At 72.6% G+C, this 108273-nt stretch carries 86 protein-coding genes, 1 pseudogene and 1 riboswitch (1 of these 88 running past the window's edge); of the genes and pseudogenes, 44 read left to right on the top strand and 43 right to left on the bottom strand.

Annotated features, from left to right (window positions below; all coding sequences use genetic code 11):
• Positions 1-281: 281 nt before the first annotated feature.
• The 3 genes from LN042_RS14860 (at position 282) to LN042_RS14850 (ending at position 3037) form a co-directional block, all read left to right on the top strand.
• Complete coding sequence (locus LN042_RS14860; protein WP_230051669.1) at positions 282-794, top strand: pyridoxamine 5'-phosphate oxidase family protein; 513 nt, start codon at positions 282-284, stop codon at positions 792-794.
• Between the two features lie 172 nt (positions 795-966).
• A complete protein-coding gene (locus LN042_RS14855; RefSeq protein ID WP_230051668.1) occupies positions 967-1650 on the top strand; it encodes a phosphonatase-like hydrolase in 684 nt (227 codons plus the stop codon).
• Between the two features lie 472 nt (positions 1651-2122).
• Positions 2123-3037, top strand: coding sequence for a YhjD/YihY/BrkB family envelope integrity protein (locus tag LN042_RS14850; RefSeq protein ID WP_230051667.1), 915 nt, complete (start codon positions 2123-2125; stop codon positions 3035-3037).
• A gap of 204 nt (positions 3038-3241) precedes the next feature.
• Here LN042_RS14850 and LN042_RS14845 read toward each other — a convergent pair whose 3' ends face one another.
• Positions 3242-4822, bottom strand: a complete 1581-nt coding sequence (locus tag LN042_RS14845; protein ID WP_230051666.1) for an MFS transporter — start codon at positions 4820-4822, stop codon at positions 3242-3244.
• A 133-nt stretch (positions 4823-4955) separates the two neighbouring features.
• Between LN042_RS14845 and LN042_RS14840 the strand changes: the two genes are divergently transcribed.
• Complete coding sequence (locus LN042_RS14840; protein ID WP_230051665.1) at positions 4956-5507, top strand: P-loop nucleotide/nucleoside kinase family protein; 552 nt, start codon at positions 4956-4958, stop codon at positions 5505-5507.
• A gap of 291 nt (positions 5508-5798) precedes the next feature.
• Here the strand turns inward: LN042_RS14840 and LN042_RS14835 are convergent, their stop codons facing one another.
• The 11 genes from LN042_RS14835 to LN042_RS14785 all read right to left on the bottom strand — a co-directional run bounded on the left by LN042_RS14835 (position 5799) and on the right by LN042_RS14785 (position 18234).
• Positions 5799-6737 (bottom strand): helix-turn-helix transcriptional regulator, encoded by a 939-nt coding sequence (locus tag LN042_RS14835; protein WP_230051664.1) that lies wholly within the window; start codon positions 6735-6737, stop codon positions 5799-5801.
• Positions 6738-7025: 288 nt separating this feature from the next.
• Complete coding sequence (locus tag LN042_RS14830) at positions 7026-7502, bottom strand: YcxB family protein (protein WP_230051663.1); 477 nt, start codon at positions 7500-7502, stop codon at positions 7026-7028.
• A gap of 97 nt (positions 7503-7599) precedes the next feature.
• Positions 7600-8742, bottom strand: a complete 1143-nt coding sequence (locus LN042_RS37730; RefSeq protein WP_230051662.1) for a glycosyltransferase — start codon at positions 8740-8742, stop codon at positions 7600-7602.
• Between the two features lie 423 nt (positions 8743-9165).
• Positions 9166-11385, bottom strand: coding sequence for an NADP-dependent isocitrate dehydrogenase (locus tag LN042_RS14820; protein ID WP_230051661.1), 2220 nt, complete (start codon positions 11383-11385; stop codon positions 9166-9168).
• Positions 11386-11532: 147 nt separating this feature from the next.
• Positions 11533-12918, bottom strand: coding sequence for a S53 family peptidase (locus tag LN042_RS14815; RefSeq protein ID WP_230051660.1), 1386 nt, complete (start codon positions 12916-12918; stop codon positions 11533-11535).
• Between the two features lie 148 nt (positions 12919-13066).
• The gene (locus tag LN042_RS14810; protein ID WP_230051659.1) at positions 13067-13387 is read right to left on the bottom strand and encodes a DMT family transporter; all 321 of its coding nucleotides are present in this window, start codon (positions 13385-13387) and stop codon (positions 13067-13069) included.
• Positions 13388-13391: 4 nt separating this feature from the next.
• Positions 13392-14084, bottom strand: coding sequence for an HAD family hydrolase (locus LN042_RS14805; RefSeq protein WP_230051658.1), 693 nt, complete (start codon positions 14082-14084; stop codon positions 13392-13394).
• Positions 14081-15175: an ABC transporter ATP-binding protein gene (locus LN042_RS14800; RefSeq protein ID WP_230051657.1), complete on the bottom strand. Its 1095-nt coding sequence runs from the start codon at positions 15173-15175 to the stop codon at positions 14081-14083. The genes LN042_RS14805 and LN042_RS14800 overlap by 4 nt, the downstream gene beginning before the upstream one ends.
• Before the next feature lie 118 nt (positions 15176-15293).
• Positions 15294-16106, bottom strand: a complete 813-nt coding sequence (locus LN042_RS14795; protein ID WP_230051678.1) for an ABC transporter permease — start codon at positions 16104-16106, stop codon at positions 15294-15296.
• Positions 16103-17068, bottom strand: a complete 966-nt coding sequence (locus LN042_RS14790; protein WP_230051656.1) for an ABC transporter permease — start codon at positions 17066-17068, stop codon at positions 16103-16105. The genes LN042_RS14795 and LN042_RS14790 overlap by 4 nt, the downstream gene beginning before the upstream one ends.
• Positions 17069-17076: 8 nt before the next feature.
• Complete coding sequence (locus tag LN042_RS14785; RefSeq protein ID WP_230051655.1) at positions 17077-18234, bottom strand: ABC transporter substrate-binding protein; 1158 nt, start codon at positions 18232-18234, stop codon at positions 17077-17079.
• Between the two features lie 328 nt (positions 18235-18562).
• Here LN042_RS14785 and LN042_RS14780 point away from each other — a divergent pair, with 328 nt between their 5' ends.
• Positions 18563-19360 carry a GntR family transcriptional regulator gene (locus LN042_RS14780; protein WP_230051654.1) on the top strand — a complete coding sequence of 266 codons (798 nt, stop codon included), beginning with the start codon at positions 18563-18565 and terminating at the stop codon, positions 19358-19360.
• Between the two features lie 301 nt (positions 19361-19661).
• On the opposite strand, the gene tmpA is transcribed toward LN042_RS14780, so the two are convergent.
• Complete coding sequence (gene tmpA / locus LN042_RS14775) at positions 19662-21311, bottom strand: 2-trimethylaminoethylphosphonate dioxygenase (protein ID WP_230051653.1); 1650 nt, start codon at positions 21309-21311, stop codon at positions 19662-19664.
• A 403-nt stretch (positions 21312-21714) separates the two neighbouring features.
• On the opposite strand from tmpA, the gene LN042_RS14770 reads away from it, so the two are divergent.
• Both LN042_RS14770 and LN042_RS14765 read left to right on the top strand, forming a co-directional pair.
• A complete protein-coding gene (locus tag LN042_RS14770; protein WP_230051652.1) occupies positions 21715-22806 on the top strand; it encodes an amidohydrolase family protein in 1092 nt (363 codons plus the stop codon).
• A gap of 32 nt (positions 22807-22838) precedes the next feature.
• Positions 22839-23516, top strand: a complete 678-nt coding sequence (locus LN042_RS14765; RefSeq protein WP_230051651.1) for a uracil-DNA glycosylase — start codon at positions 22839-22841, stop codon at positions 23514-23516.
• Positions 23517-23651: 135 nt separating this feature from the next.
• On the opposite strand, the gene LN042_RS14760 is transcribed toward LN042_RS14765, so the two are convergent.
• Positions 23652-24575 (bottom strand): LysR family transcriptional regulator, encoded by a 924-nt coding sequence (locus tag LN042_RS14760; RefSeq protein ID WP_230051650.1) that lies wholly within the window; start codon positions 24573-24575, stop codon positions 23652-23654.
• A gap of 127 nt (positions 24576-24702) precedes the next feature.
• Between LN042_RS14760 and LN042_RS14755 the strand changes: the two genes are divergently transcribed.
• Positions 24703-25749 (top strand): YncE family protein, encoded by a 1047-nt coding sequence (locus LN042_RS14755; RefSeq protein ID WP_230051649.1) that lies wholly within the window; start codon positions 24703-24705, stop codon positions 25747-25749.
• A gap of 499 nt (positions 25750-26248) precedes the next feature.
• Here the strand turns inward: LN042_RS14755 and LN042_RS14750 are convergent, their stop codons facing one another.
• On the bottom strand, positions 26249-27055 hold the full coding sequence (locus tag LN042_RS14750) for a hypothetical protein (RefSeq protein WP_230051648.1): 807 nt from the start codon (positions 27053-27055) through the stop codon (positions 26249-26251).
• Between the two features lie 638 nt (positions 27056-27693).
• Here LN042_RS14750 and LN042_RS14745 point away from each other — a divergent pair.
• Complete coding sequence (locus LN042_RS14745) at positions 27694-28380, top strand: hypothetical protein (RefSeq protein ID WP_230051647.1); 687 nt, start codon at positions 27694-27696, stop codon at positions 28378-28380.
• A 42-nt stretch (positions 28381-28422) separates the two neighbouring features.
• On the opposite strand, the gene LN042_RS14740 is transcribed toward LN042_RS14745, so the two are convergent.
• Positions 28423-29388 carry an Lrp/AsnC family transcriptional regulator gene (locus LN042_RS14740; protein ID WP_230051646.1) on the bottom strand — a complete coding sequence of 322 codons (966 nt, stop codon included), beginning with the start codon at positions 29386-29388 and terminating at the stop codon, positions 28423-28425.
• 139 nt (positions 29389-29527) lie between these two features.
• Between LN042_RS14740 and LN042_RS14735 the strand changes: the two genes are divergently transcribed.
• A complete protein-coding gene (locus tag LN042_RS14735) occupies positions 29528-31009 on the top strand; it encodes an FAD-dependent monooxygenase (protein WP_230051645.1) in 1482 nt (493 codons plus the stop codon).
• Positions 31010-31292: 283 nt separating this feature from the next.
• Here LN042_RS14735 and LN042_RS14730 read toward each other — a convergent pair whose 3' ends face one another.
• A complete protein-coding gene (locus LN042_RS14730; RefSeq protein WP_230051644.1) occupies positions 31293-32003 on the bottom strand; it encodes a class I SAM-dependent methyltransferase in 711 nt (236 codons plus the stop codon).
• A gap of 831 nt (positions 32004-32834) precedes the next feature.
• Here LN042_RS14730 and LN042_RS14725 point away from each other — a divergent pair.
• Complete coding sequence (locus tag LN042_RS14725; RefSeq protein ID WP_230051643.1) at positions 32835-34448, top strand: XRE family transcriptional regulator; 1614 nt, start codon at positions 32835-32837, stop codon at positions 34446-34448.
• Between the two features lie 65 nt (positions 34449-34513).
• Here the strand turns inward: LN042_RS14725 and LN042_RS14720 are convergent, their stop codons facing one another.
• Positions 34514-35137, bottom strand: coding sequence for an RICIN domain-containing protein (locus LN042_RS14720; protein WP_230051642.1), 624 nt, complete (start codon positions 35135-35137; stop codon positions 34514-34516).
• A 758-nt stretch (positions 35138-35895) separates the two neighbouring features.
• Between LN042_RS14720 and LN042_RS14715 the strand changes: the two genes are divergently transcribed.
• The 6 genes from LN042_RS14715 to LN042_RS14690 all read left to right on the top strand — a co-directional run bounded on the left by LN042_RS14715 (position 35896) and on the right by LN042_RS14690 (position 42837).
• Entirely contained in the window at positions 35896-37206 is a 1311-nt protein-coding gene (locus LN042_RS14715; RefSeq protein WP_230051641.1) for a hydroxyacid-oxoacid transhydrogenase, read from the top strand.
• A 124-nt stretch (positions 37207-37330) separates the two neighbouring features.
• Positions 37331-38797, top strand: a complete 1467-nt coding sequence (locus tag LN042_RS14710) for an aldehyde dehydrogenase family protein (protein ID WP_230051640.1) — start codon at positions 37331-37333, stop codon at positions 38795-38797.
• Positions 38798-38975: 178 nt separating this feature from the next.
• The gene (locus LN042_RS14705) at positions 38976-39521 is read left to right on the top strand and encodes a response regulator transcription factor (RefSeq protein WP_230051639.1); all 546 of its coding nucleotides are present in this window, start codon (positions 38976-38978) and stop codon (positions 39519-39521) included.
• Positions 39522-39571: 50 nt separating this feature from the next.
• The gene (locus LN042_RS14700) at positions 39572-40531 is read left to right on the top strand and encodes a GlxA family transcriptional regulator (RefSeq protein WP_230051638.1); all 960 of its coding nucleotides are present in this window, start codon (positions 39572-39574) and stop codon (positions 40529-40531) included.
• Positions 40532-40576: 45 nt separating this feature from the next.
• Positions 40577-41629: an aspartate-semialdehyde dehydrogenase gene (locus LN042_RS14695; RefSeq protein WP_230051637.1), complete on the top strand. Its 1053-nt coding sequence runs from the start codon at positions 40577-40579 to the stop codon at positions 41627-41629.
• On the top strand, positions 41626-42837 hold the full coding sequence (locus tag LN042_RS14690; RefSeq protein WP_230051636.1) for an amino acid kinase family protein: 1212 nt from the start codon (positions 41626-41628) through the stop codon (positions 42835-42837). The genes LN042_RS14695 and LN042_RS14690 overlap by 4 nt, the downstream gene beginning before the upstream one ends.
• A 69-nt stretch (positions 42838-42906) precedes the next feature.
• Here the strand turns inward: LN042_RS14690 and LN042_RS14685 are convergent, their stop codons facing one another.
• The 5 genes from LN042_RS14685 to LN042_RS14665 all read right to left on the bottom strand — a co-directional run bounded on the left by LN042_RS14685 (position 42907) and on the right by LN042_RS14665 (position 48022).
• A complete protein-coding gene (locus LN042_RS14685; protein ID WP_230051635.1) occupies positions 42907-44013 on the bottom strand; it encodes a M14 family metallopeptidase in 1107 nt (368 codons plus the stop codon).
• Between the two features lie 80 nt (positions 44014-44093).
• A complete protein-coding gene (locus LN042_RS14680; RefSeq protein WP_230051634.1) occupies positions 44094-44882 on the bottom strand; it encodes a hypothetical protein in 789 nt (262 codons plus the stop codon).
• A gap of 11 nt (positions 44883-44893) precedes the next feature.
• Positions 44894-45622, bottom strand: a complete 729-nt coding sequence (locus tag LN042_RS14675) for a hypothetical protein (protein WP_230051633.1) — start codon at positions 45620-45622, stop codon at positions 44894-44896.
• 45 nt (positions 45623-45667) lie between these two features.
• A complete protein-coding gene (locus LN042_RS14670) occupies positions 45668-46756 on the bottom strand; it encodes a hypothetical protein (protein WP_230051632.1) in 1089 nt (362 codons plus the stop codon).
• A 195-nt stretch (positions 46757-46951) separates the two neighbouring features.
• Entirely contained in the window at positions 46952-48022 is a 1071-nt protein-coding gene (locus LN042_RS14665; RefSeq protein ID WP_230051631.1) for a hypothetical protein, read from the bottom strand.
• Between the two features lie 480 nt (positions 48023-48502).
• Here LN042_RS14665 and LN042_RS14660 point away from each other — a divergent pair, with 480 nt between their 5' ends.
• The 7 genes from LN042_RS14660 (at position 48503) to LN042_RS14630 (ending at position 56862) form a co-directional block, all read left to right on the top strand.
• Positions 48503-49777: an ATP-grasp domain-containing protein gene (locus LN042_RS14660; RefSeq protein WP_230051630.1), complete on the top strand. Its 1275-nt coding sequence runs from the start codon at positions 48503-48505 to the stop codon at positions 49775-49777.
• The gene (locus tag LN042_RS14655) at positions 49740-51041 is read left to right on the top strand and encodes an ATP-grasp domain-containing protein (RefSeq protein ID WP_230051629.1); all 1302 of its coding nucleotides are present in this window, start codon (positions 49740-49742) and stop codon (positions 51039-51041) included. Before LN042_RS14660 ends, LN042_RS14655 begins: the two co-directional genes overlap by 38 nt.
• Complete coding sequence (locus LN042_RS14650; RefSeq protein ID WP_230051628.1) at positions 51028-52311, top strand: MFS transporter; 1284 nt, start codon at positions 51028-51030, stop codon at positions 52309-52311. The genes LN042_RS14655 and LN042_RS14650 overlap by 14 nt, the downstream gene beginning before the upstream one ends.
• A gap of 70 nt (positions 52312-52381) precedes the next feature.
• Complete coding sequence (locus LN042_RS14645; RefSeq protein ID WP_230051627.1) at positions 52382-53752, top strand: dipeptidase; 1371 nt, start codon at positions 52382-52384, stop codon at positions 53750-53752.
• A 7-nt stretch (positions 53753-53759) separates the two neighbouring features.
• Positions 53760-54749: a class I SAM-dependent methyltransferase gene (locus tag LN042_RS14640; protein WP_230051626.1), complete on the top strand. Its 990-nt coding sequence runs from the start codon at positions 53760-53762 to the stop codon at positions 54747-54749.
• Positions 54750-54945: 196 nt separating this feature from the next.
• Positions 54946-55968, top strand: a complete 1023-nt coding sequence (gene glnII / locus LN042_RS14635) for a glutamine synthetase (protein ID WP_230051625.1) — start codon at positions 54946-54948, stop codon at positions 55966-55968.
• Between the two features lie 129 nt (positions 55969-56097).
• The gene (locus tag LN042_RS14630; protein WP_230051624.1) at positions 56098-56862 is read left to right on the top strand and encodes an MOSC domain-containing protein; all 765 of its coding nucleotides are present in this window, start codon (positions 56098-56100) and stop codon (positions 56860-56862) included.
• Here the strand turns inward: LN042_RS14630 and cobC are convergent.
• The gene (gene cobC, locus LN042_RS14625; RefSeq protein WP_372495738.1) at positions 56855-58306 is read right to left on the bottom strand and encodes an Rv2231c family histidinol phosphate aminotransferase CobC; all 1452 of its coding nucleotides are present in this window, start codon (positions 58304-58306) and stop codon (positions 56855-56857) included. The genes LN042_RS14630 and cobC overlap by 8 nt on opposite strands.
• 227 nt (positions 58307-58533) lie before the next feature.
• Positions 58534-59037 (bottom strand): MarR family winged helix-turn-helix transcriptional regulator, encoded by a 504-nt coding sequence (locus LN042_RS14620; protein ID WP_230051622.1) that lies wholly within the window; start codon positions 59035-59037, stop codon positions 58534-58536.
• 51 nt (positions 59038-59088) lie between these two features.
• On the opposite strand from LN042_RS14620, the gene LN042_RS14615 reads away from it, so the two are divergent.
• Positions 59089-59823 carry an SDR family NAD(P)-dependent oxidoreductase gene (locus tag LN042_RS14615; protein WP_249801040.1) on the top strand — a complete coding sequence of 245 codons (735 nt, stop codon included), beginning with the start codon at positions 59089-59091 and terminating at the stop codon, positions 59821-59823.
• A 112-nt stretch (positions 59824-59935) separates the two neighbouring features.
• On the opposite strand, the gene LN042_RS14610 is transcribed toward LN042_RS14615, so the two are convergent.
• From LN042_RS14610 to LN042_RS14590, 5 genes are all read right to left on the bottom strand, one after another.
• Positions 59936-61321 carry a cobyrinic acid a,c-diamide synthase CobB gene (locus LN042_RS14610; RefSeq protein WP_230051676.1) on the bottom strand — a complete coding sequence of 462 codons (1386 nt, stop codon included), beginning with the start codon at positions 61319-61321 and terminating at the stop codon, positions 59936-59938.
• 65 nt (positions 61322-61386) lie between these two features.
• Positions 61387-61983, bottom strand: coding sequence for a cob(I)yrinic acid a,c-diamide adenosyltransferase (gene cobO, locus LN042_RS14605; protein WP_230051675.1), 597 nt, complete (start codon positions 61981-61983; stop codon positions 61387-61389).
• A gap of 5 nt (positions 61984-61988) precedes the next feature.
• Positions 61989-64058: a putative cobaltochelatase gene (locus LN042_RS14600; protein WP_230051674.1), complete on the bottom strand. Its 2070-nt coding sequence runs from the start codon at positions 64056-64058 to the stop codon at positions 61989-61991.
• Positions 64059-64093: 35 nt separating this feature from the next.
• Positions 64094-65620: a cobyric acid synthase gene (locus tag LN042_RS14595; RefSeq protein ID WP_230051621.1), complete on the bottom strand. Its 1527-nt coding sequence runs from the start codon at positions 65618-65620 to the stop codon at positions 64094-64096.
• Positions 65617-66552 (bottom strand): cobalamin biosynthesis protein, encoded by a 936-nt coding sequence (locus LN042_RS14590; protein ID WP_230051620.1) that lies wholly within the window; start codon positions 66550-66552, stop codon positions 65617-65619. The genes LN042_RS14595 and LN042_RS14590 overlap by 4 nt, the downstream gene beginning before the upstream one ends.
• Positions 66553-66583: 31 nt before the next feature.
• Positions 66584-66714: riboswitch (cobalamin riboswitch) on the bottom strand.
• Positions 66715-66894: 180 nt separating this feature from the next.
• Between LN042_RS14590 and LN042_RS14585 the strand changes: the two genes are divergently transcribed.
• Together LN042_RS14585 and LN042_RS14580 are read left to right on the top strand one after the other, a co-directional pair.
• Positions 66895-68019: an alpha/beta hydrolase gene (locus LN042_RS14585; protein WP_230051619.1), complete on the top strand. Its 1125-nt coding sequence runs from the start codon at positions 66895-66897 to the stop codon at positions 68017-68019.
• A gap of 233 nt (positions 68020-68252) precedes the next feature.
• Positions 68253-69752 (top strand): hypothetical protein, encoded by a 1500-nt coding sequence (locus LN042_RS14580; RefSeq protein WP_230051618.1) that lies wholly within the window; start codon positions 68253-68255, stop codon positions 69750-69752.
• Between the two features lie 173 nt (positions 69753-69925).
• On the opposite strand, the gene LN042_RS14575 is transcribed toward LN042_RS14580, so the two are convergent.
• From LN042_RS14575 to LN042_RS14535, 9 genes are all read right to left on the bottom strand, one after another.
• The gene (locus tag LN042_RS14575) at positions 69926-70813 is read right to left on the bottom strand and encodes a CDP-alcohol phosphatidyltransferase family protein (protein ID WP_372495737.1); all 888 of its coding nucleotides are present in this window, start codon (positions 70811-70813) and stop codon (positions 69926-69928) included.
• Positions 70800-71492: a phosphatidylserine decarboxylase gene (locus LN042_RS14570; RefSeq protein WP_230051617.1), complete on the bottom strand. Its 693-nt coding sequence runs from the start codon at positions 71490-71492 to the stop codon at positions 70800-70802. Before LN042_RS14570 ends, LN042_RS14575 begins: the two co-directional genes overlap by 14 nt.
• Positions 71493-71801: 309 nt before the next feature.
• Positions 71802-73004: an acyl-CoA dehydrogenase family protein gene (locus LN042_RS14565; protein WP_230051616.1), complete on the bottom strand. Its 1203-nt coding sequence runs from the start codon at positions 73002-73004 to the stop codon at positions 71802-71804.
• 170 nt (positions 73005-73174) lie between these two features.
• On the bottom strand, positions 73175-73678 hold the full coding sequence (locus tag LN042_RS14560; protein WP_230051615.1) for a MaoC family dehydratase: 504 nt from the start codon (positions 73676-73678) through the stop codon (positions 73175-73177).
• Positions 73679-73680: 2 nt separating this feature from the next.
• Positions 73681-74643, bottom strand: a complete 963-nt coding sequence (locus tag LN042_RS14555) for an HpcH/HpaI aldolase/citrate lyase family protein (protein ID WP_230051614.1) — start codon at positions 74641-74643, stop codon at positions 73681-73683.
• Positions 74640-76664 carry an ethylmalonyl-CoA mutase gene (locus LN042_RS14550; protein WP_230051613.1) on the bottom strand — a complete coding sequence of 675 codons (2025 nt, stop codon included), beginning with the start codon at positions 76662-76664 and terminating at the stop codon, positions 74640-74642. The genes LN042_RS14555 and LN042_RS14550 overlap by 4 nt, the downstream gene beginning before the upstream one ends.
• A complete protein-coding gene (gene ccrA, locus LN042_RS14545; RefSeq protein ID WP_230051612.1) occupies positions 76664-78001 on the bottom strand; it encodes a crotonyl-CoA carboxylase/reductase in 1338 nt (445 codons plus the stop codon). The genes LN042_RS14550 and ccrA overlap by 1 nt, the downstream gene beginning before the upstream one ends.
• A 340-nt stretch (positions 78002-78341) precedes the next feature.
• Entirely contained in the window at positions 78342-79214 is an 873-nt protein-coding gene (locus LN042_RS14540) for a TetR family transcriptional regulator (protein WP_230051611.1), read from the bottom strand.
• A gap of 134 nt (positions 79215-79348) precedes the next feature.
• The gene (locus LN042_RS14535; protein ID WP_230051610.1) at positions 79349-81157 is read right to left on the bottom strand and encodes a 3-hydroxyacyl-CoA dehydrogenase family protein; all 1809 of its coding nucleotides are present in this window, start codon (positions 81155-81157) and stop codon (positions 79349-79351) included.
• Positions 81158-81840: 683 nt separating this feature from the next.
• On the opposite strand from LN042_RS14535, the gene LN042_RS14530 reads away from it, so the two are divergent.
• The 7 genes from LN042_RS14530 (at position 81841) to LN042_RS14500 (ending at position 89490) form a co-directional block, all read left to right on the top strand.
• Complete coding sequence (locus tag LN042_RS14530; RefSeq protein ID WP_230051609.1) at positions 81841-83319, top strand: type I glutamate--ammonia ligase; 1479 nt, start codon at positions 81841-81843, stop codon at positions 83317-83319.
• Positions 83320-83344: 25 nt separating this feature from the next.
• Positions 83345-84463 (top strand): amidohydrolase family protein, encoded by a 1119-nt coding sequence (locus tag LN042_RS14525; RefSeq protein WP_230051608.1) that lies wholly within the window; start codon positions 83345-83347, stop codon positions 84461-84463.
• Between the two features lie 79 nt (positions 84464-84542).
• Positions 84543-85202: an amidase domain-containing protein gene (locus LN042_RS14520; protein WP_230051607.1), complete on the top strand. Its 660-nt coding sequence runs from the start codon at positions 84543-84545 to the stop codon at positions 85200-85202.
• Between the two features lie 163 nt (positions 85203-85365).
• Positions 85366-86850 carry a S8 family peptidase gene (locus LN042_RS14515; protein ID WP_230051606.1) on the top strand — a complete coding sequence of 495 codons (1485 nt, stop codon included), beginning with the start codon at positions 85366-85368 and terminating at the stop codon, positions 86848-86850.
• Positions 86851-87072: 222 nt separating this feature from the next.
• Entirely contained in the window at positions 87073-87570 is a 498-nt protein-coding gene (locus LN042_RS14510; protein WP_308191810.1) for a DUF6624 domain-containing protein, read from the top strand.
• Positions 87571-87703: 133 nt separating this feature from the next.
• Positions 87704-88468, top strand: a complete 765-nt coding sequence (locus tag LN042_RS14505; RefSeq protein ID WP_230051605.1) for an HAD family hydrolase — start codon at positions 87704-87706, stop codon at positions 88466-88468.
• Positions 88469-88719: 251 nt separating this feature from the next.
• A complete protein-coding gene (locus tag LN042_RS14500; protein WP_230051604.1) occupies positions 88720-89490 on the top strand; it encodes a class I SAM-dependent methyltransferase in 771 nt (256 codons plus the stop codon).
• Positions 89491-89645: 155 nt separating this feature from the next.
• On the opposite strand, the gene lanL is transcribed toward LN042_RS14500, so the two are convergent.
• Together lanL and LN042_RS14490 are read right to left on the bottom strand one after the other, a co-directional pair.
• Positions 89646-92276: a class IV lanthionine synthetase LanL gene (gene lanL, locus LN042_RS14495; protein ID WP_230051603.1), complete on the bottom strand. Its 2631-nt coding sequence runs from the start codon at positions 92274-92276 to the stop codon at positions 89646-89648.
• An 88-nt stretch (positions 92277-92364) separates the two neighbouring features.
• Positions 92365-92532: an SflA family class IV lanthipeptide gene (locus LN042_RS14490; RefSeq protein WP_230051602.1), complete on the bottom strand. Its 168-nt coding sequence runs from the start codon at positions 92530-92532 to the stop codon at positions 92365-92367.
• A 241-nt stretch (positions 92533-92773) separates the two neighbouring features.
• Between LN042_RS14490 and LN042_RS14485 the strand changes: the two genes are divergently transcribed.
• A complete protein-coding gene (locus LN042_RS14485; RefSeq protein ID WP_230051601.1) occupies positions 92774-93280 on the top strand; it encodes an SRPBCC family protein in 507 nt (168 codons plus the stop codon).
• A 370-nt stretch (positions 93281-93650) separates the two neighbouring features.
• Here LN042_RS14485 and LN042_RS14480 read toward each other — a convergent pair whose 3' ends face one another.
• Positions 93651-94508, bottom strand: a complete 858-nt coding sequence (locus tag LN042_RS14480; protein ID WP_230051600.1) for a HipA family kinase — start codon at positions 94506-94508, stop codon at positions 93651-93653.
• An 84-nt stretch (positions 94509-94592) separates the two neighbouring features.
• Between LN042_RS14480 and LN042_RS14475 the strand changes: the two genes are divergently transcribed.
• The 8 genes and pseudogenes from LN042_RS14475 (at position 94593) to LN042_RS14440 (ending at position 105645) form a co-directional block, all read left to right on the top strand.
• The gene (locus LN042_RS14475) at positions 94593-95033 is read left to right on the top strand and encodes an SRPBCC family protein (RefSeq protein ID WP_230051599.1); all 441 of its coding nucleotides are present in this window, start codon (positions 94593-94595) and stop codon (positions 95031-95033) included.
• Positions 95034-95153: 120 nt separating this feature from the next.
• Positions 95154-96311 (top strand): glycosyltransferase, encoded by a 1158-nt coding sequence (locus tag LN042_RS14470; protein WP_230051598.1) that lies wholly within the window; start codon positions 95154-95156, stop codon positions 96309-96311.
• Positions 96312-96735: 424 nt separating this feature from the next.
• Positions 96736-98283, top strand: a complete 1548-nt coding sequence (locus LN042_RS14465) for a sugar transferase (protein WP_230051597.1) — start codon at positions 96736-96738, stop codon at positions 98281-98283.
• A gap of 5 nt (positions 98284-98288) precedes the next feature.
• Positions 98289-99686 carry an O-antigen ligase family protein gene (locus tag LN042_RS14460; protein WP_230051596.1) on the top strand — a complete coding sequence of 466 codons (1398 nt, stop codon included), beginning with the start codon at positions 98289-98291 and terminating at the stop codon, positions 99684-99686.
• Positions 99683-101389 carry a murein biosynthesis integral membrane protein MurJ gene (gene murJ / locus LN042_RS14455; protein ID WP_230051595.1) on the top strand — a complete coding sequence of 569 codons (1707 nt, stop codon included), beginning with the start codon at positions 99683-99685 and terminating at the stop codon, positions 101387-101389. The genes LN042_RS14460 and murJ overlap by 4 nt, the downstream gene beginning before the upstream one ends.
• Positions 101390-101459: 70 nt before the next feature.
• Entirely contained in the window at positions 101460-102182 is a 723-nt protein-coding gene (locus LN042_RS14450; protein WP_230051594.1) for a polysaccharide deacetylase family protein, read from the top strand.
• A pseudogene (locus tag LN042_RS14445) lies at positions 102179-103294 on the top strand (glycosyltransferase); the annotation flags it as partial. The gene LN042_RS14450 and the pseudogene LN042_RS14445, both read left to right, overlap by 4 nt.
• Before the next feature lie 1193 nt (positions 103295-104487).
• Positions 104488-105645, top strand: a complete 1158-nt coding sequence (locus LN042_RS14440; RefSeq protein WP_230051593.1) for a GNAT family N-acetyltransferase — start codon at positions 104488-104490, stop codon at positions 105643-105645.
• Between the two features lie 215 nt (positions 105646-105860).
• Here LN042_RS14440 and LN042_RS14435 read toward each other — a convergent pair whose 3' ends face one another.
• A complete protein-coding gene (locus LN042_RS14435) occupies positions 105861-107276 on the bottom strand; it encodes a glycoside hydrolase family 26 protein (protein ID WP_230051592.1) in 1416 nt (471 codons plus the stop codon).
• A gap of 316 nt (positions 107277-107592) precedes the next feature.
• Between LN042_RS14435 and LN042_RS14430 the strand changes: the two genes are divergently transcribed.
• Positions 107593-108273 carry the 5' portion of a hypothetical protein gene (locus tag LN042_RS14430; RefSeq protein WP_230051591.1) on the top strand. It continues 279 nt past the right edge of the window, so only the first 681 of its 960 coding nucleotides appear in the window; its start codon is at positions 107593-107595; the stop codon falls past the right edge of the window.

The raw sequence follows: 108273 nt of genomic DNA, 5'->3' as shown, positions 1-108273 counted from the left end.
TCGCGGTGTTCTCGGCGCTCCTCGGCGTTCCTCGGCGTTCCTCGGCGTCTTCTTCGTTCCTCGGCGTTCCGCGGACTTCGTGGTGCTCGGTGGCGGGTGGCGCGCGGGCTCGCTGCGGTCTCGAACTGTGCTCGGCGGTTGCGGATTCATCCACAACCGATGGGTTGTCCACAGGTGCCGAAGTCCCCTTGTGCGGCTATGGCGGCAGGAGCAGCATGAGACCGCCTCCAGCGGTTGCGCATCGTCTCGGGTGCGCGTCGCGTGTCGAAGGGACCAACGCCATGCCGTACCGTCTCGATGTCCTCCAGGGAGACTGGCCCGCCGAGGAGCTGCGTCAGGGAGTGGAGGGCCTGTTGGCCGAGTCCATGGTGCTCACCCTGGCCACCGCCGGGCCCGAGCACGGGCCGCACGCCAATCTCGCCTTCTACGCGTACGACGACGACCTGGTGCTCTATTTCGTCAGCGAGCGCTCCACCAGGCACAGCATCCACCTGTCCGAGCAGGCCAGGGCCGCCGCGACGGTCTTCCTCCCGCCGCCGGCCTTCGGGGAGCAGCTGCGCGGGTTGCAGCTGGCCGGACGGGCCGGCGAGGCCTTGGGGCACCATGCGGAGGAGGCGTTGACGGCTTATCAGAAGCGATATCCCAGCTTCGCGCAGACGCCCGACATACGCGAGCAGTTCCTGGCGGGCGGCGGAGCGGCGGCGCTCTACCGCTTCGAGGTGTCGGAGCTCACCGCGGTGGACGAGCCGCACTTCGGCCGCCGCAACTACCTGCGAGCCGAGGTGGTCAGGTAGTCCAGTTGTCCATGGGTGTTGATGGTGTTGTCTGTACAACTTGGTGATTGTTACTGTGCTGGTCGCCGTCCGGCAACCCAGCCGTCACCTGGGCCGCGCAGCGTTGTCGCCGTGCGGGTGGGTGTCAGCCGACCCGCGCTCCGGCATCACCAACCCGCAAAGGCACCCACAGATGAGCACTTCCGACATCCGCCTGGTCGTTCTGGACATGGCCGGGACCACCGTGGCCGACGAGGGCCTGGTCGAGCAGGCCTTCAGCGCGGCCGCGCTGGCTCTCGGCGTCAAGCCCGGCACCCCTGAGTACGAGCCGATGCTCGCCCACGTCCGGGCCACCATGGGGGAGTCCAAGATCTCCGTCTTCCGGCACCTCTTCGGCGACGAGGAGCGGGCCCAGCGTGCCAACCAGGCGTTCGAGAAGGCCTACCACGACCTGGTCGACGCCGGGCACTGCGCAGCGATCCCCGGCGCCGCCGAGGCCATCGCCGAGCTGCGCGCCCAGGGTCGCAAGGTGGTCCTGACCACCGGCTTCTCACGGGCCACCCAGGACCGCATCCTGGCAGCGCTCGGCTGGCAGCAGATCGCCGACCTGACCCTCTGCCCCGCCGACGCCGGCCGCGGCCGCCCCTACCCCGACCTCGCCCTCACCGCGCTGCTGCGCACCGAGACCGACTCGGTGCGCCAGGTCGCGGTCGTCGGCGACACCGGTTACGACATGCTCACCGGCGCCCGGGCCGGCGCCTCCGTGGTCGCCGGGGTGCTCACCGGTGCGCACGACGCCGAGCGGCTGCGGGCCGACGGCGCCACCCACGTGCTCGCCTCGATCGCCGAGCTGCCCGGGCTGCTGGCCGCGCGCTGAGCCTGCGCACCGGGTGGTGGCAGGAGTCCGAGCTGCCTGGGCTGCTGGCCGCGCGCTGAGCCTGCGCACCGGGTGGTGGCAGGAGCCCGAGCTGCCCGGGGCCGCAGGGCGCGCGCTGAGCCGTCCCACCGGGTGGTGGCAGGAGCCCGAGCTGCCCGGGCTGCAGGGCGCGCGCTGAGCCGTCCCACCGGGTGGTGGCGTAGCCCAGGGCCACCGCCCGGTACGAGGCCGCGTTCCGTTGCCGGCGTCGGAGACGGACGCGCACCCGGTGCCGTGCCTCGATGAGCGGTGGTCAGCGCGCTCGGGCTGCGGGCTGCCGTGAGCAGGCACGCAGCGCGGTGCGGCTGACTGAACTCCCGTCAGGCGCGCCGTCTCGGCCCCACTGGTCCGGCCGGGCTACGTTCGGCCGGTGGTGAGGAAACGGGCCGGCGGGACGGCGGCGCGCAGGCGCCTGTTCAGTCGTGAGCGTCTGGTGCGGACGCTGACCTTCTGGCTGCGTCCCGCCTTCGCCCTGCGCGTGGTGAACCGGTTCCAGCGGATCGTCGGCTTCGACCGCTCGATGGCCCTGGCGTCCAGCGCACTCACGGCGCTGATTCCGTTGGCGGTGCTGCTGGCGTCGCTCCTGCGGCACGTCGGCGGGGCGGACGTGGCGCAGCGCCTCATCGACCGCTACGGCCTGACCGGCGGCGGGGCCGAAGCCGTGCGCAACCTCTTCGTCGGCGGCGGCGCGGAAACGGGCATCAACCTCCTCGGCATCTTCTTCCTGGTGCTCTCGACGCTGAGCTTCGAACGGGCGACCCAGCGCCTGATCGAACAGAGCTGGGAGCTGGCGCCGCTCGGTGTGCGCAACACCAGGAACGGTCTGCGGTGGATCCTGGTGCTCACGGTCTACCTCGCGGTTGCGGGCTGGGTGCACGCGGCCCTCGGCGGCCGGCCCCTCGAACTGCTGGCGAACATCTGTCAGGCTCCGCTCACGGCGGTCTTCCTGGTCTGGAGCGGGACCGTCCTGTCGGCCCGGCGGGTCGGCTGGTGGGACCTGGTGCCGTTCGGCCTGGTCGCGGCGGCACTGGCGGCGGTCTACTCGGTGGGTGCGGGCGTCTACATGCCCCACCTGTTCAACTCCTACGCCACTCGCTACGGGCCGGTCGGTGCGGTCTTCGCGATGATCACCTTCCTGTTCGGCGGCATGCTGCTGCTGGTCGGCTCGTCCGCGCTCGGCCGGGAGATGCGGGACGAGCTGGACCGCATCCGCCAGGGCCAGCGCCCGCCGGACGACGAGGTCCGACGCCAGTGGGCCGCGGTGCGCAGCCAGATGGAGGAGCGATGGCGGGCGGTGCGGCAGGAGATCACCCGTCGGCGCCCGCCCAAGGACCCGCCTGCTGGCTGAGCACTCGCACGGCTGGGGCTGCCTGCCGCCCGGTAGTTGCTCAGCCCGGTAGCCCGGTAGCCCGGTAGCCCGCTCGGCCCGGTAGCCCGGTAGCCCGGTAGCCCGGTAGCCCGCTCGGCCCGGCAGACCGCTCCGTCCCGGCCGGCTGCCGGGTCGCTCCGTGACGGTGCCCCAAGCCGGGCTCCGGTCCGGCCGGGGCGTGCCTCAGTCGGTCCGGAGGCGTTCCGCGGGCAGCCGCCGGGTGAAGGCCAGGCCGCCCAGGGTGATCCCGCCCGCAGTGAGGATGGCGACCTTCAGGCCGTCGAGTTGCGCCGCCGCATAGGCGTTCACCACGTGCTGGGCCTGGTCGGCCGGGACACCCGCCGCGGCCAGCCCGGCACTGACCTGGTCGGTGGGGACGAACTTCACCCCGGACTCCACCGCCACCCCGGTCTGCTGGCGCACCGCGTCGGAGATCTGCGGGTTGTCGGCGATCTGCCGGTTGAAGGCGCCGGCGAGGGCCCCGATCAGGATCGCCCCGATGAGGGCGGTGCCCAGCGAGGAGCCGAACTGCTGCGCCGTGTTCTGCAGCCCGCCGGCCTCGCTGCGGGCCTCCTCGTCGACACTGGACTGCACCACATTGCCCAGTTGCGAGGCCAGCAGCCCCATTCCCAGGCCGAGCAGCGCCATCGCCAGCGCGAACGGGAGGTCGTCGATCTGCGGCCGGATCGTCGCCAGCAGCCAGCAGATCGCGGCCAGCATGACCACCAGCCCGCAGCGCACCAGCAGCCGCGGCGAGGCGATCCGGGCCAGCGAGGAGCCGCCCAGCGCGGCGACCAGCATGGTGACCGAGACGGGCAGCAGCCGCAGCCCGGTCTGGAACGCGTTGAAGCCCTGCACCACCTGCAGGTAGAGCGGGATCACGAAGAACAGCCCGAGCAGGATCACGCTCTGCGTCAGCAGCATGATCAGTCCGGCGCGCAGCGGGGCGATGCGCAGCAGTGCGAGCCGGACCAGCGGCATCAGCCCGTGCGCCTCCCGGCGCCGTTCCCAACTGACGAACAGGGTGAGCAGCACCACTCCGGCCGTGATGACGAACAGGGTCGCCGAGAACCCGAAGACGGTGAACGGAGAATTGCGCGGACGCAGCACCCCCCAGGTGCTGCTCTGCAGCACGCCCAGCACCACCAGGGCGAGGCCGAGCGCGGACAGGCCGGCGCCGATGCCGTCCAGCCGGATCCGCCGTCCGGCCTCGGCCGGCGCGGTGATCCAGCGCAGCAGCGACAGCAGGACCACGACCACCACCACCTCGCCGGCGAACACCAGGCGCCAGGTGAGGTAGGTGGTCACCCAGCCGCCGAGCAGCGGGCCGACCGCGATGCCCACCCCGGACATCCCGCCGATGATCCCGTAGGCCACGGCCCGTTCCCGCCCCTGGTAGCAGCCGGCCACCAGGGCGGCCAGCGCCGGTAGCACGATTGCGGCGCCCAGCCCCTCGATCACGGACCAGCCGAGCGCGAGCACCCAGAGGACCGGTGCGACGGCCGTCAGCAGGGAGCCGATCCCATAGACCGTCAGGCCGATGCCGAAGGCCCGACGGCGGCCGAGCACATCGCCGAGCTTGCCTCCAGTGATCATGAAGGCGGCCATCACCAGGGCGTAGAGCGTGATGACGGCCTGGATCGCGGTGACGTCGGTGTGGAAGTCGTGCACCAATTGGCTGATTGACACGTTCATCACCGCCGTGTCGAGCACCATCAGGAACTGAGCGGTGCCCAGCACGGCCAACGCCTTCCAACGTCCCATCACCTGATCTCCGCTCGGCTCCCGGGGTCGGTGGCGAGTGCCTCGTGATTCACTTCCACGGTATGTCCGCGCGCAGGACCCCGCAGGGTGGTCGGCGTTCGGGGCCGTCCGTACCGCCATTTGGAGTGACCGCGTGCCCACCGTCCTGGTCAACGGCCTGCCGGCCGCCGGAAAGACCACACTGGCACGCCGGTTGGCGGCAGAACTGGGTCTGCCGCTGTTCAGCAAGGACGCCGTCAAGGAGACCCTGGCCGACATCCTCGCCCCCACCCGGCCGCCGGGCGTCACCGACCACCAGTGGAGTCACTCACTCGGCGCGGCGGCCGGCGAGACCCTCTGGACGCTGCTCGCCGACGCCCCCGCCGGTGCCGTGCTGGAGGCCCCGTTCCTCGCCCACCTGCGCCCGATCGTCGCGGCCGGCCTGCGTCGCGCCAACGTCCGTGCGGTGCAGGAGGTCTGGTGCGACGTGCCGACAACGCTGGCCCGCCGCAGGTTCGTCGACCGGATGGCCGAGCGGCACCCGATCCACCCCGAGCGTGGGGACGGCCACCCCGGCGACTGGGAGCTCTGGGAGAGAGGCGCCCGGCCGCTCGCCCTGGGAGCGGTCCACCGGGTGGACACCAGCGGCCCGGTGGACGTCAAGGCCCTGGCGGCGGTGCTGCGCCGGAGTGGGCCGAACCACTGAGCACCGGCCACGGTTCCTGAGGGTGCTCGGGCCACCAGGCTGGTGCTTCGACGCGCCGGGGCCGCCGTCCCGGTACGGGCTCGGGGACGCGGTGGGGTGGGGCCCGTCGGCCATGGGGGTGCCGACGGGTCCCGCGCACCCTACAGGCGCTGCCGGAGGGCCGGGGCCGCGGGGTTCCCGGGCCGTCCGCGGGTCGCTGCCCGACTATGCCGTGACAAGCAACGTATGCGGAGTGCGCGTTCGCGACGATGGACCGGACTCGGGGAACGTGGTGATTCCCTCGCCCTGCGGTCATCCTTTCCTGGTGCAGGGCGGGTTCGTGGCGATGGGCTGCTGGTCGCGGATCTCGCGCATGGTCCGACGGAACGCACCCGGGCTCACCCCGCTCTCCCGGCGGAAGAACCGGCAGAAGTACGACGGATCGCCGAAACCGAGCCGTTCGGCTATCTGGGCTACAGTCAAGTCACTTGCCAGGAGCAGTCGTTTGGCCTCCAGCGTCTGTCTCTCGCGAACCAGACGGCCGGGCGTGCGGCCGGTGGCCTGCTTCACCGCCTCGTGCAGGTGCCCGGCCGAGACGCCCAACTCCCGTGCCAGTGCGCCGATCGACCGGTCCCGGGCTCCGGGTGAGGCGATCAGCCGGGCGAACCGGTCCGCCAACTCCCTGGCCCGGTCCGCGTTTCCGGTGGATACCTGGCCCGACTCGGCCCCATGCAGTCGCAGCGCCCGGAGCACCAGGATGTGCAGGTAGGAGGCCAGGATGCCAGCGAAACCGGGCTCGGCTTTGCGGTACTCGTCGAACATCGCGGTCAGCAGCGCCTCCAGCCACTCGTGGTGCTCCGGGTGCAGCTGCGGTCGGCCCCGGCCGGCCAAGGTGCGCAGCGCCTCGGCGTCCTCGGGATGGGGAAGCAGGAACTCCTCGTTGAAGATGACTACCCAGCCCGCGAGTTCGACCGCATCCCAACGGTGCACCTGCCCGGGGGCGACCACATGGAGCTGCGGTGGTGCCAGCGGAAGCCGCTCCAGGTCCACGACGTGCGCACCGCTGCCGCCGGTGACCAGGACGATCTCGTAGAAGCCGTGCCGGTGCGGGAACGACGCCCGGGACAGCGGCCCGAGGGTGTCGAACGACCCGATGGCGAACGGCAGCACCCCGGGGTGGGGCACGTGCAGCTCGTGCAGCTCCAAGGGGTGTTCGGGTGAGTGGGGGTGGCGTGGGGGGCGCTTGGTCATGGCTCACTGCTGCCCAGCCGGCGGGCCGGTCACCCCATGGGAGGCCGCCCGTCCCCCGGCGCCCCGCCAGGGCGTGCCCGACGGGACCAGCCTCGGGCGATCCTCACCGGTCCCCGGCCGGGGACCCACCAGCTGGAGGCGGCCGCACGCCAGGGCAGGTCCAGGGACCGGAGTCGGATGGGGGCGACTGGGGGCGACCGGGGGCGCCGCTCGGGGAATCGGGTGGGGCGGCGACCTCGGGGAGGCGGCCGAGCGGCCCCCGGGCCCGCCGCCGCGCGGGCGGCTCGTTCAGGCGGCGCTGTAGCTGGGCAGCCGCTGCAGGAACGCCGTGAGTTCGGCGTTCTGCTCCGGAGTGAAGGCCGCCTTCGGGACCGGTATCACCACCACCTTGCTGGGCTGGAACAGCAGGAACTCCGGGTTCTGGGTGATCTTCTGGAAGCGTTCCCAGGCGAACTCCGAGCGGCTCTGGGCCTTGGTGAAGGAGCAGCCCTGCTCGGTGAAGGCGGCGACCACCGGGCTCGGGTCGCGTTCCAGGCTGCGGGCCAGGCTGCGCTTGGTGGCGATGGGCTGCCAGATCCCCAGGAAGGCGACACCGATCAGCAGGCCCACTCCGATCGGCGTTCCGCCCACGACGATGGACAGCAACCCGCAGAGGGCAAGCAGCGCCAGGGTGATCCGCACCCTGAGGAAGCGCCCCCGCAGTCCGGCCCGCAGGCCCCGGTACATCTGCTCGGCGGTCAACTGGTAGGTCCCGGTGATGTCCACGTGTCGTGCCTCGTTGTGGTCGGCGATGTGTCAGGGGCCGCATCCTAGGCCCCGCCGGCCAATTCCGACCCGCCCCGGGGATCAAGCGCGCGGTGAGTCAGCGGGAGCCGCCCGGCTGGGCCAGCTTCTCCAGCAGCCCGACCACGGCCTCCACCGGGGGCAGTGCGAGCATCCGGCGCTGGGCCTGCCTGACTCGGGCGGTCACCGCCAGATCGGCGAGCAACTCGGTGATGGCGGCGGCTAGTTCGGCGGATGTCACGGGCTCGGGCAGGTGTCGACCCAGGCCGTGGGCCTGGACGCGTGCGGCGTTGCCGTGCTGGTCGCCGATGAAGGGCAGCACGGCCATCGGCACGCCGGCGCCGACGGCCTCCCGGATGCTGTTGTACCCGCCGTGGGTGATCAGGAGTTGGGCGCAGCGCAGCAGCAGCGGCTGGTCGATGCGGTCCACCAGGTGCACCCGCGGCGGGGTCTCCGTGGCACCCGGGTGGTGTCCGCCGGTGGCCACCACGGCCTGGCAGTCCGTCTCCGCGACGGCGGCCACCACGGTGCGCAGCACGGCGGACGTGTCGAAGGCGCTGCCGGGCAGCACCGTGCCCAGGGTGGCGAGCACCAGCGGCTGCTCGCCGGGGAGTTCGGCCAGCCAGTCGGGGAGCGCGCCGCCGGGGCGCAGGGCGACGGGCTGCTGGTAGCGGTGCACGCTCTCGCTCCCGGCCCAGGTGGTGAACGGGTACTGCGCCGGCATGCCCTCCAGTCGGCCGTACCGGTGGACCGCCGCGGGATCGGCGACGGGGGGCAGGTCGACCTCGGCCCGCCGCTGGTCGAGCACCGGCTGCAGTTCGGCCGGGTCCAACACGTTGGTGCTGCCGGACGGCGCGCCCAGGCACGGCACGCCGAGCGCTTCGGCAACCAGCAGCCCGGCGAATTCCGCGCCGTCCCGCAACACCAGGTCGGCTCCGAACTCCCGTGTGACGGGCAGCAGTTGTCGGTAGCCCAGGGACACGTGCGGGGCGGCGAAGATCTGCAGCGCAGGAACGTCGGCCGACCCGGTGAACTCGGGCCGACCGACGAACGGGTCCGGCAGCACCGGCGCCGTCTCCACGGGCAGGTCGTTGACCGCGCCCAGCAACGGCGGCGGCAGCGCCACCAGCACCCGGTGCCGGGCGGCGGTCAGCGCGTTGATCAGCGGCAGCATGGCGTGGACGTGGGACGGCGATCCAGTGGCGGTGACGAGGACGCGCACGGCTGAACCCTCCTGGGGCCGGACGGCTGCGGGGCACGCGGTGCGCTTGCGCCTCGCTGTGCAGTTGAGCCGAGTGTGCGTCAGGCGGCGCCCGACCATGCCCGGGCCGCCCCGGGTTCACCCGCGCGAACGGGCGGCAGCCGCCCCTCGCCCGCCCCGGATCCGGCTCATCCGCCCCCGGGTTCGCGAAGCTCCCGGCCTCTGTGGTTCCGGGTTCGCGTAGCCCCCGGCCTCCGTGGTTCCGGGTTCGCGCAGCCCCCGGCTTCCTCGGACCCGGGTTCGCGAAGCTCCCGGCAGTCCCACCGCTCGGCTCCCGCGCAGTGGACCCGCCGCCACCGCGCACGGCTCCGGATGCGCCGGGGGCCCTGGCCCGCGCACGGGATCACGGTGCGCGGGCCAGGGCCCCGACGGTCAGCCGTGGTGTCAGCCCAGCGAAGCCAGCGCCTCGTTGAGGGTCTTCGACGGACGCATCACGGCGGCCGCCTTCTCGGGCACCGGCTGGTAGTAGCCGCCGAGGTCGACCGGGGAGCCCTGGACGGCGATCAGCTCGTCGACGATGGTCTGCTCCTGCTCGGTGAGGGCCTTCGCGAGCGGGCCGAAGGCCTCGGCGAGCTTGGCGTCCTCGGTCTGCTTGGCCAGCTCCTGGGCCCAGTACAGGGCCAGGTAGAAGTGGCTGCCGCGGTTGTCGATCTGGCCGACCCGGCGGGCCGGCGACTTGTCGTTCTCCAGGAAGGTGCCGGTGGCACGGTCCAGGGTGTCGGCGAGGACCTGGGCGCGGGCGTTGCCCGTGGTGGTCGCCAGGTGCTCGAAGCTGGCGGCCAGCGCGAAGAACTCGCCCAGGCTGTCCCAGCGCAGGTAGTTCTCCTTGACCAGCTGCTGGACGTGCTTGGGGGCGGAGCCGCCGGCGCCGGTCTCGAACAGGCCGCCGCCGTTGATCAGCGGGACCACCGAGAGCATCTTGGCGCTGGTGCCCAGCTCCAGGATCGGGAACAGGTCGGTCAGGTAGTCGCGCAGCACGTTGCCGGTGACGGAGATGGTGTTCTCGCCGCGGCGGATCCGCTCCAGGGAGAAGGCGGTGGCCTTCTCCGGAGCCATGATCTCGATCTGCAGGCCCTCGGTGTCGTGCTCGGGCAGGTACTGCTTGACCTTGGCGATCAGGTTGGCGTCGTGCGCGCGGTCCTCGTCCAGCCAGAAGACGGCCGGGTCGCCGGTGGCACGGGCGCGGTTGACGGCCAGCTTGACCCAGTCGCGGATCGGGACGTCCTTGGTCTGGCACATCCGGAAGACGTCACCGGCGGTGACCGGCTGCTCCAGCACCACGGCGCCGGCGGCGTCGACCACGCGGACGGTGCCGTCGGTCGTGATCTCGAAGGTCTTGTCGTGGCTGCCGTACTCCTCGGCGGCCTGGGCCATCAGGCCGACGTTCGGCACCGAGCCCATGGTGGCCGGGTCGAAGGCGCCGTGGGCGCGGCAGTCGTCGATGACGGTCTGGTAGACGCCCGCGTAGCTGCTGTCCGGGATGACGGCGAGGGTGTCGGCCTCCTGGCCGTCCGGGCCCCACATGTGGCCGGAGGTGCGGATCATGGCCGGCATCGAGGCGTCGACGATGACGTCGGACGGCACGTGCAGGTTGGTGATGCCGCGGTCGGAGTCGACCATGGCCAGGGCCGGGCCCTCGGCCAGCTCGGCGTCGAACGAGGCCTTGATCTCCGCACCCTGGGGGAGCGCGTCCAGGCCGGCCAGGATGCCGCCGAGGCCGTTGTTCGGGTTCAGGCCGGCCGCCTCCAGGACCGCGCCGTACTGGGCGAAGGTCTTCGGGAAGAAGGCGCGGACCACGTGGCCGAAGAAGATCGGGTCGGAGACCTTCATCATGGTGGCCTTGAGGTGGACCGAGAACAGCACGCCCTCGGCCTTGGCGCGGGCCACCTGGGCGGCCAGGAAGGTGCGCAGCGCGGCGACCCGCATCACGGCGGCGTCGACGACCTCGCCGGCCAGCACCGGGACCGACTCCCGCAGCACGGTGGTGCTGCCGTCGGCGGCGACCAGCTCGATCTTCAGCGAGCCGTCCTCGGCGATCACCGCGGACTTCTCGGTCGAGCGGTAGTCGTCGGCGCCCATGGTGGCGACATTGGTCTTGGAGTCGGCGGTCCAGGCGCCCATCCGGTGCGGGTGGGTCTGGGCGTACTTCTTGACCGACAGCGGGGCGCGGCGGTCCGAGTTGCCCTCGCGCAGCACCGGGTTGACGGCGCTGCCCTTGACCTTGTCGTAGCGGGCGCGGACGTCGCGCTCCTCGTCGGTCTTCGGGTCGTCCGGGTAGTCCGGCAGCGCGTAGCCCTGCGCCTGCAGCTCGGCGATCGCGGCCTTCAGCTGCGGCACCGAGGCCGAGATGTTCGGCAGCTTGATGATGTTGGCGCCAGGGGTCTTGGCCAGCTCGCCCAGCTCGGCGAGGGCGTCGGAGATCCGCTGGCCCTCCTCCAGACGCTCGGGGAAGTGCGCGATGATGCGCCCCGCCAGCGAGATGTCGCGGGTCTCCACCTTGACGCCCGCCGTCGAGGCGTAGGCCTGGATCACCGGCAGGAACGAGTACGTCGCCAGGGCCGGGGCCTCGTCAGTGTGCGTGTAAATGATGGTCGAGTCAGTCACCGGTACTCCGCCTTCACGTCTACCGTGTCTACAACGTCTTGACATCAAGATATCGCACGGCGAAGGGGCGCCCGTTGTGACGGGCGCCCCTGGGACGCGATGTCGCCGGCCGGGAAGCGGTGCCGCCGGCCGCGGCGAGCGGTGTCGCTAGCCGAGCAGGGCCAGCTTCGGGACGAACTTGGCGACGTCGACCGTGCCCACGCCGGTGGCCAGGTCGTAGCCGGGGGTGACCGGCCAGCCGGTGACGCCGTCGTAGCTGTTGCTGCCGCCGACGACATCGGTCAGACCGGTGTCGGGGGCGCCGGCCTGCTGCAGGGCACTGAGGCCGTACAGCGCGTAGTTGATGTTGCCGAGCCGGTGGCCGGCCGCCTGGTCCGCGAGGGCCACCACGCCGGAGAAGATCGGGGCCGCGACGCTGGTGCCGCCCCACAGCTCCCAGCCGTTGTCCTGCGGGCCGAAGCTGTTGTAGGTCCACACGCCGGTCAGCGGGTCGCCCAGCATGCTGATGTCCGGCACGCCGCGGCTGCTGCCCACGGTGTTCCGCACGCCTAGCTGGAAGAGCGGCCGCGGGAAGACCTTGGACTTGCCGCCGCCGGTGGCGCCGTGGTCGTTGGGCGCCGGGTCGTCCCAGACGGTGTCGGGCGAGAGCCGGTTGCCCTGGGCGTCCAGGTGGACCGAGGTGCCGCCGACGCCGGTGACCAACGGGTCGGAGGGCGGCCAGGACGTCACCGGGTACGGGTAGAGCGTGGAGCCGTCCGGTTCGGCGTCGGTGGCGCCGTTGTCACCGGAGGACGCCAGCACGGTGACGCCGCGCGCCTGGGCGTCCTTGTAGGCGTACCGCAGGTTCAGCAGGCTGGAGTAGTCGCCCTGGTCGAAGCCGGGGAAGGTGTTCTCGGCGGTGCCGAAGCTCTGCGAGATCACGTCGCCGACGCCCTGCTTGATCAGCGAGTCCTCGGCGCCCATCATCTCCGGGAACCCGGTGGTGCCGGTGGTCTCGGAGACGCCGGTCTCCACCAGCACGATCTTGGCGCCCGGGGCCATGGCGTGCGCCATGTCGACGTCGATGGTGGTTTCCTCGGCCCAGCCGGTCATGTCGTCGTCGGTCGGGTCGAAGACGGGCACGTTGCCCCACTTGACGACCTGCACATTGGTGCTGGGAATGCCGTAGTGGGCGCTGTACACGTCCAGGTCGTGCTGGATGGTGGGCGAGCCGAAGGAGTCGACGATCACGATGGTGCGCCCGGCGCCGTTGATGCCGCGGTCGAAGAGCGGCTGCTCGTCGTAGGCCTGCTCCAGCTGGGTGGGGCCGTAGCAGGAGCGCTGGTACTGGGCCTGGCAGTCGGCGACGCTGCTCGGGTTCGGGAACGGTCCGAGCAGCCGGTGGTGCGCGGCGGCCGGCACCGGCGCGGGGAGCCGGTGCGCGGGGGCGGCCAGCGCCCCGGCCGCCGGCGCCGCCCCGGTGAGGGCGGTGCCGGCGACCAGTGCGGCGGCCGCGAGGGTCGACACGGTGAGGTGACGGGTGGAACGTCGCATGGGTGTCCCTGAGGGGTGGTAGGTCCCGTCGACGACGGCTGCCGCCCATGACACCGCGTTAGGTTCCCAGGAATCGCTCATTTGTTGGATTCATGGGGAAACCTTTACCTTCGGCCGCGGCGTCCCGGTGCCCCAGGTGTGACGTGCGTCAGTGACTGGCCCGGAGGTTCAGTAGGACCACACCGGCGATGATCAGCGCGATGCCCGCCAACTGCACCTTGCCCAGCTGCTCACCGAAGGCGGCGACGCCGATGGCGGCCACCGCGGCCGTGCCGGCGCCGGACCAGACGGCGTAGGCCACCGAGACCGGGATCTTCTTGAGGGCCTGGCCGAGCAGCACGAAGGAGAGGACGTAGCCGATGCCCACTCCGACGCTGGGCCACAACTTGCTGAAGCCGTCAGTGAGTTTGAGGCAGCTGGTGGCGCAGACCTCGCTGGCTATGGCGAGTGCGAGAAGGACGTAGGGCATCGGGCTATTCTGCGTTGCCGCTGGTCAGGGCGGCCAGCAGGGGTAGGTCGGCCTCGGTGAGACTGGTGAGCAGGGTGATCCCGGGCGCGCTCGGCATCGCCACGTCCGAGGACGGCACGGCGAGCACCGCGCAGCCGGCCGCGTGCGCGGAGGTGACGCCGGTCGGGGTGTCCTCCACGGCCACGCAGGCGGCCGGATCCAGGCCCAGCCGGGCGGCCGCGGCGAGGTAGGGCGCGGGGTCGGGCTTGGTCAGCTCGGTGTCCTCGGCGGCCAGGGTGACGGCGAACCAGTCCCGGCCCAGATGGGTCAGCACCAGGTCCACCACCTGTCGCGGCGAGGCGGAGACCAGCGCGGTCGGCACCGCGGCGTCCCGCAACTGCTCCAGCAGCGCCAGCGCACCCGGGCGGGGCACCACCCGGGCACCGACCCGGGCGGTGAACGCGGCGTTCAGCCGCTCCCCGATGACCGCGGCCCCCGGCGAGGAGCCGTGGAGCACCGCCGCGAGGTGGGCCGCGGTGTGCTCCACGGCCCGGCCGAGCACCTGCGGCACGTCTGACTCACCCAGCTGGTAGCCGAGTTCGGCGGCGATCTCGCTGGTCGCCTCCCACCACAGGTGCTCGGTGTCGACCAGGGTGCCGTCCATGTCGAAGAGGACGGCGGCGGGCTTCTGCGCAGGTGGGGTCATCGGCGTGTTCACCGTGCGACCGTAGCGCAGCGGTCCACCAGGACCGGACGGTCGGGCAGCGAGACCGTGGCACCGCCGCCGATCGGCAGCTTGGCCGCCTGATCGGTGGGCAGGTCGGCCTTGATGTCGGTGCCGTCGGCCAGCTTGACGGTCAGCCGGGTGACCGCCCCCAGGAAGCTGGCGCCGGTGACCACCGCGTCACCGCCGGCGGCGACCGCCACGTTCTCCGGGCGGACCAGCACCTCCACCTCGCCGTCGGCGGGCACCGTGCCGTCCACCTCGTGCCGGCGGCCGAGCACCTCGACGCCGCCGCCGGAGCGCTGCGCCGGGATCCGGCTCATGGTGCCGACGAACTCCGCGACGAAGGCGGTGGTCGGGCGGGCGTAGAGCTCGTTCGGGGTGGCGCACTGCTCCAGCCGGCCGGCCCGCAGCACCGCGACCCGGTCGGCCATCGACAGCGCCTCCTCCTGGTCGTGGGTGACGAACAGGGTGGTGATGCCCAGCTCCTGCTGGAGGCGACGGATCTCCTCGCGCAGGTTGAGCCGGACCTTGGCGTCCAGCGCGGAGAGCGGCTCGTCGAGCAGCAGCACCCGCGGCTGCAGCGCCAGTGCCCGGGCCAGCGCGATCCGCTGTTGCTGGCCGCCGGACATCTGGTGCGGGTAGTGCCCGGCCCGCTGCGGCAGGCCGACCAGCTCCAGCAGCTCCTGCGCCCTGGTCCGCCGCTCGGCCTTGCCGATGCCGCGCATCTTCAGCCCGAAGGAGACGTTGTCGAGCGCGGTCAGGTGCGGGAAGAGGCTGTACGACTGGAACACCATGCCGGCGTCCCGCTTGTGCGCGGGGATCTTGGTGACGTCCTGGCCGTCGACCAGCACCTCGCCCGAGTCATGGGTCTCGAAGCCGGCCAGGATCCGCAGTGCGGTGGTCTTGCCGCAGCCGGACGGGCCCAGCAGCGCCAGCAGTTCGCCCGGGTGGACCGTCAGGTCGAGCCCGTCGAGCGCCACGGTGGCGCCGAACGCCCGCCGCAGCGAACGGAATTCGACGGTGGCGCTGCCTGGGTGGAGCGGCACGCCGGTGGGCGGTGCGGGGGTGGCGGAGGTGGTCATGGCGGTGAACTCCTGGGAATCACTTGTGGATCGGTGGCGCATGGGGGATCTGATGGATCGTCAGGCAAGTGCGGCCTTGCGGCTGTGCGTCAGGAACGCGCTGCCTTGCGGCTGCGCGTCAGGAACGCGCTGCCTTGCGGCTGCGGCCGCCGAGCACGGAGAGCATCAGCAGCACGACCCAGACGATCAGCAGGCTGAGGATCGAGACCGCGACGGACATCTGCCCGTCCGTCTTGCCGTACGCGTTGATCCACACCGAGAAGGGCTGGAAGCCGAGGATCGAGGCGGTGGTGAACTCGCCGAGCACCAGTGCCACGGTGAGCACCGAGGCGCTGAGCAACGCGCTGCGCAGGTTGGGCAGCACGACCGAGAACACGGCCCGCGGCCAGCTCGCGCCGCAGCTGCGGGCGGCCTCGACCAGCGTGACCACGTCGACGCTGCGCAGCCCGCCGTCCAGCGCGCGGTAGGCGAACGGCAGCGCCATCAGCACGTACGCGATCAGCAGCACCACCGGGAACTGGGGGTTCTGGATCGCCACCAGGGTCTGGAAGATCGGCGTGTCGGCCAGGTATTCGGGGCCCCAGCGCAGCACCCCGACGATGCCGGTGGTGAGCGCGACCACCGGGACCACCAGCGGCATCGAACAGACCACCTCGATCACCGGGCGCAGCTTGGGCGCGCCCAGCCGGGCCGCCAGCAGCGCCGGCACCAGCAGCACCAGCAGCAGCACCACGGTGGCGGCCGCCAGCTCCAGGCTCAGGTAGAGCGCGTCGAGGAACCCGGGCGCCGAGAGCAGGCTGGTGTAGGCGTCGAATGTGACGCTGCCGTGGTGGTCGTCGACGCTGAAGTAGACCGACGCGCCGAGCGGCACGAAGAAGTAGACGCCGCAGAGCAGCAGGACGAGGCCGCGGCCGAGCCGCAGCCGGTTCAGGAACTGAGCCACTTGGCACTCCGGCGCTGGAGGGGCAGGTAGATCGCCATCACCAGGCAGGCGACCACGATCATGTCGAGACCGAGCGCGAGGGCCAGGTTGCCCTGACCGACCAGCACGTTGCCGGAGAGCGCGTCGCCGATCTGCATCGAGATCAGCGGGATCGAACTGCCGACCATGGCCTCGGCGGTGGCGTACGCGGCGAACGAGGCGCCGAACAGCAGCACGTATCCGCCGAGCAGGGAGGGCAGCAGCACCGGCAGCGCGACGTGCCGCCAGTACTGGAAGACCGTCGCCCCGTTGTTGTAGGCGGCCTCGCGCCACTGCACCCGCAGTCCCTCCAGGGCCGGGGTGATGGTCAGGATCATCAGCGGGATGAGGAAGTAGAGGTAGACGATCGCCAGCCCGTTGAAGGTGTACAGGCTCCAGCCGTACTGCTTCAGGCCCAGCGACGTGGTGACCTCGCCGGCGTTGCCGAGGGTGGCGACGAACATGAACGCCAGTGGCACGCCGCCGAAGTTGGCCAGCACACCGGAGCCGGCCAGCACGGTCTCGCGGACGAACTTGAACCGGGAGGTGGCCACCGCCTGCGCCAGCGGCAGACCGATCGCGGTGCCGATCAGCGCGGTCAGCGCGGAGAGCTTCACACTGCCGAGCAGCGCGGTGAGGTAGGCGCCCTGCAGCGAGTCACTGAGGTTGGCCATGGTGAAGTGGCCGCCGCCGTCCGGGGCGTCGGAGGAGGTGGTGAAGGCGCCGATGGCGATCGCGACGGCGGGCAGCCCGAAGCCGATGGCGAAGAACACCAGCAGGGGCAGCGCGCCGAGCCAGGCGCGGCCGCCGCGACGGCGGCGGGTGGCCGTGGGGGCGGCCGGTGTGGCGGGAGTTGCGGTACCGGGGGTACCCCCGCCGCCGTTGGTGCCAACGGCGGCGGGAGTCGGCACCGGGGTGGGAGCCGTAGTCATTGCTTGGTTCAGCCCCCGATGGCCTTGGCCCAGTTGGAGGTCACCGCGGCCTTGGCGGTGTCCTGCTGTGCCTGGGTCGGGAAGGTGGTGAACGGCTTGGCGGGGGCCGGCACCTTGGCGGCCAGGCCGGCGTCCAGCGTGTTGGCGGTCTTCATGGCGTCGAACTCGGCCGGGGTGGCGAAGCCGCCCAGGAAGCCGTTCTGGCCCTCGGCGCTGTAGAGGTACTCCTCCCACAGGCGGGCGGCGGCCGGGTGCGGTGCGTCCTTGTTGATGGCCTGGTTGTAGAAGTTCGCCCAGATGCCGTCCGACGGGATGGCGACCTTCCAGTCGATGCCCTTCGGAGCCAGCTTGTCGGTGTAGCCGGTGTTCAGGTACGACCAGTCGATGGTGATCGGGGTCTCGCCGCTCTCCACGGTGGCGGAGGTGGCCTCGACCGGGTTGAAGTTGCCGGCCGCCTTCAGCTTGCCGAAGAAGTCGATGCCGGGCTGGATGTTGTCCAGCGAACCGCCGTTGGCGATCGAGGCGGCCCAGACGGCGTTGAGCGCGGCGTTGGCCTTGGTCGGGTTGCCGTTCAGCGCGACCATGCCCTTGTAGTCGGGCTTCATCAGGTCGGCGAAGGTCTGCGGGCAGACGGCGACCTTCTTGGCGTTGCAGCCGATCGAGACGTAGCCGCCGTAGTCGTTGTACGAGGTGGCGTCGGCGGCCTTCATGGTGGCCGGGATCTGGTCGTAGGTGGCCACCTTGTACGACGCGAACAGGCCCTGCTTGGCACCGGAGATCGCGAACGCGGTGCCCACGTCGACCACGTCGGGGGCGCGGTCCTGGCCCTTGCGGGAGGTGATCGCGTTGATCTCGTCCTGGCTGGAGCCGTCCGGGTTCTCGTCCTCGATCTTGATGCCGTACTTCTTGGTGAAGCCGTCCATCAGCGTGCCGTAGTTGGCCCAGTCGCGCGGCAGCGTGATCACGTGGAGGTTGCCCTCCTTCTTCGCGGCCGCGACCAGCGCGTCCATCCCGCCGAGGTCGGCGGCCGAGGTGGCGGTCTTGGCGTTCTTGCCGCCGGCCGTGGTGGCCGACGTCGAGCCCGCGGAGCCGCAGGCGGTGAGGGAGAGCGCGGCGGCGGTGAGTACGGCCGCGGCTGCGGCGGCACGGGCGCGGTGCACGGTCACGGGAGGATCTCCTGGATCGAGGTGCGGCAGGGTCGCACGACAGGTGCGCTGGCTGCGTCAGGGGGAGTGCCGGGGGTGGTCAAGTTGGTCAGCCAACTTCGCCCGACGCCGGTAAGTACGCCGGACGCTGGTGACCAAAAGGTGAACGGGTGCCCCAGAACAGGGGTCGGCTGCGGGAACGGTGGGGCCCGGTCGGGCGATAACCGCCCAAGGAGCGCACGGAGCGGCTGCCGGGAGCGGATAGGGTCGGACCGTTCTCGGGCCGCACGCAGCCCGCAGGACAATGAGTCGGGGGGACCAGGTGACAGACAGCTCCACGGAGAACGCGATGCAACAGGACGAGCCCGGCCGGCCGGAGGAGCAGGCCACGGCGACCGAGGCCGGTGGCGCGCTCTACCGGCGGGTCGCCGCCGACCTGCGCGAGGCGATCAGCACCGGCGCGTACGGCGAGGCCGGCCGGCTGCCCGCCGAAGGCGCGCTGGCCGAGCAGTACGGCGTCTCCCGGGGGACGGTGCGTCAGGCGCTCGCGGTGCTGCGGGCCGACGGACTGGTCACCTCGCGGCGCGGCACCCGGCGGGTGGTGCTCGGCAACGCCCGGGTGCAGAGCTTCTCCGAACTGCTCAGCTTCACCCACTGGGCGCGCTCGATGGGCGAGGAACCGGGCGGGCGCCTGGAATCGCTGCTGCGCCGGCCGGCCGACGCCGCCGAGTGCGAGCAACTGCGCCTGGAGCCGGGCGCCGAGGTCTATGTGACGCTGCGGCTGCGCACCCTCTCCGGCGCCCCGGTGATGGTGGAGCGCACCATCTACCCGCCGCATGTCGGCGTGCTGGTGGCCCAGTTGCCGGCCGACGTGGTCTCGCACACCGAACACCTGCGGGAGCACGGCATCCTGTTTACCGACGCGGACCACACCATCGACGTGGTCACCGCCAACGGCGACGACGCCCGGCTGCTGGGCTGCCGGCGCGGTGCCCCGCTGCTGCGCGAGCGCCGCCGCACCACCGACCCGACCGGGCGCCCGGTCGAGTGGTCCCAGGACCGCTACCTGCCCGGCACGGTGGCCTTCAGTGTGCACAACTCCCTTGCCACGTCAGCCCTTTCGCGGCACGCGCGAGCGGACGACTGAGCGGACGGCTGAGCGGACGACTGGGCGGACGACTGACGGGTGCGCGACTGACGGGTGCGCGACTGGTCGATCGGGCGACGATCGAGCGGCCGGGCAGACGACTGAGCGCCAGCCGGGCTGATGGCTGAGCGCCCGGCCGGCGCTCGGCCGAGCCGGCCGTTGAGGGGTCGTTGAGCGGGCCGCCGAGCGGGCCGCCGAGCGCGTGCCCGGGCAGAGGCCCGGGTCGGTGGCCGCCCGGGTCGGTGATCGCCCGGGCCGGTGGCCGCCCGGGTCGGTGGCCGCCCGGGCAGGCCGGCGGCCCTCACCGCTCGGCCATCAGCCTTGCCAGCAGCGGCCGGTAGTCGTCGAAGCGCGGGACGTCGGCGCCCGGGTCCTTGGCCTCGTCGTCCCAGCGGCGCACCGCGACGGCGTCGGCCGCGCCCGGCAACTCGGCGAAGGCGGCCGCCTGCTCCTCGGTCAGCGGACCGCCCTGCACTTGCAGGGTGAACTCCGACGCCTCGGACAGCCGAGCCCGGTAGGCCGGTTCGACGGTGCAGAGGTAGCGCTTGGCCGCCACGTGCAGCCGGACCGGCTCGGTGACGGACGGCGGGAACCACCGTGCCAGCCAGTCGGCGCCGGTCTCGCTGTGGCGGTTGTCCCGGCCCGCCATCAGCTGGTGGCCGGACACCGCGGCGGTGCTGTGCCGGTCGAAGAAGTGCCCGACGTCATGCAGCAGGGCCGCGGCCACCAGGGCGTCCGGCGCGCCGTCCCGCTGCGCCAGCGCGGCGGCCTGCAGCATGTGCTCCGCCTGGGTGACCGCCTCCCCGAGGTACTCCCCGGCGCCCGCGCCCTCGAACAGCGCCGCCAGTTCGTCCAGCGCGGCGGTGCGCCGGTCCAGCACGGCCAGGGTGGAGTTCAGGGCGTCCAAGTCGGCGTAGCAGCCCTGGAGGTGGCGTCGGCCTCCGCCGGCCCCCTCGGGGGAGTGGGAGGTGCCCCCAGACTCGAAGGCGGTGCGGGCGTGCAGCAGCCGGGTGTTGTCGAAGACCAGGCAGTCACCGGGCGCCAGCCGGAAGGCCAGCTGCAGCTCGGGCCGCAGGGTGATTTCGGCGAACCGCCGGTAGGCGGCGTAGAACTGCTCCAACTCCGTGTCAGGCAGGTCGAGTCGGCCGATCGATCGGTTGTTGAGGCGGACCTCGCGGATCCGCCCCAGCGGATCGGTGGTGATCAGCGGCCGCTCCGCCCGCAGTTCGGTGTGCCGGTCGCGGAAGACGAACGGCACCAGGGTGCGGGTGAGCACCGCGAAGTCGTCCGGCGCCTCGGCCCGCAGCAGTGCGGCTGCCTGGAAGCCGTCCACCAGCGCGGAGTCCCCGCCCTCGGCGTCGTTCGCCAGGCAGTGCAGCAGCTGCACGGTGGGCACCGGGTCGCGGTACGGGTTGTCGGTGTGCGGGGCGATCGCGGCGGCGGTGAAGGCCAGGTTGTTGGGGTTCGGCTCGACCCGGACGTCGAACAGCTCGCCGTAGTTGGTGCGGCGCACGTGGCCGAAGCTCTCCGCGACCGCCAGCACCTGCCGCTCCTCGACGGGCACCCCGCGCAGCACCGCGAAACCCAGTCGCTGCACGGCGCGCAGCACGGCTGCCTGCTCGGCGGGGTCGCGGAGGTAGGCCGACCAGTCGGCCTCCGGGCTCCCGGAGGTGAAGTCGGCGGCCCGCCAGAGCCGTTTGCCGGCCTCGGTGCGGCGGTCGCCTCCGTCGTCCGCCACGAGCCGGCCGGGCGGGTAGGTCGAGCGGTGGCCGTCCGACCAGAGCACCTCCAGCCGGCCGTCGTCCGCCTCGGTGGCGGCCGCGATCGCCAGATCGGCGGGCAGGTCGGTGATCTGGAAGAGCTTCTGGCCGCTGCGCGGGTCGCGGCAGCGGGTGCAGGGGCAGTTGTCGCGCAGCCAGGCGGCGGGGCGGGCGGCGGCGGGGACAGCCATGGCGGGCCTTTCGACAAGTGGATCCGGCTGCGCGAAGTTGGCTGGACAACTTTGCGGACGCTCTGGCAGGACCCTGCCGAAGGCGGGTGAGCGAGAACGGGCCGAAAACCGGCCGGGTGGTGAACTCCGCCCCAACGGCATGGGCGCGCCCGGACTCGGCGGGAACGGGGGTACCGCGCCGAGCCCGGGCGCCGGGCTCACCGAGGGCGACGGCAACGGGCTCGTCGGCGGGCGGTGAACCGGGGAGCGGCCAGGCGGCGGACCGGGCGGACGGTCAACCTCGGGCGGCTCCAATGGGGTGGGCCTGGTAAGAGTCAACCAGCCGTGTCACATTGAGTCAATGGTCCAGTCAAGATCGAACCGCAGGACCGCTCAAGGCCGTTCGCGTCGTAGAGTGCCGGACATGACGGAAGGCGCGGTGCTGCACATCAAGGGACGGATCCTGGTCGACCCCAACCAGGTCCGGGACGAACTCTGGGTGCTGGACGGGCGGGTGAGCTTCTCGCCGCCGGTCGGCGCCCGCGATCTGCGCACCGTCACCGGCTGGGTGCTGCCCGGCCTGGTCGACGCCCACTGCCACGTCGGTCTGGACGCGCACGGGGCGGTCGACGAAGCCACCAGCGAGAAACAGGCGCTCACCGACCGGGACGCCGGCACCCTGCTGATCCGCGACGCCGGCTCGGCGGCCGACACCCGCTGGATCGACGACCGGGAGGACCTACCGAAGATCATCCGGGCCGGCCGGCACATCGCCCGGACCAAGCGCTACATCCGCAACTACGCCCACGAGATCGAGCCCGGTGACCTCGCTGCCTACGTCGTGCGGGAGGCCAGGCGCGGTGACGGCTGGGTCAAGCTGGTCGGCGACTGGATCGACCGGGACCGCGGCGACCTGGCCGCCTGCTGGCCGGGCGACGCGCTGCGCGAGGCGATCGCGGCGGCGCACGCCGAGGGCGCGCGGGTCACCGCGCACTGCTTCGCCGCCGAGTCGCTCCCCGATCTGCTGGCCGCCGGGATCGACTGCATCGAGCACGCCACCGGCCTGACCGAGGAGCTGATCCCGGTCTTCGCCGAACGCGGCGTGGCGATCGTGCCGACCCTGGTCAACATCGCCACCTTCCCCAAGCTGGCCGACGGCGGCGAGGCCAAGTTCCCCGCCTGGTCCGCCCACATGCGCCGGCTGCACGAGCGCCGCTACCGGACCGTCGGCGCCGCGCACGACGCCGGCATCCCGATCTACGTCGGCACCGACGCCGGCGGCTCGCTCGCCCACGGCCTGGTCGCGGCCGAGGCCGCCGAGCTGGTCAAGGCCGGCCTCACCGCCACCGAGGCGCTCAGTGCGGCGAGTTGGGGGGCTCGGGCGTGGCTCGGCCGGGACGGGCTGACCGAGGGGGCACCCGCCGACCTGGTGGTGTACGCCGCCGACCCGCGCGCCGACATCCGGGTGCTGGCCGACCCGCGGCTGGTGGTGCTGCGCGGGCGCCCGGTGGGGTGAGGGCTGTCGGTCTGGGCCGATAGGGTGACTTCATGGCACCGCGTCCGTTGCATGAGATCGTCGAACCCGGCTGGGCCGAGGCCCTGGCACCGGTGGCCGGGCGGATCGCCGCCATGGGGGACTTCCTGCGGGCGGAGATCGCCGCAGGGCGCACCTATCTGCCCGCCGGGCCGAACGTGCTGCGGGCGTTCCAGCAGCCGTTCGCCGACGTCCGGGTGCTGATCGTCGGTCAGGACCCGTATCCGACGCCAGGGCACGCCGTGGGCCTGAGCTTCGCGGTGGCGCCCGAGGTGCGGCCGCTGCCCGGCAGTCTGGTCAACATCTACCGGGAGATGGGCCAGGACCTCGGCTGCCCGCCGCCGAGCAACGGTGATCTGACCCCGTGGACCGAGCAGGGCGTGCTGCTGCTCAACCGCTCGTTGACCGTGGCGCCCGGCAAGCCGGCGGCGCACCGGGGCAAGGGCTGGGAGGAGGTCACCGAGCAGGCGATCCGCGCCCTGGTGGCCCGGGGCGGCCCGCTGGTGGCGATCCTGTGGGGCCGCGACGCCCGCAACCTGCGTCCGCTGCTGGGCCAGGTGCCGGCGATCGAGTCGGCGCACCCGAGCCCGATGTCGGCGGACCGCGGGTTCTTCGGGTCGCGGCCGTTCAGCCGCGCGAACGAGCTGCTGGTCAAGCAGGGTGCGCAGCCGGTGGACTGGCGGCTTCCGTAGGCCGGTTGAGTTGGGCGATGAGGACCCGGGTGCGTTGAGCGGTGTGCACCGTGAAGTAGCAGGTCGCGGGCCTCTGTGACGCGTGGACAACCGCGGGTGGCGGCGGGCTCCGCTCGGCAGGTGTGCGCCCGTCGCTCAGGGGGAGTCCGCCCCCTGGGCTCCCTCGCCTCTCCGCGCCCGCCGGACGGCCGCCGCCAGGTGATCGCGGAACCAACGGTTGCCCGGGTCGGCCGAGTTGCGCGGGTGCCAGGCCATCCCTAGTTCCAGTGGGGCGAGTTCGAGCGGGATCGGGAAGGTGCGCAGTCCCAGCGCGGCGACCGTCTCCGGCAGCCAGTCCGCCAGGCCGAGCGCGACCAGGTCGCTGTCCCGGGCCAGCAGCATCGCGCTGGTGTGGCTCGGCACCACCACCGCCACCCTGCGGCGCAGCCCGCGCTCGGCCAGCGCGGCGTCGATCGGGCCGAGTTGCCTACCGCGTCGTGAGACGCCGATGTGGTCGGCTGCGGCGTAGCGCCGGGCGGTGATCCGCCCTTCGAAGAGCGGATGGCCGCTGCGGGCCACGCCCACCAGTGGCGCCCGGACCAGCGGCCGGGTGCGGATCTCCGGATCGAGCTGTCCCAGCACTCCCACCTCGACGTCCACCGGCCCCTGGCGCAGGGCGGGCCCGCCCTCCAGCGTCTCCGACAGGAACACCACGTCGACCTTCGGCGCCTCGGCACGGATCCGCTCGGTCAGCGGGCCGGCGACCCGGACGAGCAGGACGTCGCTGGTCTGCACGGTGAAGGTCCGTTCCAGGTGCGCGGGGGCGAAGCCCGCCCCGGGTCGCAGCACGTTCTCACAGCCACGCAGCAACGCTCTGACCTCCTCCCGGAGTTCGAGCGCCCGCGGGGTCGGCACCATCCCCTGGCCGGCCCGCACCAGCAGCGGATCGCCGACCGCGCGGCGCAGCCGGGACAGCGTCCGGCTCATCGCCGCCGGCGAGGTGCCGAGCCGCTCGGCGGCCCGGGTCACGCTGTGCTCCTGGAGCAGGGCGTCCAGGGCACGGAGCAGGTTGAGGTCCATCCACGGCTCCTGAGCTGCACTTTTGCGTTCGGGGCAACTATTGCGTGCCAATCCTTGCATTGTTGCGCCGCCCCGGGGTGCCCAGAGTGGAAGTCGTCCGCACGGAAGTCCACTTCAGGGAGCCGCTGTGCCCGCCACCCTCCGTACCCACCTCGCCGGTGACGTCCTCGCCGTCGTCAGCCAGAGCGGCCCGACCGTCTCATTCTTCGACGCCGCCACCGACCGACTCGTCGACACCGTCGAAGTCCTGGCCGAGCCGCACGAGTTGTGCTTCGACCCGACCCAGCGCCTGCTCTGGTGCGCTTCCGCGTACCACGGTGGCTACTACCACGCCCACAACGGTCGGCGCACTGAACTGACCGTCATCGACGCCGACACCCGCCGGATCGTCGAGGTGGTCGACCTCGCCCCCGAACACGGCCCGCACGGGCTGGCGTTGGACACCGCCCGCCGCCGCCTGTACGTCAGCGTGGAGGGCGGCCCGGACCGCCCCGGCGGCGTGGTGGTCATTGACACCGAGACCCGCCGCCCGATCGGCCGGATCGACACCGACGCGCCCGGGCCGCACTGGTTCGCCATCTCCCCGGACGGGCACACCGGCTTCGCCACGAACAAGGAGGCCCCGTTCGTCTCGGTCGTGGACCTCGACCGGGGCACCCTGACAGCCAAGGTCGAAGTCCCCGGCAGTGAGGGTCTCGCCGTCTCCCTCGACGGCACCCGCGCGTACGTCGCCGGGCCTTACCTCGGGTTCGCCGCGAAGCCCGGCGCGACCCCGGGAATCCGCGTCGTCGACGCCCGGTCGGCCGCGGTCGTCGCCACCATCCCAACCGACTCCCCCGCCCTCCCGGTCCACCTCACCCCGACCGGCAAGCTGCTGGCCGGCGAGGTCCGCTCGGCCCCCGACCCCGGCTCCGCCCTGGGCCGCCAACTCCCCGGCCGTCTCACCGTGTTCTCCGCCGACGACCACCGCCGACTCGGCAGCGTCGAGGTCGGCCGGTTCCCCCTGACCATCACCTCCTCCCCCGACGGCCGCCTCGCCTACGTGTCCTGTGTAGTCTCCTCCACCGTCGACGTCATCGACCTCGACACCCTCACCCCGGTCTCCCGCCTGACCGTCCCCAAGGCCGCCGAACCCGGCGCCCACGGCCTCGCCTATCTGCCCCGCCCGGCCTGACCCGCGGGCCCCGGTCCCGGGCTGCACGGCGGGGAAGAGCGAAGGGGGGCGAGACCAGTGATCCCTGGCTGCCACGGGGGCGGCGCGCATCCGTGCGCGCCGGCGATCGTGCACGCCCCTGCCGGCGGTCTGGGGGAAGCCGCGGAAGCCGCGGTGTCGGCGGTCTTCCTCGACGTGGCGGTCGACGACATGGCGGTCGACCCGGCGCCGGGCGTCGTACGCGCGGGTCCTCGGGGGTTGTCTCGGGCGTCGGCCAGGCGGTGCCGTCCGGGCCGTCGACGGTCAGCCGATGACGATGACGGGGTGGTCGGCGGGGGTTGATCCAGCCGGCGCCGGCCGCGTGCGTCTGGCGCGGCTGGGATCAGAGGCGCCGACGGGCCAGTGCCGAGACATCCGCCTTTGCCGAGCGGCTCAGGGCGCGCACGCGTGAGCGGAAGCCATGCATTCGTCCAACTGCGCACGCGCCCCGGCGTCACGGGGAGGTCCCGCGTGGGGTCGGTTACCAGTTGCCCCAGGTGCCGGTGCTCCACAGAGGGGTGCCGTTGCCGGCGTAGATCACGAAGTTGCCGTCGTTCTGGAGCTTGGCGGTCGCGCCGGCGTGTCCCGAGACGCCGTTGGACCAGATCCAGCCCCTGCCCCAGTCGTAGACCCCGAGGAAGCCGCTGCCGCCGCTGTCCATCATCGCGGTCGCGCCGGGGTGGTTCCAAGTCCTGGTGGACCACAGGGCGGCGCCGTCCCGCTTGCGGTAGAGCACGAGGTTGCCGTCGGACTGCATCACCAGCCAGACCGAGTTGGACTCGATCACGTCGCCGGATGCCAGGCCGGCCATGGGGGTGATCGCCTGCTGGAACTGGGTGTGGCTCTGCCACCCCGACCCGTCATGTGGGTTGGTCACGAAGAGACTGCCGTCGAGCAACTCGACGAAGCTATCCGGGTGGTTCCACGTCCGGCTGCTCCACAGTGCGCCGCTGGCACTCGGGCCGCCGTGGCGGTACACGACGAAGTTGCCGTCCGACTGCATGTAGGCGTAGGCACCCCAGTTGCCGTAGGTGCCGCTGCTCCACAAGGCCGGGCCGTGGTTACCGTCGGGGCCGAGCAGGTAGAGCACCAGGTTGCCGTCCGCCTGCATCACCAGGCTGGACTCACCGCTGGTCAGGCTCTGCCCCGGCTGCAACTGCTGTCCGCTCTGCAGGTAGGCGGGTGAGCCGGTCGTCGTGGCGGACGCGCCGACGGCCGGCGCCGACACGGCGATGGCGGCAGCGCCGAGCAGGGCCGCAGTGGCACGGCCGAACCGTTTCTTTCGCATGGAACGGGATCCCCCTCCGTTGTGGGAAGCCATTCATATCGTCTGATGGTCGCAGCCGCTACGAAAAATGGGGCCCGAGCTGACTGTGACAAGAGCTGACGCCAAGACAGCTCCGCGCGCTGGTCGTCACGACGCAGTAGGAGCGTGTCCGGTTTCCGCCCACGCGGGAGTTCCGAGATCACTGGTGTCGGAGCGAAGGCCGGGCTTGGATGATGACGGCAGCAGAGTGGGTGGAGCGGTGGGTCGAGAGCCCGCCCGTCGTGCCCACGAATGTACTGCGGGGAGCTCCTCGATCACATCGGCGAGGAGGACAACGAGGAGTAGCAGGGAGCCTCAGTGCGCCCGCATTGGTGAACTCCGCGGCCGGTTCCGAGACTTGCGGGCCGCGTGGTCTGAAGAGGCTGTTCAGCGATCATCACCCAGAACGCCACCCTCGAACAGCGCGTCCGCCAACTCGCCGCCGACAGCCCAACCCTCGACGAGCGGCTCAAGGCCACCCGTTCCCGCGGGCGCGTGCGCTTCCCGGACCGCCGCGTCGTGGGTGTCGCTTGCCGGAGTGATTCTCGGCCCGCCTGGCCGTTCCGGCAGGTGGCGTTCGGATCTTTCGCTGTGACGGCCGTTGAGGGAGAGTGTCGGTCGTGATCATCCTGTTCTTCGGAATCCCTCTTGCGTGCTGGGCGTTGGCGGCCCGGACGTTCAGGGTGGGCTGGATCGTCGGGACCGTGCTCGGGCTCTGCGCGCTGGCCGAGGTCGCGCTGACCGAGGAGTGGATCCTCGCCGGCGCGAAGGTCACGCTGCTGCTGGCGTTCGGGCTGGCGACCGTGGTGGTCCTCGGCACGGGCATCGTTGTCGAGGGGCGTCGCGTCGGGGTGCGCGAGCTGAGGTCGTCCGGGGTTCGGGGTGTCGTCGGCCTGATCCTCTCGGGCCTCTACTGCGTCCTCGGCCTCGGGTACGTCCTGCTGACCGTCCTCTTGTATGTGGTCAACGGGCCGGTCGCCGCCACTCCTTCCAGCGCGGAGGTACTGCCCCTGCCCGCCGGGCTGGCCGTCGCAGAAAACCGCGAGTGGTGCGGATCCGGTTCGCAGACGATCTGCACGCGGGAGATCCAGGTGCGGAGCAAGACGGGACTCCCTGACGACGCGGTGGTCCGACAGCTCCGGGACCACTTGACGCAGACCGGCTGGCAGTTGGCGCCGGATACGACCGGCAGTTGGGGCGGCTGCCGAGACGAAGGCCGACTGCTTGACCGGCAGCAGGTGTGCGTCGACGTCCAGGACGATCAGAACGGGCTGTTCGTGCTCGTGGAGACCGCCGATTCCTGGTAGACGCCGGTCCAGGACGTGGGGGGCGAGGCCCTGAGGAGTTCGCTACGGCCGGTTCGCGGCCTGCTTGACGGTCTTGATGACCGGCGCCGTCTCCAGGTGCGTGACGGCGGGCAGTGCTGCCACTCTGGTGGTCAGGTAGCGGTACAGCGCCCGCTGGTCGGGGCAGATCACGGACGCGTAGATGTTCGTCGGGCCGGTGGTGGCGGCGGCGAACGCGACCTCGGGGTGGGCGGCCAGCGCCTCGCCGACCTCCTCCAGGTGTGCGGGGGCGACCGTGAGCCACAGTTGGGTCCGGGCGCCGAGGCCGAGCAGGCGCCCGTCGCAGTCGATGTCCAGGTAGAGCACGCCGTGTTCGCGCAGCTCCGTCATCCGGCGCCGGACCGTCGTCGGTGACCAGCCGGTCACCGCGGCCAGTTGCTCCAACCCGGTGCGGCCGTCGGTGGCGAGCGCGGCGAGCAGCTTGCGGTCGCCGTCGTCGAGCCGTACCGGGCCTGGCCGGTGCGGGAGTTGGGGCGGGCGCAGGGCTGTGACCGCCTCCGCGTCCAGCGGGCCGAGCTTGGCGATGACGCTGTCCTGGCCGCCGTAGAAGGCGTGCAGCACCGAGTGCGCGCTCACCCCCTCCACGCGCGGGGTGCGGGGGAGGCGGGCCAGCAGCAGCGCTTCGCTGTCGGCCGCGTTCTCGGTGCGCACCGTGCAGGTGATCTCGGTGCCGCCGGAGGTGAGGTTCACCCAGGAGGTGTCGGGGCGTCGGGCCAGTGCCTCGGCGACCGCGACCGCCGCGGAGGGCGCGCAGCGCACCCGCAGCAGCCACAGCACCGCGCCCAGCGCCGTCGGGTCGACCCCGCCGACCACCTGCACCGCGCCGGTCGAGCGCAACCTGGCGTACCGGCGGGCGACGGTGCGATCGGACACCCCGAGGACCCGGGCGATCGTGCTGAAGGGGGCCCTGCCGTCGACCTGTAGGGCGTGGACGAGTTGACGGTCCAACAAGTCGTAGTCGGATTCCATCTCGTCAAGGGTAGTCGGCGTCGGATATCGACACGATCGGGCCGGTTGCTGGTCCGGTGGCTCCCGCCGGACGAGCGTTGTTCCCGTGCCCGGAGCAACTGCCCCGCGGCACGGCTGAATTACCGACCAGGGAGAAACCATGGACACCGACGTACTCGTCGTCGGAGCGGGCCCGACCGGAATGACGGCGGCCAACGAACTGCTGCTGGCCGGGGTGGCGACCGTGCTGGCCGACAAGCTGCCGCAGCGCAGCGCACTGTCCAGGGCGGGCGGCATGCAGTCCCGAACGCTGGAGGTGCTCGACCAACGCGGGCTCCTGGAGCCGCTGCTGGCCGCTGGGGACCATCCGGTCGGGGTCGGCCACTTCGCCGGCATACCGCTGCCCGCCGACTCCGCCCCGCGCCACCGGCTGCCGTGGCGCTCCGTGCCGCAGGTCGCGCTGGAGGGCTTCCTCGAACGGCACCTCGAAGCGCGCGGCCTGCGGGTGCGGCGGGACCACGAACTGGTCGAGCTCGCCCAGGACACGGACGGGGTGACCGCGACCTTCGCCAACGGCTCTGCCGTCCGCGCGCGTTACCTCGTTGCCGCCGACGGCGGCCACAGCACGGTGCGTTCGCTGCTCAAGGCCGACTTCCCCGGCAGGGCGGGCACCGCGACCACGATCGCCGCCGACGTGCGGCTGAGCGGTGCGGACGGTCTGGCGACGCACACCCGCAGCGCGGACGGCCAGTGGGCGGCGGTGTTCCCGCTCGGCACCGACGCCCAGGGCAGGCCGCTGCGCAGGCTCGCCATGGGCGGGCCGGGCCGGTCGCTGCCCAGGGAGGTCCCGGTCACCGAGGAGGAGATCCGCGACGGCCTGCGCGCCGTGTTCGGGGAGCGGGTGGGCCTGCTCGAACTGTGCTACGCCCGCCGGATCACCAACGCGGCCCGCCAGGCCGCGCAGTACCGGCACGGCCGGGTGTTCCTGGCCGGCGACGCCGCCCACGTCCACCTCCCGCTCGGCGCCCAGGGCATGAACACCGGGATGCAGGACGCCTTCAACCTGGGCTGGAAGCTGGGCGCCGCCGTGCGGGGCTGGGCACCGCAGGGCCTGCTCGACACTTACCACACGGAACGCCACCTGGCCGGGGCCGCCGTGCTGCGCAACGTCCAGGTGCAGAGCCTGCTGATGGACTGGACGGGCACCCGAGACCCGGATGTGGCCGCCACCCGCGAGCTCTTCGCCGAGTTGGTTGAACTTCCGGACGTGCAGCGGTATTTGGGCGATCTGATGGCCGGGATGGCGATCCGCTATCCGATGCCGGACGGCGACCCGCACCCGCTGCTCGGCCGCCCCGCCCCGGACATGGACCTCGGCCCGGCGCGCCTGCACGAACTGCTGCGCTCCGGACGCGGCGTCCTGCTGGATCCGGACGACTCCTTCGCCGAGGCCGCCACCCCCTGGTCGGACCGGGTGGACCGGGTCGGCCGGTGTGCCCCCGCCGAGCCGATGCTCATCCGCCCGGACGGCTACGTCTGCTGGGCCGCCGCCACGCCGCAGACCCTGCGACTCTCCCTCACCCGCTGGTTCGGCGCCCCGAACCCGAGCGCCACGCCGACGGCCCGCTTCAGGGGGCGGTGAGCCGCAAGGGGCTGGGTGCGGCGCAGGAGGTGCCGTCTCTTCGGCTCCCGGCAAGTCCAGTCGGGCGAACGACCTGCTGGTGGAGCAGGGCGCGCAGCCCGTGGACCGGCGACTGCCCTGGGACCCGTGTGATGCCGGATCACCCGGCCGCTCGCCGGCCGGATCAATGCGGCGTCCTCCAAAGGCGCGCACCAGGGGGACTTCCGTTCGGCGGTGCGCCGACCGCAGCGCGTGCGGCTGCGACCGAAGGCCGTCGACGGAGGTCCCCTGCTCATGGCAACGCCTACTTGGCGGCGGTGGTGGGCTTGCGGGCCCGGGTCAGTAGGGAGACACCCGGCAGGCCCTTGACCGGCAGGTAGCGCTCGGCGGCGATCATCGCGCTGAGCGCCTTGTTGGTGAGGGCCGGCACGTCGTCCAGGTCGCTGCCGGTGCTCTTCTTCCGGCGCCAGGCGGCGGCCGGGCGCAGCAGCACGTTCCAGCTCTCCAGCGTCTCCATGGTGAAACCGCTGCCGACGATCACCTTGCGCAGGGTGTCGCGGGTGTAGCGGCGGACGTGGCCGACCGCGACGTCGTGCGCCGACCAGAGCTTCATGTCGCTCGGCACCGCGATGAGCGCCACCCCGCCCGGGCGCAGCACCCGGTGGATCTCGGCCATCGCCGCGTCGTCCTCCTCGATGTGCTCCAGCACGTCGAAGGCGACCACCAGGTCGATCGCGCCGTCGGCGATCGGGAGCCTGCGGGCGTCGGCCCGCATCACGGTGAGACCGCGGTCGCGGGCCACCTGGGCGCCCTCCGCGCCGTACTCGAGGGCGACCGGCCGCCAGCCGTGTGCGCGCAGCACCCGGGTGTTGCCCCCGCCCGCGGCCCCGATGTCCAGCGCGGTGCCCGCCTTGCTGAACTTGGCAAGCTCCCGCCCCAGCAGTACCCGCCTCTCCTTGTACCACCAGTGCCGGTCTTCGAGCTCGGCGAGTTTGCGCACCTCGTGGCCTTCCACGGACCCTCCCAGACTTCTTCGTCTCCTTGGTCGTCGCGGAACGTATCATCCGATTGGCCGAAAATATGAGCGTTTGGCGGGGTCAATTTTCAAGGGCACGACTTCACAGCTCAGGGCAGTCCGGTTGACCGGGTCGCACTGCCGGACGGGCGCCGGCGGGGCGGCCCGGCGCTTGGCCGTGCACCTGGCGAAAAAGCCACGACCGTTGGGCTTCGCGGTCGACCCGCCGGTGCGGAACCTTCCGGGCGGTCCGCCGTTCCACGGCAGCCGGGGCCGGGGGGAGTTGCGGAAGCCGCCCCCGGCGGAGGCACGGTGTGAGGTGTGGCCGCGCTGGAGGCAGCTCAAGCAGGGGCGGCTGCTTGCCTCCCGGCCGGGTGACGAGATTACCCGTGCAACACACCGAACCTTGCGTTGGGTTGGGCGTTGAGTGATCCTGGTAGCGGTGTGCGGGTGCCGTAAGCGTGCCGACATCGGGGGAGAACGGGACGTCGGGGGAGACCATGAACGCGCTCAAGTACGGGCCAACCATGAACGCACCGGGCGCCGTTGGCGCCGCTGACCGGTTCGGCCGGCGACCGGATGCGCCGATCACGGGCTGAGACGGCACCTCGCGTCGTACCGCCCGGGCAGTGACCGCGATTCCCGGCTCCAGACCGGGATGGTGGTGCGGGCATGACGAAGCATCGGATTCCGCAGCGTGCCGAGTGCACACGACCGGCCGCGCACGCATGGCCGCGCTCTCCGGCACCCGGAGGGCGGGCCGCCTGACCGCGGTGGGTGAGACGCGTCCACCCGCCGGTGGTGGCGCCCTACCGCGCGTTGGAGACACTCATGCCGTTCGTATGGTCCCCGCTGCCCGACGAGTTACCGCCGACCGCTCGCCGGCTCGTCGTCGAACTGCGGGCCCTGAAGGACGCCCGGGGCCTGTCCTTCCAGGAGATCGGCCGGCTGACCCACTACAGCCGAGCCTCCTGGGAGCGCTGGCTCAACGGGAAACGGCCGGTCAGCCGACCGGCACTGGAGAGCCTGTTGGCTGCGCTCGGCACTGACAGCGGCCGGCTGCTGCAGCTCCTGGACGAGACGGAGCAGGCCGCCGCGGCACCGCGGCCGCCGCTGGCGGAGGCGCCGGATGCGGCGGAGGCATCCCGGCGGCTGGCCCAACTGCCGGCGGTGGTCGCTGATTTCGTCGGACGGACCGAGAAGATCGACGGCCTGGCCGAGGTGTTGCTGCACAGTTGCGGCGCGCCCGGCCAGGTGCCCATCGCCGTGCTGACCGGAGGCGGGGGGTACGGCAAGACCGCTTTGGCGCTCCAGGTGGCGCACTCGGTCGCCCGGCACTTCCCCGACGGCCAACTGCACGCCGACCTGCGCGGCACCGGCCCGGCGCCGCGCGACCCCGCCGAGGTGCTGGCCGGCTGGTTGCGCGACCTCGGGCAGATGCCCGAGTCGCTGCCCGACGACCTGGACGCCAGGGCCGCCAGGTTCCGCAGCCTGCTGGCCGGCAAGCACTGCCTGGTGGTGCTGGACGACGCACTTGACGCGGCCCAGGTCGGCCCGCTGCTGCCGGGATCCCGCGGAAGCGCCGTCCTGATCACCAGCCGCAACCGGCTGGCGAGTCCGCCCGGTGCCGTGCGGGAGCACCTCGAAGAGCTGCCCGCCGAGGACGCGCGGTGTCTGTTCGGCCGCATCGTCGGGGCTTCCCGGGTGGCGGCGGAACCGGCGGCGGCCGACGCGATCCTGACGGCCTGCGGCGGTCTGCCGCTCGCGGTGCGGCTCGCTGCGACCCGGCTGGCCAACCGGCCCGAGTGGTCACTCGCCCATCTGGCCGAGGCGCTAGAAGGCGAGGCGTACCGTCCCGAAATGCTCCAGGTCGAGCCCCTTGGTTTCACCCGACTCATCGACGGTGAAGGCGAGTTGAGCGCCGCTCGGGCGCTGCGGCTGCTCAGCCTGTTCCCCGCCCCGGAGCTTCCGCTGCCGGCTGCCGCCGCACTGTTGGGCATGGACCCGTGCCGGACACGGGGGCTGCTGGAGCAGCTGGTGGATGCCAGCCTGCTCGGCACCGTCGCGCCCGACCGGTACCGGATGCACGACCTGCTGCGGGCCTGCGCCCGGGAGTACGCCCGGCGCGACCTCGCTCCCGCCGACCAGCTGGCCGCGTCCCGCCGGGTGATCCGCTGGTACGCCCACACCGCCGAGCACGCCCTGGCCCTGATCCGGTCGCGACCCACCCACGTCCCACTGGAACCCGAGCCGCCGCTCGGACTCGTGAGCGGCCTCGCCGACTCCGAGCAGGCGGTGGCCTGGTGCAGTGCCGAACGGGCCAACCTCGCCGCGGTCATCCGCCTCGCGTTCTCCCTCGGCCGGCCGGTCGAGGCCCGGGTGCTCGCCACGGCGCTGCGGCCCTGGCCGGAGCCGGAGACGAGAAGGCGGAACGGCCGGCCCTGAACTCGACAGCCGGCCGTTCCGCGCTCACGCTGACGGCTCAGCGCGCTGATCCGCCTTGTGCGGGGTCAGTTGACGAGCGACCACAGGTGGTCGTCGTAACCGCCGTTCGCCCAGGAGGCGTTGTAGCAGGGGTACATGGTCAGCGGCAGGTTGTTCGCCATGTCGCTGCCGTCACTGGCCCAACCGGACACGTCGAGGCAGAGGCCGGAGGCGAGGTTGACCACCTCGGTCTCGGTGCTGTTGACCCAGATTCGGTAGAACTCCTGGTTGTCGTTGTAGGGGTAGGAGTAGTTGCAGGTGTAGGTGGACACCCTGGTGCCCGCCGGGACGGAACCGTAGTTCGGCAGGTCCATGCACAGACCGCTCTTGTCGTTGACCAACTCGTAGAGCTGGACGCCGTTCACCGAGCGGGTGGCCTCCCAGTCCCACATCTGGTTGTCGCCGGGTCCCAAGGTGCAGTTGTACTGCGTCACGGGGGTGTTGACCGGGTTGGAACCGTAGTTGGGCAGGTCGGCGCACTTGCCCGTGGTGTCGTTGTAGAGGGCGAACTGTCCCGCGAAGGTGACGTGCGTGCTGGTGCCGGCCGCGTGCGCGCTCACCGTGCCGGCGAGGGGGGCGAGGATGGCGATGCCGCTGATGGCCATCAGTCGGATCGCGCGGTGCCGTTTCGGCGAGGTGCTGCTCTTCATGGCTGTTGACCTTTCCTGGACGTTGCTCTGAGGGTCGTGCCGGCCCGATCTCGGCGCCGTGGTTCCCGTCGGCCGGGCGGTGTCCGTACCGCTGTCAGGATCCTTGGCGCCGGACCGTCGGCAGCCAAGAGGCGCAACCGTCCCTGAGACAGTCACCGCGGCAACCGGCCGACCAACTGCTCGATGGGATGCCTCTCCACCCGAGTGGCGACGCCAGGAGGAGGACGACGAGCAGCGGGCACGGCCGCCCTGTCGCGCGTGGGGGTTCATGGGGACGCAGGCCGGGCAGCGCCCGGATGTTTGTTCGCACCCGAGTTCCATGGCCGCCCGGCGCTGACGCTCGGCCGGGAAATACCGGCGGAGCGTCCAATTCCCCAGGGAGCGGAATTCTCCGGATTCCGCCGGAGGGGGCGCGGTCGAGCGCTGCCACATCGGCCCCGACCCGTTTACCGCAGATACACACGAGGGCAAGGAGGGCTGGGCTGTGCCATGGGAGAACAGAGGCGCAGGCCCACGTGACGGCCGGATGGGGGCCGTGGTGCGTCGGGGTGGTCAGTGGGCATCCATTCGCCTTGTGGGGATACGGAGTTGACGGCTCATTGAGGGGATGTTCGATCCAGGATTCGTTTGGTAACCTTCACAGCGAACTTCTGGCATGGCCATGATCTTGAATTCTGCGGCCGTCATACGCGCGCCCCGCACGGGCCTGCGCCTTCCAGTCGCACTGGTCGGTTCACTAGCGAAAGCGAGAGCAGACGGTGGAGCCATTTGCGGGGATCGGCGACAACGCACCGGAACACGAGAGGATCATCGGCTGGCAGGCGCCGCCGCTGAAATTCGGTGTCGGCGCCACCCGGGAGCTCGGGTACGAGTTGGCCGCCGCCAAGGTCCGCTCGGTGCTGCTGGTGACGGACCCCGGGCTGGCGGCGCTGGGCCTGCCCGCCCGGGTCGCCAAGCAGCTCGAGCAGGAGGGGCTCTCGGTTTCACTCTTCGACCGTGCCCTGGTGGAACCCACCGATGAGAGCTGCACGCTGGCCGCCCGCGAACTGGAATCCCTGGAGGTGGACGGCTACGTCGGCCTGGGGGGCGGCAGTTCGATCGACACGGCCAAGATGCTGAACCTGCTGCTCAGCTACCCCGGCCACCCGGTCCGCGACTACCTCAACCCGCCGATCGGCGCCGGCCGCCCGATACCCGGTCCGCTGAAGCCGCTGGTGGCAGTGCCGACCACGGCCGGGAGCGGGAGCGAGTGCACCGCGATGGTGGCCCTCGGCGTCACGGGGCTGAACGTGAAGACGGGGATCAGCGACCTGCGGCTGCGTCCCACGCTGGCCCTGGTCGACCCGGTGAACACGCTCACCCTGCCCCCGGCGGTCACCGCCGCCTCGGGCTACGACGTGCTGACGCACGCCTGCGAGTCGTACACGGCCCGTCCCTACGACCGTCGTCCCCCGTACCCCTCGCCCGCGGACCGGCCGCTGTACGTCGGCGCCAATCCGATCAGTGACATCTGGGCGGAGGAGGCACTGCGCCTGGTGGGCCGCTACCTCCGGCGGGCCGTCCTCAACTCGGCCGACCTGGAGGCGCGGACGGGGATGAGCCGGGCGGCCACGTTCGCCGGGATGGGCTTCGGCAACGCCGGCACCCACATCCCGCACGCCTGCGCGTACCCGATCGCCGGCCTGGTGCGCGACTACCGTCCCGACGGCTACGCGGTCGACCACGCCATGGTGCCGCACGGCGCGGCGGTCGTCTCCACCGCTGCGGCGGCGTTCCGCTTCACCTATCCCACCGCGCCCGAACGCCACCTGCGGGCCGCCGAGTTGCTCGGTGCGAACCTCAACGGCATCACCGCCGCGAACGGTGCGGACGTGCTACCGGCCACCCTGCGGAGCCTGGTGGCCGACACCGGAGGGCCCGGGGGGATCGCCGGTTTCGGATACACCCAGCGGGACCTCCCCGCGCTCGTCGACGGAGCGCTCAAGCAGCAGCGGCTGCTGGTGTGCTGCCCGCGTGACGTCGGCGCCCGCGACCTCCAGAGGATCCTGGCGGAATCACTGGCCGACTGACCGCCGGCCCCCGCACCCCCAGCCCGAGGAGCGACCAGTCCGAGGAGCTACCACTCCGAGGAGCGACCAGTCCGAGGAGCTTCCAGCCCGGAGAGCGCGACGACCCGAGGAGCTTGACGCTGGCATGAGCACATTGAACACGGTGGACCACCCGGCCGTCATCGCGGCGAAGAAAGTGGCCACGGAGGAGTGGATCGAGGTCCTGGACCCGTCGGACGGCCGGCCGTTCGCCCGGGTGCCGCGCTGCGGTGCCGCGGAGGTGGCCGAGGCGGTGGCGGCGGCCAGGGACGCGTACGAGACGACCTGGCGCTTCACCACGGCCGCCGAGCGGTCGCTGGTCTGCCGCCGGATCGCCCAGGGCCTGCGCGCGGCGCGCTCGGAACTGGCCGCCCTGGAGACCCGCGACACCGGCAAGCCGATCAGCCAGGCGCGGACCGACGTCGACGTGGCGGCGCGCTACTTCGACTTCTACGCCGGCGCGGTCGAGGCGCTGGGTGGAGAAACGATTCTCTCCCAGTCCGACCTGCTCGCCTTCACCCTGCGGGAGCCGTACGGGGTGTGCGGGCACATCATCCCGTGGAACTACCCGCTCCAGGTCGCGGCCAGGACCGTCGCACCCGCGCTGGCCGCCGGGAACTGCTCGGTGCTCAAACCGGCCGAGGACGCGCCCCTGACCTCCCTCCGGCTGGCGGAGATCGCGCTCGAAGCCGGGCTGCCCCCCGGGGCGTTGAACGTCGTGCCGGGATACGGGGAGGAGGCGGGGGCCGCGCTCACCGGCCACCCCGGTGTGGACCGCCTGGCCTTCACCGGATCCCGGGAGGTCGGTGAAGCGGTGATGGCCGCCGCGGCGCGCACCATCGTCCCGGTCACCCTGGAGCTCGGCGGGAAGTCGCCGCACATCGTCCTCCCGGACTTCGACGCCGAGGCCGCCGTACCGCTGATCGTCCGGTCGATCACCGAGCACGCCGGCCAGAACTGCTCCGCGGGCAGCCGGCTGCTGGTGCACGAATCCGTGCACGAGGAGCTGGTCGCGGCCCTGGTGGAGGCGTTCCGCGGGCTGCGGATCGGCGCGGGGACCACCGATCCCGACATGGGGCCGCTGATCTCCGCGAAGCAGCATGCCCGGGTGCTCGACTACCTGGCCCAGGGCCGGCGGGACTGCGTCCTCGCCACCGGCGGTGGGGTGCCGGCGGGGGCGCAGTACACCGACGGGTTCTACGTGGAACCCACGATCTTCGACCGGGTGGCACCCGATCACCGGCTCTTCAACGAGGAGGTCTTCGGCCCGGTCCTGTGCGTGTCGGCCTTCGGCTCGCTGGACGAAGCCGTCGACCTCGCCAACCGGACCAGCTACGGGCTCGCCGCCGGCGTCTGGACGTCCGACGTCGCCACCGCCCACTGGCTGGCCGGGCAGCTGCGGGCGGGCCAGGTCTTCGTCAACAACTACAGTGCGGCCGGCGGAGTGGAACTGCCCTTCGGCGGCTACAAGCGCTCCGGCATCGGAGTGGAGAAGGGGCTGGAGGCGCTGCGCGAGTACACGCGGTGCAAGACCGTGGCGATCAACACCCGGCCGCGCGGCCGGTCGCTCTGACCCTGCCGGGAACAACCCCGGCGCGATGCGGAACAGCGCTACCCGGAACACCTGTGACGGCGTGCGGAGCACCTGCGGTGTCCGCACCGGAGAAGGCACCGGGCCGTCAGCAGAGCACAGTGAGTTGCCGTCCGCGTGAAGGGATTTGCACCTGATGAAACATGGCGGTCCGAGGGGAATGGCAGCGTTGCGCGGACGGGCGGACTGCCGGTCGTGCGGCGCACAGCTCTCGCCGGTCGCGGCGCTCGCCGAAGCCGTCGACCGGATGCACGTCGTCCTGAGCGAGGTGCGCAGCGCCCTGGACGTCCAGGAGAAGGTGATCGAGAGCCTGCTGACCGAGGCCGAGGCCGAGGCCGAGGAGGAGGGCGACCGGGAATCCCTGGCCGGCACCCCTGCGGTGGGCCTCGATCCGACCTGTTGCGAGGCGCTCTCCCTGCTGACGGCCCGCGAGCGTGAAGTGCTGCTGCTGGTGGCCCGGGGGAACTCGAACCGCCGCGTGGCGACGTCACTGGGGATCTCCGAGAAGACCGTCAAGAACCACCTGTCCGCCGTCTTCTCGAAGTTGGGCGCGTCCGACCGCACGCATGCGGTGGTCATGGGCATCCGGGGCGGCGTCGTCGCCATCGGTGAGGACTACGGCGATGCGCTCCGGTCCGCAGCCGCGGACGGGTCGGGCCACCTGAACGAGCCATGCTGCCAGGGTACGGAGCCGGCTGGCCGGTAAACAGCTGATGGAAAGTCAGGATCCCACGATTCCCTGCCATATTAGGGCCCATGCTGAAGAAAGTGGCAGCTGTGCTGCTGGACAACGTCCATCCCTTCGAACTCGGCGTCGTGTGCGAGGTGTTCGGCATCGACCGGCAGGCGGACGGGCTGCCCGCCTACGACTTCGCCGTGGTCGCCGCGGAAGCCGCCTCGGTGCGGGCCGTTCCCGGGTTCACCATCAGCACGCCGCACGGACTGGACCGGCTGATGGACGCGGACCTCATAGCGATCCCGGTGGGCGACAACTTCCACACCCGGGACTTCCCGCCGGATCTGCTGGAGGCCCTGCGGGAGGCCGTGGCGCGCGGCGCCAGGGTGCTCAGCGTCTGCGTCGGAGCGTTCGTCCTCGGTGCCGCCGGCCTGCTGGACGGACGCCGCTGCACCACGCACTGGCGCTACGCCGACGCACTGGCCCGGCGCTTCCCCAAGGCGCGGGTCGAACCGCACGTCCTGTACGTGGACGAGGACCCGGTGCTGACCTCGGCCGGCACCTCCGCCGGCATCGACGCCTGCCTCCACCTGGTGCGCAAGCTCCAGGGCAGCGAGGTCGCGAACGGCATCGCCCGCCGCATGGTCGTCCCCCCGCACCGGGACGGCGGCCAGGCGCAGTACATCGAACGACCGGTGGCGGAGTACCGCGAGGGCGGCGTGCGCGACGTACTGGCATGGATGGCGCGCCACTTGGACCAGGAGCTGAGCGTGGAACAACTCTCCGCCCGGGCCTGCATGTCGCCCCGCACGTTCGCCCGCCACTTCCGCATGGAGACCGGCACCACCCCGTACCGCTGGCTGCTGGGACAGCGGGTGCTGACCGCCCAGCGGATGCTGGAGAGCACCAACGAGACCATGGAGGTGGTGGCGGCCCGATCGGGTTTCGCCAACGCCGCTGCGCTCCGGCACCAGTTCGTGAGGTCCCTCAACACCACCCCGATCGCCTACCGCCGCGCGTTCCGGGGGCCGTCCACCTGACGGCGACGACCGAGGCCCGCACAAGGGCACGAGAGGAGCACGGGAATGCTGCGCATCGCCGTCGTGGGCGCGACCGGAGCCGTCGGCCGGGAATGCCTGAAGCTGCTCGACCGCGGGACCGTACCGGTGGGCCGGGTGGTGCCGGTCGCGTCCCCCCGGAGCCTCGGGCGCCGGCCGGCGGCCGAGCTGGGGTTGTCGCTGGCGGTGGACCCGATGACCACCGTCGAGGCCCTCGATCCCCGGGAGCTGGATGTCGCCGTCTTCTGTGCGGGCGCCGAGCTGAGCAGCCGCGAGGCGGAGCGCCTGGCCGCGGCCGGCGTCCTGGTGGTCGACAACACCTCCGCGTTCCGGATGCGGCCGGACGTGCCGCTGGTCGTCCCGCAGGTGAACCCCGCAGCGCTCGCCCGGCGCCCTGCCGGCAACCTGGTCGCCAACCCCAACTGCTCGACCATCCAACTGGTCCGCGCCCTGCACCCGTTGCACGAGCTCGCCGAACTGGAGGGCGTCGTGGTGGCGACCTACCAGGCCGCGTCGGGCGGCGGTCTGCACGGGCTGGCCGAACTGGCCGGGGAGTCCGCCAGGTTGCTGGCCGACCCGGAGGCGCAGGGCGCGCCCAACGGCCGCTTCGGACAGCCGCTGGCCTTCAACCTGGTGCCGGAGATCGGCCTCCAGGACGACACCGGCCTCAGCCACGAGGAGCGCAAGCTGGTCCGCGAACCGCGCAAGATCCTCGGCCTGCCGGACCTGCGGGTGAGCGCGACGGCGGTGCGGGTGCCGGTCTTCCACTGCCACTCGGAGGCGGCGCACATCAGGCTGCGCCGACCGGTCAGCACCGCGCAGGTCGAGCAGGCGCTGGCCGACACACCCGGCCTGCGGGTCTACCGCCGCTCTGACGCCGCCCCTTCCTACCCGATGCCCAGGACGGTCTTCGCCGACGACGAGAGCCGGGCTCTGGTGCACGTCGGGCGGATACGCGTCGAGCCGCAGGACCCGCGGTCGGTCGCGGTCTGGATCGTCGCCGACAACCTCTGGGTGGGCGCCGCGCTCAACGCGGTGCAGATCGTGGAACTCGCCGTGAAGTACGGGTGGTTGAGTTGACCTCCGAAATCGGCTCGGACGTACCGCCGTTGGTGCTGAAGTTCGGCGGTTCCTCGTTCGCGCAGCTGGACGGCTACCGGCGGGTGGCCCGCTACGCGGCGCGGCGGGTCGCCGAGGACAAGCAGCCGCTGGTCCTGGTGGCGAGCGCGATGTCCGGTACCACGGGCCGGTTGCAGCAGACGCTGGACGCCGTGGCGGCCGACCCGCCGGCGGCGGCGGCCGCCATGCTGCTGACCAGCGGTGAGACGGTCAGCGTGGCCCTGCTCGCGGCCGCCCTCGATGCCGCCGGCCTGCCCGCCCGCCCGCTGTCGGCGGCGGACACCGGGCTGCTCGCCGCCGGACCGCCCGACCGGGCAGGGCTGCGCCGGGCCGAACCCGCCACGCTGCGAGCGGCTTTGGACGGCTGTCCGGTCCTGGTCGTCCCCGGTGGCCAGGCCGTGGACGAGGCCGGCCGGACGGTCATGCTGGGCCGCAACAGTTCGGACCTCTCGGCGGTCGCCGTCGCCGGCGCGCTGGGCGCCCCCGTCTGCGAACTCTTCTCGGACGTCCCCGGGGTGTGCACGGCTGACCCCCATCTTGTGCCGACCGCGCGGACCATCGCCCGGATCAGCTACGAGGGCGTGCGGCGGATGTCCCGGCACGGTGCCAAGGTCGTCCACGAGAGCGCCGTCGACTGGGCCGAACGCACCGGTGTCCGACTGCACTGCCGGCCCTTCCCCTGGGAGCGGGGGCCGGCCGCGGGGACGTTGGTCGGGGTCGGCCCGGCCGCCGCCTCGGTGGTGGTGCACCCCAACAGCGAGGTCTGGCGGTTCCGGACGGCGTCGGAGCGCCGGGCGGCCGCGGAGCGCCTGCGGTCGGAGGGGCTGGCGACCACGGCGGTGGACGCGGCGGGCGGCGCCCACCTGCTGGTGCCGCGCGGGGCCCGCGGCGCGGCGCGGCACCTCGGCTCCGCGCGGCACCAGGACGGGCTCAGCGTGGTCACCACGGTGCGGGCGGACGGCGGCGTCGACCACGTCCTGGTCCGGCGCGACGAGGCCGAGGCGGAGGCCCGCCGCCGCCACGATCTGCTCTACCCGGACCCTGCGGGCGCCGAGGCGGCGGTGCTGCCGCTGTCGGCCAAGGCGCGGTCGGCGTACAGCGACATGCTGGTCGGCGACGGCCGCTCCGCGCAGGGGAGCGTGCCCTCCTCGCCCTCGGAGAGCGGGTGACGGACGTGCCGCCGGGCCGGTACCCGCACTGTCACTCGGTGCGGGTACCGGCCCGGCGCCGACCGGGCGTCAGGCCCGTGGGCCCGGCTTGGCGTCGGCGAGCCCGGTGAGGGCCTGGTCGAAGACCTCGCGCGCCCGTCGGAGGACCTGGGAGCGCCACAGCTCGTCCGCCGCCGGGCAGAACGCCGTGCGGATCAGCTGCTTGAGCTCGGAGCGGACCGCCTCGGCCGGCTCCCGGTGCTGGTGCAGCCAGTTGTCGGCGCACAGCGCGAGCAGCACCTCGGGGCCTGGAAGGGTGCCGAACTCCAGCGTGATGGCGGTGAGTTCACTTCCCGCGCCGAGACCGTCGGCGACCGCGGCCGCCGTGTTGCCGACGATCGGCGTGGAGGACGAGGTGCCCTGCTCCGAAGCCGTGAGCGCGTCGCCGTACCAGCGCCGGGCCCGGTCGAACGCGCCGGCGTCCCGGCCGCCGCGGAAGATTGGTTCGCCGACGCCGCGCTCGCCGAGCCCGGTGTGCAGGTCGATGTAGGCCACGTGCGCGGCCCCGGCGACCTGCTCGGCCACGACGGCCCGGAACACCCGGTGCGACCAGCACGCCTGCCGACCGCCGTAGAACAGGCCGTCCGGGTGGCGGTACTGGCCGCGGGTCACCGCCTCCTGGAGGACCCGCGGACCCAACCGCTCCTGGAGCCCGGTCAGTTCCGCGACCAGCGTGCTGGGGGAGAACGCGCCGGCGTCCGGCGGCACCAGTGCCGCGTGCACCAGCTCGTAGGCGTCGTTGTGCGGCGGGTCGTCGTGGTCGACGAAGTTGCGGTTGAGGTCGATGTTGTCCTCGTTGACGCGGCGCAGGTGGGCGAAGCCGTACGGGTTGAGCGCGTGGACGAGCAGCACGCCGGTGTCCCGGCCGGCGGACCGCGCCACGCCCTCCCCGAGCAGGATCCGGGTCTGGCACGCCGAGCCGCAGAAGCCCTCGATGCCGTGCGTGCCGGAGACCGTCACCAGCAGCTTCGCCGGACCGGTCGGACCCAGGTAGGCCGTGTCCACGCAGAGTTCACCGCCGTCGGGCCCGCGGTGCTCCGGCAGGACGAAGGTCCGCAGCCGGGCGCCGGCCGCCTCGGCCGCGTGCCGGAAGTCCGAGCGGGCCCGGGCGTAGTCGGTCGGGAACAGGTCGGTCATCGGTCTCGCGCTCCTGGAGTCGTGGATGCGGACGACGGGCCCGGGGCCGAGAGCGGCCCCGGGCCCGTAGGTCGGCGGGTTCAGTCACGTTCGGGCGGCGACGGCACGCCCCGGGCGGGCACGCCCAGGGCGGCCAGGATGGCGTGCGCCCCGGCCCGGGTGGGCACTCGCAGCATGCACAGCACCCGGTCGCCGGGCTCCGCGTTGGCGGCGAAGTAGGCGTTCGCCTCCGGCACGTAGCTCGTCGGCCGCTCGTGGTAGAGGTCCACCGGGAGCCCGATGCCCGCGATGACGCCCCGGGCCGGATCGAAGGGCGCCCCGGGGGCGAGTGCCCCGGCCACCACGGCGGCCAGCGCCGCCGCACCGGGGTCCAACCGCCCGGACAGGTCCGGGTACATGGTGATGTCGGGGTGCCCGCTGAAGGCCGACATCGCGCAGTGCACCACCGGGTTGTACGTCTTGAGCGCGATCACCTGGGGGAACGGGCGGCCGTCCGCCAGCAGCCGGGCGAAGTGGACGGACCAACTCCGGCCGAAAACCGGACCGTTGCGGTACTCGTCCCCGACGAACTGGACCATCACGTGCAGGCACGCGTGGCCGGACGGGATCGTCACCCAGCGCGAGGTGAGCAGGGAGACGACCAGGTCCCGCTCCCGGTCGACGCCGGCCACGATGTAGTCGGCGTCGACCAGCATGTCGCGGCGCAACTCGAACAGTTCACGCATCCGCAGGCCGGGCATGGTTTCCACCAGGCCGTCCACGATCCACTTCTCGGTGCCGGGCGGCAGTTCCGGGCCGGGCGGCAGGGCCAGCACCTCGACGGTCCGCGACCCGGTGGAGCGCGCCGCCGCCCGGGCGTCGTCGTTCACCGGAGGCCGGCTCAGACGTCCGCCGACGTGGGCAGCGGGATCTGGGCCCCGGCCTTGCCGAGCACGGTGATCTGGTGCAGCTCCACGAAGTAGAGCTTCCACAGCCAGTAGACGTGCCGCAGGTGCTCGATGACCTTCTTCTCATCGGCCTCGGTGGTCACCAGCGAGGACAGCACCCGCCACACGAAGTCGTCGTGGTCGTCGTCGAGATCGGTGTTGACATGGGCTCGGGCGCCCTTGACGTTCTCCTCGCCGAGCACGTTCCCCAGGTTGTCCAGCCAGTCCGGCTGGGTGCGGGTGGTGACGTACTCGACGAAGTAGACGCTGGTGATCAGGGCCAGCGGGCTGTCCTCGAACTCCATGCCGTACTGCAGGTATCCGGTGAGCAGCTTGGTGGAGAGCAGCGGCTCGGTGGAGTAGATCTCGTCCTTGCCGACCCCGACCTTGGCCAGGTCGGCGGCGAACAGCCGGTCGTGCAGCATCTCGTCGTCGGTGTAGTGCGCCCACGCCTTGGCCTGCACCGGGTCGACCTTGGTGAAGTACTTGATGGCCAGCGCGTCGACCGTCCGCTTGCGGCGCAGCCGCAGGATGGTCTCGATGTTGTGGCGCTTGTAGTAGTCCAGGTTGAGGTCGGCGGCGCTCTTCTGGTGCTGGGCGAACGGGACCGTCTCGTAGAAGTCCGCGATGAAGCCGTCGAGGATGGTGTCGACCTGCTTGCGCAGCTCGGGGTTGACCGTCATGGAGTGCTCCCTCCTTGGTGGAGAACGGGTGGCTGGTGGCCGGCCTCAGTGGCAGCCGCAGCTCGCGCTGGACACCCGCCGCATCCGGCCGCGGGGCACTGCCTTGCGGGCGCCCAGGACGGCGCTCCCGTCCGAGGCCAGCAGTGAGCTGTGCGGGCAGAGGAACGCCAGCGCGAACCTGGTGGTCGGGGTGATCCCCAGGCCGAGGTTCACGACGCCGTCGGTGGCGCCGTACACCTCGTTGGCCCCGCAGTTCGCCGGGATGATCTCCGTGGTGGTGTTGATGCCGAATCCGAGTTCCCAGATGACCCGGTAGCGGGGGTCGTCGGTGAAGAGGCTCTCCAGTGCCGCGGCGGCCGGTTTGCCCCCCGGGGTGTTCGGGGTGACGTCCTCGACGGACCCGGCGGCCACCCGCAGCGTGACCGGGTGGGAGACCAGGGGCGCGAGCGCCTCGAACAGCCGCTGCTGATCGGCGGCGTCGGCCGGGTCGGCGTGCCGGTGCACGATCGGCCAGCCGCGCAGCGTGAGGTCACCGGTGAGACCGAGCAGCCGCGCCTCCGGTCGGAAGGTGGTGATCTCGGCTGCTGTGACGCTCAACTTGCCCGAGGGAAAGATCTGTTGGTCGCCGGGGTCGAGCGGGCCCGCCTGCTGGTTCCAGACGCAGTCCCCGACCGTGTGGTCGAACTCGGCCTCGGTGCCCGCGGAGTCGTCGACGATGGCCAACCGGTCGCTGCTCTCGATCCGCTCGAAGAACTCGTCGGCCACCACGGCCTGTTGAGCGATGTCCGTCCGCGCCGCGGACTCCAGCAGGGAGCGGATGTGCTCGGCGGTCAGCGGCGTGGAGCCGGCCGGCAGTATGACGAGCTTGCGCGAGCCGAGCTGCTGTGCGGACGGCGAGTCGAGGAACCGGCCGGGGCAGACCGCGAGCACGTGTGCGTCCGGCGGGACGCTCGCGGCGATCAGTTCGCCCAGGCTCGTGCCGGCCGGGAGCGACCGGTGGATCACCCGCGCACAGCCGCGGTCGGGCAGCAGGTGGAGCGGTGTGCTGCCGTCCGCACTCGTGATCAGGCAGAACGTTTCGGCCGGATCGCCGAACTGGCCGAAGGCGCTAGTGGTGAGCTCCAGCGGTGGCACGGTGAACTCCCTTACGGGGGACGGCGGGAACCCCGTGGCGGGGCGGCTTGAGCGCCCCGCCACGGGTCGGTACTCAGCCGAGCAGCGTGCCCAGGTAGTTGCGGTTCTTCTGAACCTTGATCTTCTTCATGGCAGTCACCTCCTGTCGGTCGGACGGAACATGCGTGCACCCGGAACGGTCGGCGGGGCGGCTGCTCAGTCGGCAGCCACGACCCGCTCCACCGTCGGGTGGTCCAGGTGGCCGATCAGCGCGGTGCCGTTGCTGCTCAGGACGCGCGTGTCGGGCGAAATGATGTCCAGGTGGTACTGGGTGTACGGGGTGAGGCCGAGCCCGTAGTGCAGGCAGCCTTCGGTGCCGCCGTACACCTCGTTCATGGCGTGGTTGCCGGGCAGGATGTCCAGCGCGGTGTTGAGGGCGTGGCCGATCTCCCAGACGATGCGGTAGCGGGAGTCCACCGCGAACATCTGCTCCAGCATGTCCACGGCGGGTGCGGCCCCCGGGTGCAGCGCCTGCAGCCTGGTGATCCTGCCGTCCTCGACGGTCGCCTTGATCGCGTGGTGCTGCATCGCCGCCAGGCGGGAGTGGATGCGGGCCTGGTCGGCACGGGAGAACGAGGGGGTCCCGTTGTGCAGGATCGGGTACCCGCGCAGGGTGATCTCGCCCTCCAGCGGCAGCTTCAGTGCCTCGTCGAACTCCCTGATCTCCACCGGCAGCACGCTGATCTCGCCGGACGGCACGATCTGCTGGTCGCCCCAGTCCAGCGGCCCGGCCTGCTGGTTCCACACCAGGCCGTCGCGCAGGTGGTCGAGCACCGCGCGGGTCCCGTGCTCCGGGTCGACGTACGCCAGGTGCTCGCTCTCCTCGGCGATCTCGAAGAAGGTGTCGCAGAACGCCGCCTGCTCGGCGGCCGAGGTCCGCTCCATGATGCCGAGGAAGTGCCGGATCTCGGCGAGCGAGGTGGGCGTGGAATTGCACGCCATGCCCATGATCTTCCGCTGCCCCACGAGTTCCGGGTCGGGCGATGCGAAAAACCGGTGCGGCGAGATCACCAGAACGTGCGCCGGCTCCGGAATGCTCTTCTCGAGAAGGTCCTCGAAGCGGTCTCCGGCGCCCATCGGAACAGTGAGGAAGCGACGGTAGGGGGCGGTTTCCAGGACTTCGATCTGCTCCACCAGCTCGGGGTTGGTGACCAGGCAGAAGGTACTGCCGGTGGCTGCACCGAATTGGCTGAACCGCCCTGGATCGATGGAAATCTCTGCCGACATGACGCCTCCCGTAACCACTTTGGCGACTTTCCTTCGCCGCGTTCACCACTGTGGCTCCCGGAGGCCGATGACGGCTATAGGACGATGGTCCCTGGGACGGGTCTGGGCCTATCGCCTCAGCGCGGTTCCCGGAGTTCCCCGGCTGCCACCGGCCGTCCCGCCGGGCCGGCCGCCCCTCGGATCGGCACCGCCTCCCCGGCGATCCGCCGCACCGCCGCACACCAACCGACCGGGGCACGGTCACCGGGCTCGGCCCCGGCACCGCCCGGCCGGCCCGTCCGCGCGACCGCCGGACCCGTCGAACGCTCCCGGCCCCGCGCCGCCCGGCGGCACGCCGCTGGCAGGAAATCGAGGTTATCGGTCGGCATTGTCACTGTCGGATCAAGTGCCCGGTTGCACAGACTGGCTGCCGGAGAGAGCCGATCCGGTGTTCGGAACGGGGCTCGGGGCCGGTGTTCCCGTGCGGCGCTTGGAGGAAGAATGCAGCGCTACGTTGTCATTGTCGACGGTTACCACCTGCAGGACGGCGAGGACCGGGCGTTCGCCAGCGCTTTCCGGGCCAGGGGGATCCTGCCGGTCACCGTGATGAGCACGCCGGCGCCGCTGGAGAAATTCATCAAGAAGTCCAGCTGGCACCCGGACGACTTCGAGGCGGTGCATTTCCACGACGGCGACCTCGGCAAGCTGGTGGACATCGTCCGGGGCTACGACCCGATCGGCATCGTCGCCGGGAACGAAAGAGGAGTGGAACTCGCCGCGGAACTCGTCGAGATCCTGATGCCCGAGTCGGGGAACGTGAAGGGGAGCGCCCCGGCCCAGCGGGACAAGGGCGAGATGATCCGGGCGCTGGAACGCGCCGGAGTGCCGGCTCCCAAGACGCTCTCGACGGACGACCCGGCGGTGGTGGCCCGGTGGATCGAGGACAGCGGACTGTCCGGCAAGCGGCTGATCGTCAAACCCCCCGCCAGCGCCGGAACGGACAACGTGCACCTGGTGGAGGCCGGCGGGGACTGGCGGGGGTACTTCGACGCCATACTCGGCCAGGTCAACGGATTCAGTCTGCGCAATGACACGGTCATCGTGCAGGAGTTCCTGGAGGGGCCCGAGTACATCGTGGACCTCTACTCCGTGGACGGGCAGCACGGGCTGGTCGACACCTGCATCTACGCCAAGCACGACCGGGGCCCGCGCATCGGGATATACGACGTGGCCGACTTCCTGCCGCCGGACCACCCGGACGTGGCCGTGCTCGCGGAGTACACCAAACGCGCCGCGGACGCCGTCGGCATCCGCAACGGGTCCACGCACGCCGAGGTGATCATGACCGCCGAGGGCCCGCGCCTGGTCGAACTGGCCGCCCGCTACTCGGGCAGCTGCATGATGATCTCCGGCAGGCTGGCGACCGGCGACAACCAGATCCACCGCACCGTGCGCCACCTGCTGGACAACGAGTTCACCCCGGGCTTCGAACTGGTCCAGCAGGTGCGGACGTTGTGGCTGTGTGCGGACTTCGAGGGCCCGGTGCGAAGGATGGACATCCTGCAGGCGATCCAGGACCTGCCGACGGTCTACCGGATGTCCATCCCGCCTGACGGGAGAAGCGTGCCGATGACCAACGACGTCACCACGAGCCTTGGTTGGGTCATCCAGGGCGCAGCTGACTGGGCGGCGATCGAGGCGGACTCGGCCCGGATTCGGGAACTGGAGAGGATCTGGAATGCAACCAACATCGACAGCCGCCCCCGCTCGGTCTGAGGCCGCCATCCCCCACCTGCTGCTGGTCTGCCCGCGTTCCGACGTCCTGGCCAAGTTCATCGGCCTCCCGATCGCGTTCACCATCGTGCACCGCCCGGGCGGCGACCGGGCGCTCGAGTCGTCCGTCGCCCTGCGCGTGGTCGACGCGGACTTCACCGACACCGCCGAACTCCTGGCGGTGGCACGCGAGATCCACGCCTGGCGGCCCCTCGACGCGGTCCTCGGGCTGACCGAGCTCTCGTTGCTGCCGGTGAGTGCGGTCGCGTCGGAGCTGGGGGTGCGCGGCAACGCCACCTCGACACTCCGGTACACGCAGGACAAGGCCGCGATGCGGCGGTTACTGGCCGAACGGGGCATCAGCACGACCGCGCACCGGGTCTGCGCCGGCATCGAGGACGCCGAGCGGTTCCTGCGCGGCTGCCCCACCGGCATGATCCTCAAGCCGGTGAACGGCAACGGCGGTACGGGCGTCTTCCTGGTCCGCGATCCGGCCGAGCTCGCCGCGGGCTGGGCGTGGAGCACGGGCTCGACCGGGGCCTGGGGCTGGTCCGCCGATGCGTCGCCGGTGGTGGTGCTGGCCGAGGAGTTCCTCACCGGCCGGGAGTTCAGCGTGGAGACGCTCAGTGCCGAGGGCAAGCACAGTGTGCTCGCGGTGACCCGCAAGCACACCTCGGGAGCACCGCACTTCGTGGAACTCGGCCATGAACTGCCGGCCGAACTGGCGGACCACGAGTACCTGGCGGTCACCGCGGCCGTGCTCGGCGCGCTGGACGCCATCGGGTACACCTGGGGCCCGGGCCACACGGAGGTGATGCTGGCCGAGGACGGCAGCACGGCCACCGTCATCGAGATCAACGCCCGTCACGGCGGCGACCAGATATGGGAGTTGGTGGAACTGGCGACCGGGGTCGACATGCTCTCCGGAGCCGTGACCACGCTGGCCTTCGGCGAGACCCCCGCGGAGCGCACGGGACCGGACCGGGGAGCGGCGATCCGCTACCTGACGGCGCAGCCGGGCCGGGTCAGCTCGGTGGCGGGACTGGCGGACGCCCTCGCGGTCGACGGCGTGATCCGGGCGAGTGAGCTGTGCGGGCCGGGTGACGTGGTCAAACCCCTCGGCGACTCCTGGAACCGGATCGGCTACGTCCTGGCGGCCGGGCCCGACACCCGCTCGGCGCGGCAGGCTGCGGATGCCGCGGCCGCCCGCATCACGGTCCGTACCGCGCCGGGGGAGGCAGGCGAGGTGGCCGATGACGAGGGGTAGCGGATCGCCGGGCACCGGCCGCATCGTGGAGGAGGCGTCCCGTCCGGTCGACCGGACGGAGTTCGCCGAGGGCAAGGGCCCGGCGTACGTGGTGATCCTGGGGCGGTTCATGACGAACATCGGGTTCTTCATGGTCATCCCCTTCCTCGCCATCTACCTGACCCGGAGCGACGGGTTCAGCAGCTTCCAGGCCGGCATCCTCTTCGCCGTCCTGCAGTTCACCCGGCGCGGGATCGGGGTCCTGGCGGGCTGGGCGAGCGACCGTTTCGGAGCCTCCCGGGTGCTCACCCTGGGACTCCTCATCGAGGCGGCGGCCTATCTGGCCTTTCCGGTGATCGGACGGTCCTTCTGGTTGTGGGCGATCGCGATCGCCTTGCTGGGCTCGGGCGGTTCGTTGAACAACAACGGGTCGCGCAGTCTGGTGGCGGCCAGCAAGGCCGGCGGCATCGCGGCCAACCTGAGCCGGTACTACGTCTCCATCAACGGGGCGGCGCTGATCGGGCCGCTGATCGGCACGGCGCTGGTGGCCGGCCACGTCATCTGGATCGGATTCGCCGTCGCGGCCGCCCTGCACCTGGCGTTCTCCGCCGCGACGATGGTCCTGCTGCGCGGGATGCCCGTGCCGCCCATCGGAGCGATCCGCCTCGACGCCATGGTCGTCGGCCTGCGCGACCGTCCGCTGATGCTGTACTGCGGGCTGGCCGTCGGGGGCTGGTTCCTGATCACCCAGTACCCGGTCGCGCTGCCGCTGACCATCGTGCACCAGGGGCTCTCCCCCGACCTGGCCGGCTACCTGACCTCGGCCAACGCCGTGGCGGTGATGATCACCGTCACCCTGATCGGCTCCCGGGTCGACCGGCGCGGCACGATCGGGCGCCTGGACATCCTGGCGCTCTCCGGGGTGGTGCTCGGCGGGGGCTGGCTGATCTGCGCGTTCAGCGGGCTCGGGCCCATCGTCGCCGCCGTCCTGGTGACGTCCGTCGGCGAGTCCCTGTTCTGCGGAGTGGTGGACGCCAACGTCGCCGGCCTCGCCCCACCGGGCTGCCTCGGCATGTACCTCGGGTACTCCACCATGGCGTGGGGTCTCGGCGGGATGCTGGGGGGCCTGATCGGCGGCGGGTTCGACCTGGCCGCCAACCACGGGGCACTGCCCGCGTTCTGGGTCGTCCTCGCGCTCCTCGGAGTCGGCCCGGCGATCGGCGTACGCCTCGGACGCTCCTACTTCGCCACCGAGCTCAAGCGGCGCGAGGCCGCCGGAAGGGCGGCGTGACGCCGCGTTCGGGGAACCGCCAGACAGATCGGTCACCGGCCCGGCCGAGGGCCACACACCAGGAGATCACGTGCGAGTCGAGGAAATCAGCACACGCGTCAACGGCATGATGGCCAGGGCATGGGATGATCTGGAAACCCTGGTCGCCTACCGCTCGGTGGCCGGTGGCGGGCAGTTCCCGCCCGAGGAGTGCGACAAGGCCGCCGAGGCGGTCGCGCGGATGTTCGCGTCCGAGGGGTTCGCCGACGTGCGGCTGGTGGAGACCAGCGACGGGAGCAAGGCGGTCCTGGGGCACCGGCCCGGCCCGCCGGGCTCGCCGACCGTTCTGCTCTACAGCCACTACGACGTGCAGCCGCCGCTGGACGAAGGGGCGTGGCAGACACCGCCCTGGGCGCTCACCGAACGGGACGGGCGTTGGTACGGGCGCGGGGCGGCGGACTGCAAGGGCAACATCGTCATGCAGTTGACGGCCCTCCGCGCGCTGGCTGACGACCTCCGAGTGGGGGTGAAGTTCGTGTCGGAGGGGTCCGAGGAGCAGAGCACCGGCGGACTGGCGGCGCTGGTGCGCCGGCGCCCCGACCTGTTCCAGGCCGACGCGGTCATCGTCTGCGACACCGGCAACGCCGAGATCGGCCTGCCCACGGCCACGACCGATCTGCGGGGCGCCCTGCACGTGACCATGACGGTGAGCGCGCTCTCCAGCCCGGTGCACTGCGGGACCTTCGGCGGCCCGACCCCGGATCCGCTGAACGCGCTGATCGCCATGCTCGCCCCGCTGCACTCCGCCGACGGGGACACCACGATCCCCGGCATCGAGGACACCGGGGAGTGGGGCGGCGTCGCCTACCCCGAGGAGCGGTACCGCCGCGACGCCAAGCTGCTGCCCGGGGTCGCCCTCGCCGGCACCGGCGCCATCGCCGACATGCTGTGGGCGCGGCACGCCCTGACCGTGGTCGGCATCGACTGCCCGGGGGTCGCGGTCTCGGCGCCCGCGGTCCAGGGCTCGGTGCGTGCCAGGCTCAACGTGCGGGTGCCCCACGGATCGGACGTCGACGTGGTCTGGCAGGCGCTGCGGAAGCACCTGGAGTCCAGCGCCCCGTGGAACGTCGAGGTGCGGTTCGACGAGGTCAAGCGCAGCCAGCCGTTCCGGTCCAGGACCGACGGCCCGGCGTACGCCCTGCTGGCCGCGTCCATGGAGCAGGCGTTCGGCCGGGCGATGACCACGGCAGGGCAGGGCGGCTCGATTCCGGTGTGCGTCGCCCTGCAGGAGAGCCTTCCGGACGCGGAGATCGTCCTCATCGGGGTCGAGGAACCGCGCTGCCTCATCCACGCCCCCAACGAGAGCGTGGACCCCTCGGAGATCGAACGGATGGCCCTGGCACTCGCGTTGTTCCTCGCGGGCGGTGCCGGCGGCCGGACAACCGACACGACAGGTGAGTGATCACAACATGACCGGGACGCGTTTCACCAGCGCCGAGATGGAGCGGCATCTCGGCCGCATCAGTCGCGACTTCCCCGACCTGTACCAACGGCTCGACGTCGAACGCGCCCGGCTCTGGGCCGGCGACTACGAGGCGCTCATGCCGCTCGGGGACGACTTCGGCGACGCCGGCAGCGGCGGGCGCGGCGAGTCCTACGTGCGCGCGCAGGCACGGAACATGCGGGCACGCGCCCGGGGGATCGAGCAGTTGCTCGGCTACATCCGGGCGGGCAGCGGGGCGCCGAGCAAGACGGTGGTCGACGTCCTCGGCGGTGACGGGCTGGTCCAGCGCGTCGCCTCGGCCCTGTGCCTGGCCGACGTCGAGGTCCTCACCTGCGATGCCTCCCCGTACATGGTCCGTGCCGCCTGGGAGGCGAACTTCCCGGCCCTGCTGCAGCGGGCCGACCGCCTGCTCCAGCGCGACTGCTCGGTCGAGGGGGTGCTGGTCGCGTACGGATCGCACCACATCGCGCCGCAGGACCGCCCCGAACTGGCCCGGGAGTCCCACCGCGTGCTGCGGCCCGGCGGCATCATGGTGCTGCACGACTTCCAGACCGGATCGCCCATGGACACGTGGTTCGCGGACGTGGTCGACCCGTACTCCGTCACGGGCCACAAGTTCGACCACTTCACCCGGGAGGAGATCGGGGGCTACCTGACCGACGCCGGGTTCCCGCAGGTGGACGTCGTCGACATGGCCGACCCCTACGTGGCCGTGGCGCCCACCGCGGAGCAGGCCGAGCTGGAGCTGGGCCGCTACCTGGCGGACATGTACGGCCTCGTGAAGATCCAGGAATCCCAGGGCGCCGAAGCCGACCGCTGGGTCGTCGAACGCGCCAAGTCCGTCTTCCGCTACCCGGGCGAGGCGTTCTCTGTGCACTACAGCGCGCGGGAGCAGTCCTGGACAGCGGTCCTGCCCCGGCGCGCGCTGGTGGCTTTCGGCACCAAGAGCGGCTGACGCCCCTTTCCCGCCGACCCGGAACGCAGGTCAGGACCGCCCCTGACCTGCGTTCATCGACGCCTCCGCTCGCACTGCGTGAGGCGGCGAACGCGGACGGTTGGTTCACATGCCGGTTACATAAGAGGAACACCCGGGAAACGGCGGCTTGCGACATTACCGGAGCACCCACCACCGAGGCACGCGAGGTAACCCCGTGGCTATCAAGGCCGAGTACATCTGGATCGACGGCACCAAGCCGACCGCCAAGCTCCGCTCCAAGACTCGGGTTCTGAAGTCCGCGGACACCGTTCCGACCTGGGGCTTCGACGGCTCGTCGACCAACCAGGCCGAGGGCCACGCCTCGGACCGGGTGCTGCAGCCGGTCAAGGTCTACCCGGACCCGATCCGCGGCGGCGAGCACATCCTGGTGCTCTGCGAGGTCATGGAGACGGACGGCACCCCCCACCCGTCGAACACCCGCGCCCTGCTGCGCCCGATCGCCGAGCAGTTCGCCGCCCAGGAGTCGATCTTCGGCATCGAGCAGGAGTACACCTTCTTCAAGGGCTCCCGCCCGCTCGGCTTCCCCGAGGGCGGCTTCCCGGCCCCGCAGGGCGGCTACTACTGCGGCGTCGGCGCCGAGGAGGTCTTCGGCCGCGAGATCGTCGAGCTGCACCTGGACCGCTGCATCGCCGCCGGCCTGGCCATCTGCGGCATCAACGCCGAGGTCATGCCCGGCCAGTGGGAGTTCCAGATCGGCCCGGTCGGCCCGCTGGAGGTCTCCGACGACCTGTGGGTCGCTCGCTACCTGCTCTACCGCACCGCCGAGGAGTTCGGCATCGACGCCACCCTGGACGCCAAGCCGGCCCGTGGCGACTGGAACGGCGCGGGTGCCCACACCAACTTCTCCACCAAGGCGATGCGCGAGGGCTACGACGCGATCATCACCGCCTGCGAGTCGCTCGGCGAGTCGCAGGAGAAGGTCATGGAGCACGTCAACCAGTACGGTGACGACATCCAGTCCCGCCTGACCGGCAAGCACGAGACCGCCCCGTGGAACGTCTACTCCTACGGCGTCTCGGACCGCGGCGCCTCGGTCCGCATCCCGTGGCAGGTCGAGGTGGAGAAGAAGGGCTACATCGAGGACCGTCGCCCGAACGCCAACGTCGACCCATACGTGGTGACCCGCCTGCTGGTCAACACCTGCTGCTCGGCGCTGGAGAAGGCCGGCCAGGTCTGATCCGCCCCCGCTGACGAACGACGGCCGCCCTTCCGGGGGCGGCCGTTCCGCGTTCGGCCGGTGCGGGCCGGGCCCCACCGAGGCAGCCGGGGCGGTCCGAACCCGCCGCGCTGCCCCTAGACTTCGGGCATGATCGTCGGGGTGGTGCGGGAACTGTGGCGGTATCCGGTGAAGTCGATGCCGGGGGAGCGGTTGCGGACGGCGGAGGTGACCGAGCGCGGGGTGGCGGGGGACCGGCGGTTCGCGCTGGTCGACGTGGCCACCGGCAGGGTGGCCAGCGCCAAGCAGCCCCGGCTCTGGCGTGAGCTGCTCACCGAGCGGGCGGCGCGGGCGCTGCGCCCGGCGGTGGTGGGCGGCGTCGCCACCGAGCTCTCCGCGCTGCTCGGCCGGGAGGTGCTGCTCACCGACACCCCGCCGCAGGACGCCACCATCGACCGGGCCCGCCCCGAGGAGGTGCTGGCCGCCGGGCCGCTGGCCGAAGTCGCCCATGACGTCAGCCGACTGCGCGCCGGCACCTTCTTCGACTTCGCCCCGCTCCATCTGGTCAGCACCGCCACCCTGGACCGGGTCGGCACCGTCGCCACCCGCTACCGCCCCAACCTGGTGATCGAGACGCCCGGTGAGCCGGGCTTCGTCGAAAACGCCTGGCTCGGAAAGAAGTTGGCGGTGGGGCAGGTCGAGGTGGAGATCATCGCCGCGACCCCGCGCTGCGCCGTCCCGACGCTCCGGCACGGACACCTCGATCCCTGCCCGGACGCACTGCGGATCCCGGCCCGCCACAACCGCCTCGTGCCGCTTCCGGGCATGGCCGAGTTCCCCTGCGCGGGCGTCTACGCGCAGGTGTCGACCGCCGGTCGGATCCGGGCCGGCGACCAGGTGCGCCTGGTCAGTTGATGCACCGGGCCAGCGCCGTGACGAACCCGTCGGTGGTGGCCGGGTCGCGCACCGCCAGTCGCAGCCAGTCGGGGCCGAGGCCGGGGAAGGTGTCGCCGCGCCGAACCGCGTAGCCGGCCGCACGCAGCCGCTCGCGGACCTCGGCGGCACCGGGCAGTTCGACCAGCAGGAACGACGCGGCCGGGACGCCGTGCACCCGCAGCCGGGGGATCCGGCCCAACTGAGCCAGCAGATGGTCACGGTGCTCGGCCAGCTCGGCGGCCGCCGCCTCGGCCTCGGCCAACGCCCGTTCACCGCTGCACAGTTCAGCGGCCCGCAGGGCGGGAGTGGAGACCGGCCAGAGCGGCTGGGCGGCCGCCAGCTCGGCGACCAGTCCGGCCGGGCCGAGTACGTAGCCGATCCGCAGGCCGGCCAGCCCCCAGGTCTTGGTGAGGCTGCGCAGCACCACCACCCGGCCCGGGAGACCACGCAGCTCGGCGAGCGACTCGGTCTCCCCGGGCACGGTGTCCATGAAGGCCTCGTCCACCACCAACGTCCGCCCGGGGCGAGCGAGTTCGGCGATGGCGTCCGCCGGGTGGAGCACCGAGGTGGGGTTGGTCGGGTTGCCGATCACCACCAGATCGGCTGCTTCGGGCACCGCGCCCGGGGAAAGCCGGAACCCGTCCTCGGCCCGCAGCAGCACCCGGTGCACCGCCACCCCGGCGTCCCGCAGCGCCGCCTCCGGTTCGGTGAACTGCGGGTGCACCACCACGGCGTGCCGGGGCCGGAGGGTGCGGGCCAGCAGCACGAAGGCCTCCGCCGCACCCGAGGTGAGCAGCACCTCCGACTCGGGGCGGCGGTGCCGGGCCGCCACAGCCGCCCGGGCCGCGCTCTGCTCCGGGTAGGCGGCGAGCCGGCCCATGGTGTCGGCCAGGGCCGTACGCAGCCACTGCGGCGGGGTGCCGGTGCGCACATTGACGGCCAGGTCCACCAGGCCGGCCTCCCGCACCTCGGCGTCCCCGTGGTGGCGCAGATCGTGCCCGGGCACCTGGAGCGTCGCCACCGCCACCGTCGACCGGGCCGACTTCCGCTTGGCGACCAGCAGTTCGCCGCCACCGTGCAGCGCCGCCGCCTCGGCCACGCTCGCGGTGCCGCTGGCCGCCAGCACCGCCGCGGACGGATTGGGCACCGCCACCGCGGCCAGCTCGGCAGCCGGATGCCCGACCAGCGGCACGCCCAACCGCTGCGCGGCGCCCAGCAGTCCGGGTTCGGTGGCACGGGCCTCCACGGTGGCGAGCAGTCGCACCGCGTCCACCGGCAGCGCCGCCTCGGCCAGCGCCTCGGTGATCAGGGCGAGCACCTCCGACGCCGCCACCCCGGCGCTCGCGCCGACCCCCACCACCACGCCGACCGCGTTGTCGCTGCTCACCCGCGTTGTTCCTTCCTCCAGGCCGGGAAATCCCATCACGGTGCGAAAACGCGAGTCAATCGACGGCGGTGTGCCGTTCCTCGCTTCCGCATGGAGTCCGTGCGTCGGTGCGTCCCTGCGGGCCGTGCGTCCGTGCGTCCCTGCGGGCCGTGCGTCGGTGCGACCGTGCGGGGCCGTGCGGCTTCGAGCCACCGTGGGCCCGCGGCCTCCCGAGTGGAGGATCGGCCGTGGCGGCCTGCCGGCATCCCGGAGCCGTCCTGCCGTCAACTGGACCAACCGGCCAGGAACTTGGCCAGTAGGCGGGCGAGCTCTGCCTGCTCGCCGGCGGTCAGCGACCGGTCCACCAGCCGCTGCTCATGGTGCAGCAGATCGCCGACCGCGGCGTCCACGGCGAGTCGCCCGGCCTCGGTGAGGCGCACCGGCACCGCCCGGCTGACCGGCTCGGGCGGTAGGCGCTCGACCAGCCCGGCAGCCTCGGCGCGGTCCACCCGCTGGGTCACCGCCCCCGCGGAGATCAGCGAGCGGGCCGCCAGCTCACGGGTGGGCAGGCAGTACGGCGCGCCGGCCCGGCGCAACGTGCTGAGCAGGTCCAGGGTGGCGGCGTCCATCGCGACCAGGGCCAGGGTCCGGCGCCGGTCGTCGGTCAGCAGTTTGGCGGCCTGCCGGATCCGGGTCAGGATCCGGATCGAGCCGACGGGCAGCCCGGGCTGCTCCCGCTGCCAGGCGGTGGCGATCTGCTCGGCAAGATCTTCTTCGGATGCATTCACAGTGCTAGTGTGCCAGTGACGTTTAGGTCTAAACGAGGGGAGTGGCGCATCATGCGTCAGATCGTCGTCACGGGTGGCGGTACGGGTATCGGCAAGGCCATCGCGGCGGCCTTCGCCGCGCAGGGCGACCAGGTGGTGATCACCGGCCGCCGCAAGGACGTGCTGGACCAGGCCGTCGCAGAGCTGGGCGGCGATGTGCGGGCCGCCGCCTTCGACGCCGCCGACCCCGCCCAGGTGGAGGCGGCTCTGGCGGAGCTGCCCGAGCGGGTCGACGTGCTGGTCAACAACGCCGGCGGCAACCGCGACCGCACCAGCGCGCCCGCTCCGGAGGCCGGCCTCGCCGGCCTCGCCGCGCGCTGGCGGGCCAACCTGGACGCCAACCTCTTCACCGCCCTGCTGGTCACCGAGGCCCTGCGCGACCGGCTGAACCCAGGCGCCCGGGTGATCAACTTCAGCTCGATCGCCGCCCACCGCGGCGGCACCGGGTCGTACGGCGCCGCCAAGGCCGCCATCGAGAACTGGAACCTCACGCTGGCCCAGGAGGTCGGCCCCGAGGGCATCACGGCCAACGTCATCGCCCCCGGCTACATCAGCGACACCGAGTTCTTCGGCCCGAACGGCATCCCCGCCGAGCGCCTGGCCCGCAACGTCGCCCAGTCGCTCAACAAGCGCGCCGGCCACCCGGACGACGTGGTCGCCACCACCCTCTTCCTGGCCTCCCCGGCTGCCGGCCACCTCACCGGCCAGGTCTTCCACCTGGACGGCGGCTCGATCGCCGGACGCTGAGCAGGCGACAGGGCCACGGCTGCCATCCGGCGGCCGGGCCCCGAAGGCGGTCACCTTGCACGGGCGGTGCCGCAGACGAACCGGCTGCCACGGTCCGGGGCGTTCCGGCGGGTCACGCCCGGGGCTGGATCCGGCCCGCCGACCGCACGAGGCGCTCCGCCAGCTGCGGGGCGCCCGCCCAGTGCAGGTGCAGGTAGGAGGCGTGCACGTGCGCGGTGGTGAAGCCCTCGGTGACGGTGGTGCCGGCGGGGGAGCGCCAGGCCCAGGCGGGCGTGGCCGGGGAGGCGCCCGGGGTGCAGGCGGTGCGGTGGAACTCGTGGCCGCGCAGCCTGGTGCCGGTCGGGGCCAGCGGGCTGTCGTGCAGGGCGACGGCCTCCCGGTAGCCCAGGGTGAGCCGCTCGGTCATCCGCGCCGTGGTGTCCAGGATCCCGCACATCGGATGGCCGTCCAACTCCCGGCCCAGATAGAGGAGTCCGGCACACTCGGCGGTGATCGGCGAGCCGGCGGCGGCGAGTTCGGCGATCGAGGAGCGCAATTCTGCGTTGGCGCTGAGCTGTTCGCCGTACACCTCGGGAAATCCGCCGCCGATCACCAGCCCTGACGTACCATCAGGCAGCCGCCGGTCGTGCAGCGGGTCGAACGGCACCACCTCGGCGCCCGCGGCGGCCAGCAGTTCGGCGTTCTCGGCATAGCTGAACGAGAAGGCGGCTCCGGCTGCCAGGGCGATCCGGGGTGCGGCGGTGGTCACCCGAGTGACCTCGGCGGCTGGGTCCCAGGGGGCCGCGGTGAGCGGCGGCGCCGACCGGGCCAGCGCCAGCACCGCATCCAAGTCCACTGAGGAACGGATGAGTTCGGCCATGTCGGCGACCGCTCGCAGGGCCGCCGCCGAGCGCTCCACCACCGGCACCAGACCCAGGTGCCGACTCGGGGTGGCCACCGCGGCGGTGCGCCGCAGCGCGCCGAGCACCGGCACCCCGGCGCCCTCCTCCAGCGCCTCGCGCAGCAGTTGCTCGTGCCGGTCGGAGGCGACCCGGTTGAGGATCACCCCGGCCAGGCGCACCTGCGGGTCCCAGGTGGCGAAGCCGTGCACCAGGGCCGCCACCGAGCGGGACTGCGAGGAGCCGTCCACCACCAGCACCACCGGCGCCCGCAGCAGCTTGGCAGCCTGCGCGGTGGAGGCCAGCTCGCCGCGCCCGGAGGCGCCGTCGAACATCCCCATCACGCCCTCGATCACCGCGATGTCGGCTCCGGCCGCACCGTGCCGCAGCAGCGGCTCGATCCGCTCGGGACCGCACAGGAAGGCGTCCAGGTTGCGTCCGCGCCGGCCGGTGGCCAGCGCGTGGTAGCCCGGATCGATGTAGTCCGGACCCACCTTGTGCGGGGAGACGGCCAGGCCGCGCGCGGTGAGCGCGGCCATCAGGCCGGTGGCGACGGTGGTCTTGCCGGCCCCGGAGGAGGGGGCGGCGATGACGAGCCGGGGGAGTTGCACGTGCGTCAGGGCCTTACCACTAGAGCGATACCACTAGAGCGATTCGGGGCCGTACCGCCGGAGCGGCCGGGGACTCACCACTCGATGCCGCGCTGGCCCTTGCGGCCGGCGTCCATCGGATGCTTCACCTTGGTCATCTCGGTGACCAGATCGGCCACTTCGAGCAGCGCCTCGGGCGCGTACCGGCCGGTGATCACGACGTGCTGGTTGCCGGGGCGGTCACCCAGCACCTGGACCACCTCGGCGACGTCCACCCAGCCCCACTTCATCGGGTAGGTGAACTCGTCCAGCACGTACAGCCGGTAGCTCTCGGCGGCCAGGTCGCGCTTGACCTGCTCCCAGCCCTCCTTGGCGGCCTCCTCGCTGGACTCCAGGTCGCGCTGCACCCAGGACCAGCCCTCGCCCATCTTGTGCCAGGTGACGCTGCCGCCCTCACCGGAGGCGCCCAGCACCTTCAACGCGTTCTCCTCGCCCACCTTCCACTTGGCGGACTTGACGAACTGGAAGACCCCGATCGGCCAGCCCTGGTTCCAGGCCCGCAGCGCCATGCCGAAGGCGGCGGTGGACTTGCCCTTGCCCGGGCCGGTGTGCACGGCGGTGATCGGCTGGTTGCGACGCTGACGGGTGGTCAGGCCGTCATCGGGGACGACCTCGGGCTTGCCCTGCGGCACGGGGATCACGCTGCCTTTCGTGAGGGGGTCGGGCGGTGGGCGTGCACCAGGGCGGCCACGCCCTCGGCACGCAGTTCGTCCAGGGTGACGGAGGTGGCGTTCAACTGGCCGGCCAGGGTGCGGGCCAGGCCGAGCCGGACCGGGCCGGACTCGCAGTCCAGCACCACGGCGGCGGTGCCCCGGGCGGCCAGCAGCCCGGCGGCCCGGCCGGCCTCGGCCAGGGCGCCGCCGCCCCGCGCGCTGCCCCCGCCGGTGGCCCGGCCGTCGGTGACCACCACCAGCAGGGGGCGGCGCAGCGGGTCGCGCAGGCGCTCCAGCCGCAGCACCTCGTGGGCGCGCAGCAGGCCGGCGGCCAGCGGAGTGCGGCCGCCGGTGGGCAGCTTCTCCAGCCGGGCCGCGCCGACCTCCACCGAGGAGGTCGGCGGCAGCGCCAGCTCGGCACCGCTGCCCCGGAAGGTGATCATGCCGATCTTGTCGCGGCGCTGGTAGGCGTCCATCAGCAGCGACAGCACGGCGCCCTTGACGGCGGTCATCCGCTGCCGGGCGGCCATCGAGCCGGAGGCGTCGACCACGAAGAGCACCAGGTTGGACTCGCGGCCGCGGCGCACCTGCTCGCGGAAGTCGTCCGGGCGCAGCACCAGGGCCCGGCCGGAGCGGCCGCGGGCGTGCTGGTGCGGGGCGGCGGCGCGCAGCGTGGCGGACAGGTGCAGGCGGGTCAACTGGCCCTGGGGGCGGCGGTCGCGGATGGTGTGGCCCCCGTCGGTCTCGGCGGGGGAACGGCGGCCCTGGGCGCCGTGACCGGTGCCGGGGACCTTGAACAGGCGGGTGCGGTACGGCTCGGCGGCCGCGACCGGGGCGGACTCGCGGGCGGGGGCGCCGCCGGGCGCGGGCAGCTTGGGGGCGGCCTGCTGGAGGTCCTCGGCCGGCGCGGCCTCGGGCACCGCGCCCTCGGACGGCTCCGGAGCCCCGCCGGGGCCGCCGCCGGGACCGTCGTCCGGGCCGCCGTCGTCCGGGCCGCCGCCGTCCGGGCCGCCACCGCCGTCAGGGCCGTCGCCGTCCGAGCCACCGCCGTCCGGGCCGTCGCCGTCCGGCTCGGCGTCCGGCTCGCTGTGCTCGCTCAGCGTGCGGTCCAGCTGCTCCTCGTCCAGACCGGGCGCGTCGAACGGGTTGCGGCGGCGCCGGTGCGGCAGGGCCAGCTGCGCGGCCTTGCGGACGTCCTCCTCCTCCACCGCGCCACGGCCGGCCCAGGCTGCCAGGGCGACGGCGGTGCGGGCCATCACGATGTCCGCGCGCAGCCCGTCCACCTCGAAGGCGGCGCAGACCGCGGTGATCTGACGCAGCGCCGCATCGCCCAGCACAACGGACGGCAGCAGCTCGCGGGCCGCGCCGATCCGCTGGGCAAGCGCCTGCTCGGCGTCCCGGAAGCCGGCGGCGAACCCCTCCGGGTCCGCGTCGTAGGCCAGCCGCCGCCGCACCACCTCGGCCCGCTCCTGCGGGTCCCGGGTGGCCGCGATCTCCACGGTGAGCCCGAACCGGTCGAGCAGCTGCGGCCGCAGCTCGCCCTCCTCCGGGTTCATCGTGCCGACCAGCAGGAACCGCGCCGCGTGCCGCACCGAGACGCCCTCGCGCTCCACGTAGGAGCGCCCCATGGCGGCCGCGTCCAGCAGCAGGTCGACCACGTGGTCCTGCAGCAGGTTCACCTCGTCGATGTAGAGCACGCCGCGGTGCGCCTGGGCCAGCAGCCCCGGCTCGTAGGCCTTCACGCCCTGGGCGAGCGCCCGTTCGAGGTCCAGCGAGCCGACGATCCGGTCCTCGGTCACCCCGACCGGCAGCTCCACCAGCCGGGCCGGCCGCTCGTGGGAGCCCGCGGAGTGCGGCGCGTCCGGGCACTGCGGGTCGGGCGCCGCCGGGTCGCAGGCGAACCGGCAGCCGTCGGCCACCGCGATCGACGGCAGCAGCCCGGCCAGGGCCCGCACCATGGTCGACTTCGCGGTGCCCTTCTCGCCGCGCACCAGCACCCCGCCGACCGCCGGCGAGACCGCGTTCAGCAGCAGCGCGAGCCGCAGATCGGCCATCCCGACGATCGCCGTGAACGGGTATCGGACGTCACTCACAGGAGTTCACCTTCCACAGCACGCGCCGCCGGAGCCCCCGGCGGGACGAACGGCAGGGCGCCGTCCACCCCGCGCTCGATCAGCCGCCACAGCGCGTCGGTGTCGGCATGCTCTTCGATCAGATCGCCCAGCCGGTCCAGCCGGGCCTCGCGGGCCGCCGCGAACGAGGTGTCGGGCGCCGGTGTGAAGTCCCGCCCGGCCAGCGCCGCGACCTCGCGCAGGAAGGCCCGGCGGAACCCGTCGTTCTCCAGTGCCCCGTGCCAGGTGGTGCCCCACACGGCGCCCACCCGGCAGCCGTCCAGGAAGGCCTCCCCGCCCTCGACCCGGGCCACCCCGTGGTGGATCTCGTAGCCCTCGACCCGCTCGCCGTACGCCTCGCCGACCGGCCGTCCGAGGGTCTTCCCGGTCTGGAACTCCACCCGCACCGGCAGCAGTCCGAGCCCGTCGACCACTCCGGCCCCGGACTCCACCCGGTCGGTGATCCGCTGCCCCAGCATCTGGTAGCCGCCGCACACCCCGAGCACCGGCCGGCCGGCCGACGCCCGCTCCCGCAGCGGCTGGTCGAGGCCGCGCTCGCGCAGCCAGGCCAGGTCGGCCACCGTGGCCCGGGTGCCCGGCAGCACCACCAGGTCGGCGTCCGCCAGCTCCTCGGGGCGGGTCGCCCAGCGCACCAGCACCCCGGGCTCCTGGGCCAGCGCGTCCACGTCGGTGAAGTTGGACAGCCGCGGTAGCCGCAGCACCGCCACCCGCAGCACGTCCCGGCCGTGCGGACCGGCCACCGCGCCGCGCTCCACCGCCGTGGCCAGGTCCAGCGAGTCCTCCGCGTCCAGCCACAGGTCGGCCAGCATCGGCAGGGTGCCGAGCACCGGACGGCCGGTCAGCTCGTGCAGCATGTCCAGGCCGGGCTTCAGCAGCCGGGCGTCACCGCGGAACTTGTTGACCAGCCAGCCGGCCACCAGCCGCTGGTCCTCGGGGCCGAGCAGCGCCAGCGTCCCGAACATCGCCGCGAAGACCCCGCCGCGGTCGATGTCGCCGACCACCAGGACCGGCAGCTCGGCGGCCCGGGCCAGGCCCATGTTGGCGATGTCGCGGTCCCGCAGGTTGATCTCGGCCGGCGAGCCCGCGCCCTCGCACACCACCACGTCGAACCGGCGGCGCAGATCGGCCAGGCACTCCAGCGAACGCTCCAACAGGTACGGCTTGCGCTCCCGGTAGTCGAGTGCGCCGACCTCCGCGACCGGGCGCCCCAGCAGTACCACCTGGCTGCGCCCGTCGCCGCCGGGCTTGAGCAGCACCGGGTTCATCGCCGCCTCCGGCTCGACCCCGGCGGCCTGCGCCTGCATCACCTGGGCCCGGCCGATCTCGGCACCGTCCGCCGTGACCATCGAGTTGAGCGACATGTTCTGCGCCTTGAACGGCGCCACCTCGACGCCCTGCCGGGCCAGCCAGCGGCAGATCCCGGCGGTCACCACGCTCTTGCCGGCGTCCGAGGTGGTCCCGGCGATCAGGATCGCGTTGCTCATCGACGTCCCTTCCACAGTGCGCGCGCCACCACCGTGGCCCCCAGCGCCAACAGGCCCACCCGGCGCGACAGTCGACAGGCCCGCTCGATGTCGCCGAGCGCCACCGGGCGCTGCTCGGCCCCCAGCACGGGGCGGTGCTCGACGCGGGTGCCGTACCGCAGGGTGCCGCCGAGCCGCACGCCGAGCGCCCCCGCGAACGCCGACTCGGCCTGGCCCGCGTTGGGGCTCGGATGCGCCGAACCGTCCCGCCGCCAGACCCGCCAGGCCCGCCCGCGGTCCTCGGCGGCGGCCACCGTGAGCAGCGCGGTCAGGCGGGCGCCCGGCCAGCCCGCGACGTCGTCCAGCCGGGCCGCCGTCCAGCCGAACCGCCGGTAGCGCGGCGACTTGTGACCCACCATCGCGTCCAGGGTGTTGACCGCCCGGAACGCCAGCAGCCCCGGGGTGCCCGCCAGCGCGCCCCAGACCAGCGCGTTGACCACGGCGTCCGCGGTGTTCTCGGCCACCGACTCCACCACCGCGCGGGCGATCTGCTGCTCGTCCAGCCCGCTCGGGTCCCGCCCGCACAGGTGCGGCAGCCGCTCCCGGGCCGCCGCCAGGTCACCGTCCGCCAGCCGGCCGCCGATGGCGCGGGCCTCCCGGACCAGCGAGCTGCCGCCGAGCACCGTCCAGGTGGCCAGTGCGGCGCTGACGGTCCGGCGGGCGGGCCCGGCGCCCCGCTCCAGCAGTGCCGCCCCGGCGGCCACCGCCCCCACCGCGAGGGCGGTGTGCAGGGCGCCGGCGCCGCGGTGGTCGCGCCAGAGCGCGCGTTCCAGGGAGGTGGCGGCCCGGCCGAAGGCGGCCACCGGGTGGCCGCGCCGGGGGTCGGCGAACACGGCGTCGGCGGCGTAGCCGGCCACCGCGCCGCAGGCGTAGCCGGCGACGGCGCGCTGCATCGAAGCGTGTCCTCACTCAGGGTCCGCGCCCCGGGTCGACGTAACGGGGGCGAGAGTTCCTGGCTCCCGGGGCGGCCGAACTGCCGCGCCCCGGTGACAGTGGCGGGACCGCGCCGGATTCGCACCGGCTTCCTCTCCTATGCCTCCGTATGGCCCAGCGATCCCATCACGCCCGCTCTCCGGGCGTCAACCAGCCCGGCCCAGGGCGGTCGACCACGATCGGCGTGGTGCGGTCCGCGTCGTGCCGGGGGCCGGGCGGGTGGCTGCGCTGCGGTGGCGGGTTCGCACGTTCCGGGGTGAACTGGTGGGGTCCGCCGCCCTCGTCATCACCCGGGGAGAGCCATGCGTTGGGGAACCGTCGTCGCATCGGCCGCCACCGTCGCCATCGGGGCGGGTGTGGCCATGCTGCTGGTCGGCCGACGGGTCTCCGACCTCGCGCTGCGCCCGGAGGCGGCGGAGCACGGGCCGATCGCGGGCGAGCCGGTGCTGCGCGTGCTGCGGATGACGCCCCGCGAGGTGACCCTGACCCGGACCGCGGACAGCGGCCGGCGCGGCATCTACGCCGTGGACTGGCCCGGTGGCCACGCCGTGGTCGGCGACGTCCTGGCCACCGGTGCGCAGACGGTCGTCCGCCGCGTCGAGCGGTCCGCCGGCAGCCCGCCCGCCGACGGCACCGAGGTCGAGCTGAGCTACCGGGTGCTGCGCGGCGATCCCGGCTCGGCCTGCGGCCTGGACTACATGGACGTGGTGGTCGACGGCGAGCTGGGCGGGCTGCCCGCCTGGTACGTGCCAGGAGTGCGCGGGACCTGGGTGATCCTGGTGCACGGCCCGCTCTCCGACCGCCGGCAGGCCCTCCCGGTGCTGCCGGTGCTGCACCGGCTGCGGCTGCCGGCCCTGGTGGTCAGCTACCGGGGCGACCAGGGCGCGCCCGCCTCCCCGGACGGCCTCGGGCACTTCGGTGAGACCGAGTGGCAGGACGTGGAGGCGGCGATCCGGTTCGCCAAGGACGCCGGGGCCGGCCGGATCGTGCTGTACGGCTGGTCGGTCGGCGCGACCACGGTGCTGCAGACCGCCGCCCGCTCCGACCACCGCGATGACCTGGCCGCCCTGGTGCTGGACTCGCCGGTGCTGGAGGCGGCCGCCACGGTGCGCGAGGTGGCGGCCATGGCGGGCGCCGGGACGGTGGCCGGCCGGCTGGGCGCCTGGGCCGTCCAGGGGCGCACCGGGATCGACCTGGCGGGCCTGGCGCGGATCGCCGACGGCACCGACCTGGCGAGCCCGACCCTGCTGCTGGCCGCCTCGGAGGACGGCGTGGCGCCGTTGCGGGACGCCGAGCGGCTGGCCGAGCGCCGCAGCGACCTGGTCTCGCTGCACGCCTTTCCCGGGGCCGGTCACGCCGGGCTCTGGAACGCCGACCCCGCGCGCTACGAGGAGCTGCTGCGGCGCTTCCTCACGCCGATCCTCTGATCGCCCTGACCGCCCCGCGCCCGCGCGGGCGGCCCCCTCGCGGCCCGCGCGCGTTGGGTGACCCCTTGACCACGTTCGGTGCCAGCCAGTACTGTCGTGCACAGATCACCGGCCGCCGGAGGCCCGGTTTGGCCGCTCTTGCCCCGAGTCACGGCCCCGCGTGACCTGATTCTGTCCGAGGCGCGCCGAACTCGATGTGACAACCGCCCCGTACACGGGGAAGACTGCATGGCGTGACGTCTCGGAATCCGCGCGACCGTGATGCCCCGCTCCCGCCGGCCACGGGCACCGGCGCGACGGTGACCCGTCTGCCCGGCGCGGCCCGTCGTGTCGACGGCGCCCAGCCGGGCCGTTCCGCCAACCGCCGACGCACCCCCAAGCCCGCCCCCGGGCGCGGCCGGGTCCCGGTGCCCGACGGCTTCCCCGGCCCCGGCGAGCTGGCGCCGCTGGCCCGCCGGATGCTGGCCGACGCGGTTCGGATCGCCCGCTGGGCCGGCGAGCTCGAGGCCGTCGACAAGCGCGGCGAACTGCTGCCCGACGACGCCCGGGCCGCTGGGCGGGCCCTCGCCATGACCGTCGGCGCCGCCGCCAAGGCCTGGGCCCAGGCCCTGATGGTCGGCCTGGTCGAACCCCGGGACGGCGGCGCCGCCCCGGGCTGGCGGCTGCACGCCTGGGAGCACGACGACGAGGCGGTGCTGCGCGGCTGGTCCGCGCTGTTCGACGCCTGGACGCTGCTCGCCCCGGTGCCGCCCGCCGCACTGCGCGGGGTCTTCGCGATGCTGGCCGGACAGGCCGTCGACCAGGCCCCGCAGCTGCTCTCCTTCCTGCACCTGGTGGACGGCCCGGTGGCCGACGGCGAGCTGATGGAGCTGCTCCGCCGCGGCCTGGACGAGCGGCGGCGCGGCGGCGGCGAGTTCGCCGCGCTCTCCCCCGTGCCGCACGCCGCCTCGGCCGTCTCCGCGGTGCGCGGCACCTGCCGGGAGCCGCAGATCGACACCCCGCCGGCCCCGTCCGACGTGGCCGCCGTGCTGGACTGGATGCTGGACGGGCTGACCGCCGTCGGCGCCGTGGTCCGCCGGGACGCCGCCGCCGAGCTCTCCCCGTTGGGCCACTGGGCGGTCCGGGCCAAGCTGGAGGAGATCTGCACCGTCGCGCAGACCGCGGCCGGGCACATCGAGCAGAGCGCCCTCGAGCTGCTGGACGCCTGCGCCAACTACTCCCCGGGCCCGGCCCGGGCCGAGTACCGCGCCTGGGTGGCCGCCCGGCCGGTGGACCGCGCGGTGGCCGAGCTGCTGGAGGTCGCCCGCGGCGAGGACGCCCTGCTGCGCGGCCTGGCGTTCGAGGCGCTGCGGGTGGCCGGCGGTACCGCCGAACAGGCGGTCCGCTCCGCTGTGGACGAGCCGGTGCTGCGGCCCTACGCGCTGCTCTGGCTGGCCGAGCAGCTGGACGAGGGCGGGGTGGTCCCCTCGGACGTGCTGAGCGCCGAGGACGCCGCCTGGCTCTGGGTGGACACCGCCGCCGCGGTGCTCGACCACGGCGAGACCGAGCTGCTGGTCGGCCACGTCGAGGGTGCCAGCGCGGGCGACCCGATGCGGCTGTTCGCCCGGGCCCGGCAGTCCGCGCACCCGCGGGCCGCCTCGGTGCTCACCGCCGTCTCCTCGGTGCACCCCGACCCGGCCGTCGCCCGGGCGGCCCGCCGCTCGGCGTTCAGCCTGCACCACGGCGGCGCCTGAGGCGTGCAGGGTGGTGAGCGCCTCGGGCACGCCCCGCGGTGGACGCCGTGGGCGCCTGGGGCACGCCCCGCCGTGAGCGCCCCTGACGGCGCCTGAGGGCCCGTCAGGCCGGAGATGCACCGAGGGCCCCGGAACGGGATCGTTCCGGGGCCCTCGGGCTTGCTACGGGCGGCTCAGCAGCCGCGGGACTCCGCCCGCCGGGCCCGCACGTCGCCGACCTTCTGGCCCACCTTGCGGCGGATCACCAACAGCGGCGCCATCGCGGCCAGCGCGATCTGGGCGAAGGCGCCGATGTGCATCAGCACGTCGCCGCCGGGCAGTCCGGCGGCCCAGGCGGCCAGGCAGCCGATCGAGACCACGATCCAGCCGAGCGTGGCGGTGGCCAGCAGACCCTGCGGCTTGGGGTACTCGACCCGGCTGACCATGAGGTAGGCCACCCCGAAGATCGCCAGCAGGCCGGGCAGGAACGGCGGGTCGAGCAGCACGATGGCGATCACCGTCAGCGCGCCCATCGGGCAGGGCATGCCCTGGAAGACCCCGGGACGCATCTTGACGGCCGAGAACCGGGCCAGCCGCAGCACCACCGCCAGCAGCACGGTCAGCGCGATGAACGCCGACAGGCCCTGGTTGGTGCCGGGCGAGACGATGCCCCAGACCGCGACGAAGTAGGCCGGCGCGATGCCGAAGCTGATCAGGTCGGCCAGGTTGTCCAGCTCGGCGCCGAGCGCGGAGGCGCGCAGCTTGCGGGCCACCAGGCCGTCGAACAGGTCGCACATCGCGCCGAGCAGCAGCAGGGTGACCGCCGTGGCCGCACCGTGCCGCATGGTGCCGCCACCGCTGCTGCTCCCGGTGATGTGCGGGATCAGCATGTTGGTGGTGACGGAGTAGATCGCGAGGAAGCCGCAGACGGCATTGCCCAGGGTCAGGAAGTCGGCCGTGGACAGGGCCTGCGGGGGACGGGGCGCGCGCAGCTCGCGGTCGCGCGCCCAGCGGCGCCGACGCAGCTCGGTCTCCTCCGGGTCGTCGAGGCCCACCAGGGTTTCGGGATCAGTCACGGTCAAGGCGTGTCACTCCCGCCGTCGTCTTCTGGCCGACCGTGACGCCCACCTCGACGCCGGCCGGCAGGTAGGTGTCGACGCGGGAGCCGAAGCGGATCAGACCGATCCGCTCGCCCTGCTCGACCTTGGTACCGGCCGGGACGTACGGCACGATGCGGCGCGCCACGGCGCCCGCGATCTGCACCATCTCGATGTCGCCGAGCTCGGTGTCGAAGTGCCAGACGACCCGCTCGTTGCGGTCGCTGTCCTTGTTGAAGGCGGGCACGAAGCCACCGGCGATGTGCTCGACGGAGGTCACCGTGCCGGGCAGCGGCGCCCGGTTGACGTGCACGTTCAGCGGGCTCATGAAGATCGCGACCCGGGTCCGGCCGTCCGGCCAGGCGTCGATGCTCTGCACCACGCCGTCGGCCGGCGAGATCACTCTGCCGGTGCCGATCTCACGCTCCGGGTCGCGGAAGAACCACAGCATGCCCGCGCTGAGCGCGCAGGCCGGTACCGCGGCCAGCGCCCACTTGCCGTTCCGCTTGGTGAGAGCGGTGGTCAGGGCGGCGGTGGCCAGGGTCGGGACGAACCAGGGGGTGGCTCCGCGCGCGATGGTCACGCGGGGTCGCCGACCGGCCGTCTCGGGAGCGAAGGGATCGCGCTCCGTGACGGAGGAGTGAGGGGACGGGCTGATGGGCATCGAAGACCTTTGTCGCGGGGGATCATGGCCGACCGAGAGGGGCCACCGCGGGGATCGGGTGAGAAGGGGACAGCTGCTGTCCCGGTGGATGCTATCGGGAGCAGGTGGTGGGTGGGCAACCCGCCTGCTCGTTCAACTGTCTCCTGCGTGCCGGAGTGCACGCGCTATGTATACGACCGTAGCGGGCCCCCGCACGGTTCCCAAGGGTCGGGCCACGGTCAGTGAGTCTTCTCTCAGCCGTGCGGAAGGGCCCCGGCGCGGTCGTCGCCGGGGCCCGGGGTCCGGCCCGGTTCGGGGCCCGGAGGTGGCCTACTCGGCCAGCTTGTACTCCTCCAGCAGGCGGCGACCCACGATCATCTTCTGGATCTCCGCCGTACCCTCACCGATCAGCAACATCGGTGCCTCCCGGTAGAGCCGCTCGATCTCGTACTCCTTGGAGAACCCGTAGCCGCCGTGGATCCGGAAGGCGTCCTCGACGACCTCCTTGCAGTACTCGGAGGCGAGGTACTTGGCCATGCCCGCCTCGAGGTCGTTGCGCTGGCCGCTGTCCTTCTTGCGGGCGGCCATCACCATCATCTGGTGCGCGGCCTCGACCTTGGTGGCCATCTCGGCCAGCTTGAACTGGATCGCCTGGTGCTCGGCGATCTTCTTGCCGAAGGTGGTGCGCTGCTGGGCGTACGAGATGCCCAGCTCGAAGGCGCGACGGGCGACACCGCAGCCGCGGGCGGCCACGTTGACCCGGCCCACCTCGACGCCGTCCATCATCTGGTAGAAGCCGCGGCCGGGGACGCCGCCGAGGATCCGGTCCGCCGGGATCCGGACGTCCTGGAGCACCAGCTCGGTGGTGTCGACGCCCTTGTAGCCCATCTTCTCGATCTTGCCGGGCACGGTCAGGCCGGGGACCGTCGGGTTCGGGCCGAAACCGGCCGTCTTCTCGATCAGGAAGGTGGTCATGTTCTTGTAAGGGGTGCTGCCGCCCTCGTCGGTCTTGCAGAGCACCGCGACCAGGGTGGAGCTGCCGCCGTTGGTCAGCCACATCTTCTGGCCGTTCAGGACGTAGCAGTCCCCGTCCTTGACGCCCTTGGTGGAGATCGCGGCGACGTCGGAGCCGAGGGCCGGCTCGGACATGGAGAAGGCGCCGCGGATCTCGCCGGCCGCCATCTTGGGCAGGAAGTAGTCCTTCTGCTCCTGGGTGCCGTGGGCGTTGATCATGTGGGCGACGATGAAGTGGGTGTTGACGATGCCGGAGACGGACATCCAGCCGCGGGCGATCTCCTCCACCACCAGGGCGTAGGTGAGCAGCGACTCGCCGAGGCCGCCGTACTCCTCGGGGATGGTGAGCCCGAACAGGCCGAGCTGCTTCATGCCCTCGACGATGGCGGTCGGGTACTCGTCCTTGTGCTCCAGCTCGGTGGCGACCGGGATGATCTCCTTGTCGACGAACTCCCGCACGGTGGCGAGGATGTCCCGCTGGATCTCGGTGAGGCCGTCGGTCTGTGCGAGGCGTCCCATCGTGCGGCTCCGTTCAGGTCTGTGGGAAGGGTGTCGCACAGCGTGCCCCGCAGGGGGCGGTGGCGGGCGACGGGCGAAGGGGTGGGGGCGCCGCGGAGCGTGACATCCGCGGCGCCCCACGACCGGAGGTACGGGCGATGACGGCGCCCGCCCCCCGGGGGTGCGGAGGGTCAGGAGAGCGGCGTCGGGCGGCCGGGCTGCTCGCCGCCCCGCGCCTCGGTGTAGGTCTCGGTCGGCACCATCACCTTGCGGCGGAAGACGCAGACGACCGTGCCGTCCTGCTTGTAGCCCTTGGTCTCGACGTAGACGATGCCCCGGTCGTCCTTGGACTTGGAGGGCCACTTGTCGAGCACCGTGGTCTCGCCGTAGATGGTGTCGCCGTGGAAGGTCGGCGCCACGTGCCGCAGCGACTCGATCTCCAGGTTGGCGATCGCCTTGCCGGAGACGTCCGGGACGGACATGCCGAGCAGCAGCGAGTAGACGTAGTTGCCCACCACCACGTTCTTGCCGAAGTCGGTGGTCCGCTCCGCGTAGTTGGTGTCCATGTGGAGCGGGTGGTGGTTCATGGTGAGCAGGCAGAAGAGGTGGTCGTCGTACTCGGTGACCGTCTTGCCGGGCCAGTGCTTGTAGACCGCGCCGACCTCGAACTCCTCGTAGGTGCGTCCGAACTGCATGATCAGGCCTCCGGTGCTTCGAACTTGGAGGTGCGCTGCATGCCGGCGGCCCGGCCCTTGCCGGAGATCACCAGCGCCATCTTCCGGCTGGCCTCGTCGATCATCTCGTCGCCGAGCATCGCCGACCCCTTGAAGCCGCCCGCCTCCGAGGTGCACCAGTCGTAGGCGTCCAGGATCAGCTCGGCGTGGTCGTAGTCCTCCTGGGAGGGCGAGTAGATCTCGTTGGCCGCGGCGACCTGGTCCGGGTGCAGCACCCACTTGCCGTCGAAGCCGAGCGCGGCCGAGCGGCCCGCCACCTCGCGGTAGCCCTCCTGGTTGCGGATCTGCAGGTAGGGGCCGTCGATCGCCTGCAGGTCGTTGGCGCGGGCCGCCATCAGGATCCGCATCAGGATGTAGTGGTAGGCGTCGGCGTGGTAGCCGGGCGGCTGCTCGCCGACCACCAGCGACTTCATGTTGATCGAGGCCATGAAGTCGGCCGGGCCGAAGATGATGGTCTCCACGCGCTGCGAGGCGGTGGCGATCGCGTCGACGTTGATCAGGCCCTTGGCGTTCTCGATCTGCGCCTCGATGCCGATCCGGCCGACCTCGAAGCCCATGGTCTTCTCGATCTGGGTGAGCAGCAGGTCCAGCGCCTTGACCTGCTCGGCGTCCTGCACCTTGGGCAGCATGATGCAGTCCAGGTTCGGGCCCGCGCCCTCCACCACGGTGATCACGTCGCGGTAGGTCCAGTGGGTGGTCCAGTCGTTGACCCGGACCACCTTGGTCTTGCCGCCCCAGTCGCCGTTGTTCAGCGCGTCGACGATGTTGAGCCGGGCGCTCTCCTTGACCGCGGGGGCGCACGCGTCCTCCAGGTCCAGGAAGACCTGGTCGGCGGGCAGGCCCTGGGCCTTCTCGAGGAAGCGCGGGTTGCTGCCCGGCACCGCCAGGCAGGAGCGGCGGGGGCGGAGGCGGTTCACATTGCTCATTGGGCGGGGGTCTCTTCCTGGTAAGGGCCGAGATGGTTGGCCGTGCGGATCTCGTCGACGATCCGGCCGATGATGGTGGTGATGCCGAAGTCCTTCGGGGTGAAGACCGCGGCGACACCGGCGGCCCGCAGGGCCTCGGCGTCCGCAGCGGGGATGATGCCACCGACGATCACTGGCACATCCTCCACCCCCGCCCGCTCCAGCCGCTGCAGTACGTCCGGAACCAGCTCGGGATGGGCGCCGGAGAGGATCGACAGCCCCACGCAGTGCACGTCCTCGGCGACGGCCGCCGAGACGATCTGCTCCGGCGTCAGCCGGATCCCCTGGTAGACCACCTCGAAGCCGGCGTCCCGGGCCCGCACCGCGATCTGCTCGGCGCCGTTGGAGTGGCCGTCCAGGCCCGGCTTGCCGACCAGCAGCCGCAGCTTGGCGGTGCCCAGCTCGGCGGCGGTCGCCGTGACCTTGGCCCGCACCCGGGCCAGTTCGCCGCCCGGCTCGGCGGCCACCGCGATCGGCGCGCCGCCGACCCCGGTGGGCGCCCGGTACTCGCCGAACACCTCGCGCAGCGCGAAGGACCACTCGCCGGTGGTCACCCCGGCCCTGGCGCAGGCCAGGGTGGCGTCCATCAGGTTGCTCCGGGTGGCGGCGACCCGCTTCAGCTCGACCAGCGCCTGCTGCGCCGCCGCCTCGTCGCGCTCCGCCCGCCACAGCTTGAGGCTGTCCAGGACGGCCTGCTCGCTGGCCGGGTCCACCACCATGATGGCGGTGTCCAGGTCGGCGGTGAGCGGGCTCTCCTCGGTGGTGTCGAAGCAGTTCACTCCGACGATCTTGTCCTCGCCCGCCTCGATCCTGGCCCGCCGCTCGGCGTGCGAGGCGACCAGTGCGGACTTCAGGTAGCCGGACTCGACCGCCGCGACCACCCCGCCCTGCTCCAGCACCTTGGCGATCTCCGCCTCCGCGCCGGCCAGCAACTCGGCGGTCTTGGCCTCGATCACCTCGGAGCCGTTGAAGATGTCGCCGTACTCCAGCAGGTCCGACTCGTAGGCCAGCACCTGCTGGATCCGCAGCGACCACTGCTGGTCCCAGGGCCGGGGCAGCCCCAGCGCCTCGTTCCAGGCCGGGAGTTGGACGGCACGGGCACGGGCGTCCTTGGAGAGGGTGACGGCCAGCATCTCCAGGACGATGCGCTGGACGTTGTTCTCCGGCTGGGCCTCGGTCAGGCCGAGCGAGTTGACCTGCACGCCGTAGCGGAACCGCCGCTGCTTGGGGTCCTCGATGCCGTAGCGCTCCCGGGTGACCTTCTCCCAGAGCTGGGCGAAGGCCCGCATCTTGCACATCTCCTCGACGAACCGGACGCCCGCGTTCACGAAGAACGAGATCCGGCCGACCACCTCGCCCATCCGCTCGGCCGGCACCTGGCCGGAGTCGCGCACCGCGTCCAGCACGGTGATCGCCGTGCACATCGCGAAGGCGATCTCCTGCACCGGGGTGGCCCCGGCCTCCTGCAGGTGGTAGCTGCAGATGTTGATCGGGTTCCACTTGGGGATGTTGGCCACGGTGTAGGCGATCATGTCGGTGATCAGCCGCACCGAGGGGCCGGGCGGGAAGACGTGCGTCCCGCGCGACAGGTACTCCTTGATGATGTCGTTCTGGGTGGTGCCGGTCAGCTTGGCGATGTCCGCGCCCTGCTCCTCGGCGACCACCTGGTAGAGCGCCAGCAGCCACATGGCGGTGGCGTTGATGGTCATCGAGGTGTTCGTCTGCTCCAGCGGGATCCCGTCGAACAGGGTCCGCATGTCGCCGATGTGGCCGACCGGCACGCCGACCCGGCCGACCTCGCCGCGGGCCAGCACGTGGTCCGAGTCGTAGCCGGTCTGGGTGGGCAGGTCGAAGGCGACCGAGAGGCCGGTCTGGCCCTTCGCCAGGTTGCGCCGGTAGAGCGCGTTGGAGTCCGCCGCCGTGGAGTGGCCGGCGTAGGTGCGCATCAGCCAGGGCCGGTCCCTCTTCTGACGGTCCGTCATCAGATGTCCCGGAAGCGATTGATGGCGGGGAGGTGCTTGGCGCGCAGCTCGTGGTCGCGCACGCCCAGGCCCTCCTGCGGGGCCAGGCAGAGCACGCCGACCTTGCCCTGGTGCTTGTTGTGGTGCACGTCCAGGGCGGCCTGGCCGGTCTGCTCCAGCGGGTAGACCTTGGAGACCGTCGGGTGGATCTTGCCCTTGGCGATCAGGCGGTTGGCCTCGTAGGCCTCGCGGTAGTTGGCGAAGTGCGAGCCGACGATCCGCTTGAGCGACATCCACAGGTAGCGGTTGTCGTACTGGTGCATGTAGCCGGAGGTGGAGGCGCAGGTGACGATGGTGCCGCCCTTGCGGGTCACGTAGACCGAGGCGCCGAAGGTCTCCCGGCCCGGGTGCTCGAAGACGATGTCCACGTCCTCGCCGCCGGTGAACTCGCGGATCTTGGCGCCCAGGCGCTTCCACTCGCGCGGGTCCTGGGTGTTCTCGTCCTTCCAGAACCTGTAGCCCTCGGCGCTGCGGTCGATGATCGCCTCGGCGCCCATGGCGCGGCAGATGTCGGCCTTCTGCGGGCTGGAGACGACGCAGATCGGGGTGGCGCCGCCGGCCAGGGCGTACTGGGTGGCGTAGGAGCCGAGGCCGCCGCTGGCGCCCCAGATCAGCACGTTGTCGCCCTGCTTCATGCCGGCGCCGTTGCGGGACACCAGCTGGCGGTAGGCGGTGGAGTTGACCAGGCCGGGGGAGGCGGCCTCCTCCCAGGTGAGGTGGGCCGGCTTGGGCAGCAGCTGGTTGGTCTTCACCAGCGCCAGCTGGGCGAGCCCGCCGAAGTTGGTCTCGAAGCCCCAGATCCGCTGCTCCGGGTCCATCATGGTGTCGTTGTGGCCGTCGGGGCTCTCCAACTCCACGGAGAGGCAGTGCGCGACCACCTCGTCGCCCGGCTTCCAGGCGTTGACCCCGGCGCCGGTGCGCAGCACCACGCCGGCCAGGTCGGAGCCGACGACGTGGTACGGGAGGTCGTGGCGCTTGGTCAGCGGGGAGAGCCGGCCGTACCGCTCCAGGAAGCCGAAGGTGGAGACCGGCTCGAAGATCGAGGACCAGACGGTGTTGTAGTTGACGGCGCTGGCCATCACGGCCACCAGGGCCTCGCCGGGGCCGAGTTCGGGCAGCGGGACGTCGTCCAGGTGGAGCGACTCGCGCGGGTCCTTGTCGCGGCTGTCCAGGCCGGCGAACATCTGCTCCTCGTCCTTGTGGAGCGTGACGGCCCGGTAGGACTCCGGGAGCTTGAGCGCGGCGAAGTCCGCGGACGTGCTGTCGGCGCTGAGGATCGCGTCGAGGATTTCCTTCATGGCTGCCTCCGAAGGCGTACCTGTGTGAGGGCGCACAGGGCGTCTGGGGGAGCCGGGAGCGGACACCGGCTACGCAGTGGTCTGTGACACGGGTGGAACGTGGGTGGATTGGCTGGTTGTCCCCGGGGTGTGGGGACGCCGGACGACGGCGCGCCGAGGTGGGGAGCCGCGGCGCCGCGACTGGTGGGTAACAAGCTACTGGCACCCTGTGCCACTCGTAAAGACACTCGGTGCCATGATTTTCCGGCTATTCCCGTTGCAGCTGCGGGTGTTCGCAAGGACGCCGGAAGGCCCGCCACGATTGCCGTGACGGGCCTTCTGACCTGCGTATTTGCTGCGACTATCGACTGAGTGCGGCCTTGATGCTGTCCAGCACGACGTCCAGCGGGGCATCGGTCCGGGCCACTGTGATGAGTACCTCACCGCCAGGGGTGGCACTCAGTGCGCTGGCAACCCCGAGCCCGCCGGGCAGCGTGCCATTCCCACTGGCACTGGGTGTCACAGCAGTGCCGCGGCGCCGCACACCACTCGGTGGGGTCGCCCAGAAGGTGCCGCGGATCACCTCGAAGGAGTGGTCGAGCTGCGCCTCCACGTCGCCGTGCCCGCCGGCCCGCAGCCAGCGCCGCAGGACGTGGTTGTGGGCCGCGACCACGGCCGCCGCGGAGACCTCGGCCAGCATCGAGTCGTCGTCACCGCCGTGCTGCCAGCCCGGCGGAATGCTGTCCGAGGCGTCGAACCGGCCCAGCAGGTAGCGGGTGAAGAGCCGCTCGTAGCGGGACACCACCGCGATCTCCCGCTCCCGCAGCGCCGGCACCTGGCGGATCAGCTGGTAGCGGGCCACCGACACCCCGGGCGTGGAGGCGTACATCCGCAGCACCTCCTTGATGCCGCGGCAGACCACGTCCAGCGGGTGCTCCTCCGGCTCGGCACTGGCCAGCAGGTCGGCCACCCGCACCAGGGTGTCGTCGTGGTCCGGGAAGATCGCCTCCTCCTTCGACCGGAAGTACCGGAAGAAGGTCCGCCGGGCCACCCCGGCCGCGGCGGCGATCTGATCGACCGTCGTCTCCTCGTAGCCCTGGGTGGCGAACAGCTCCATCGCCGCGGTGGCCAGGTCCTGCCTCATCTGCTGCCGTTGCGCCGCCGCCCGGCGGCTGCCGGGCCCGTTGTCGACGGTACGGAGGTCCTGCTCAGCGGATGACTGTTCCCGGTCCATGCCTGGAACGCTACACGCCCCCCGGGCCCGCTCCGCGCCGGTCCGGGGCAGCGGCCGGGCCCCTGCGCCGCCGGTCCAGAAGGGACGGGGGCCCTCGGGGTGGGGCGCCGGCACCCCCGCCGGGCCGCCGCCGGTCATCGGCGGGCGTGGTCGCGGAATCCGCGACCGGTCTTGCGGCCCAGGCAGCCCGCCGCCACCAGGTGCTCCAGCAGCGGCGCGGCGGCCAGCCCCGGCTCCCGGAACTCCTGGTGCAGCACCCGCTCGATGGTCAGCGAGACGTCCAGGCCGACCACGTCCAGCAGCTCGAACGGGCCCATCGGGTACCCGCAGCCGAGCTTCATCGCGGTGTCGATGTCGTCCACCGTCGCGTAGTGCTCCTCCAGCATCCGCACCGCGTCGTTCAGGTACGGGAAGAGCAGCGCGTTCACGATGAAGCCGGCCCGGTCGCCGCACTCCACCGGGTGCTTGCGGATCCCGCCGCACAGCTCCAGCACGGTCGACGTGACCTCCGGGGCGGTCAGCACCGTGGAGACCACCTCGACCAGCTTCATCGCCGGGGCCGGATTGAAGAAGTGCATCCCGATCACGTCCTGCGGCCGCGAGGTCGCGGTCGCGCAGCTGATCACCGGCAGGCTGGAGGTGGTGGTGGCCAGCACCGCGCCCGGCTTGGCGATCTTGTCGAGGGTGGCGAACAGCTCCCGCTTGACGCCCAGGTCCTCGGCCACGGCCTCCAGCACCAGGTCCGCCTGGTGCAGGTCGGCGAGGGAACCGCCGGCGGTGACCAGGCCGAGGGCGCCGTCGCGCTGCTCCGCGGTCAGCCGGCCCTTGGCCACCGAGCGGTCCAGCGACTTGGCCAGCTGCGCCTTGGCCCGGTCCGCCTTCTCCTGGCTGCGGGCGACCAGGGTGACCGGGTGGCCGGCCTTGGCGAAGACCTCGGCGATGCCGGTGGCCATGGTCCCCGAACCGCAGACGCCGACCGAGTGCACCGTGCGCCCGGCCACCCGGGCCGCCGCGCCGGTGCCCGGCTCCGCCAACACCCGGGACGAGCCGGGCGCCTCGTAGGTGTAGAAGCCCCGGCCGGTCTTGCGGCCCAGCAGGCCCGCCGAGACCAGCTGGCCGAGGATCGGTGCCGGAGCGTGCAGCCGATCCCTGGACTGCTCGTACATCGCCTCCAGCACCGTGCGGGCGGTGTCCAGGCCGATCAGGTCGAGCAGCGCCAGCGGGCCCATCGGCAGGCCGCAGCCCAGCCGCATCGCCGCGTCGATGTCCTCGCGGGTCGCGTAGCGGGACTCGAACATCGCGGCGGCCTGGTTGAGGTAGGCGAAGAGCAGCCCGTTGACCACGAAACCGGCCCGGTCACCCGCCGCCACCGGCTCCTTGCCCAGCTGGCGAGCGAACTCGGCGGCCTGATCGGCCACTTGGGGCGCGGTGAGGACGCTGCGCACCACCTCGACCAGCTTCATCGCGTGCACCGGGTTGAAGAAGTGCAGGCCGAGCACCTTCTCCGGGCGGCCGGTGGCGGCGGCGATCCGGGTCACCGAGAGCGAGGTGGTGCCGGTGGCCAGCACGGTGTCGGGCGGGCAGATCCGGTCCAGCTCGGCGAACAGCTCGCGCTTGAGCTCCAGTTGCTCGGGGACCTCCTCGATCACCAGGTCGGCCTCTGCGGCGGCGGACAGCTGCTCGCCGACGGTGATCCGGGCGAGCAGCGCGGTGCGCTCCTCGGCGGTCAGCCGCTCGCGGGCCACGGCGTGCGCGGTGGCCTCCTCGATCCGGGCCAGGGCCTTGGCGGCGGTCGCGCCGTCGGCCTCGATGCCGATCACCCGGCGCCCGGAGCGGGCCACGGCGACGGCGATTCCGGCACCCATGGTGCCCACGCCCACCACGGCGACGGTGGGGAACGGGGTGGTGCCTTCGGGGTTTGCGGGGTTGTCGGGAGCCTGCATCGTTGCTGGTCCTTTCGGGGAGGCCGAAGGGCCTGAGCACGGGGTGATCAGGGGGTCGGCGAACGCGGCCGGGACGGCGGCCGGGCGGGGCGGGCGGTTGGTGGCGCGTGAGGGACGCGCGGGGGCACCGGCGGCGCGCGGGGCGCTCGACGGTGCGCGTGCTGGGGTGCGGGGGTGCTCGGGTGCTGGTGCGCAGGGGCGCGCGAGTGCTGGTGCGCTTGGCGCGTGCGCGGTGGGCGTTGGTGCGCTTTGCGTGCGTGCGCGGTGGGCGCCCGGTGAGCATGGGGGCGCGCCAGGCGGTGCGGGTGGCGACGGCGCTCGGTGCCCGGCGCTCGGTGTTGGTACGCCGCTCGACGGCGGCCAGTCCGCTCTGGCCGGACCGCGAGGTGGCGTGACTCGGGGCGCGCGGCCCCGGTTGACGGCCGGCCCGGCGCGGTGGATCACCGGCGGACCGTGCGACGGCACCCGGTCGCGCGCGGGGCGCGACACCCGCCGGTGCGGCTCCCGAAGCCCGGCGGTGGTGCGTGCCGGTCACTGTAGCGAAGTTACTCCGAAGTAGGAAGGGGGTGGCGCCGGCCGGGCGCGATGCGGCGCCGTCGGCTGATCCGCCGTCAGTTTCCGGTTCGCCGATGCACTCGTCCGGGTAATTCCTCCGCCGGGGGGCGCGCGGGAGGATGGATCGCATGAGTACCATCGCCGCTGAGCAGGGCCCCGCCGACCCTTCGGGGCACGGTTCGGGCTCGACCGGCCTGCCGGACGGGCGGCCGGCCGGAGCGCCGATCGCGGAGCAGTTGCCGGCTGCCGACGCCCGGGCCGACCGAGCCGCCCGGGCGCGCGTCGCGGCCGCCCGGCTGGGCGCGGAGGGCGTCGAGGGGGTGATCATCAGCTGGGTGGACAACGCGGGGCTGGCCCGGGTGAAGACCGTCCCGGTGCGCCGCCTGGAGCACGCGGCGGCCTGGGGGATCGGTGCCTCCCCCTGCTTCGACGCCGTCCTGGTCGACGACAGCTTCACCACCAGTCGGCACAGCGGCGGTCCGGTCGGCGATCTGCGGCTGATCCCCGACCTCGCCCGGCTCACCAAGCTGGCCGGCCAGCCCGGCTGGGCCTGGGCCCCCGCCGACCGGTTCGACCAGGACGGCTCCGAACACCCCGGCTGCCAGCGCCGGTTCGCCCGACGCATGATCGCCGCGGCCGCCGCCCGCGGGCTGGAGCTGCGGGCCGGCATCGAGGTCGAATGGGTGGTCGCGCTGGCCGGCCCGCCCAGCGAGCCGCCGGTCTACCCGTCCCACGGCCCGGCCTACGGCTTCAACCGCCTGGTCGACCTCTCCGGCTACCTGCGGGACCTGCTGCACGCCCTGGACGAACAGGGCCTGCCCGTGCTGCAACTCCATCCCGAGTACAGCACCGGCCAGTTCGAGGTGTCGACCGCTCCGGAGGACCTGCTCGGTGCCGCCGACACCAGCGTGCTGGTCCGCCAGACCGTCCGCGCGGTCGGCGTCCGGCACGGCCTGCGCACCTCTTTCGCACCCGCGGTCGAGGCCGGCGGCGTGGGCAACGGCGGCCATCTGCACGTCTCCCTCTGGCGTGACGGCCGGAACCTCGGGTCGGGCGGTCCCGGGCCCTACGGGCTCAGCGGCGAGGCCGAGTCCTTCCTCGGCGGCGTGCTGGCCGAGTTGCCGGCGTTGCTCGCCCTCGGTGCCCCCAGCCCCGCCAGCTATCTGCGGCTGGTCCCCCAGCACTGGGCCGGGGCGTTCCAGTGCTGGGGGCGGGAGAACCGGGAGGCGGCGCTGCGCCTGATCCCCGGTCCGCCGGGAGAGGGGGCGGCCGGCGCCAACGCCGAGCTCAAGTGCTTCGACCTGTCCGCCAACCCCTACCTCCTGGTCGGCGGAGTGCTGGCCGCCGGGCTGGCCGGGATCGACGCCCGCTGCGAGCTCCCCGCCGAAGTGCCCGACGACCCGGCCAACCGGCCCGAGGGAGAGATCCCCCGGCTGCCCGGCACACTCGCCGGGTCGCTGGCCGAGTTCCGCGCCTCTGACCTGCTGCGCGACGCGATGGGGGAGCCGCTCTTCGAGGCGGTCGGCGCGGTGCGCCAGGCCGAGCTGGAGCTCTTCGCCCGCCACAGCCCCGATGAGCTCGCTGCGGCCACGCGCTGGCGGTACTGAGATGTGACGAACCGGAGGGGCCGCCGTGCTGCCACCACTCATCGACCACCACACGCACAGCGTGGTCGTGGCCGACCTCACCCCCGAGGCCTTCCGCAGCCTGCTCACCGAGTCCGACCGCCCACCGGCTGCGGACCCCTTCGACAGCGCACTGGGGCTGGCCGTGCGGCGCTGGTGCCCGCCCGCCCTGGGGCTCCCGGAGCACGCCACGGCCGACGCCTACCTGGCCCGCCGGCACGCCCTCGGCTCCGAGGAGGCCACTCGGCGGCTGCTCGGCGCCGCCGGCTTCAGCGCCCTGTTCGTCGACACCGGACTCGTCGCCGCCGCCGGGCAGCCACTGCTGGGGCTGTCCGAACTGAGTGCGGCGGCCGGCGCGCCGGTGCGCGAGGTGGTCCGGCTGGAGAGCGTCGCCGAGCGGCTCGCCGCCCGCGCGCCCGCGGCCGCCGACTGGTCCGCCGCCCTCACCGAGGCGCTCGCCGCCGAACTGGCCGGAGCCGTCGCGGTGAAGTCGGTGCTCGCCTACCGCCACGGCCTGGACGTCCCCGCCGAGCGTCCCGGCCGCGCCGAGGTGATCGAGGCCGCGGGCCGCTTCCTGGCCGACCAGCCGCTGCGGCTCACCGACCAGGTGCTGCTGCGTCACCTGCTCTGGACCGCCGTCGACCTCTGCGCCCAGCGTCGTCCGGTGCCACCGGTCCAGCTGCACACCGGCTTCGGGGACCCGGACCTGACGCTGCACCGCGCCGACCCGGCGCTGCTCACCCCGTTCGTCAGAGCCGTCGAGCCCACCGGCGTCCCCCTTGTGCTACTGCACTGCTACCCCTACCACCGGCAGGCCGGCTGCCTGGCGCAGCTCTTCCCGCACGTCTACGCCGACGTCGGTCTCACCCTCAACCACGTCGGTCCGCGCGCCACCACCGTGCTCGGCGAGCTGCTGGAGCCGGCCCCCTTCGGCAAGGTGCTCGCGTCCACCGACGGCTACGGCCTCCCCGAACTCCACCTGGCCGGCGCTGCCCAGTTCCACCACGCCGTCGCGGACCTGACCCGGCAGTGGCGCCGCGCCGGCGCCTGCACCGCGGTCGACGGCGAGCGCATCGCCCGAATGCTCGCCGAGGAGAACGCCCGGGAGCTGTACCACCTCTCGTAGCCACTGAACCGTAAGGAAGATGACTGTGCGTCGTGTGCATGGCCCTTTGCATGGCCCTCGCGCATTCGGAGTCGCCCTGGTGCTCGTCCTGGCCGGTGCCGCGACTCCGGCACCCGCGGCCACCGTTGACGCATCGGGTGACCTGCTGCGCGCCGCCGAAGTCGACTGGGCCGAGCAGCACTGGGCCGACACCGCCTGGAACGACCCCACCCCGGTCGCGTTCGGCGCCGACCAACCGAAGTACCAGTGTGCCGAGTACGTCGCCAGGGCACTCGCCGCGGCCGGCCTGGTCCCCGGGCTGCGGGCAGACGATTCGCAGGACTCCTACCTCCACTACGCGGCACCCAACGGAACCACCTACGACCTGCTGCTGATCAGCGATCTCCCGCCGTACCACACGCTCTACGACTACCTGATGGACAGCCGGCTCGGTACCGACGTGGGCGATCAGCCCGGCTCGGCCCGCCCGGGCGACGTGGTCGTCACCTATGCCGGTCCCGACGGCACCAGGAGTCACACCGGCTTGGTGGTCACCGCGCAGGACGGTAGCGCGGAGCCCACCGTCGACGCCCACAACCGGGCCCGTTGGCACTACGGATACCACTACTACGCGCCGTCGCACCTGGTGCGGATCCATCCGCTGGCGCTGTCGCACGTCTTCGACCCGGAGCCCGGGGCGCCGGACGTTCCGGCGCCGGACGTATGGGCGCCGCAGGACCCGTCCGGCCCGCAAGTCTGAGCACCCGTCCAACTCCGGCCAAACTGACCGGATTTCTCACAGGTTTACCGAACTCCCTTCAGTCCCAACCCTTGTGTGGCGCATTGCCGGGACATTACCTTTCGGCTACCCAAGCGCGGAGGCCCCGGCCGCCGCGCCGACGCAACCGGGAGGGGCAGACCCCATGGGAGTTCGTCGAATACACAAGGTGCGCGGAGCCGCCGCCGGGCTGGCCCTGGCCACCGCGGTCTCGCTCGCCCTGCCCGCCGGAGTCGCCTCGGCGGCCACGCCGGCGCCGGCGGGCAAGACCGGGCCGCTGCTGAGCTACCTGGTCAACACCAGGGCCAACCACGGCCAGGTGCAGAAGGCCGAGCGGGAGATCACCGCGGCCGGCGGCACCGTGGTCCACGCCTCCGAGCAGATCGGTGTGGTCATCGCCCGCTCGAACAACACCGCCTTCGCGGCGACGCTCCGCGGCCTGGGCGGCATTGACTCGGTCGGCGCCACCCGCACCGCCGGCATTCCGCAGGGAGATGTGGAGACCGCCGAGGTCGCCGCTCCGCCGGCCGCCGCGCCCGCCGATGGCAGCGAGCCGCTGGAGGCCGAGCAGTGGGACCTGCGCGAGATCGGCGCCGACAAGGCGCACCAGGTCACCCTCGGCAGCCGCGGCGTGGTGGTGGGGGTGCTGGACTCCGGGATCGACGCCACCCATGAGGACCTGGCCGCCAACGTGGACCCGTCGCTCTCCGCCTCCTGTGCCAATGGCGGTGCACCGGACACCAGTTGGCAGTCCTGGCAGCCCACCACCAGTCCGCACGGCACCCGTGTCGCGGGCACCATCGCGGCGGCCAAGAACGGCAAGGGCATCGTCGGCATCGCGCCCGATGTGCGGCTGGCGGCGGTGAAGGTGGTGGACGACGGCGGCTTCATCTACCCGGAGTACGCGGTCTGCGGCTTCGTCTGGGCGGCCGGGCACCACTTCCAGGTGACCAACAGCAGCTACTTCATCGACCCGTGGCTGTACAACTGCCAGGGCGACCCGGACCAGGCCGCCATCGTCACGGCGGTGCGGCGCGCCGTCGAGTACTCCCAGGACAACGGCGTGCTGAACGTCGCGGCGGCCGGCAACTACAACACCGACCTGGCCCACAAGACCACGGACACCATGAGCCCCGACGACACCACCCCGGTGACCAGGCCCGTCGACGACAGCTGCCTCGAGCTCCCGGCCGAACTCCCGGGCGTGATCGCGGTGTCGGCGGTCGGCGCCCAGGGCGTGAAATCCTACTACTCCAGCTATGGCGCGGGTGTGGTGACGGTGGCGGCACCGGGCGGCGACGCGCAGTACCAGATCCCCGACACCCCGGACCGCAACGGGCGGGTGCTCTCCACCCTGCCAGGCAACAAGTACGGCTACATGCAGGGCACTTCCATGGCCACTCCGCATGTCACCGGTGTGGTCGCGCTGCTCGCCGGCGCCCATCCCGGTGCGAGCCCGGAGGAACTGACCGCGCTGCTCACCGCCGAGGCCCACCCGATCGCCTGCCCCAGCGGCCCGTTCAACCCCGGCGGCACCGGCGCCTGGGCGGCCGGCTGTGAGGGATCGCCACTGGACAACGGTTTCTACGGGCACGGGCTCGTGGACGCCGACGCCGCGGTGCGGCTGTAGGCACGGCAGTTGCCGGCGGCGCTGCTGGTGCTGTTGCCGCTGCGGTTGCTGTTGCTGTTGCGGGGAAAGTCGGCGGGGCCGACTTCCCCGCTCTGCGTTTCGGCGTAGATCCATTATCCCGATGAAATCCGGCCGTTGTCACCATCCTTCGGAACGATTCTCAATCTCGCTGATGGCCTTAAATTTGCGTGGTCATACTCCCCCTATCCCTTGGAGTCATCAGTGAATGACACTCTGGCAGCCGAACTCACCGCCATGGCCGCCGCCGATCACCAGGGCGCCGTTAAGGCGAACAGTGAGGACCCGGTCGCCCAACTCGCCTGGCGCCGCCTCACCACCCGGCATGCCGACCGCCTCGCCGAGATCATGGACGAGCACGGATGGCCCACGGCGGCTCTCGTCGGAGAGGACGGCGCCCGGGCCGCCTGGCTGATCGCTCAGCACGCGGATCGCCAACTCGACGTCCAGCGACGGGCCTTGGCGCTGATGGACGCTGCCGTCACCGAGGGGGCCGCCAGCCCGCGGGACCTCGCCTTCCTGCGTGACCGCACCCTGGTCAACGAGGGCCGCCCGCAGATCTACGGCACCCAGATCGCCGGGATCCGCGACGGCGCCCCCGTCCCGTTCCCGTGCGAGGAGCCGGAGCTGATGGACGCCCGCCGTGCCGAGGTCGGTATCCCGCCCTTCGCGGAGTACGTGGCGCAGTTCGCGGTGGCGTGACCTGCGTCGGGGAATGCGGTGCGCCCCTCGGGGTCGATGAGGCGTCGGCATGCCCCAGGCCCAGCCGGCCCACGCCCCATCACCGACACCACCAGCCGAACCCAACTGAAAGGCGGAGGCTAGAGTTGCTCGCATGCCCTCCTCTCGTGCCGAGTCGTCGATACCCGTGACGCCTGTTGGGCCCGCGACGGCTCAGACCTCTCCGCTCCCGCCGATCGCCGCCATCTCCTTCGACGCGGACGACACCCTGTGGGACTTCGGCGCCTCGTTCGCCGTGGCGATCGCGGCGACGGCCGGGCGGCTCCGGGCGGAGGGCCTGTGCCGTCCCGGTGGGCCGGTGACGGGGGAGTGGCTGGCCGAGCTCTGGACGGTGGCCTCGGCCGCCGCCGAGCCCGGAGCCACGCTGGAGGCCATCCGCAAGGCTTCGTTCACGATGGCCCTGGAGGAGTGCGGACAACCTGCGCGGCCGGAGCGGGTCGCCGAGATGTTCACCACCTACAACGAGACCCGCTGGGCCGCCATGAAGCCGTTCCCGGAAGTGGTCGCCGTGCTCGGGGCGTTGGCCGAGCACTACCCGCTGGCGGTCACCACCAACGGCAACACCGACCCGGCCAAGGTGGGGCTGGACCACTTCAGCTGCGTCACCTCCGCGAACGAGAGCGGCTACCAGAAGCCCGACCCTCGGATGTTCCACCGCACCGCCGAGCGCCTCGGCGTCGACCCGGCCCACGTGCTGCACGTCGGCGACCACTTGGCCCACGACGCACTGGCCGCCCGGGCAGCCGGCCTCCAGGCCTGCTGGCTCAACCGCCTCGGCCCCGGCGCCGAGTCCCGCGCTGCCGCGGCGGCCGGTATCCGGGAGATCGCCGACCTGACAGCGTTGCTGCAACTTCGCTAGCTCCCGCGGCTTCACGGTCGGCGATGCGTCAGGCGGGCTTGACGGCGATCCGCCCGTTGCCGGTTCGCAGGTCTATCAGGAGAACTGCCCTGACGGGTCATCGGGAGCGCCGCACGCAACCACTGCCACGATGGCAATGACCCCCGTCTGTGAGGTGTACCCAGCTACACCACGGACCTGGTGCCACTCCCAAGCGAAGCCCGCGAACCACTGGCCCGTCCCCGACGCGACCGGCTAGGGTCCGGTTCTCGATGAATGAGAACAGTGAGAGCGCCCAGAGGGACCGCGAGGGCGTCGAGAACGCCGACACCTGGGACAGCATCGCCGACTGGTACGTCGAGCTGCTGCGGTCCGGCTCCGCGCTGAACGACTTCGATCGCGTCATCCTGCTCGAGCAACTCCCCGCCGACCTGACGGGACAGCAGGTGCTGGACGTGGGATGCGGGGAGGGCCTCATCACCCGGGCGGTCGCCACCCGTGGGGCCACCGCGCTGGGCATCGACCCCTCGCCCCGCATGATCGAGCACGCCCGGTCCGGTGGAGGCGCGGAACCCGGCAGCGTGGCCTACGCCGTGGACGACGCCTGCCTACTCGCAACCGTGGCGTCCGACTCGATGGACTGGGTCACCGCAGGCCTCGCTCTCAACAACGTGCCCGACCTCGATGCCGCACTGGCCGCCGTCCGGCGGGTGCTGCGCCCGGCCGGCCGCCTGACCTTCACCGTTCCGCACCCCTGTTTCGAGGCACCGCACGCCAGTTGGACGCAGGCCGCCGACGGCACCACGCGCCGAGTGGTCGGGGACTACCTCGCCGAGGGCTTCTGGCGCAGCGCCAACCGGTCGGCCGTTCGCCGCGCCGGCAACCACCACCGCACGCTCACCGGCTACTTGAGGGCGCTGCTGCGGCACGGCTTCGTGCTGGAGCACGCCGACGAGCCGCGTCCGAGCGCGGCGGTTGCCGCCCAGCAGCCCGAACGCGCCGGGCTGCCGCCGTTCTTGGTGCTGCTGGCCCGCTGCGGCTGAGCCGCTCACGAGGATGGCACCGCTGCCCGGGACAGCCACATGGTCCACTTCACCGCAGCGGTGCGCTACCGCTCCGCCGCCGGTGGCCGCATGCGCCGGCCCAGGCGATCGCGACGAAGCGACCCCCTTCGCCGGCGCTCACCCAAGGGGCCGCCTCAATCGAGCATGCCGAGCCGTGGTCCGCCCCGGCGGTGGAGCCGACGGAAGAAGGAGAGCACGCCCGGGGTGCCGAGCGCCCAAGCTGCTGACTCCTCGTCAAGTCCGCTACCGGGAAAGCGCGGCTGTTCAACCGGGCCGACGCTGCGTGTGAGGATGAGTGCGGCGATGTCCTCGGCCGCCTGCCAGTGCCGTTCCTCCCCGGTGGTCACGGCCAGGTCGACGAGCAACTCGCCGACTCCGGCCAGACCGCAGCACTGCACGGTGAGACCCAGGTACGGCGCGAGCGCGCGGCAGGCGTCGGCGGCCTCGACGGCCAGCTCGACGAGCTGCTCGTCCTCCCGGCGCCGACCCGCTTGGACGAGGACGGCGCCGATGCCGGCCAGGCCGCGGCACCAGGAGCCGTAGCGCCGGGTGGCGCCGGGGCGGGCGGCCTCGGAGACGATGCGCGGGAGTTCGGCGGCGAGGTCGTCAACGATCCGCCCGGCCACGGATCGTGCGGCGGGAATGCCGATGAGGAAGTGTGCTGTCCCGGCCCGACCGTGTGCGAAGCCCTCGGCCAGCGCCGCCGTGCCGGGGTTGGGCTCCTCGGGCAGCCGACCGGGTGGTTGGGCGAGCAGATCGCGCGCGCACTCGGCGGCGAGTGCCTGGTGGTACCGGGCGTCGGCGTGGCGGCCTGCCGTCTGGGCCTGGCGGGCCAGGAGCAAGTGGCCGGTGCCGACACCGGCGAGGCCGGAGATCTGATCCGTGCGGCGGCTGTCGACCGGGCCGCCGGCGATGGAGGGTGCTGCGACGGTCGGCTCCGTCGACCCGGCCCGCCCGGCGGACAGTTCCACGCCGGGTAGACCGGCGGCCTGGGCAAGGAAGAGATCCACGCCGGTTCGGCCGTCGTACAGGCCGAGCGAGAGCCGGTCGAGGGCCGGATGAGCGGCGGTCCAGCGCGCCAAGTCGGCGGCGGCTGCCCGGGCGTCGGGGCGGTCGGCATGCTGGAGCAGTTCCAGGCCGAGGCCGGCGCTGCCGTCGTAGAGGGAGAGCAGGGTGTGCTGCCGGCCGACGCGCCGCGGCGTGGCGACCAGTTCGCGGGCCATCCGCACGCAGGTGGTCACCGTGTGGTCGACGACCGCGGCGAGCAGGCGGCCGTCAACGGTGGGCGGACGCGGGCGGCCGGCCACCGGCCGCGCGGTCCCGCCGTTCCGCAGGGCGTTCGTGGCCGCCGCGCCGTTCCGCAGGGCGTTCGTGGCCGCCGCGCCGTTCCGCAGGGTGTTCGCGGCCGCCGTGCGTGCATCGGCGTCGAGGCTCAGCAGACCGGCCACCAGCGCCACGAGCGGGTGCTCGGGATCGGTGAGGACGGCCGCGAGGCAGGCCAGGGTGCGGTCCCGGTTCGTGGTCGGGTCGGAGTCGAGCACCACCGGGTCCAGCCCGGTCAGCGCGTAGTGCAGGGTGGTTCCCAATGCGTAGTAATCATCGGCGCATCGAACAGGACCGTGAACCGGAAGTCCGTACCCAGGGGTGGACCCCTGCGGCCGTTCGCCGTCCAGGGCGCTGACTCCGAAGTCCACCAGATAGCACGGACCGGTGGCGTCGAGCACGATGTTGGCGGGCTTGAGGTCGCACACCACGACTCCGCGCGCGTGCACCGCGTCCAGCGCCCGCAGCAGTTCGCGGGCCAGCGCCCACCCGTCGCGTTCCGCGCCCGCGACCGCCTGGTACGGCCCCCGCGCGAGGACGTCCCGGCGCAGGTCGCGAGGTCCGCAGTCGCCGCTGACCAGGTACTCGTCGTCGCCGTGGCTGAAGTAGTCGACCAGCTGCGGCACTTCGGGCAGACCGGTGAGCTGGCCGAGTACCCGTCGCTCATGCCGAAGCCGGCCCCGGGCGTCGAGTCCGGTGGTGTCCTCGGCGACGAACGCCCGCGCCTGCTTGATCACCACTGCCCGTCTGGTCGCGGCCTCGACTGCCCGGTACACATTGCCGCGCGGTGACCGGCTGATGCCGGCGGTGATCCGGTAGCGGCCGTCAGCAAGGCTCGCGCCCGCCCGGGACGGTGCGACGAGCGCGCCGAACGGGTCGACCACCCAGGGCGGTTGGCGGTAGCGCGGTTCGGCGGCCCCGGGGAACTCATCACCGTCCGGCCCGATGATGACGGGCTCGGGGTTCCCGTCGGCGACGTGGAACGGGCCGTACCGGTAGTAGACCGGGGCGTCCGGCCGCAACCGCCGGTCGCTCACCACGCGCGGCCCGACCCGACCGGCGAGCACGGCGGCCAGCGCCAGCCCGACGGTGACCAGGGCATCGGGGTGCGGGTAGACGGTGACGGCCTTGCCGATGACGGCGGAGCCGTGCGTGCCGCTGTTCATCGAGCGCAACAGGTCCGCGCCTGCGACGACCTTGGCGTCGCAGGTGTGCCGCAGCAGTACCGGGAGCACCAGGTCGACCAGGTCCGCGAGTTGCTCGGGCCGGGCCGAGACGTGCAGCTTCCAGCCGTGTGCCAGCACCGGCATGGCCGGGTCCTGCAGGTACAGCCAATCGTCGTCGACGAACAGGCGTCGCGCGGGGATCGTCGCCGACATCCGGTTGGCGATCCGGGCGTGCAAGGCCTCGGCACTGCCGGGTGCGGGTGCTGCTGGGGTCACGTGCGGACGACCTCCCGTACTCGGGTTCCCGGAAGCGCGGGCGACGGTCCCGTGACCGCCGCCCGCGCTTGTCACGTCCTGGACCGGATCAGTCGTCGGCCCCACGCGGGGAGTGCGACGGCACCCAGGTGGGGTACGGCCGGGGAAGGCAGGCGGCCGGGGCCAGTTCGGCGTCGAGCTCGTCCTCGAAGGCGATCAGGTCATCGTCGATGTCAAGCGGGCCGGCGTCGCGGATCTCCAAGGCTTGGGTGGTCATGAGTAGGTCCTCCCATTCATACTGGCTGATGATGCCATGCAGAGCATCAATGTTAGCTCGCACCGTTTCCAGCTCATAGAGGAGCGACGGGCCAACTTCGGCCTTGACGGGGACTTCTCAGGTGAGCGGGGTCATGAGGAAGGACATGACGTGATCCGTGTGCGGATCCGTCACCGACCGTGCCTTGCCGCGCGCAAAGTTAGCCTGAGCAGCAAAACGGACGCTTCTCAGGAGACCTCACATGTCGATCGCCCACCCCGACGACAGCCTCGACCAGATCGACCCGAAGCCCTACCGGTTCAGCCGAGTTGCCTGGGTCAACGCGACGCCCGCCACCGCCTACGAGCTGATCAGCAACGTCGGGAACGTCAGCAAGTGGAGCCCGAACGTCGCCGACGCGGTCTACGACGAGGGGGCCGGCCCGCGGCCGGGCGACTGGTTCACGGGCCACAACCAGGCCGGCGACGCCCGCTGGACCAGCCGTTCCCAGGTGAACCGGGCCGAGCCGGGCGTCGCCTTCAGCTATGTGGTCGCCGGTGTCGACAACGGCATCGTGCAGTGGGAGTGGACCTTCCAGCCGTCCGGCAGCGGCTGCGAGGTCCGCCAGACCTGGCAACTCCTGCGCACCGACCCGGTACTGGGCAGCACCCGCGCCGACGTGGACAACATCCGCGACCTCATGACCGCCGGCGTCGAGGCCACCCTGGTGTCGCTGGCCCGCTGGATCGCCGAGAATCCGGCCGGCTGACCTGCCGCGGGGCCGCGCTCGCTGCCGAGTGCGGCCCCGCAGCACCGTTCGCACGCTCGGTCCGGCCGGCTACGTCGTACTGCTGGGCGCCTCCTCGTTCTTCCACGCGTGGGGAAAGGCCGGCAAGTACGCCCCCTGTTCGCGCTGCTGCCGGACGCCTGCTGCCCTTCGCGGCCGCCCACTCCGCCGTGCCGTCGCTGATCGATGCCTTCCAATGTGCGGGTGGCATCGACTCCTCGACGCCACCCGCACATTGGGTCAGCCTGCGGCCGCGCCAGGTGTCGAGCGCGCGGCGCCCAGCCGCTGTCCAGCAGCTCAGGGGCTTCAAGGGGCCCCCTGTCGCTCGTGCACGGTGGAGCGGCGGCCGGCCCTAACGTCCGTGCAGGTCCGGCACGTTCTGCAGCCAGGCCGGCCGCCCCGCCTGGCTGCGTGCCCTCGCCGCCGCCTCCGCTGCCCGCAGCTGCTCCTCGGACGCGAACTCCCGTGGCAGCCAGCGGTCCGACACCGCCGCCCGCGCGACCAGGTGTCGGACGTACGCCTCGCGCACGGCGTCGAGCGAGCCGAAGTGCTCCAGCTCCAGCCACTCCTCCGGCACCAGCGCCACCACCTCCCGCACCAGCTCCTCGGTCACCCGCCCGGCCAACTCCCGGTCGGCGCCCGCCACATCGGGCGCGTAGCCGCCCAGTGCGTGCCCGCTCATGTCGTACGCCCGGTCCACCGACGTGACCGCGGTGGACCAGCGGTGGTGGAAGACCAGCCCGGCGCCGTTGTCGATCAGCCACAACGTGCGGTGCCACACCATCATGTTGGGGTTGGCCCGGGTGCGGTCGACATTGGCCGTCAGCGCGTCCAGCCACACCACCGCGCCGGCTTCCAGCGGGGAGACCGGGACCGGCTGCCCGGGACGGAAGTCCGTCGACCCCGGGAGGTAGTCCATCCCCAAGTTCAGCCCCGCGCTGGCCCGCAGCAGGTCCTGGATCTCCTCGTCCGGCTCGTGCGCCGCCACCGCCGGGTCGAAGTCCACGACCACCAGATCCGGCACCCGCAGTCCCAGTCGCCGCGCCAGCTCGCCCACGATCACCTCGGCCACCAGCGCCTTGCGGCCCTGCGCGGCGCCGGCGAACTTCACCACGTACGTACCGAGGTCGTCGGTCTCGACGACGGCGGGGACGGAACCGCCGGCGCGCAGCGGGGTCAGGTAGTGGAGGGCCTTCACCTTCGTCAGCACCAGGTCAGCCTAAGCTTGGCGGCGATTCAGTTGCGCGGCGGACCCCTTGCGGGATCGGCTGCCAGTCACGAGGAGCAGAGCGCCATGGCCCAGGTCCACGCCCGTACCGAGCGGACGTACTCCGCCACGCCCGAGCAGGTGTACGAGGCGATCGCCGACTACAACACCGTCCGCCCGCAACTGCTGCCCGCGCAGTACAGCGAGTACGAGGTGCGGGCCGGCGGGATCGGCGCCGGCACCCAGGTGCACTGGAAGCTGCAGGCGACCGAGAAGCGGGTGCGCGACTGCCTGTTCACGGTCAGTGCGCCCCGGCCGGGCACGCTGGTGGAGACCGACGGCAACTCCTCGATGGTGATCACCTGGACGGTGACCGCGGCGGGCGCCGGGCAGACCACCGTGGCGATCGACACCACCTGGCAGGGCGCCACCGGCATCGGCGGCTTCTTCGAGCGCACCTTCGCGCCCAAGGGCCTCAACCGGATCCACGACGAGGTGCTGGCCCGCCTCGCCGACCACCTGAAGTAGGAGGCAGCGGCAGCAGGACCGGGACACTCGTGCGAGCGGCCACCCCGTACGAGTGGACCCAGGCCACCCGCGGGTGGCTATGTACGCTGCGTAGCGTGCCGTGACTCTAGGCTCGCCGCCGTGCAACTGACGATCCTTCATGTATCCCAGCCGGTGGACGGCGGCGTCGCACGGGTGGTGGCCGACCTGGTGCGCGGGCAGCGCGCCGCGGGGCACCGGGTGGTGGTGGCCTGTCCGTCCGGCGGCCGGCTCCCGCGTGAGGCGGTGGCCGCCGGGGCGGAGCTGCTCGACTGGCCGGCCCGTCGCTCGCCCGGCCCGTCGGTGCTCGGTGAGGCGGCGACGCTGCGCCGGCTGGTGCGGCGGGCCGGCCCCGACGTCGTCCACCTGCACAGCGCCAAGGCCGGCCTGGTGGGGCGGCTGGCGGTGCGCGGGCGCGTTCCCACCGTCTTCCAGCCGCACGCCTGGTCGTTCGAAGCCACCACCGGGATCGTCACCCGGTTGACCGTCCGCTGGGAGCGGCGTGCGGCGCGCTGGGCGACCAGTGTCCTCTGCGTCAGCGAGCAGGAGCGCGCCGACGGCGTCGCGCACGGCATCCACGCCGACTACACCGTCATCCCCAACGGCGTCGACCTGGCCCACTACGCCCTTGCCGAGCGCGCCGAGCGCCGCACCGCCCGTCTCTCCCTCGGCTTGGACCTGAACGAGCCGCTGGCCGTCTGCGTCGGGCGGCTCTGCCGCCAGAAGGGGCAGGACGTGCTGCTGGCGGCGTGGCCGGCGGTGGCGCGGCGGGTGCCGGGCGCGCGGCTGGCGCTGGTCGGCGGCGGGCCGGACGCGGCGGTGCTGGCCGCCCAAGCACGGGCGCTGCCGGAGCCGTACCGGGTGCGGCTGGCCGGCGAGGTGCCGGATCCGCGGCCGTGGCTGGCGGCCGCGGACCTGGTGGTGCTGCCCTCGCGCTGGGAGGGCATGGCGCTGGCGCCGCTGGAGGCGATGGCGATGGGGCGGCCGGTGCTGCTCACGGACGTCTCCGGGGCCCGCGAGCAGCTGCCGCCGGACGACCACGAGGCGGCGCTGATCCCGGTGGACGACCCGGCGGCCCTCACCAGTGCGCTGGCGGCGGCACTGGCCGATCCGCTGGAGTGTGCGCGGCGCGGCGCGGCCGTCCGGGCCTGGGTGTGCGAGCGGCACGACATCCGGACGGTGATCGCGCGAGTGTCGCAGCTCTACCGGGAGTCGATCGAGTCTGACCGTGTGACTTCCCGTGTCCCGGCGCGCATCTGATCGTTTCTCAGGCCGTGAAGCCGACGAGATCCCCACCAGATCTTCACCGGGTTCGGCTTGTCGACATGGTCGACGGTCGGCGGGGCCGGGGGCGAAAGGGGGGCGGGACGGCGGTCCACGTCGTTTCTGACGCAGGTCAACCATGATCACACGGGATCACATCGGTTATTCATATTAATGGGCAAGCGGAATGATGATGGCAAGTCAGCTTCCGGAAATCCGGCTCACGTTCGGTAACGTCTGACTTTGCCTGCTTCGTTCCCAAAGTGCGAGAAAAGTGCGGGAGAACGTGCGAGACAGCGTGCAACACGTCGTGCGCAACGGCGTGCGACCTGGTGTGCGACCCGGCGTACGCGATTTCGCCTCTGATCCTTGTGCGAACGGAACGAGCGCCGCCCATCACATCAGGGGAGTTCGTGAGCAGATGACCATTGAGCACGAGAGTGTGCCGCGGCCGGGGCGACCCGGGGCCGGCAGCCGGTGGCTCGGTACCGAGCTCCTCGACCGGCCCAACCGGCCCACGCTGTCCCGCACCCGTTCCAACGCGCAGCTCGGGCGCTGGAACCGCCGGGGACTGGGCTTGCGGGCCGCACTGCCCGCCGGCCTGCTCGTGGTCGACCTGCTGGCGGTCGCCGCGGGGTCGGTCTGCTGCGCCGTCGACCCGTCCCGTCCGTTCGCCGACGCGGCCATGGTGCTCCCGGTACTGCTCCCGCTCAACCTGGCCGCCGGCCTCTACCGCACCCGGATGACCCCGTCCGCGCTGGACGAGCTCCCCACCCTGCTCGGGCGGGCGGCCGTCGCGCTGGCCTTCGCGGTCACCCTGGCCGCCTGCCTGCCCGCCTCCTGCCTCCCGGCTCTCCGGCTGCCCGCACCCTGGCCGATCGGTGGGCCGGCCGGCGGCGTCAGACTCCTGGTGCTGCTCGGCGTGCTGGTGCTGTCGGCGCTGCTCGGCCGCACCGCGCTCTACGGGCTGCTCCGCCGCAGCCACCGCCGCCGGCCGATGCCGGTGCTGCTGCTCGGCGCCGGGGCGCTCGGCCAGCGGATCGCCGCCGCGCTGCGCGAGCGGGCCGAGTACGGGATGCGCCCGGTCGGCTTCCTCGACCCGGATCCGGTCCGGCTGCCGGCCGACTCCCCGGTGCCGGTGCTCGGCGGGCGCGCGATGCTCGTCCGCGCGGTGCGGCGGTACGGAGTGCGGCGGGTGCTGGTCACCGCCGAGTCCACCGACGACCAGGAGACGGTCGCCACCCTGCGCGCCGCGGTCCGGCTCGGCTGCCAGGTCTGGCTGGTTCCCGGGCTGCGTGAGCACGGCGGTCTGGCCGCCGGCCTGCGCGGCGGCATCGACCACCTCTGGGGCTACCCCTGCCTGCGGCTGCCCCGGCCGGCGATGCGCCGGCCCGGCTGGGCGGCCAAGCGGGCGCTGGACGTGCTCGCCGCCGGCACCGGCCTGCTGCTGCTCTCGCCGGTGCTGGCCGTCTGCGCACTCGCGGTGCGGCTGGACACCGGTCCCGGCGTGCTCTTCCGCCAGCAGCGCACCGGCCTGGACGGCCAGGTCTTCACGCTGCTGAAGTTCCGCACCCTGCGCCCGGCCAACGAGCACGAGTCGGCCACCCACTGGAACATCGCCCAGGACGAGCGGATGAGCCGGATCGGCCGCCTGCTGCGCCGCAGCTCGCTGGACGAACTGCCGCAGCTGTGGAACGTGCTGCGCGGCGACATGACGCTGGTCGGACCGCGCCCCGAACGGCCGTACTTCGTCATGCGGTTCAGCAAGACCGACCGGGAGTACGCCGACCGGCACCGGGTCCCGGTCGGGCTGACCGGCCTGGCCCAGGTGAACGGGCTGCGCGGGGACACCTCGATCGAGGACCGGGCCCGCTTCGACAACCGCTACATCGAGAGCTGGAGCCTGTGGCAGGACGTCAAGATCCTGCTGCGCACCGCGGCCCTGATGCTCCGACCCGACGGGAGCTGACAGTCGTGGTCCTGACCCTGCCCCACCGTGCTCCGGCCGCGCCCCGCCCCGCCCGGGCCCGCGCGGCGGGACATCCGGCGGTGGGGCTGCTGCGCCGGCCCAGCCTGGTCGCCGCCGCGACCGTCCTGCTGGTCTGCGTGCCCACCGGCGAGAAGGACGTGTCAGCCGCCGTCCACGTCACGGCCGCCGACGTCGCGTCGGGCCTGCTGGTGCTACTGCTCGCCATCGACCTGCTGCGCGGACGGCGGATCGGCCTGAGCCGCCGGGCGGCCGTGCTGTTCGGCGCGGTGACGGTGGCCGGTGCGGTGGCGACGGTCACCTCGACCGATCCCGAGCTCAGCGCCAGCGGCTTCGTCCGGCAGGAGCAGATCTTCGTGCTGGTCCCGCTCGCGGTGCTCGCCGCGCTGCGCGACCGCACCGATCTGCGGCTGGTCCTGGGCTCGTTGGTACTGGCCGCGCTGATCGAGGGCGTGGTCGGCGCCGAGCAGTACCTCACCAGGACCGGCGCCTCCTACACCGGTCAACCGATCCGCGCCGTAGGCACCTTCGGGGTGCTGGACGTGATGGCGATGTCCGGCGTGGTCAGCTTCGGACTCCTCGCAGCCCTGGCGCTGGGACTGCTCGAAAGCCAGAAGACCTGGGCCAGGAGGACGATGCTGGCATCGGCGGCGTTCCTGGTGTTCCCACTGGCGGTCTCGTTCAGCCGGGGCAGCTGGATCGCCACCGCCGTCGGCGCCACCGTGCTGCTGCTCAAGGCGGACGCCCGGCGGGCGCTGCGCTGGGCCGGACTCGGACTGGCCGCGGCCGTCGTGCTGTTCGGCGCGGTCGGTACGGGCGCCTCCCGCGCGGGCGGCGGTCTCAACGCGGGCAGCGGCGGGATCGCCCAGCGCCTCAACAGCATCGGAACGGTCTCCAGCGGCAACGAGGACCACTCGGTCAGTGACCGCTACGACCTGTGGGCCACTGCCCGCGCCATCTGGGCCGACCACCCGGCCACCGGCGCCGGCCCGAAGAGCTTCCGCCAACTGCGGGACTCGCACGCCCCGTTGCGACTCTCCTCCGGCAGCGACACGGCCGGCGCCGGTTCCGGGTTCCAGCGTGAACCACTGCTCTCCCCGCACAACATGTACCTCCTGGTGCTCAGTGACCAGGGGCTGCTCGGATTCACCGCCTACGGCACGCTGTTCCTGGCGCTGCTGATCGGCTGCCTGCGCCGCCGAGGTCCGGCCGGACCGGTCGTGGCAGGCCTGCTCTGCTGGGTACTGGTGGACTTCCTCTACGCCGACATCGGCGGCACCACCACCGTGCTCACCTCGGTGGTCCTGGGCCTGGCCGCCTGGGCGGCGCTGCCCGCCGAGCAGGCGGGGCAGGACCGGCCGCCGGCCCTGGAGGCGACTGCGTGACCACCACCGAACGGGTGGCCACAGCGCCCCGGGCCGGCCGCCGTCAACCGTCCTTCCTGGCGAAGGCGTTCGGCATCACGGCGGTGCTCAGCGCGGCCGGCTCCGCACTCGGACTGCTGCGCGACCTGCTGCTCGCCCGGTACTTCGGCGCGGACGAGGGCACCGACGCCTTCCTGGTCTCCTGGACCGTGCCCGAGACCGCCGCGCCGCTGCTGATCGAGGACGCCATGGCGTTCCTCATGGTGCCCGCGTTCAGCCTGGCGCTGGTGCTGCGCGAGGAACGGCCCGACGGGCCCGACCCGGTGCGCCAGCTCACCGGCGCCACATTGCCCTGGCTGGTCACCGCTCTCTGCGGGCTCTCCGGCGCCACCATGCTGTGGGCACCGCAGTTGGTGCACCTGCTGGCCCCGGGGCTGGCCAGCCCGCGGCTGGCGGTCACCTGCACCCGGTTGACCGCCGTCACCATCGTGCCGTTCGGACTGGCCGGCTACTTCGCCTCGGCGCTGCGGGCCCATCACCGGTTCAGCGCGCCGGCCACCATCTACGTCGCCTACAACGTGGGCATCCTGGCCGTCCTGACGGCTTGCCACAGCCTGCTCGGCGTACGGTCGGCCGCGCTGGGAGTGGCGTTCGGCAGCCTGCTGATGGCGGGCGTGCTGGTCGGGCCGTTCGGCGCGATGCTGCACCTCGGCCGGGCCCGCCGCCGCTCCAAGGCCGGCAGCGGCCGGCCGCTGCTGCTGAGCCCCATGGCGCTGCTGCCGGTCGCGGCGTTCACCCTGACCCGGCAGTCCCAGGTCTTCATCGAACGCTACCTCGGCTCGGCACTGCCGCCGGGCACCATCTCGCACCTCAACTACGCGGCCAAGGTCTCCCAACTCGCCATGACCACGGCCATCCTGATCTGCACCGTGACCTTTCCGCTGGTCGCCAGGGCGCTGGCGGCCGGCGACCTGATCGCGGCCCGGGACCGGGTGGAGAAGGACCTCGGCCACGCGGCGGCCGTGGTGCTGGCGGGCATGGCGTTCCTGTTCGCCTGCGCACCGGCCGTGGTCGGCCTGCTCTTCCAGCGCGGCGCGTTCGGACCCGCCGACACCGCCGCCACCGCCCAGGTGATCCGGGTCTACAGCTTCGGACTGCTCGCCCAGGCGCTGATCGGGGTGATGGTCCGGCCGTTCTTCTCGATGCGTCCGGCGGTCCGGCGGGCCGACGACCCGGGCTCCGACGACGGCGGCGGCCGGCTGTTCGACTGGTTCCCGGTGGCCGCGATGGTGCTCGGCCTGGCCGTCACCACGCTGGTCGGCCTGGCCAGCGCGCCCCGGTTCGGGGCGCTCGGGGTGGCGGGCGGCAACGCGGCGGGCATCACCACCACCGCCGTGCTGCTGCTGCGCGGCCTGGAGCTGCGCGGGATCGCGCTGCGCACCCGTCTGGTGCTGATCGGCCAGGCCCGCCTGGTGCTGGCCGCCGCCGGCGCCACCGCGGTCGGCCTCGCCGCCTGTGACGCCGTCGGCACCGGCCTGCCGGCGGTGCTGGTCGGCGGCGCCGCCGTGGTGGCGGCCTACCTCGTGCTCGGTGCGCTGTTCGGCGCGCGCGAGCTGACCGGCCCGGCCAACCGGGTGCGGGCTCTGCTGCGCCCGAAGCGGGGCGGCGAGGGCGCCGGGCCGGTGCCACGTCTGGAGGAAGGAACGCTGCGCGATGGTCGCTGAACTCACGGGCCGCACATGTCTGCCCCACCAGAGCGGTACCCCGGGGCCGGGGCGCGCTCGCCGACCAGCGATGCCGTGGATCCTGATGTACCACTCGGTGGCCGACGAGGACGAGGACCCGTACCTGCTCACCGTCAGCCCCGAGCGCTTCGCCCAGCAGATGCGCTGGCTGGCCGTCCGTGGTTGGCGCGGTGTGAGCATCCGCGAACTCCTCGCCGCGCGAGCGGCCGGCCGGCGCGAACGGCTGGTCGGCCTCACCTTCGACGACGGCTACGCCGACTTCGTCCGGCACGTGGTCCCGGTGCTCTCCGAACACGGCTTCACGGCCACCGCCTTCGTGGTCACCGAACGCCTCGGCGACGTCAACTGCTGGGACGCCGAAGGGCCCCGGAAGCCGCTGCTGACGGAACGACAAGTGTGTGAACTGGCCGCCGCCGGCTGGGAGATCGGTTCGCACGGGATGAGTCACCTGGCGCTGCCCGAGGTGCCGCCCGGGGTGCTGCGCGCCGAGGTGGAGGGCAGTCGCACCCTGCTGACCGAGCTGCTCGGCGAGCCGGTGCGCGGCTTCTGCTACCCGTACGGCGCGGTGGACGCCGCCGCCAGCCGGGCGGTGCAACGGGCCGGCTACGACTACGCGGTGGCGATCCGGCACACCTCACTGGCCGGCCGCTACGCACTGCCGCGCTGCTACGTCGGCGACCGGGACGGGGCCTGGCGGCTGCGCGCCAAGCGGGGGCGGCACGGGCTGCGTGAAGTCATCGCCGACCTGCGCAGACGGGGGGCGGACGGATGAGAGTGCTGCACATCATCACCGGGCTGGCCGCCGGTGGGGCGGAGCAGCAACTGCTGCTGACCATCCGCCACTTGCCGCCCGGGATCGACTGCGAGGTGGCCGCCCTGACCAACCCCGGCAGCATGGCGGCGGCCCTGCGGGCGGACGGCGTCCGGGTGCACCACCTGGCGATGCGCGGCAACCGCGACCTCGGGGTGCTGCCGCGCCTGGTCCGGTTGATCCGCCACGGGCGCTACGACGCGGTGCACACCCACCTCTACCGGGCCGGGCTCTACGGTCGCCTCGCCGCCCGGTTGGCCGGAGTCCGGGTGGTGCTGGCCACCGAACACTCGCTGCATGCCGGGACCATCGAGGGCCGGCCGGTCAGCACCGGCGTCAAGTCCCTCTACCTGGCCGCCGAACGGCTCGGCAGCACCACGGTGGCCGTCTCCGAGCGGGTGGCCGGCACCCTGACCGACTGGGGCGTGCCCAGGCAGCGGGTGGCGGTGCTGCCGAATGGCATCGAGGTCGGGCGGCTGCGGCACGACGAGCCTGAGCGATCCGCACTGCGGGCCCGGCTGCGCCGCGAACTCGGCGTGCCGGAGCAGGCGTTCGTGGTCGGCGCGGTCGGCCGACTGGTCACCGGCAAGCGGTTCGAAGTGCTGGCCCGGGCAGTGGGCCAACTGCCCGATCAGGTGTGGCTGCTGGTGGTGGGGGACGGCCCGGAGCGGGACCGGCTGGCCCGGGCGGCCGGGCCGCGGGCCGTCTTCACCGGCGAACGGGCCGACGTGCCGGAGCTGTTGACCGCGATGGACGTGCTGGCCGCGCCCTCGCTGGAGGAGACGTTCGGACTGGCCGTCCTGGAGGGGTTGGCGGCCGGGCTGCCGGTGCTGCACAGCGGCTGCCCGGCGCTGGAGGAACTGCCGCCCGACGCCGCCCCCGGCGCCCGGAAGCTGCCCTCGACCGCCGACGCCTACCGCCGGGCCCTGCTCGACCTCGCCACCATCCGCCCGGCCGGCCCACTGCCGCACCCGCCGGCCGTGGCCCACTACGACATCGTCCACACAGCGGCCCGCCTGGGTGAGCTGTACCAGCAGCTCGGACGGCGTGCGGCGCCGCCCGGGCCTAGAGGGAGACCTGAGATGTTCGACAGAACACACCTCGTCCACGGCCCGGTGCGCCGGCTCTGGCCGCTGGTCGCGGCCGTTCCGCTGGGTGCGCTGGCCGGCGCCGGCTACGCCGTCACGGCAACGCCCCAGTACACGGCCAACTCCTATGTGGCAGTGGTGCCGGAGAGTGCCACCGAGTCCACTCAGGCCGTCAACTTCGCCCAGGCATACGGGCGTTTGGCCGGTCAGCCGCAGGTGCTGGCGTTGGCCGCCGGTGAGGCCGGGCGCACCCCGGGCGAGCTGACCGAGCTGGTGAGCGCCACCACCTCGCCTGACGCCCCGGTGATCGAGATCGACGGCACCGGCTCGCGCCCCAAGGACGCGGTGCGAACGGCCGACGCGGTGGCCCGGGCGCTGATCGGCTTCGGCAACGGCACCAGCAAGGAGACCGGGGTGCGGCTGGTCGCGCTGGCGCCCGCCGCCGCGCCGGACAAGCCGACCAGCCCGACCGGCGCGCTGGACATCGCGGTCGGCGCCGCCGCCGGGGTGCTGCTGGGCTCGTTGGCGCTGATGGTGCAGCGGCGGTCGGCGGGCGAGGCTCCGGCGAGCGGGGCCGCCGCCACGGTGCCGGCCCCCGCGCCGACCGCGGCGGCGCTCCCGGCACCGGCCCCTGCACCAGTCTCGACATCAGCCCCGGCCCCGGTACCGGTGCCGTCTTCGGCATCGACTGCGGCCACGGCTTCGGTCAAGGCCTCGGATTCGCCTCCGCCGTCGGCATCGGCTCCGGCGCCTGCGGCCGAGCCTGCCGCGGTCCCGGCACCGGCCAAGGAGCAGCCGGTCAGGAACAAGCTGCGGATGACGAACGGGCAGCCGCTCGCGAACGGGCAGGCGGTGGTGAGCAAGCAGGCGGTGGTGAGCAAGCAGCCGATGACGAACGGGCAGCCGGTCACCAACACGCTGCCGATGACGAACGGGCAGCCGGTTGCGAACGGGCAGCCGGTTGCCGAACCGCAGCGCACCGCGGCGAAGCCGTTCCGGCAGCAGTCCGGCACCGGGAAGCCGCCGCTCCGGCAGCCGGGCAGACACGTCGCCAAGCCGAGCACCAAGGAAGCCAAGCCCGGCGCCAAGGAAGCCAAGCCGGCAGCGCGGGATGACGCGTCGGCGGCCCAGGGGATCGAGCGGGCCGGACGGACCGAGGAGCCGGCCGGGAGAACCCCGTGACCTCGCTGCAACCGCTCTGGCGCCGCCCCACGGCGCTGCCCGAACCGATCCGCTCGACGGCCGAATGGCAGGCCGAACTTCGCTGTGACGACACGGCGTTGGACGAGCTGGCCGACGAGTGGGACGCGCTGGCCGCCCGCTGCCGCAGCGCCACGCCGTTCCAGTCGGCCGGCTGGCAGGCGTCCTGGTGGCGGGCGTACGGGCGGCCCGGCGCGCTGCGGGTGGTGCTGGTGCGCCGCGCCGGCGTGCTGGTCGGAGCCGCCGCTCTGCTCCGCAACCGCACCGGCACCCTCACCGGGCTGGGCGGCGGCCTGGTCGACTACACCGATGTACTGCTGGACGACGAGTACGCCGCGGAGGCCGCCACCCGGCTGGCCGCCGCGCTTCCGGTGCGCCGGCCCTGGCAGGCGTTGGAGCTGCGCGAGGTGCGGGCCGGTTCGGCGGCGCACCTGCTGTACGCCGCCTGGTCCGGGCGGCGGCACCAGCTTCCGGACTCGGTCTGCCAGTACCTTCCCGCCGTGCCGATGGAGCAGCTGATGGCCCGGCTGCCCGGACGGACCGCCCAGCGCAACCGGGCGAAGCAGCGCAAGCTGGCGGACTCCGGGGTGGAGGCGCGCCGGGTGCCGGCCGTCGAGGTCGAGGCCGCGATGGCGGACCTGCTGCGGCTGCACGCCTTGCAGTGGGAGAGCCGCCGCGTCACCCCCGAGCACCTGAGCGAGCGGTTCCGGGCGCACCTGGCGGAGTCGACGGGACGCCTGGCCCGGTCCGGCCAGGCGGTGGTCTACCGCTACTACCTGGACGGTGAGCTGATGGCGGTGGACCTGCTGATGCTCTGCCCCAGGCTGGCCGGGCTCTACCTGTACGGCGCGCACCCGGCGCTGCGGGAGCGGTTGGACATCGCCGGGCTGCTGTTCGGGACGTCCCTGCAGGAGGCCGTCCTAGCGGGCGTCCCGGAACTCAGCCTGATGCGCGGTGAGGAGCCGTACAAGGAGCGGTGGCGCCCGGACCGGGAACGCAATCTGCGCTTGCTGCTCGGTCCGCGCCGCTGCGCGGTCAGGCTGACCCTGCGGCTGGCCGTGGTGCGGGCCCGGTGGGCGCTGGCGCCGTACCTGCGTCGGCCGGTCCGGCGGCTGCGCGCCCTGCTGCGCCGCTGAGCAGCAGGAGCCCCGGCCGGCGCCGCCGGTCCCGAGAAAGCCCCGGGGCCGGCACCGCAGGTCCTGACAAAGCTCCCGGCCGGCACCGCAGGACCCGAGAGAGCTCCCGGAGCGGCGCCGCGCCGCCGATCCCTGGGCCTCCGCCGGCGCCGCTGATCCACAGGGCCCTCAGCGGCGCCGAGCCCGGGCAGCTCGCCCGGGTGCCCGTCCCGCCGTCAGCCGTTGCCCTGTCGCACGCTCACCCTGGGGAGCTTGGACAGGTCGGGGATCATGCCCGACAGGTCGGGGAAGCCGGACGGGAGGCTGGGCAGCAGGCTGGGCAGCATCGACAGGTCCGGGATCACCGGGGCCGTCGCGGTCGCGGACGGCCTCGCCGGGGTCGGGGCCGAGGTGGGGCGTGGGCGTCGGGTCGTCACCGGCGAGTCACCGAAGCCGGAGCCCGACCCGGAGCCGGAACCGGACCCGGAGCCGGAACCGGAGCCGGGGTGCGGGTGGCGCGTCTGCCTCTCGGCGTCGATGGAGGGGCGCGGCCGGTGCGGGAGCGCCGGAACGTCGTCAGCGTCGTTGGGCAGGGACACCCCCTGGTCGGGGCTCATCAGCTCCTGGTAGACGGCGCTGGCCTGCGGATTGTCGTGGCACTCCCAGAAGCCGTGCGGGCAGTAGTCGGTGACCGTCTGGTAGGCGGTGTCGTGGGTGCGCATCCACTCCACCATCCGCCGCACGTAGTCGGGGTCGTCCCCGTTGCGGAAGAGCCCCCACTCCGGGTACGAGACCGGCTTGCCGTGCTTGGCGGCGAACTCCACCTGCTCCTCCAGGCCGTAGGGCTCGTCCACCATGTCGTCGAAGGTGGCGCCGGCCGGCTGGTCGTAGGTGTCGGTGCCGATGATGTCCACCACGTCGTCGCCCGGGTAGCACTTGGTCCAGGCGATGTCGTCCAGGCCCCGGCTGGGAGTGAAGTCGAACCGGAACCGCTGGCCCGGCACCGAGCGCATCACGTCGACGATCCGCCGCCAGTAGGTCTTCCAGGCGGCCGGGTCGGGGCGGCAGCGGCCGGTGTAGGTGATGCCGTTCATCTCCCAGCCGAGCACGATCACGGTGTCGCTGCCGCCGAGCGTGACGAGCTTGCGGGCGAGCCGCAGGTAGTGCTGGTCGAACGTGCCGCGGGCGCCCTGGCTGAGCAGGTCGGCCACCTCGTCGTCGGGCACGTGGCCCTCGTTGGGGGTGAGCATCGGCACGTTCAGCACGAGCGTCCGGTTGCGGTCGGCCAGCCGCCACTGCGACCAGACCGCGAGGACCCGGTTGTCGCCCTCGACGTCGTTCCAGTTGTTTCCGGCCAGATATGTGTGGCCAACTTGCATGTTGGCGCCGTGCAGCCAGGCCGCCATCCGGGCGATCTGCGGAATGTAGTTGTCCCAGGAGCCGACGAAGGCACCGAACGGCACCTGGTGGTCGGCCCGCCGGGTGGTGGGCTTGGACGCTCCCGCGTGCGACGCGGCGGCCGCGCCGGTGTCGTGGGTGCCGCCGGCGGGCTTGCGTTCGGCGGTGCTGAGCGGATCGGTACTGCTGGAGATGCCCGCGGTGGTGAGCAGCAGCAGTGCGGACCCGGCCAGGGCCAGGCGGCCGATGCGCATCGTCTCTCCTCGGGTCCGGCCGCGGTGTGCGGCGCGCACCGTGTGTGCGGTGACACAGACAGTAAGGGGACGAGACGCCAGGAAAGCCCAATGTCACCCTAAAGTGGACACATTCAGCGAGTCTGGAGTAATTCGACTCGAAGTGAGCGCGCTTTTGATCCATCATCAGCGGCTCGTCTGACTGGCATCGATCAGGTCAGGCCTGGTCAGGATCAGTGTCCACGGGAGACCGGGGATTGTCCGGTTCACTTCCCGCAGATGGGCGAGCTGGACCCGCCGAGCTGACGCCGACAGACGGGGCAGGTACCCTCCGGAGGTGTCCTGGAAGCCGTTTCGAACCCTGACCCCCCGGTCCGCCCTGCCCGCGCTCGCGGTGCTGCTGGTGCTCGGAGCCGGTGCCGCCGCCCACGCCAACCGCCCGGTGCCGTTCGGCGACCAGGTTTCCGCGCCCGGCAAGGCGGAGGCCAGCCCGGTGGGTGCCCAGTCGGCCGACGCGGTCACGCCGGAGTTCCGGATCGGCCCCGGTCTGGAGGCCTACGACCCGTCGACCGGCTCGCTGCTCTGGTCCTACCGGCGGGACGGCGCCACCGCGCTGCACGTGTCGATGCTGGGTGAGTCCGGCTCGCCGGAGCAGAGCGCGATCGTGGTCTGGGACGACGGCATGGTCACCTCGCTGCGGGTCGCCGACCACGAGGTCCGCTGGCACCGGTCGGTGCCCGGCCTGTCCGACTGGCTGCACGGAAGCGACGAGCCGGGCATCGCCCAGCGCACCGATGCCCAGCGCAAGGAGCTGGAGCTGGAGCGGGCCGCTTCCGCGGTGCAGACCGTGCTCAACCCCGAGCCGTGGGTGCAGGTGCTCACCCCGGGCCTGACCATGGGCTTCCGCGACCGTGACGGGGATCTCAGGTTCAACTCCCGCCCGCAGGCCGGCTGCCTCTACGACCCGACGCGTGCCGTGAGCACCGACGACGCGGTGCTGCTGCCGCGCGCCTGCACC

Source organism: Kitasatospora humi (genome assembly GCF_020907985.1).
Lineage (GTDB): Bacteria > Actinomycetota > Actinomycetes > Streptomycetales > Streptomycetaceae > Kitasatospora > Kitasatospora humi.
This window is presented reverse-complemented; position numbering and strand designations above follow the sequence as displayed.

Excerpts from the sequence above, each read along its gene's own strand:
- LN042_RS14860 (WP_230051669.1), top strand. The coding sequence starts at position 282 with ATGCCGTACCGTCTCGATGTCCTCCAGGGAGACTGGCCCGCCGAGGAG.
- LN042_RS14855 (WP_230051668.1), top strand. The coding sequence starts at position 967 with ATGAGCACTTCCGACATCCGCCTGGTCGTTCTGGACATGGCCGGGACC.
- LN042_RS14845 (WP_230051666.1), bottom strand. The coding sequence starts at position 4,822 with ATGGGACGTTGGAAGGCGTTGGCCGTGCTGGGCACCGCTCAGTTCCTG.
- LN042_RS14835 (WP_230051664.1), bottom strand. The coding sequence starts at position 6,737 with ATGACCAAGCGCCCCCCACGCCACCCCCACTCACCCGAACACCCCTTG.
- LN042_RS14815 (WP_230051660.1), bottom strand. The coding sequence starts at position 12,918 with ATGCGACGTTCCACCCGTCACCTCACCGTGTCGACCCTCGCGGCCGCC.
- LN042_RS14810 (WP_230051659.1), bottom strand. The coding sequence starts at position 13,387 with ATGCCCTACGTCCTTCTCGCACTCGCCATAGCCAGCGAGGTCTGCGCC.
- LN042_RS14800 (WP_230051657.1), bottom strand. The coding sequence starts at position 15,175 with ATGACCACCTCCGCCACCCCCGCACCGCCCACCGGCGTGCCGCTCCAC.
- LN042_RS14790 (WP_230051656.1), bottom strand. The coding sequence starts at position 17,068 with ATGACTACGGCTCCCACCCCGGTGCCGACTCCCGCCGCCGTTGGCACC.
- LN042_RS14780 (WP_230051654.1), top strand. The coding sequence starts at position 18,563 with ATGCAACAGGACGAGCCCGGCCGGCCGGAGGAGCAGGCCACGGCGACC.
- tmpA (WP_230051653.1), bottom strand. The coding sequence starts at position 21,311 with ATGGCTGTCCCCGCCGCCGCCCGCCCCGCCGCCTGGCTGCGCGACAAC.
- LN042_RS14770 (WP_230051652.1), top strand. The coding sequence starts at position 21,715 with ATGACGGAAGGCGCGGTGCTGCACATCAAGGGACGGATCCTGGTCGAC.
- LN042_RS14765 (WP_230051651.1), top strand. The coding sequence starts at position 22,839 with ATGGCACCGCGTCCGTTGCATGAGATCGTCGAACCCGGCTGGGCCGAG.
- LN042_RS14760 (WP_230051650.1), bottom strand. The coding sequence starts at position 24,575 with ATGGACCTCAACCTGCTCCGTGCCCTGGACGCCCTGCTCCAGGAGCAC.
- LN042_RS14750 (WP_230051648.1), bottom strand. The coding sequence starts at position 27,055 with ATGCGAAAGAAACGGTTCGGCCGTGCCACTGCGGCCCTGCTCGGCGCT.
- LN042_RS14740 (WP_230051646.1), bottom strand. The coding sequence starts at position 29,388 with ATGGAATCCGACTACGACTTGTTGGACCGTCAACTCGTCCACGCCCTA.
- LN042_RS14735 (WP_230051645.1), top strand. The coding sequence starts at position 29,528 with ATGGACACCGACGTACTCGTCGTCGGAGCGGGCCCGACCGGAATGACG.
- LN042_RS14725 (WP_230051643.1), top strand. The coding sequence starts at position 32,835 with ATGCCGTTCGTATGGTCCCCGCTGCCCGACGAGTTACCGCCGACCGCT.
- LN042_RS14720 (WP_230051642.1), bottom strand. The coding sequence starts at position 35,137 with ATGAAGAGCAGCACCTCGCCGAAACGGCACCGCGCGATCCGACTGATG.
- LN042_RS14710 (WP_230051640.1), top strand. The coding sequence starts at position 37,331 with ATGAGCACATTGAACACGGTGGACCACCCGGCCGTCATCGCGGCGAAG.
- LN042_RS14705 (WP_230051639.1), top strand. The coding sequence starts at position 38,976 with ATGGCAGCGTTGCGCGGACGGGCGGACTGCCGGTCGTGCGGCGCACAG.
- LN042_RS14700 (WP_230051638.1), top strand. The coding sequence starts at position 39,572 with ATGCTGAAGAAAGTGGCAGCTGTGCTGCTGGACAACGTCCATCCCTTC.
- LN042_RS14695 (WP_230051637.1), top strand. The coding sequence starts at position 40,577 with ATGCTGCGCATCGCCGTCGTGGGCGCGACCGGAGCCGTCGGCCGGGAA.
- LN042_RS14685 (WP_230051635.1), bottom strand. The coding sequence starts at position 44,013 with ATGACCGACCTGTTCCCGACCGACTACGCCCGGGCCCGCTCGGACTTC.
- LN042_RS14675 (WP_230051633.1), bottom strand. The coding sequence starts at position 45,622 with ATGACGGTCAACCCCGAGCTGCGCAAGCAGGTCGACACCATCCTCGAC.
- LN042_RS14665 (WP_230051631.1), bottom strand. The coding sequence starts at position 48,022 with ATGTCGGCAGAGATTTCCATCGATCCAGGGCGGTTCAGCCAATTCGGT.
- LN042_RS14660 (WP_230051630.1), top strand. The coding sequence starts at position 48,503 with ATGCAGCGCTACGTTGTCATTGTCGACGGTTACCACCTGCAGGACGGC.
- LN042_RS14655 (WP_230051629.1), top strand. The coding sequence starts at position 49,740 with ATGCAACCAACATCGACAGCCGCCCCCGCTCGGTCTGAGGCCGCCATC.
- LN042_RS14650 (WP_230051628.1), top strand. The coding sequence starts at position 51,028 with ATGACGAGGGGTAGCGGATCGCCGGGCACCGGCCGCATCGTGGAGGAG.
- LN042_RS14640 (WP_230051626.1), top strand. The coding sequence starts at position 53,760 with ATGACCGGGACGCGTTTCACCAGCGCCGAGATGGAGCGGCATCTCGGC.
- LN042_RS14630 (WP_230051624.1), top strand. The coding sequence starts at position 56,098 with ATGATCGTCGGGGTGGTGCGGGAACTGTGGCGGTATCCGGTGAAGTCG.
- cobC (WP_372495738.1), bottom strand. The coding sequence starts at position 58,306 with ATGGGATTTCCCGGCCTGGAGGAAGGAACAACGCGGGTGAGCAGCGAC.
- LN042_RS14615 (WP_249801040.1), top strand. The coding sequence starts at position 59,089 with ATGCGTCAGATCGTCGTCACGGGTGGCGGTACGGGTATCGGCAAGGCC.
- LN042_RS14600 (WP_230051674.1), bottom strand. The coding sequence starts at position 64,058 with ATGGCCGATCTGCGGCTCGCGCTGCTGCTGAACGCGGTCTCGCCGGCG.
- LN042_RS14595 (WP_230051621.1), bottom strand. The coding sequence starts at position 65,620 with ATGAGCAACGCGATCCTGATCGCCGGGACCACCTCGGACGCCGGCAAG.
- LN042_RS14590 (WP_230051620.1), bottom strand. The coding sequence starts at position 66,552 with ATGCAGCGCGCCGTCGCCGGCTACGCCTGCGGCGCGGTGGCCGGCTAC.
- LN042_RS14585 (WP_230051619.1), top strand. The coding sequence starts at position 66,895 with ATGCGTTGGGGAACCGTCGTCGCATCGGCCGCCACCGTCGCCATCGGG.
- LN042_RS14570 (WP_230051617.1), bottom strand. The coding sequence starts at position 71,492 with ATGCCCATCAGCCCGTCCCCTCACTCCTCCGTCACGGAGCGCGATCCC.
- LN042_RS14565 (WP_230051616.1), bottom strand. The coding sequence starts at position 73,004 with ATGGGACGCCTCGCACAGACCGACGGCCTCACCGAGATCCAGCGGGAC.
- LN042_RS14560 (WP_230051615.1), bottom strand. The coding sequence starts at position 73,678 with ATGCAGTTCGGACGCACCTACGAGGAGTTCGAGGTCGGCGCGGTCTAC.
- LN042_RS14555 (WP_230051614.1), bottom strand. The coding sequence starts at position 74,643 with ATGAGCAATGTGAACCGCCTCCGCCCCCGCCGCTCCTGCCTGGCGGTG.
- LN042_RS14550 (WP_230051613.1), bottom strand. The coding sequence starts at position 76,664 with ATGACGGACCGTCAGAAGAGGGACCGGCCCTGGCTGATGCGCACCTAC.
- ccrA (WP_230051612.1), bottom strand. The coding sequence starts at position 78,001 with ATGAAGGAAATCCTCGACGCGATCCTCAGCGCCGACAGCACGTCCGCG.
- LN042_RS14540 (WP_230051611.1), bottom strand. The coding sequence starts at position 79,214 with ATGGACCGGGAACAGTCATCCGCTGAGCAGGACCTCCGTACCGTCGAC.
- LN042_RS14535 (WP_230051610.1), bottom strand. The coding sequence starts at position 81,157 with ATGCAGGCTCCCGACAACCCCGCAAACCCCGAAGGCACCACCCCGTTC.
- LN042_RS14530 (WP_230051609.1), top strand. The coding sequence starts at position 81,841 with ATGAGTACCATCGCCGCTGAGCAGGGCCCCGCCGACCCTTCGGGGCAC.
- LN042_RS14515 (WP_230051606.1), top strand. The coding sequence starts at position 85,366 with ATGGGAGTTCGTCGAATACACAAGGTGCGCGGAGCCGCCGCCGGGCTG.
- LN042_RS14505 (WP_230051605.1), top strand. The coding sequence starts at position 87,704 with ATGCCCTCCTCTCGTGCCGAGTCGTCGATACCCGTGACGCCTGTTGGG.
- LN042_RS14500 (WP_230051604.1), top strand. The coding sequence starts at position 88,720 with ATGAATGAGAACAGTGAGAGCGCCCAGAGGGACCGCGAGGGCGTCGAG.
- LN042_RS14490 (WP_230051602.1), bottom strand. The coding sequence starts at position 92,532 with ATGACCACCCAAGCCTTGGAGATCCGCGACGCCGGCCCGCTTGACATC.
- LN042_RS14485 (WP_230051601.1), top strand. The coding sequence starts at position 92,774 with ATGTCGATCGCCCACCCCGACGACAGCCTCGACCAGATCGACCCGAAG.
- LN042_RS14475 (WP_230051599.1), top strand. The coding sequence starts at position 94,593 with ATGGCCCAGGTCCACGCCCGTACCGAGCGGACGTACTCCGCCACGCCC.
- LN042_RS14465 (WP_230051597.1), top strand. The coding sequence starts at position 96,736 with ATGACCATTGAGCACGAGAGTGTGCCGCGGCCGGGGCGACCCGGGGCC.
- LN042_RS14450 (WP_230051594.1), top strand. The coding sequence starts at position 101,460 with ATGCCGTGGATCCTGATGTACCACTCGGTGGCCGACGAGGACGAGGAC.
- LN042_RS14435 (WP_230051592.1), bottom strand. The coding sequence starts at position 107,276 with ATGCGCATCGGCCGCCTGGCCCTGGCCGGGTCCGCACTGCTGCTGCTC.